Genomic DNA, 115,343 nt, shown 5'->3' with positions numbered 1-115,343 from the left:
ATTTTCACAGAGCTTCCATAAGTACGGGAGGTTACCGTGTCCTTGGTCAGGACGGGTGTTCCGCTTAACGTGCCGGCCGTCCAGTTATCGGGACTTGCTGCGCCATTCTCAAAGCTGTTGTTTGGAACAGCCACGGGAACCCCTGTTTTGGTTGTCGTCCAGTTGGCGAAGTTATAGGTCCATACCTCGCCGCCCTGAGAGGCGGTAAAGATATCCGAGTTCTGGTCCTGCTGCAGCCACGGCGTATCGAATAGCTTGAATGAAGCGTAATCGATCGGCGTATTGTTGATTTTGTGTGTGCCGGTATATGCAGCCGCACCCTGATCAAAGGTAATATCCATGGTATCCCCGCTCAGGCTGGTATAGACAAGGCGCGGGTTTGGGTCATTGATATGGGTGGCGTCCACTGTCGTATTGCTCAGAACGGCGTTCTTGAAGCTGTTCAAGTCGGCATATTCGGAAACGTCCGCGGTTTGAATTATCCAGCCGTTCGTGTCAGCCTGACTGCGAAGAATATTGTAGCTGTAGCTCAATTGGTTGGTCGGATGCAGCCTCGCTGTTGTTTTGACTTTATTCGCCGGGTCGGTAGGCGTCTGGTAATACCAGGAGTACGGCTTCACCATTTTGAAGGCAAAATACATGGGACCCGTATCGCTGAAAATCCATCCTGATTGTTCCTGCCTGCTTTTAATCGAACCGGTATCCGGAAACATCGCATTCACATAATTCATGGTTGGGCTGTTCAATAATTTATACACGCCCACGGCAGCTTTGCCATCCTGCATGACGCGGTGATTGGCAGGCTGATCATAATTTCCTATCGGGAGGTCGCCCTGATCGGCATTTACTCGGAAAACAGAGGCAGGCGAATCCGATTTCCAGCGCAGAACCATAGGAAGATCCTCAATCCAGTTATCGACCCGGTTGTACGTCACCTCGATGGAAAGGCCCCAATCGGGTTTCACCAAAGCCTGACGGTAGGTCTTCAAATTATTGCCGCTTGAATTCTGCAGATTGGTCTTGCGGGAAGAGTAGTCCTTGTGCGTGGACTGCCCGATCCGCAGAGCCATCTCCGGCGGCGTGTAATCCATTCCGCGATAAACCACCATGCCCAGATACTCCAGGTAAGGACGATAGGCCGCCGGAACCATGGCGTCGGAATCGCCTATCCCCTGCTGTGCGCGGTGCTGGCCAAAATATGCCCAGGATAAAGCGGTGTGGTCCGCCCCTCTCCATGACGGGCCGTTCGCCGTAACGCTGTCCCCTTTTGCCCGGCTTGTAGTGGAGATGATATTGCCGTCCGTCCAGTCATTGGCCCACTCGAACCACATGACATCCATGGCCATTTTGACCTTCTGCTTCAAGTCCGGCTCATCTGTATACTGATAGATGGCATTCAGACAGAAATAGGTCATGAAGGTGTATTCGGCGCTTTCATATTCAGCCCAGCCTTCATGTACGGCAGCTTCGATCATTTCCTCAATATTCGCCCTGTTCATGCTTTTCAGAGCGGCTCCGGAGTTGCCGTTCAAGTCGACCAGATCCGGAAAATACTGGCCTACCAGATAGCCCGCCGTATAATTGCTCATCCGCAGGTTCTCGGTCTGCGACAGCTTGGTATAGGCATATTGGGAGAAATACCATTTGACATGCTCCAGCATCGTGCTGCTGAACAGATCGCCCACCATCAGATAGGCATACATTTTGGAGACGGTTTTATACTGCTCCCAGTCATAGGTCTGGTACATATTGTCCAGCTTCTGGAGGTTGCCCGCTACATTCTGCCCATCCAGAATCTGCGCGACATACTGGGCAATATTCAGAGGCAGGCCCCCCATTTCGGAAACCGCTTTCGTCTTATCCCACAGCCATTGCTTCCTGCTGTCAATCGTGCCGGGGTAAGGCGAATAGTTGCTTTCCTCAGGCGGAACCTCGCCGATTGCAACCCCGTCAAAAGCAGCCGTGCTTAGCCGGGAATTCTCGTGGCTTGTAAGAGCAAGCCCGAAGTAGACGGTATTCGGCAGGTTAATCGTCTCTTTCTTGACCAGCGTCCAGATTGCTCCGTCAGTCGATTCGTAAGCGCTGATCACATTGCCCACACGCGCCAGCTTCACCCAGGCCGGCGCCGGCGCTCTCATTCCTGCAGTCAGGGTCGAAGCTCCTCCGGCTTGCAGGCGATCCTGGAAATTAACCCCGTTCAATGGCGTTACAGCCATCATGGCATAGGGCGATTGTGCCGATATGTTCCCGCGGATCATAATGCCTGCCTTCGTCCAAGCCACCGAATTGCCGATGCTTGCAACGCGCGCAACGATCTGTCCGTCGCCCGTCCAAGGCCGGTACACATAATGGAATGCATCCGCCGTTCCGTAGATGTCGCTGCCGGAGCCCTGAACGGTGAATGTGCCGGTCTCCTCGTTATAGCTTGCGCCGCCTGCAACCGCAACCGTGCCGATATCCCGGTCGCCGAACGGCTCAGGCAGTCCGTTTGCCGATGGATCCGTCGTCACCGTGACCCCGTTACTGGCATCTGACAAATTTCCCAGTCCGTCTCTTGCCTTTACGGTAAAATCATAGGCCGTATTCGGCGTCAATCCGACTACGGTATCAGCAGTCGTGGCACCGCTTACAGAGGATGCCAGAATACCATCCTGGTAAATGTCGTAGCGGGTAACCGCCACATTGTCTGTCGAAGCCGTCCAGGACAGGCTGACGTCAGTATCCGTCTTCCCGGTTGACGCCAAACCTGCAGGCGCTGTCGGCGCTTCGGTATCCTGCGCCGGTCCCGTATTGACTTCATACACCGCCAGATCGTCGACGATATAGGCTTCATCCGTCCCGTTGTTATTGACACGGGCGGTGAACCCCAACCTGATATTCGTAATGCTGCGCTGCCCGCCATTCGGTATGACTTGAAACCGGTATCCGGGAAGATCGGCATCATTAACCGTCTGCAGTGTATCCGGCACCGTGTTGAGATAAGCTGCCGTCCCCGTGATGCTAGGTGTGCCTGCCGGGAAACGGGGAATCAGGTTATTGTCGAAGTTGCCGAACTGAAGATAGGCATAAACATCCTTGTCTACCACCTTGTCGCTGGCTGCGATCCGCCTGACCTTGTATTCAAAAACAAACTCGACCGGGGAACTGCCTGCCGGCATATTATAGATGGCATTAATGCGGTCCTTGAGGCTGCCGCTGTTCAACTGGTAATAGAAGCTGCTTGCCGCATTCGTGCCGAGCGAAGCGTCCCTGATCTCGAGGGCGTTGTTGCCGTTAACCTGGACAATTTGCTGCGCCCCCCGCTTGTGCTTGCATCCTGTGTAAAGGGACTGACACCGCTGTCAAAATGAGTATCCATGTCTGCTGCCAATAAATTGACCAGCTGCACCTCATCTTCCTCGTCTGCATGCAGGACGGGCATATTGCCCAGTGAAATCAGCAGAACCAGAAACAAACTTATGAGCTTTTTGCTCCTTACTGCCATCTTCTAATCAACCTCCATTCAGGTAAGCGTTTGCATTTCTTCCGAAAAAGTAAATCATGATTCATTTCAGACTCCTCCTTCGATAATGAAAAGCGATTTGTGCTTCCATCCAATCCTCACAAAAGATTGCACCGGGCAAGCGTGATCAACCGCCGCCTCCTCTCCGGCTTGCCTGGTGCAACAGGATGAATCCTTATTTACTTCTTGGCCAGGAACGCATCAATTTGTTTTTGCAGCTCAACCTGGATTTTCTTGGCGTAGCCTTCGCCTTCGCTCTTCAGCTTGTTCCACTGCTCGGTCGGATCAAGAACGCCGTCGAACAAGGCATTATAATATTTGTCCTCAACGGCATTGTACAAGGAAATTTCATTCATGACCGGACCCGGATCAAACGAGAAGCCGGTCAAAATGCTGGAGGTCAAGTTATCGGCATTTTTGTTGAATTCATAGTGCTTGCGCGTATCCTCATCAAACCCGGCATTCAAACGGTCCATCGTCGGATTCCAGATCCAGGCATATGGGAAATAAGAATAGTTCGATCCGATCTGCTTGTATTGATCGTCGCCAACCGTCTCATAATGCGTACCTTCGATTCCGTAAGCCAGGAGATCATAATTTTCCTTCTGTGCGGTCCAGTTCAGGAACATCATCGCGCGTTCCTTGTTTTTGCTGACTTTCGGGATCGCCTGGAAGTTCGCTTGCTTGAAATTGGTGATGTTTTGGCCTTTTTCCATTTTAATGAACGTTACCGCTTCCAATTCTGCACCCGGAACGTTCTGCGCTATAGCGCTGCCCAGACTGGATGGCACGCCGAATTCATTATAGACAGCCACTGCCACTTTGCCGGAATTGACGACGGAGTCAATATCCTTCAGAGCGAGAATATCCGGGTGAATCAGCCCATCCTGATACAGCTTTCTGGCTTCTTCAATCCAGGACCAGATTTTCGGCTCCATTTGGTCGAACAGATTGTAGACTTTGCCGTCGTTGTTTTTGTAGTACAGGACAAGGCTTTGGCCCAAAGCGTCCGATCTCAGGAACTGGGGATCATATTCCATGAAGGCTCTGAACGCGCCCCAGGAAACATCCTTCTGTCCAGGCTGGCCATATGCAAGCAGCGGAATAACATCCTTCTCGTTCTCTTTTACCTTGTAGGCAAATTTAATCAGATCGTCGTAGGTTTTAATTGGAGGCAAACCATACTTTTCTCGCAGATCCTTGCGGACCAGATACGTTCTTCCCGCCAGATGCGTGTTGCCAAGCGGCAGGGCATAAATTTGACCCTGGAACTTATTCGCATCAAACATCTGCTGGGATCTGACCTTCACAGCGTCCTGACCGTATTGGGCCAGCAGATCTTCCAGCGGTTCATAATAACCGGCGCTCACCATCTGCTCCATATGAAGCCACGGCGCGTCAAAGATCAGGTCGACATTCTCCCCGGACGCCAGCATAACCTGCGTTTTCTGGGCAAGATCGGAGAACGGCACGAATACGATATCCAGCTTGACGTTAAGCGTATCCGCCATTCTTTTCTCGGCTTCTTTGATAATGAGGTCCATGTCCGCCGGTCTGTCCCCTGGCATCACAATCTTCAGCGTCACCGGATCAAGCTTGGCCCCTTCAGCCGGTTCCCCTCCCGTGTTCGCCGGTGCCGGATCGGCTGCGCTGCCGGATTCTTTCGCATTGGATGCGCACCCGACCGCCACCGCCATCATCAGCGATATAACCATAATCATTGCCAGCATCTTTCTGATTCCCATTTACTTGACCCTCCTATTATGATTGTCTGACAGTTTCTATTCTTAACCGGAAGATTCCGGATCAAGACTATCCTTTCAACGCGCCGATCGTAATCCCCTTCACGAAAAACCGCTGAATAAACGGGTACAGGAAGATAATCGGCCCGATGGTGAGGCACACGGTCGCCAGCTGTACCCCATAAGTCGGCATGGGCTGCGTATAAGTCGTTTGACTGCCGCCTACGTAAGCGCTGATGTTGATGCTGGAAATAAGCTGCCGGATCATCATTTGCAGCGGATGAAGCTTATAATTGTCGATGAACAGCAGCGCCAGGAAGAAATCATTCCAGTACTGAAGCGCGTAGAACAGCCCTACGGTGGCAATAACCGGTTTGGAAATCGGGATAATGATTTTAAAGAATATCGTCAAGTCATTCGCGCCATCAACCGTTGCCGCCTCATTGATTTCATAAGGCAGAGTCCGGAAGAAGGATACCATGATGAAAGCGAAAAACGGGTTCAGCATATAGGGCAGAATTAACGCCCACAGGGAGTCCTTCAGACCAAGCCAATTGGCGATGAGGATATAGAAGCCGACCAGACCAGCCCCGAAGATCATCGTAAAATAAGTGAGAAAGCTCAGAATGTTGCGGTACTTCACCTTCGGATGAGCCAGCACGTAGGCATACATGGAGGTGAGCAGCAGGGCGAGAATCGTTCCGCCGACCGTCACCGTTGTGGACACGACGTAGCTGCTGAACACCTGCCTGCCCTCAAGCAGAAATTGATAAGCCGAGAGAGAGAAGTCCTTCGGAATCAATTGATAGCCATGCTGCTTCATCGTTACCTCCGTGGCGAATGAATTGATCAGCACCAGCCAGAACGGAAGCAGACAGATTAGAGCAAATACGCCGGTGAAGGCATAAACGAAAATAATAAACACTTTTTCGGAGAGGGATCTGTCCGTCTTGACCCTCATCGCTTTCATCGTTTTAACCTGACGGATTGAATTTTCCATTCGCTTACCTGCTTTCTTTTAGAACAAGCTGGAGTCCTTGTCGATTTTTTTGGCGATGGCATTGAAGACCACGATCGTAATGAGTCCCATAACGGACTGGTATAAAATAACAGCCGATGATTTGCTGAAATCACCCAATTGGCGAAGCGCTCTGAACGAGTAGGTGTCGATAACATCGGTTGTTGGATACAGCGGAGCGTTGTCGCCCACTATTCCGTAAATCATGCCGAAATCGCCATAGAAAATCCGTCCGACGCCAAGCAGTGCAAGAACAATGACGACGTTGCGGATCAGCGGAATCGTAATATGAATAATCTGCTGAAACCTGCTTGCCCCGTCAATCCGCGCGCTCTCATAATAATCGCCCGAAATGCCCGTGATCGCAGCCAGAAAGATGATCGAGAAATACCCCGCAAACTTCCAGATATAGATAATGGTCAGAATGGCCGGCCAAAGTCCGGGCTTCAAATACCAGTTCTCCCCTTCTACTCCATAAGACATTAAGGTCCGGTTCAGTATGCCGTCCGACGTATTCAGAAAAGCGAACACCATCATGCTGACAACGAGCCAGGAAATAAAATAAGGCATGAAAATGAAGGACTGGGCGATCTTCTTGAATACCAGATTGCGGATTTCATTCAGAAAGATCGCAAGAATCAGGGCGATTCCAAGTCCGCATACGATGAACAAGCCGTTCAGAAAAATCGTATTGAACGTAACCTTGTACCAGTCGCTGCTCATAAAGAAGAACTTGAAATTATCAAACCCGACCCACTCGCTCCCCCATAATCCATCGGCCAGGCGATATTTTTTGAAAGCAATCAAATGCCCTGCCATAGGAATATAGGCAAACACGATCAAAAACAGCAATCCCGGCAGTGCGAGAACATACAAATACTTGTTCTTCACGATTTCTCTAAGTATGGCCACCTTTGCTTTCGTCTCCCTCCTGGTGTAAGATGATTTGTTTTTCTACGACCAAGCTTATGATGCCGGCCTCTCCCCTGTATAGTTCTGATAATGGAATACGGGTACTGAAACCGCATGGAATCAAGGTTCTCAATACGGAAGTTGGGTGCGTAAACCGGAAATGACAGGCTGTCGGGAGCAGAACTGCACATAGGACCAGGCTCCTGCGTGATCGGATAATACAGGCTTAAGGATACTTGTTTGCTGGTAACGACAAAGAAACCTCCGGCTGGTTCAGCCGGAAGTCCCTTGTCAGAATCGCATCATCACTGCTTCTCCCGGTATTGACTCGGCGTCATCCCGGTTGCTTTCTTGAATACCGTAAAGAAATGGCTTTTCGTCTGAAAACCGGACCGTTCCCCGATATCCGTCACCGTCCAGTCCGTCGATACCAGCAGCTCCTTCACCTTGGCAATCCGTTCCTGAAGGATGTAATCCGAAAGCGTCTTGTCGAATACCTCCTTGAACAGCTGCCGCACATGCCGTGTCGACAAGGAAAGATGCCCGGATATTTCTTCGATGGTCAGCATCGGATCATGGAGATGGTTCTTTACGTATTCCACGATTTCCGTAACGACCTCATCGCGGCGGCTCGCGCCCTTCTTGCTGCTCATATCGTCGATGATGCCAAGCAGCTCCTGCTCCAGCCAGCCTCTTACTCCGCTGAGCTTGTCGAACGACTCCAGAATATTCTCAATACCCTCAACCGATTCCACGGAAGGCAGCTTATTGAACGTTTTGAACAGCGTGTAGAGCAATAAGGACAGCTGAAATTTGCTTTGTGTATAATGCATCGTCTGCATATGGGCGAATATCAGATCAAGGCTTGCCGCAATTTCCTCGGGCCTTCCCATCCTCACTTTCTTGATCAGCTCATCGAGCAAATTATCGTCGGCCAGCGGTTGAACGCGCTGCATATAGTCTTCAAAATCCCGTTCGATAAAGATTTTCTCCGCGCCCGAAATAAAATTGAGCATGGTCAGCTCATGAATATGCTGATAAATACTGCGCACATCGTCGCTCAACGACTTCTGACCGCTCACGGCAGCAGTGATATGTATTTGCGTCCACTGTCTGATCTGTTCTCTGGCTTCCTCCAGTACCCCGGTCAATTCGCTCATGGGAACATGATCTCCCGATATCAAGAGAGCCAGGTGGTCGCCGCCAAGGTCGACCGATTCCGCATACCAGCTGCGGTTGATAACCTCTTCGGCAATATTGCCGATCGCATATTTCATCAGCTTTCTCGAGGCAAAATTATACTGCTCCTTGAACCGGCTGAATTCATTGATCCGGATGACGCTGACATAAAGCTCCTCGTGCTCGAACAGACTGGATTGTTCGCGGAGATAATGCTCCACGGGCGTAATCAGCTTTCCTTGCAGAATCCACTGCCTCAGATATTCGGTCTTAATGACATTCCGGTGCTCGCGCATGGAGGAATCAAGCTGCCCCATCCGGTCTTCCAGCATCTCGATCCCGTAGCGGATGACTTTATACTCAGCCATGGAGCTGTCGTCCTTGTGATTATTTTTCAAATGAAGGCCGAATTTCATCTCCAATTGATCGGCAAGCTGCGAGAAGGGTTTATAGGTGCGGCGGGAATTCCAGAACAGGATGGCTATCAGCACGACAACGAGGCAGGAGACAAATATGATCATTTTCAAACGAAAGGAAATAAAATCGGCCCGGATGCCTTCCAGCTTGGCCATATGATAGATATACCAGCCCTGGGGCTCAATCAGCGCATATTGAACAGACCAGGACTCACCATTATGATCCTTCGTGTAGCTGCCTGAACCCTTCACCGCAATCGCAGCCAGCTCCATATTCAATTGCGCGGAGTCGGAAGCTCCCAGCATGAGATTGCCTTCATTGTCCAGAATAAACGACTGGATCTCCGAATTGGCGTCCTCCTTGAGCAAATACTGCTTCATCAAGGCATCATTCAGGAGCAGGACCAGATACCCGAACGATTGCTGCCCGGATGGGACGGTTGGAATGATCATCGCGAGCTTCGTTGTGCCATTGACCTGATGAACGAAGAACCTCTGATAAGAGCTCCTTTTTTGTTTCGCCATCTCCAGCATGGGCTGGTCCCGGAATTGCTGAAACGAGGATAAGCCATATTTGAGGTCGATCGTATGCTCAGTCCGCATGTTAAATAAATAGACATTGTCCAGAAAGGGCTCCGTTGTCATATATTTATTGGCCGCCACAATGGCGTCGACCTGGGTTGCCTGGGATTCTTCGCTTGCCATCAGCCAGGTGCTGATGCTTTTGTCCGCATACATATTAAATCCGTACGCAATCATCTTGTTGAAAATAAATTCGGCATTATCCCGTGAATGTGCTATCTCTGTCTCATTCACCTGGTCAATCTGTTTCATGGCATAGATGGAGAACTGATGGGTCATCATGTACACAAATGGTACGGAGACGACCGTGAACAGAATGCATAAACTCAAGAAAATCCGGATGTACGCCTGCTTAGGTTTAAAACGGTTCATATGACTCCCCCTTCGTCCACTCGATCAAATTTTATATTCAATAAGCTGCAAACGCAATCATTTTCGGCATGTCCGCAGAGATGAGAGGTTTTTCATTCTCTTCTCATAATCGGGTTTATCCCGTTGAAGATACAGCGGTTCTCTTCTTTTTGGGAAATCCTGGTGAAAAATAAGTGTGCTATAGTAAGAAACAGTTTACAGTTTATTAACACCTACGCTTGGAGGGAAAGCATACGATCATGACCAAGAAAAATCTCAAGAAGAAACCATTCCTGAAAAACATTATGGTCACAGCCATTTGCGCTGCGATCGGATTCTCAGCTACCGCAGCCGTCCAAACACCGTCGGCGCATGCCGCTACGCCCGCGGCTCTAAGTCTCATCAGCTCGGGCACCCAATTCCTTGGTGTTCCTTACCGTTTCGGCGCGCCGGCAGGCGTTACATACGCATTTGATTGTTCGTCTTTTATTCAATATGTGTTTAAAGCCAGCGGCATCAAGCTTCCCCGCACCTCGGTCGCGCAAGCGACGGCAGGGAAGAAAGTGGCAAAGGGCTATCTCAGTACAGGCGATCTTGTATTCTTCAATACGGGAGGCGCCGGAATCAGCCATGTTGCGATCTACGCGGGCAACGGCAAAATCCTGCACAGCTCGAGCACCAAAGGGGTCACCATTGCGAGCATGAACACAACCTATTGGCAGAGCAAATACGTTACCGCACGACGTGTGCTGTAACTTCAGTATTACGTAGAACCCGATCCGTGCAGCGTTTGCACGGACCGGGTATTTTTGTTGTTGCCGGCTCTCCCGCCTCCTCCCTGCTCCGGCTCACTGGCGTAATTTTGTAGAGGAATCCTGAAACATTCATCGAACTACTCTAAGAGCCCTCGTTATAGCACCAGGATGAAGTCAATACGAGTAAAGGATGGAGAGCATGCCTGTTAATCTTGCGTATTTTCTGTTTTTCTACGTTTTTATCTATATGAGCAATGCGGTATACGGTACGTTCATTCCGCTGTACTTTCAACATGTCGGATTCTCGCAGTCGCAGATCGGAACGCTGCTCAGTCTCGGTCCGCTGATTGCCATTCTCGCCCAGCCGGTCTGGGGTACGCTGAGCGACCGGGCCAGAACCAAGAACAGCATCCTGCTGCTGCTGATCGCCGGAAGCGGAATATCCATGCTGCTGTATCCGTTGTCCAATCACTTCGTTTATCTTCTGATCATGATCTGTCTGTTTACCTTTTTTCAGACCTCGATTTTTGCTGTCAGCGACGCTGTGACGCTGGAGGTTCTGGACAAGCGCAAGCGGGGCAATTACAGCCATATCCGGTTGGGCGGAACAGTCGGTTATGCGATCATGTCCATCCTGTTCGGTCTCATCGCGCAGAAGCGCATTGACCTGATGTTCGGCATATACGCTGCCATTCTAGCAGTCTGCTTTTTGCTGGTTCTGCGTTTTCCCGCAATCGAGGGACATCAATCCAAAGGGAGGAAAATGAGGGTTTGGGTGCTGTTAAAAAACCGGAAGCTTGTGGTTTATATGGCCGCCAATTTTGTTCTTCAGATCACTCTCGGTTATTATTATGGATTCTTTCCCCTTTATTTCAAGGAATTGGGAGGCAGCAGCGCATGGCTGGGATGGTCGATGGTGATCTCTTCGCTTAGCGAGATTCCGTTCCTGCTTCTGTCGAATCGAATCTTCAAGCATGTCAAGATTCCTTATATATTGATGGGGGCCGGAGCTGCTGCCGCACTGCGCTGGTATCTGTTCTCCGTCATTCAGAATCCATACTGGACCCTGCCGGTTCAGGTTCTGCATGGATTGATCTTTATCGTGTTGTCCGTGACCATGGTAACCGTCATTAACAAGGAAGTGCCGAATGAGCTGAAAGCAAGCGGTCAAACATTTAACGGCCTGCTCAGCCTGGGAATTGCCCGGATCATAGGAAGCATTGCGGGAGGCGTTGCCAGCGAAGCCTTCGGCATGCGCAGCGTGTTCTTCTATAATTTCATTGTCGCGCTGGTCTGCATCGTCGTATTCTCCGCTGTCTTCTGGCTGCAGGGCAATCGGGAGAAAGCCAGTATCGGCGCAGGCTCCTGAACGTAAGGATCAGCAAGCCAGCCGATTAAGGCGCAGCTGATCCTTATGTCTTCAGGCATACAAAGAACGGTCTTCTTCGCATCCATGCGAACGAAGGCCGTTCTTTGTTTCGTTCGATGAATGCTGTGCGGATGTGCTGGGGATTATCAGGCGGGCTGTTGCGCTGGGCATGCAGGAAGGCAGCCTGGCTTTATTTAATATGGATTAAACCGGATTTATTGGTATTGTTTTCTTGCTGATCATTGTTCTGATGAACCCGATTGAGGAACACATTCATCAACAAGGGAAGGGAAATAAGAATGGGCGGATCGTCCAGACGGGGAACGTGGAGCATGACTTGCTGATGGGGGACGATCGTATTGGGGCCGACGAATATAGGCTTCTTCGAGCGGGTTCGCAGCGTAGCTTGTGGAAGAAGAAGATCAACCCCCTGCGTTCCCCAGGAAATCGTAGTTGCCATCAAATAATAGGTTCCCGGCTTGACTCCGGTAAAGCAGAAGCCCCCTAGTGAAGGCAGCACGGTTCCGTACAGCGGGAATCCTTCCGGAATAGGCTTGGCAAACAAGCCGATCAAAATGATGCCCTCAAATGGAATCTCCGCTTGAATGGACCCTTCTACCCGGTCATGCCGATCGGAAACAAGCTGCGCCGTCTGCCAATCTTTAAGCTTTTCCAGGGAATTAAAATGGCTGTTCGCCTGCTGCGTCGAGTTGCGGAAATCGGACGGTGTCATGCCTACCTTCTCGGTAAAACGGGTGGTAAAGGTTCCCAGGCTTTGCTGTCCAATCTCCAGACCGATGTCGCGTATGCTCAAATTTGTGCGCAGCAGCAGATCCTTGGCCTTCTGAAGCCGGAGCGAGGAGACATAATATAAGGGCGGCAGACCGATTCTTTCCTTGAAAATGCGTGTGAAATGATAAGGACTGTAAGCTATACGGTCGGCCAATAAGGAAAGCGGAAGCGGATCATAGATGTTCTGATGTATAAATGCGATCACCTCGTCTATTTCTGCGTACCGGTCCATTGCCATACCTGCATCTTCCTTCCGTTATTTATCCATCCCCTTGATCGGAACATTTGTTCTCATTAAATGATAACACATATTTTATTCCCTGGGAACTGTCTATTTTTAGTTTAATTGTAAAAAATGGAGGAGGCAATGGCATACTGCCTTAACCTTTCTCCAACTGTTGAACATGTATCCGGCTTCCGCTTACATGTATCCAAAATGTAAAATCAGCCGGTAAACTCTGTCAAAGAAGCTATGGCCTCTGTTCTTTTGCTACAATAATAGATGACAGACAACCCGATCATTTACTTCGGCACCCCGAAGGGTCCCCCCGCGAGGCGCCGAAATGAAGGAGTGCAGCATAAATGCTTAAGCAAAAGATTCTTGTCGTAGAGGATGAGGAGGCCATCGCGGAGCTGCTTGTCTATGCCCTGGAGAGAGAAGGATTCTCCGTCATGCGCGCAAGCACCGGGAATGAAGCGGAATCGCTGGGCCGGTCCGGCCGGCCGGATCTGATCCTGCTTGATCTGATGCTTCCCGACGGGAGCGGATTCGAATTATGCAAGATCGCAGCGAAGGAGGATTGGAATATCCCCATCATCATGCTGACCGCGAAATCCGATATGGTGGACAAGATCCTGGGAATGGAGCTCGGAGCCGACGATTACATTACGAAGCCCTTTGACGTGCGCGAAGTCATTGTGCGGATCAAAGCAATCTTTCGCAGAATCGGGCTTGTTATCAAGCAATCCCAGAGCAATGCAGCGGAACGCCTCGCCATCGGCGGACAAATTGAAATCGCCAGAAGGCAGCGGAAAGCGTGGAAGAACGACGAGGAGACCGATCTGAAGAACAAAGAATTTGATCTGCTGCTGTTTCTCGCCGATAACCGCGGCATCGTATTCACGCGTCCGCAGCTGCTGGATCAGGTTTGGGGATTCGATTTTGCCGGCGATACCCGTACCGTCGACATTCATGTCCAGCGGCTGCGCAAGAAGCTTGACGACGGCGACGGGAATTCTGTAATCGAAACCGTGTTCGGCGTAGGGTACCGGATGCCATGAGCAGCACCGGCGGAATCCGGTTTCCCATCCGGCATAAGCTCCTGTTGTCTTTCACCGTCGTTATATTCGCCGGCTTGTCCGCCCTGCTCCTTGTATCTGTGAGAATCACGGAGCAGAATGTCTCGGGCATCATCAATCAGGACATGATTCAGGCCAACAAGACGATCGAGCTTTATGTCAAACAGTATTTTCTGACCCGAAATATCGCAATGGATCAGGACTCTATCCGCTTCGAAGCGGATGGTCTTGTCAAGGAGCTGAGCGCTGCCGTCGGCAGCCCGATATCGGTGTACGATCCCGCAGGCAAGGGTTTATCCGATCTGAACGCGGACTTGATGCCTGCAACCAACGACTTCGCCGAGTCCCTGCATGGCAAAATCGCCTATTCCCTGCGGCAATCCGGCACGGAAACCACTGTCCGTCTGTCAAGTCCCGTAGAGTCCGGCGGTAAATTGATCGGCGTTATCCATATGGTAAAGGATTACTCGGGCTTGTATGATTTTACAAGCCGCTTCCTGTCGACCGTAAGATGGTTTGCCGTCGGAATTTTCCTGCTTGTCTTCCTGACCGCCGCCGTGCTCGCAGCCCGGATCACGAAGCCATTGGGCAAGCTTGCGCGCAGTCTAGAGCGTGTTTCCGAAGGGATCTATGAGACTGCACCCCCAGCCCTCAGCCGCGATGAGATTGGCGATTTATCCCGTTCATTTATGATCATGGTCAAGCAGATCAAAGCGCAAATCGCCATTATTGAGCGGGAACGGGATACGCTGCAGGAAACCCAGGCGATGAGCAAAACCTTTTTCGATAATGTAACCCATGAACTGAAGACGCCTCTTACGACGATCCGCGGCTATGCGCAAATCATGATGGAGAACGGATTTACGGATCCCGTTTTCTTTAACAAGGGCATGAAATATATTCTGGACGAAAGCCAGAGGCTGAACGACAAGGTCGTGCAGATCATTGAATTTTCGACTGCCGCTGCGGAAGGTTTTGATTACCGGCTGGAGGAGGTCGACTTGTCCAATCTGGTTAGGGACGTCTGCGAGGACATGAGGGTCAAAGCCAGAAAATACGGGATCCGAATTGATTGCGCCGATGAGCCGGATCTTCACCTTATCGGCGATGAGGTCAAATTGCGGGAAATGCTCATTAATGTGGTGGATAACGCGGTCAAATATGGAGGCGTCAACACGACCATTCATGTTGCCGCCGAACATGCGGCGGATAACCGGATCCGCATACAGGTCGAGGATCAGGGGCCAGGCATTGCCGAAGAGCATCTTCATCGTCTGTTCGATCCGTTCTATCGTGTTGCGGGCACCAAAAAAGAAGAACGCGGAAGCGCCGGCCTTGGCCTTGCGATCGTCAAGACGATCGCGGAACGTCATAACGGGCATGTAACCATCGACAGTCAGCTTCATCAAGGTTCGACAGTCACGATTGAATTGGGAGGTCATGATCATGAGTGAACGCAGCCGCGCACCTTTCTTCCGAATGATGGCGCTGGCCGTTCTGATGGCCGTCATCATTGCAGCTTTTCTCGGTGTCGGGGAGCTTGCCCTACGGACGATTGACGGCGACAAGACGGTCGTGCTGGACCCTTCGCTGTTTCAGGAAGCCGCCGGCGGAGGCCTGCGTATCGATACCATCATCAAACGCCATGTAGACAGCCCCATGAAGGAGGCCAAGCTGCTGGACGGGGATCAGATATTGTTCCACGCTTCCGGAAGCGGAGAAACGAATGTTGACCCGACCGCACTTGCCGTCTATAGCATCGACAACAACCAGATCCGCGATATCGTCCATAATCAGCCGATTCTATCCAGCAGCTTGTCCCCTGATCGGACCAGACTTATTTACAGCACTGTCCAGGGCGGCAAAGACATCATTACCGTCTGGTATGATCTTGTGAACGACAAGACCATCGACATCTGGAATGGATACTCGTATTGGGCGACTTTGCTGAACGATAACCGGTATATTGATTTATCTGGATACGGATATAAATCAGAAATCAGAATGTATGATTTAAAAACAGGACCAAAAAAGTATAAAACAATTGCCATGATAAACGACTCTATTTATGCAAAATATGCCCAATCGATTGTCAAATCGATTGAATACCAAAAGAAGATGGCAGCCAAAACAATAAAGCCAATGCTGTCCCCCAGTGGCCATTATCTCTCCACACAGCTGATGATCACATCGGGTCTCTCGGCCATTCATACCATTAACCTGGACGATGATTCGGCATCTGATACGGTTGAGATGGAAATTTATGATTTTACAACGCTCCGGGACGGCAGACTGTTCATATCCGGCCGTATCGACGGTGTCGAGGGACTCTATCTCGCTTCCGGCTCTGACGCTCCCGTTCTGCTGAAGGAAGGCGTGTTCAGCAATCTGGCGGCAAGTCCGCAGATGGATGCCGTTTCCTATCTCACCCGCACAGGGGATGAGCGTCCGAAGCTATTGGCCGGAAAACTGGACGACAATCGGCTGACCTCCGAAATTACCGTGTATGGCGATCCCGGCTATGTCGGGCTGCTGCAGTGGAGCAGCGATGGCAAAGCGTTGATCTGTACCGCAGAAGGCCTTGAAGGGACGGAGGTTTACAAGTTTCAATTCGCTTCCTGATCCCTCGCCTGCCGGCTTCCTACAATCTCACCCTGCTGCCTTCCTGAATCGGCTCGCTGCTCTCAATAATGATTTGCTCCTGGTCGAACAACCCGCTCACAGCGGTTTGAAACTCATTGGAATCGGTGACCTTAACGGACCTGCGCGCTGCGTAAAAGGCGTTCCCGAGCGGCCCCTGCCGTTCTTCAACCACATAGACATACGCTCCCAAGCTGTCCTCCCGGATGGCCTGGCTTGGAACGAGCTGCGAATCATCATCCTGGCTGGATTGTGAAATATCAACCTGAATCCGCTCGCCTCCATGAAGAGACTTGTCCTGAACCTTGATCACGAGCTGGTTTGCCGCAGCGGGCGTCTGCGTTTCTCCGGAAGCGTTCTGGCCGCCATTATCCGGCACGACGGTGTCTTTAATTTCAGCGATGCTGCCCTGGATGGCCCGGTTGTCATCTTCAGAGAGCTTCGCCTCAAGCTTATCTCCAAGCTTGAGCCCGTATGCAATACCGGCGGGCACCTGCAGTTCGAATTGGAAGCCAAGACCGGTGTTGGAGAGTCGGATATCCGGTCCTGCAGGAGACCCGGACAGGCCTTCCATGGCGTTGACATGAGTTACGATCCCGTCGAATGGCGCGAGCAGCTGCTGATTTTCCCCTATGGTCTTCTGCAGCGCTTCCAGATGCTGCTCCTGTGTAGCGATATCGATTTGGGCGCTCTCCAAGGCGTTTTGAGCATTCAGCTTGGCCGCCTGATCTTCACTTTGAGCAGCCTGAATATAGTTAAACTGCAGCATGCTGACGGATAGCTTCAGCTTCTCCATGGCGGCCTGCGCATCCTCAAGCTGGCTCTGGGCATCGCTGCTGTCATAGTTGACGAGCGCCTGGCCTTTATGAACCGCATCGCCTTCCTTCACCAGCACCTTGCTTACCTTCCAGCCCGCCGGGTTCTGCAGATCCGCCTCCTGTACAGGCCGGACGGTTGCATTGCCCTGATACGTATGGGCCAGATTTCCCGCCGCAGCCTGTCCGGTTATCACCTTGGGCAGCGTCAGGTTCATCAGCGTGTTGCTGTACAGGGTAACGGCGATGAGCATGCCGAAAAACAGTATGGCGATCAACCGGATCCTGCGTTTGCGGGCCGCAAGCTTTTGTTCGTCAGTCTGATTGTCCACTTCCATCACTCCTAAGATTCTGCACGAAAATCGTGATCCAATCTTTTATCCTTTAATTCCAGACAGCTGCACACCTTGAATAAAATAGGATTCGGCATACATAAACAGCAGAACCATCGGCGTCATATACAGCACGGATGCGGCGAATCCCACACCCCGCGCATTCTGGTTAATCTGCGCCAGATACAGCGAAAGCGGCTGTTTATCCAAATCCTGCAGAAATATGATCGGCTGCTCGACCATATTCCAGTAATCGACAAACAGGAGAACCGTCAATGCGGCAAGTCCCGGCTGAACAAGCGGAAGAATAATCCGGATGAAGATGGTCAGATGCCCGGCTCCGTCCATTTTGGCCGCCTCCATGTAAGAATAGGGAATATGCGTCATAAACTGGCGCAGCATGAATACCCCGAATGCGCTGAATATTCCCGGCAGTATTATCGCAGCTGTTGTATTCAATAATCCCAGCTTCTCCACCACCATATAATTCGGAACCAGCGTGACCTGAAACGGCATGAGCATTGTCATCAGATAGACCAGAAACAGCTTGTCCCTTCCCTTGAAGCGCAGCTTGGCAAAGGCATAGGCGGCCAAAGATGCGATGATCGTCTGTCCGGCGATAATCGGCACGACCATGCCTGCCGAATTCCAGAACATTTTCATAAATTTCGGATTCTGGATCAGCACCTGCGAGTACTGCTCGAATGAAAGCCAATCCGGAAGGATCTTCAAATTCACGAAGAGGTCCTTCCCTCCCGCCGCCGCGTCCATCATCTTGCCGATTAAATCATAATTCCGGCCGATCTCCTGTTCGGTCATGAGCGAATTTGTAAAGGTAAGAAGGATCGGCGCCACCGTTGCCACGGCTATGATCCCAAGCAGAAGAGTCAGCGCCAAACGGGGCAGCCACTGTGGTTTTATCATAGGCCCTCCCTCATCTACTCCATAAATTCCCGGAATCGGCGCTCTATCGAGAGCAGCACCGTCACCAGCAGGACGATGCATCCCACCATGAGCGCGGCGGCTGCGGTCAGGCGCTGGATATCCAGTGTAAAAAACATATTGTTCATATAATGCTGCAGCATATAGATGCGGTCGTAGGGATAATCGCCTGCGAGCAGGTAGGTCTCCCGGAACACCTTGAAGGAATTGATAATCGAGATTAATAATACGAAGAACAGGGTCGGCGTCAAATAAACGAGCGTAATATGAAACAGCTGCCTCACCTTGCCTGCCCCTTCAATGCGGGCGGTCTCGTAGTAATCCTGCGGGATCGACTGCAGCCCGGCCAGAAACAAGATCATATCGTAGCCGATATTTTTCCAGATATACATAATCACCAGCACCACCATGGACCCGTCCGATTTCAGCCAATCGATCCGTCCCCAGTGAAGACCGTTCATCCAGGCATTCAGGCTTCCGTTCCAGTCGAACAGGATCTGCCAGATCATAACGACGGAAGCAACCGGCACAACCAGCGGCAGAATAAAGGCGGTCTGCAGCCAGTTGCGCAGCCAGACGCGCTGATTGAGCAGCACAGCCAGAATCAGGGACAGCGCGAGAAGAAGCGGAACGCTTACGCCCGTGAATAGAAGCGTATTGCCCGCCGCTTTGCGGAACGAGCCGCTGGCAAGCAGCTCTTTGTAGTTGTCGAAGCCGACAAAAGAACCGCCGATCGTCTGGTCTGTGAATGAATAATAGATGCCAATGGCAAACGGGATCACGAAGAATACGGCAAACCCGGCCAGACTGGGAGCCAGAAACAGAAGCGCGGCCATCCCGTCCCTGCGCAGCAAACGGGGAAGCCGGAGCCTATTCATCGGGCTCCCCATCCGACATCGCAGCCGCACTGGCAGCCGAGATGAACTTCTTGATGCACGCTTTCTTCATAATGTCGCCTCCTTCTTATCGTTGATTTGGCCGCCTGCAGCTTATTCATTCAGATACAGCACAACCTTGTTCTGAATCAGCTTGGCGACATCCTCCGCCGACTTCTGACCGCTGAAGAAGGCTTGGCATTCTTCTGTGACAATCTCGTCAATTCTGGATGGTTTCCCGAGAGCGTGCACCGCCCCCGTCACATTGGCATCCAGCTGATCAAGCCGTTTCAGCATCGTACTGTCGGGTTTAAGCGCAGCACTATCCGCCGGGCCATTCTTGTAGGCTTGAACTCCCTCGTCCCGGAGCTGCTCGATTTGTTTGTCGTATGCGCTTTTGTTGATGGGAAAACCGCTGCTAACCGAGGTATTGCCGGGATTCGAATCGGCTTCCTCGGACAAGAGGAAATGGATGAAATCCCAGGCTGCCTTCTTGACGGGCGAGCTTGCGCTGATACCGAAGGTCTGACGGGCTCTAAAATAGCCTCCATCTCCCATTTCCTGCGCATGCGGCTTGGTATAAAACTTCGCCTGTGAGGCATAAGCCTCCAATACGTACAGATAATCCACCGGTGACTGAATCTGAGCTTCTTCGAAGTATGTTTTTTTAATATGTGTACGGCCGGCGGCAAGCGCATCATAGACCACGCCTTCGTCGAACATGGCCTTGACCTGCTTCATTAATCCGGTAAATGATGCCGAATCGAAGCTCGCCCGGCCATTCGCTTCATCCACGAACAGGCCGTAGTTCTCGGAAACCATCTCGGTCAGCATATAATCCGGGGAACTGCCGAATGCATGCTCATACCCGCCTTTTATGGTTAATTGCTTCGCCATTCCGGCAAATTCGCTCCATGACCAGTTCTGGTCGTTCACCTGCTCGCCGGCCTTCACCAGCGCGCCCTTATCACCGACCAATCCGATGAGAAAGAAAGATAAGGGCATGGCGTAAAGACCTCCATTAGTCAGCGAGTTATCCAGGATATTAGTGAAATAGTCGTCCTTCTTGAACGTTGGATCCTGCTGCATCAAGTCGCTCAGATTCACCAGCAGGTTCCGTTTCACATATTTATCCGTGGGCAGCAGATCCATTTCAATCAGGTCAGGTCCTTTGCCGGCAAGCATGGCCGTGTTCGCAGCGGCAACGAATTTCTCTTGATCTGCCAGCTGCTTATCGGGATCATTGACATCGGCTTGTGCGACCTGCAGATCGATCTCGATACAGGGATGGAGCGCTTCATATTTCTTCACGGCTGTTTGGATCTGCTCATTCCGGCTGTAGGTTGAGAGCACAAGCTTCGCCTTTCCACTCTGCTCCGCCATTGGAGGTTCGTCCGCTTCCCGCTTCGTCTGTTCGCTTACAACCGTCAGCATCCCCGTTCCCTGAGGCGGAGTTGGCCCCTCTATACCGGAATTTCCGCTGCTGCAGGCAGCAGGAATGAATAGAACAAGGCAGCTTACGATCCATAATCCTTTTAGGTTCATAACGCCCTTCTCCTCCTTGTCCAGATCAAGGCTTTCTCTTGCGACCTGCTAAATGTAAAACATAGATGTTAAAATAACTTCTCCGATTTATGTACAAATTGTATCCAAACTCAAATGCTCGGAAATAAACGATGGTCGAGCTGGATTCTCTCCGGGCAATAAAAAATCCGAAAGACTGGCGCTTCACGAGCAAAGCGGCATTCTTCCGGATTCATGACGGGATTTCGTTTGTAAATGAGTTTAGGAACAGCCAGGCATCAGGATATCCGAACGAGCACCCTTCCCCTTGTTTGCGATTTCAGAATATCCGTCAGCGCTTGAGGCAGCTCGTTCAGCGTTATTTCCCGGTCCACGAGCTGCTCGAGCACGGCGGGCTTCAAATCCGTCCCCATCCGCTCCCAGAGCTTCTCACGAATGTCCGCGGGGCACAATACCGAATCTATTCCAAGCAAATTCACGCCCCGCAGAATAAAAGGGAGCACAGTGGTCGGAACAGCCGTCCCTCCCGTCAGTCCGCTAGCGGCGACCGAACCGCCGTAAGCAATATGGCTCAAAACAGCGGCCAGTGAGCTCCCCCCCACCGGGTCTACGGCAGCCTGCCACAGCTGCTTGTCCATCGGCTTGATGCTGCCTCCGCTGTATACCGCATCCCTGTGAATAACCTCGCTTGCGCCAATGGATTTCAAATAATCCGTCTCGGCAGCCTTGCCGGAGCTTGCGGCAACCTGATAGCCCAAAGCGCTCAGCATGGCAATAGCCGAGCCGCCGACTCCGCCGGTCGCGCCGGTTACCAGCACCTTGCCCTTCTCCGGGGACATGCCATTCTCCTCCAGCCGTTGAATGGATAGCGCCGCTGTGAAGCCGGCGGTCCCAAAGATCATGGCCTCCCGCAAAGAAAGGCCCTCCGGCAGCGGAATGGCCCATTCTGCCGGGATACGCGCGTATTGGCTGAATCCGCCATAATGGGAAACGCCGATCCCGTAACCGGTTGCCAGCACAGGTTGTCCCTCATGAAACCTCCCATCCGCAGAGGACACAACATGCCCTGCCAAATCAATGCCGGGAATAAAAGGATACGATTTTACGACTTTTCCATCCGGGGTACCGGCAAGGCCGTCTTTATAATTCACACTGGAATAAGATACCCTGATCAGAACATCCCCTGGAGGCAAATCCTCCATTGATACCTGCTTTACCGCGACTGTGAAGGCTGCCTCATTCTCCACAAGCAGTGCCTGAAACCGTTCCGACATCCTAAAGCCCTCCTTGCTTGATCATGCGACCGTACAATCGCAATCATCCGTTATGGACCACAGGACCAGTATAGTCGATAAATGACATCTTTCACATGCTGTTGTGCAAGATTTTAGCGGGTTAAATAATAAATCAGATAACCAAGAAACACCAAGGCAGCGACGATCAGATTGGACCACCCCATTACGCGGGATATCAGCTGTTCTCTCGCCATGCCGTCCGATTGATAAATCTTCCGGTCCACACCAAGCATGAATATTCCCGAAATCAAAAATAAACTGACGAAATAGGCAGCATGATGGATGTTCAGCATGTCGCAGCCCCTATTCTGATTTATTTTGTGCAACTAATCCAAATCTCCTTAGATCGACGTGGACATGGACATCAGCCGAAAGCTTGGCATACAGGTTCTCCCAGTCCTTCTCGCTTTTGATATTCCGGTTCCAGAAGGAGCGTTCATGGGCGCGGATCTTCTCGCCGAAACCAAACACATCCGATTTTTTCAACTGGGTCTCCTTAATCAGCTGTATGGCGCTTTTTTTAACCTCCTGCTCAAAAACCCGTTCCACCTCATGAAGCTTTGCCTGGCTGTCGAAGGAACCCGCTTCTCCGATTTTCTCCTTCATGGTTGCTTCAAGCTGTATATCGATTTCCGCATGAGGTATGCCGTCGATAATTTTCACTTTAACCCGGGAAGAGCGTTTCAATGTGTTCACCATAACGACGCCGACACCAGGCACATCAAACAGCGCAGAGTAGCCTCCCGGATTTATTCCCATGATGCCCATATAGACACCAATCTGGATCGGTGTTGTGTAACCGACCATCTTGTCCTCATTAAAATAAGCCATGCCTTTGAGCAAAATATTTTCCTTTTGCCGGATGGACACATAGGGAAGATAGCCATCCTGCCCCAACTTCGATTCGGCGCTCCAAAATTTTCCAATATAATCAGTCGGGAACTTGCCCATTTGATGCGATTTCTCGATCATGGCCAGCAAATATAAGGCCGGGACCCGCTCCAGAGGCGGCGCTACATCCATCAGACGGGCTGCCTCCACGTCAGATACGAGCAGCCAGGTCGTGCGGCGCACCTGCGTTTCCCGCCGGAAATAATCGTTTAAATCCCGGAGGCCTCTCCTGGCAATGGCCTCGCTTATCACGACGACGCGAAGATGAATCAAGGTTCGGGGATCGGCAATCTGCTGCTGCAGACTATTCAGCGCATCGTCAATGGTATAACCGAACACTTTGACTACCCAAACAGGAAGACTGTATGAACCTTCTCCTCCGCCGGAGTCTCCTCCTGGTCCGAGCGGCACCCTGCCGGGCACAGCAATCTGCGCCGTTATGCGGATCATTTTGTCTTTGAGCGACGGGGGAACTTTGGAGTGGGTTACCATCTCATCCTTCATGTCCTCCGGGGAAGCCTCATCGATGGCCATGGCGAGAATCAAGGCCCGGTTCTCGATCTCGATCCTGTCCCAGCATCCGGATAAAAGCACGGACAGGGCAGGCAGCACAAGGCACAGGACCAGCCAGCCTTTAACCGCTTTACTCATTGGCTGCTCTCCTTTACTCCGCGGATTAATGAAAGCACCAGAAGCAGCAAGGGATATCCTGTGGTTAATATCATGCCGTATACAAATACCAGATTTCCATAAATAAAAAATTGTCTCGTATCATGCGGAATCATAGCGATCACAAACACAATAGGGATTAGATAAGAAACAAACAACCGGTGATCGCGGATCCGGAACAAATCTTTGGCTGCGATGACAGAGAAATAGTAATTGGAGTATATCGTGGTGTACACGGAAACAACCCAGCCGATAATAAATATATCATCCAATCTCTCGAATGCCCCGCCGGGAATAACGGCAGATCTTGCAGCATCCAATGACGGATATGCCAGAAGCTTAGTCTCCTCAGAACCGAATAGAGCGATTGTGGTAATAATGATCATCAGATACACGATTCCGGATATAATCACTCCCCATATCGTAGATGCAAGGATTTTCCGGGGTCTGATCATATAGGGAACAAGCAGGGTCAATACGAATGCGGACTGAAACAAGGAAGCGATCGACAAGGCAGCGTACAGAACGCCAGATGGATGATTGCCAATCACCGGCAGCAGATTGACCATATCGTAATCTCTCAGCGATGTCAGGAATATCACCAAAGCAACAATAATGATGAACGGCAAATAAAAGGAATGGATAAACGAGAATTTCACGACGCTCCGCCTTGAAGAAGCGACCACCACAATCAACATGATGATGATGGACAATTCGATCGGCGTTTTGGGCAGCAGAACGGCAATGACCACTTCTCCAAAGTCCCTCGCAGACAGACCGGAACAGATAACAAAAAAAATAATAAGCAGCAAATTGAAAAACCGTGCCGGCCATTTGCCAATCAGGCGTTCGCTGAACTGAATAATATTTTCCCGGGGAAACTTCCGGACAAGCAGTGCGAGGATAACCAGACTGAACATTGCCACTCCTATTGCTTCCAGCGTTAACAGGGGAGCACCGCTATCCACGGCTTTGGCTGCAAAGTTTGGAAAAGTTAATACGCCTACTCCGAGAATGGTGCTTATAATGACGGTGCAGGCACGAATCACCGTGACCGGGTAGGCGTTATTCATGCTTAGACTCCTCCTTGTCGATATAATGAAGGGCATGGCTGCCAGCTACCTTGGCATGATCGCTTGGCAGCCGGTCCCGATCACCTGGTTGAAGGTAGCTCGGACGTTTGTTCATCCACCACAAAGGACCCCTGATGAGCGTATCCTTCATTGCCTGCCAATTCCCGGGAACGATCGGATACATATAAGGCACGCCGAACGATTCCAGGAACAGAAGATGGTTCATGATTAAGATCAGCCCTGCCATGACACCGTACAATCCGAACGTTCCGGCCAGAATGAGTATAGGAAATCTCAGCATGCGCAGGGCAATCGCGGCATTGTAGGCAGGTGTGGCAAATGACCCTATCGTCGTCAGCGCCACTATAACAATCGTAATTGGACTTGAAAATCCCGCAGATACGGCTGCTTGCCCCACAACCAGCACGCCCACGATGGACAATGCGCCGCCGATCAACTGGGGAAGACGTATGGTGGCTTCCCGCAGCACTTCCATGGAAAGCTCGATCACCAGCACCTCAATGACCGCGGGAAAAGGCACTCCTGCCCGTCCGCCGGCGACAGCGACGGCAAAGTCGGTAGGCAGCAGCTCCGGATTATAAGAAATAACGGCGACATAGAGAGACGGAAAAACGAGCGAAAATATAAGGGCTAAAAGCCGGATCATCCTGACCAGGGTGCCCATTAGAAAACGCTCTGTATAATCATCTAAAGTCTGATAAAATTGGCTGAATATGGATGGAACGATAAGCGCAAAAGGAGATCCGTCCACGAGTATGGCTACACGCCCTTCCAGCAGAGCCGCGGCCGTTTTATCGGGCCGTTCCGTATTTTGAATTTGCGGAAACGGCGACAGCGGATAATCCTCGATAAACTGCTCGATATATCCGGCATCCAGAATAGCATCCGTGCTGATCTTCGACAACCGGCTCATGGCTTCTTCGACCAATTTGGGATCTGCTACGCCTTCCAGATAACAGACAGCGACCTGGGATTTAGCCCTGTTACCCGTAGCGGCAAGCTTGACCCGCATATCGACGGTCAGCAGCCGTCCTCTGAGCAGATTCAGGTTTGTATCCAGTACTTCAATATAGCCTTCCCGCGCCCCTCTGATCATCATCTCCGTTTGCGGCTGCTCGATGGCTCTCTTCTCAACCATCCTGCTCTCCAGCAGAAGCGCGTCACTGCACCCGTCGATGCAAAGCAGCGTATTTCCCAGATTGACCCCTTCCAGCATGATGCCTATCGTGTCTTCCATGGAGCACTCTGCGACATACACATAATTTTTCCACACGAACTTGATCAGATCACGGCCCTGCAAATCGATGTTTTGCTGGTCTGTTGCCGGATTCATCAACGGTTTCATAATGTCATCGTTGATGAGAGCGGTATCTACCATCGTTGAGAAAAAAACGATAGCTGCATCGAACTGACCGGAAATTCTGAATTCACGGATGACCAAATCGTCGCTCTCGCCGAAAACTTCCCGAAACATTTCCAGCTTTTTCTCCAGCTGCTTTGCGGGTTCCTGATCCTTATATTTTTCCTTGATGCGGTCAGGAGCCCCGGAAGATGAATCATTGTTTAACTTTTTCTTATAAGATCGGTAGTGCTGCTTCCAATTTCGCAAGCTCCTGCCTCCTTCCAGTAATCAGAAATTAACTTATATTTCTTCCTGCTTTGTTATTTTGTCCAACATGATGACGGTTATGTGCAAAATCTGTATGGCCGGACACTGCCTATCCCCAAATGGCCCGGGCCCAGCAAAAAAACACCTCTCATTCCTTATGGAATGAAAGGTGCAGGCTGATGAGAGGTTTGAGGGTTCCTTAATTTTCCTTTATAGCTAATGAAGCGATTTTATTGCGATCCAAAGTAAAATAAAAGTTAAACGGAAAAGGTCCGCCAGGGAAATTCCCGTCGACCTTGCAATTTAATACGACTTCATGGCCGGTTTGCCTGACGTCAAGGATATCAAGTCGAACCCGCGCACCGATATAATGGGTATCGCTCCATCCTTTGATTTGCTCAGGCCCGCGGAATTCTCGCCCCTCGTCGGCAATAACCGCGCTTTCCGTGAAGCAGTCAAGCAAAGCGTTGATATTTTCATCATGGGTTGCCTGGATGAATGCGTCGATAGGCTTCGGCTGCATAATACCTCGTCTCCTTTTCATTATAGAGTCAGAGCATTCTGAACGGTTAGACCGCGGGAATCGTTCCGCCGTCTATGACATGCTCGCTGCCGACAATGGACGCGGCTCGGTCGGAAACCAGAAAAGCGACCAGTTCGGCCACTTCCTCGGGTCTGCCCGGGCGCCCCAGCGGAATGCCTCCAAGCGAGTCCATCAGCGTTTGCCTGGCGCCGGCAATGTCAGTACCTGCTTCCTCGGCAATCCGTTCGATCAGCCTCTCAGCGGAAGTCGTCTCAATAAATCCGGGAGCGACGGTATTGACCCGTATCCCATGGGGCGCTACCTGGTTGGACAAGCCTTTACTGTATGTGGTCAAGGCTGCCTTGGCCGCAGCATAAGCCAGAGTCGCATTATAGAGCGGCAGGCGGCGCTGGATGGACGTAATATGAACAATAGCGCCGTACCCCTGCTCCAGCATGGAGGGGAGCAGCCCTCTGTCCAGACGGACAGCTGCGAAGAGATTATTGTTGATAGCCCGCTGCCATTCCTCGTCGCTCAGGGCAAGCGCACCTCCTGCAGGCGCCGACGAACCGCCGATATTGTTGACCAGAATATCCACGCCTCCAAGGCGGTTCATGACCTCCGCAACCACTTTCTCCACGCCTTCCGCCGTACTGAGATCAGCCTGAATGAACCTATCCTTCAATCGCGGATCGCCCGAGATGGACCGGGCAGTGGTGAGAACCGTCCCTCCAGCCCGTGAAAGGCGGTTCACAATCGCTTCGCCCATGCCTTTGGTGCCGCCTGTGACCAATATGCGTTTGCCCTTGAATTCGTGATTTTCCACGGTATATTCTGTTGATGCTGTCATCATGATAGAGTCTCCTTTTCGGATTAATAGGTGTTTGCCGCACTTATATCCTCCGTTAAGATAGGGTATTTGTGCGGTTGTTTATATCTTAGCTTTGAATATCAAACGCGTCTAATTTATAATAATAATAAAACGCATGAATAATAATAATGAATGAGGTGACAAGGTGGAACTCACCCAGCTGGACTATTTTCTGACCGTGGCCAGACTTCAGCATATGACCAAGGCATCAGAAGCATTGTCCATTACTCAGCCTGCGCTCAGCCATGCCATCTCCAAGCTCGAAACGGAATTGGGCGTTCCCTTGTTTGAGCGGAAAGGCCGGAATGTTCAGGTCAACCGGTACGGGAGCATGTTCGCCAAACGGGTGGAGCGGGCGATACAGGAAATAACAAAGGGGAAGCAGGAAATCGACGAATGGTCCAACCCGGAGACAGGTGTGATCGGGATTGCTTACTTGAACATTCTCGGAGCAGATCTGCTGCCCAAGCTTGTCCGGGACTACCAGCTTAAACATCCGCAGGTTCGGTTTGAGTTGACGCAGGGCAACTACGAATTAATATACAATCAGCTGGACAACGGTTATTCCGATTTGATGATCACGTCCGAGCGTCCAGCCACTGATAATTATGAATGGCGGCTCATTAAGAGTCTCCCGCTCTATGCGGTTGTTTCCAACTCCCACCGGTTCGCTGACCGCGCTTCACTCAGTCTGACTGAACTGACCGGTGAGCCTTTCGTCGGGCTCGATAAAAACTGTGGACTTAAAAGCTCCTTATTAACCCGGTTTCAGCATATGGGATTCACTCTGACTGCGACCTATGATGCGGAAGATTTGACCACCGTCGCCGGGTTTGTCGCCGCAGGTCTTGGAGTATCCGTTCTGCCGCGGTCTGAAGGGCTTGCGGTAAAGGGCATGGCATGGCTGCCTATCGAGGAGGAGGGGTGGATTTGGGAGGTTGGCTTATACTGGAGGAAAGACCGTTATCAATCCCCCGCGTCCAAACGTTTTATCGACTATATAGAAAGTTCTTCTTTTCAAGCTTGATCCGCGCTTGTGTGGCGGGATAAAACCAACAGCCCGCGGCTACAGGGCAGTCGCGGGCTGTTTTTTCGTTTTCCAGGCATAGATGGCAAAAGAGAGAAATCCCATCCAGCCAAATACCGAGGCGCCATAGAGCAGGTCGGCCACAGGCAGAGAATCGGACAGATAGGTGCTCAGAAGAGGACCGATGGTGCCCCGTATGCCAAACAGCATCAGGTGAAGGCCGAACACAACGGCTTCCCTGCCCGGTGCCAGCCGGAAGACATAGGCCAGAAAGCCGATATCCCAGATTGCATCCCCCACACCTTGAATTCCGCTGCCGACAAGAACGGCCGGATAATTCCCGAACAGGCCATATAACAGCGGCACCATTGAAAAAGCGGCAAACCCGAACGCCACCGTATGCTTCGCCGATAACCGGTCAATAACGACGCCGACCACGAAGTAAGCAATGAGCAGGCAGCTGAAATAGGTTACGCGGGCAAGTCCGATTTCCGTATTGGTCAGATCAAGCTGCTTGACTTGAATGATCTGATAGAGCGGCATGGCCAGTATATTGCCAAACCCTGTGAAGGTGCAGGACAGGAAGAACATGGCAAGCTCGCGGTTATGCCTGATCAGCTGCAGCTGACCCCTGAGCGAGGAGCGTTTGACGGACAACGCCTTGACAGGTGCCGTTTTCTTGACCCTGACGCGGGTGAATACCAGAATGGAGACCACTCCGGCTGCGGCTGCAAATAACAAAGGCCCGCGCGGCCCGGACGCATCTGTCCAGCTCCCGACCACGAAAGCAAGCGGAATCATGAGAACCCCCATCGCTACCCGGACATTGCCCATCAGCTTTCCGCGATGCCGGGGAGGATACATCCGGACAATCAGTGAAGCGTAAGCGGGGGACTGTATGCCCATCATCAGCTGAAACAGCAGCGCTACCGCCACGTACACGGCCGGAACCCCAAAAAAAGCAGGCAGTACGATCAGTGCTCTTCCGATTAAATTGGGAATGACCATAAATGGCTTGGGATTGGACCGTTCAATCCATCCAGCCCATATCGGCGAGAACAGCAGACCGATCGCTGGCGAGGCTGACAGAAGCCCGACCTGAATATTGCTTGCGCCTTCCTGAATCGCCATAGGCACATAAAATTGGTTAAATACTACATTAAAGAAGCTGAACAGAACGGAAGCGCCGGCATCGTAACAGAAATTATGCCATGCACGGGGTCCTAATTGAAGTCTGAGGTTGTTGATGTATGACTTGAAACCCATGCCCATTGGTGGTCAACTTACCTTTCGTCTATCATAATCAATAATCAGCGGCGGCCATAAAGCAGCCAATACGGCTATTATACCACCTTGCAGGTGCGGGGATAGCGAACATTTTATACTCTTGCAGCCCGGCAAAAAAATAAATCCTACCCCTGCAGGGGATAGGATTTATTCCTCCGATAGATTGCGGACATCAGACTGCGTCTGCCGCTTGGCTGCTCCGGCTTAGCTGCGTCTCAACCGGGATTTCGCGCGTCATGGCGGTCGTGCCGGTACGCGACATTTCCATAATTCCATAGGGCTCAAGGAGCTTCAGGATTGCATTGATTTTGTCGGTTTCGCCTACAGCCTGAATGATCATGCTGTGATGTCCAATATCCACGACTGATGCCCGGAAAGCCGAGACAACAGCCATAATCTCCGGACGCAGCGTCGGTTCCGCGTTGATCTGGATCAAGGCAAGCTCCCTGGCAACCATAGGACTTGCACTCAGAGGAACGACGCGAATCACGTCAATCAGCTTGTTCAGCTGTTTTTCCACCTGCTCGACCGTCCTTTCATCACCTGTTGTCCTGATAATCATCCGCGATAAGCCGCTCTCTTCGCTGCTCCCGACGGTGATGCTGTCGATGTTGAAGCCTCGCCGGCCGTACAATCCGCAAACGCGCTGCAGTACACCCGGCTGGTCATGAACCAGTATGGAAATTGTGTGCTGTTCATTCATTGAAATTCCCCCATTACCATTTGATCTAACGCCGTTCCGCTGAAAACCATGGGATAAACCTTCTCTTCCTTCGGAACCACAAATTCGACTAGTACCGGACCGGGCGTATCCAGCGCCTCCTGCCAGACGCGGGCGGCATCAGCCTTGGTCTCTGCCCTCAGCCCCTTGATTCCATAGGCTTCTGCCAGCTTGACAAAGTCCGGACTTCCCGCAAGCTCGATGTGGCTGAAGCGCTGTTCGTGAATCAGTTCCTGCCACTGCTTGACCATCCCGAGTACCTGGTTGTTGATAACCACGATTTTCACAGGGATCTGGTGGATTGCGCAAACGGCCATCTCCTGCGCGCACATCTGCATTCCGCCGTCGCCGTTAATGGAAATGACCAGTCTGTCCGGATTGCCGATCTGCGCTCCCATTGCAGACGGAAAACCGAATCCCATGGTGCCGAGCCCCCCTGAAGTGAGCAGTGAACGTGGCTGCTTGAATTTATAGAACTGTGCGGTCCACATCTGGTGCTGCCCGACATCCGTCGTAATGATGGCTTCGCCGCCTGTTGTGCCGCTGATCATTTCAATGACATATTGCGGCTTCAATTCCGATCCGGAATCGTCGTAGCGCAGCGGATAAGCCGCTTTGTTATGCAGGATTTCCCTGATCCAGCTGTCTGACCGGGCGGGCTTGGCTTCCGGTATGGCATAAGCCAATACAGCTTTAATATCGCCTACACATGTTAGCTCCGTGTGCACGTTCTTGCCGATTTCGGCGGGATCGATATCGATATGGGCGATTTTTTTGGCCTGCGGAGCGAAGCCGTCTATCTTCATCGTGATCCGGTCGTCGAACCGTGAACCGATAGAAATAATCAGGTCGGCCTGCTGGATTGCCATATTCGCCGTATAGGTGCCATGCATGCCCGGCATGCCCATGCACAGCTCGTGGGAGCTTGGAAATCCGCCCAGTCCAAGCAGCGTGGTGGCTACCGGAATCCGCGTTTTCTCCGCAAATTGGAGCAGTTCCCTGGATGCATCGGAATAAATAACCCCGCCGCCCGCGATAATGACCGGCTTCTCGGATTCGGCAATAGCCTGAATAATCGAATGGATTTCAGCCGGATTCAGGGCTGGTTCCGGATGGTAGCCGCGCAGATTGATGCGCTCAACCGGCTGTGCGGTTATTTTCTGATTGGACACGTCCTTCGGAATATCGATCAGCACCGGTCCCTTTCTTCCGGTGCCCGCCAGATAAAAGGCTTCCTGGATGATGCGCGGCAGGTCGTTGGCGTCCCGCACCAGGTAACTGTGCTTGGTAATCGGCATTGTGATGCTTACGATATCCGCTTCCTGGAAAGCATCCGTACCCATCACGGTTGTGGGAACATTGCCTGTAAGGATAACGAGAGGAACCGAATCCATATAGGCGGTGGCGATTCCTGTCACCAGATTTGTCGCTCCCGGACCCGATGTAGCGATGCACACCCCTATCTTCCCGGTTGACCGGGCATAACCGTCCGCAGCATGGATCGCCCCCTGCTCATGGCGGGTAAGCAGATGCTTAAAGTCCGGATTGCCGACCATCGCGTCATAGATATAAAGGACATTGCCACCCGGATAGCCGAATACGCATTCGACACCTTCGCTCAGCAGGCCGCGCAAGAGAGCCTCCGATCCGGTTATCGGGTTCTCTGTTTGCTGCTCCGTGTAACTCGCGGACATTGTCGCCGCTAACGATTTTCCCATAGTGATCTCCTCCTCCGAATATAAAAACCCCTCTCATCCCAAGCCAGGCAGATCTGCTGCCGGTTTGAAGGGACGAAAGGGGTTGATTTTCGCGGTACCACCCTGATTTGCCGAAGATCTTGCGATTCTTCAGCCTCATGAGGCAAGGAGTGCTTGCCTGCAGCACGGTAACGTGTGCCATTCCGTTCGAGCCTATACACCGGTCCTATAGTGCGGGACCTTCGGTTTTCGGTCAAAGGCTCCAAGAGGACATCATACCAAGGATTATGGCAAAGGTCTCAGCTTTCCCTCTGCTCTCTGGACATAAGCGCCTTCGTACTTTTTTCTCTTCATCGCCTGCCTGAATATATAAAAACCCCTCTCATCCCACCGGGCAGACCTGCTGCCGGGTTAAAGGGACGAAAGGGGTTGATTTTCGCGGTACCACCCTGATTTGCCGAAGATCTTGCGATTCTTCAGCCTCATGAGGCAAGGAAACCTTGCCTGCGGCACGATATCGTGTGCCATTCCGTTCGAGTCTACACGCCTGAACCAACAGGGCTCCGGTTTTCGGTCAAAAGCTCTGAGAGGACATCATACCAAGGATTATGGCAAAGGTTTCAGCTTTCCCTCTGCTCTCTGGACATAAGCGCCTTCGTACTTTTTTCTCTTCAACGCCTGAAATATTTGATGTTTTTTATAATAACACAGAGACAGGAAGAATTTCAAACCAAATTTTTTCATGTTATAGTGATCCTATATGAGCATAATCGGAGGAATGCGACGGTGAGAATCACCATGGGAAGGCTGACGCTTACTGCTGCCGTCTTTTTGTTTTCCTTTACCCTGTTTACGGTCAAGGATATGTTCTGGTTCACCGGGGGCCACGCCTTTGCATCCGGTCCGCTTGCCGATGAATTTACCATTCCGGTCCTGACTTATCATTCCATTGCGGATCATCCCCATAATGCCTATGTCACCACGCCTGCGAAATTTCAGGAGGAAATGAAATATCTGCATGATCACCACTACCAAACCATCAATCTGGCCCAGTTCTCCGTACTGATGGAACAGAAGAAAGCCGTGAAGGATAACCTTGTGCTGATCACATTTGACGACGGATACGCCAATGCGTACCAGACCGCCTTTCCGATTCTGCAGAAATACGGCTTCACGGCTATGGCATTCGTCATAACCGATTGGCTCGGCGGCCATGATTTCATGAGCTGGCAGCAGGCCAGGGATCTTCAGCTGGCGGGTTGGGACATCATGCCCCATTCCCGTACTCACCCGCAGCTGCCTCTGCTGTCACCGCAGCGGCAGTTCGGTGAGATCTCGGGCTCCCGGGCGACCATCGAAGAAAAGCTCGGGAGCACAGCGAACGCTTTCGCATACCCTTACGGGCACCGCAGCAAAACAACGATGGAGCTGCTGCAAAAAGCGGGATATTCCTATGCCTTTTCGTTCGATAACGGCCTGACGACATCGAATCAGAACCCGTTGTCCCTCAAACAGCTGGTCATCTCCAGAAGCGAAAGCATGCGGCAGTTCATCGATCAGCTTCATACCCGCCAAGCAGAATGAGCTGTTAAAGACTGGTGAAAAACGGGCTTCACAAGCAAAACCGTCTTCACAAAAACAAGGGAAGCTCCCACCATGCTGGCAGCTTCCCTTGTTCTCGCTGCTATGCCCCGGCGAATCACTGATGGGTCAGGTTCCCGATGGCAGCAGCATATTTCTCATACCATGTCTTCCAGTAGTCGTGTCTGTTCTCTATTGCGGCGCCTTCCAGAAGCGCTTCGATCACATCCAGACAGACATGCCAGCCGGCAAGATCCCTTGGCGTATGATCGGTCAGCTTGTTAAGCTTCTCAATCATGACAAGCCGGCAGCCATCCGCTTCGGGATACAGCTCGAAGCGGACTTGGTCCTCTCCCCAGGTATACTCCAGCACGGAATGCATTTTCAGTTCAAGAATGCTCATTTCCTCGAACGTGCCGTCCTGCATGTCGAATTTAATGATCCCACCCTCCCGCAAATCTTCAACACTCAGCTCGGAAAACCATTTGGCCAGCTTCTCATTCTCCGTTAAGTAGGACCATACCTTCTGGGCGGAATGCTTGAGCCGGCGCTCATATCGGGCTGTATAGCCATATTCGGTTTGCTGTATGACTGCTAACATTTACAACTCCTCCTCCTCGTCCAATTGCCTTGCCAGGTCGTCCAGTTTATTGGACCAAAACTGCCGGTACGGCTCCAGCCAATTGTCGATTTCCGCAAGGGGCTGCGCGCTCAGGATGTACAGATGCTTCCGCGCGTCTTTGCGTACGGACACGAGACCGGCGTCCCGCAAAATCCGCAAATGCTTGGATACGCCGGGTTGACTAAGGGATGACAAAGCGACCAGCTCTCCGACCGAACGCTCCTTGACCCGCAGGTAGTCGAGAATCGTTCTCCGGTTCGGTTCGGCCAATATTTCAAACAGATTATCCGATTTCATGACTATATATTACTATATGGTTATATTTCCGTAAAGTTATATTTCTTACGGGTTATATTTCAACGCAGATATACCGGGTTTATTTCTAACAGATATCAGGACTCGTTCGTAGTAAATAACTTTACATAACGGCCATACCCCTCCTGCTCCAACATCTCTTTGGGAACGAAACGCAGAGAAGCGGAATTCAGGCGGTAATGCATTCTCGTTGGCCCTGGACCGTCGTTGAGCAGGTGGCCCAAATGGGAATTGGACAAGCGGCTTCGTACTGCCGTTCGGACCTGCCCGCTGCTTAAATCCCCCTCCCTGCGGATAAAGCCTTCTTCAATTGGCTTGGAGAAGCTGGGATATCCGGTCGCAGAATCGAATTTATCCAGTGAGCTGAACAGTGGGTCGCCGTTAATAATATCCACATACAGCCCTTCCCGGTCATTGTCCCAATATTCATTCCGGTAGGCGGGCTCGGCTGCCCCGTTCCGGGTGACTTCGTATTGCAGCGCAGTCAGCTGGTTGCGCAGCTGCTTCTTATCCTTCGCGGTATTCCAGTTATGCAGGGCAAAATCATCCCGGCCCGAATATTTCCGGTACATATTATAATCCACATGATGGTATTTATAATAATCCTGATGGTACTCCTCAGCCGGGTAAAACGGTCCTGCGGTCACAATTTCCGTCACGATGGGACCTTTGAACCGGCCGCTTGCCTTCAGCGCCCGCTTGGAGGCCTCCGCCTTCTCCCGCTGCTCCTCGTCATGGACAAATATCGCCGTCCGGTATGAATAACCGCGGTCATGAAATTGTCCGCCCTTGTCAGTAGGATCGATTTGCTGCCAGAACAGCTCCAATAGCCGTTCATAGGGGAAAATATCCGGCTGAAACGTAATTTGCACCGCTTCGGCATGCCCTGTCGTTTCGGTGCATACTTCTTCATAGGTCGGATTCACGGTATGACCGCCCGTATAGCCCGAAATAATCGAGACAATGCCCGGCAGCTCGTCAAACGGCTTTACCATGCACCAGAAGCAGCCGCCTGCGAAAGTGGCGAGCTGCTCCTTCTTGTCTGTTACCTTCAATGGATTCACACCTTCAATCTTACTGGGTTATTTTGCGGCAATAGCGCGCAGTTCACTTTAGTATACCTTAAGAATAGATGGCGAATCATCACAAGCACAGAGAAGAACGCGGTGACGTGCACTGCCGCCGCCGCGGTTTTTCGCACTCCTGTGGGGCAGTCCATTACGGAGACACGATGCATCCCTGATATCGAACACAACAAAGAGGCCTCCGATAAAACGGAGGCCTCTTTGTTGTTTGTTGCTGTTTGCATCTCTAGTCCTTCAGCCGGTAGCTTACAAATGCAAGCTGCTGGCTGTCGGGCGACCAGGAGTTGACATTGAGCGTGCCTTGTCCACCGAACAGGCTGACCAGCGTGCTGAATTCGCCGCCATCGCTTGACATCAGCCGGATCTCGACGTCCTTGTTCGCGGGGTGATCGCCTGGAGCGACGTCGCCTTTGCGGTAGGCTATAAAAGCAACCGATTTGCCATCGGGCGATACATGCGGGAACCAGTTGTTGCTTTCATCGAAGGTCATTTGCGTCTGCTCGCTGCCATCGGCCTTCATGCGCCATACCTGCATAAGTCCGGAACGTACCGAGTTGAACCAGATATGCTGGCCGTCCGGTGAATATTCCGGTCCGTCATCAAGTCCGGGAAGATCGGTCAGCTGCGTCTCAACGCCGCCAATCCGCGGAATGGTGAAGATGTCGTATTGACCGTTGCGTTCCGCGCAATAGGCCAATGTTTGGCCATCCGGCGACCATCCGTGAAGGTAACTCGGTGCCATTGGGGTAATCAGCTCCGGAGCGCCGCCCGCAAGCGGGAACACATAAATGCGGGATTGACCATCCTCGCGGGTATGGTGGCTGACTGCGATTTGGGAATCATCGGGAGAAAGCACATGATCATTATTGCAGTGCGAGGCGTAGCCCGATTCGATCTCCGTGCTTTCGCCAGAGGCGATGTCGAAAGAATGGATGCGTCCAAAACTGTTGTAAATGAGCCGCTTGTTGTCGCGTGTCCAGTTGGGGGCTTCGATGAGATAATCAAACTGAGCCAGGACCGAACGCTCGCCTGTCTGCACATTTATTGTCTCAAGGAGGCTGATGACATCACGGGAATAAAATTCGTTGGGCTTCTTTAATGTGTTAATGATAGTTCTCCCCTTCCGGTATTAGAAACAATACCAGTATAATACGAAATGCTGCGGAATTGAAATAGCAGCCAGGGGATGTGAACACTTATCGCGGCTGACGCCCTGCTAATAAGAGCCCATTCAGTTTACAGCGGGCTTTCTTGAAGTTTTGGTAAAAAAGCAAGCCTGCAGCCGCCATGATCATCCTGCTTTGACTTCCGTTGTATAATCCACTTTTTTTCGTTTCCGGTAGTGAACACCCAGGACGCCGCCAACGATCAGCACGGCACCAATCAGATGATAATACGCCAGATGCTCATCAAGGGCGCTGCCAGCGTCAGCGTAAATACCGATGTCGCAGCTTGGAAAATCCCTGCCTCGGAAGAGGAGGTTTCGGCAAGCCCGAACGCCTGGAATCCGAAAAACAGACTCGGGTAAACCAGCCCGATCGGCAGCAGCCGCCAAATCGTGCGCAAGCGTAAATCCAGCTTGATCCATCCCGCCAGAACAGGTATTCCAAGCGCAAGGAAGGAAAGTGAAAAACGGAAAGCAAGCGTGGCGATGGGATTCGCGAATTGCAAAGCCAATTTCGTAAACAAGAAGGAAAATCCGATGATGAACGCGTATAAGAATGCGAGCAGATAGGGCGTTTTTGTTCCGTGCATGTTATAATCTCTTCCTTCCCGATTGTCTGATTGCGTCTCACCAGGGCCGGCCGGCTTATGATTTCTTTCAAGCATAAGGCTGGCTCATACGGCTCATCAATCCAAACAAGCTCAAGCTGTACCGGTACAACTAACGCTCAGGAAGGAGTTCCTATGAAAAAATATATTCAAATCATGAACGACATCGAACGGCGGATTGAAGAAGGAGCAATTCGCGGAGGCGGGAAAATCCCCTCGATCCGCGAGCTGTCCGAACATTATTCATGCAGTAAAAGTACGGTGGTTCGGGCCTATACGGAGCTTGAGAAACGCCATATCGTATATTCCATACCGCAAAGCGGCTATTATGCGGTTCAGAAGAAATCCGGACAGGAGCAGGTGCCGGGACAGCCAGTCATCGACTTCTCCTCGGCAGCGCCCGATCCCGAGCTGTTCCCCTATCTGGATTTTCAGCATTGCCTCAACATGGCAATCGACAGATACCGGACCGATTTGTTCACCTACGGAACCGCTCAAGGCCTCCCTTCGCTGCTTCATGTGCTGATCCGGCATCTGGCGGACTATCAGGTCTTTACCCGGCCGGAGCATCTCATGATCACATCTGGCGTTCAGCAGGCGCTGGCCATTCTGACCACGATGCCCTTCCCGAGCGGCCGGGATACCGTGCTGCTGGAGCAGCCCAGCTACCATCTGTTCGTCCGGCTGCTGAATTGCTACGGCATCCCCGCCCGGGGGATTACCAGAACGGAGAAGGGCATAGATCTGAATGAACTGGAGCAATTGTTCCAAACCGGCAGCATCAAGCTGTTCTATACGATCCCCCGTTTTCATAATCCGCTGGGCACCTCATATACGGAGGATACCAAAAAAGCGATTGCCGGGCTGGCCAAACGCTATGATGTCTATATTGTCGAAGACGATTATTTGGCGGATCTGGAGACGAATAGCAAATCCGACCCTATCTTTGCTTATGGCCCGTCCCATGTCATCTATTTGAAAAGCTATTCGAAAATACTGTTTCCCGGGCTCAGGGTTGGCGTGGCTGTCCTTCCTCCCTCGCTTCAGCCCATATTCAGCTCGTATAAGCATCTGTCCGATATCGACAGCGCGATGCTCTCGCAGGCCGCCCTGGAAATCTATATCCAAAGCGGCATGTTCGAGCGGCGCAAGCAGCGGATCGTCGCTACCTACCACAACCGGATGCTGCAGTTGAACCGCGCGCTTGCCCTTCACAATGATTTGGACGATATCCGCCCTGTCCCGGTTCAAACTGGCGTTCATACCCATATCCTCCTGCCGGATGAGCTGCAGATTCCAACTCTGCTGACCCGGCTTGGCAAGCAGCAAGTTGTATTGAAGGCATTGGATGACTCTTACTTGGACGGCTTTGCGGTACGCCCGATGCTGAAGCTGAGTATAACGCAGGTCCGGGAGGAGCAGATCGAGGAAGGCGTGAGCCGGATTTTCGATGAAATCAAAAGAATGAGAGGCATGCGGACGAGGCGCTGATCCACTCTCTGCCTGCTTGCCTCTCCAGTTGTGAAAGCTGGTCCGTCTTGAATCAGGACAAAATCGCCAGAGCCTGGCGGACCGTCTCAGCCACAATGTCCGCCGCTTTCTGCCCCGAGGTCAGCATTCTGGTGCCCTGACCGGCCCACAGGGACATATACTGCGCATTGCTCATGCGCTGAGCGGCATTTCTGATATCCCGCGTCGCCGTATTTTGCGTTGGGAATGGAAGAGGCTCCAACCCGCCCGCATCCCATTGTGCGATAAAATCATTGCGAATGCCCCTTGCCGGACGCCCTGAGAACACCTTCGTGATGACAGTGCTCTCCTCCGTGCTTGCCAGCAGAGCCTGCTGGTAGGAGGCATGTGCTCCCGATTCAACCGCCGTCAGAAACCGCGTACCCATCTGCACAGCCTGCGCGCCAAGCGCAAGGGCGGCGGCCACTCCCCGGCCGTCCATGATGCCGCCGGCGGCAATGACCGGAACCCCTACGCGGTCCACAATCTGCGGAACCAGAGCGAATGTTCCAATATTCGCTCCTGAAGGATGCTGCGAGACGTCAAATGTCCCCCGATGCCCGCCCGCTTCGCTCCCTTGGGCAACAACGGCATCGCAGCCTGACTGCTCAGCGAGGACAGCTTCTTCTACAGTCGTCACCATTGTGATCACCCGGAGACCAGCCGATTTGGCCTGCCGCATGTATTCAGGAGGAAGAACGCCAAACGCCGTGCTGATGACAGGCACTTTCTCCTCCAGCAGTACGGCCAGCTGTTCCCGGAACAGATTCGGTGTGAGCATCGGCCCATCCTCTGCATGGGGAATGCCAAGCTTGTCCCGCAGCAAATTGAGCTGCTGCTGGACTTCTCCGATTCTCGTATTATCATCACGGACCTCAATGGCAAACAAATTGACAGCAAACGGCAAATCCGTCAGCTCACGAATTTCCTGAATCGCCTTGCGGATTGCTGCAGGCTCCATATAAGCGGCTCCAAGCGTACCCAGTCCCCCTGCGGCAGAAACGGCGGCCGTTAATTTCACAGTTGACGGTCCCCCTGCCATGCCCGCCAGAAAAATCGGGTAACGGATTTGAAACAGCCCGCAAACAGATGTCTCCAGTTGAATGCCCATTCTCTTTCACCTCATGCTCTCTTGGCTCGTTGCAGAACCGGATATTGACAGAATTATTATAGCACCCGACATGTCCTGCGATCCAAAAGCCGGCGAAGGCAGCCTGCCGCTTGAGAATTCCGGTGATTAGCAGGCGGAGCAGGGGCAGAGAACCGGATATTCACAGGCCTGCCGGGAAAAAGAAAACAGCCTCCCTCGCAGGCGGCTGTTCCTCCGTTTCCGTTATTCCGGCACCCCGCTGCCGCCGGTTTCCTTGAGAGCCGCATCGCCGCCCTTTGAACGGCGGTATACGATTTTGCCGTCAATAATGGTCCACAGGACCTCGAATTGTTCGTTCAGCAGGACGAGGTCCGCATCCATGCCTGGCGCGATCCTCCCTTTCCGGGACAAGCCAAGCACGCTCGCCGGCGTCTCTGTCGCCATGAGAACAGCGTCGTTCAAAGGAATCCCGGCACGCACGGTTTTTGCCAAAGCCATATTCATCGTCACTGTGCTTGATGCAAGCGTCCCGTCCTCCAGCTTGGCGACGCCTTGCGTGACTGTCACCTTATGGCCGCCGAATAAGTAAGTTCCGTCTCCCATTCCCATCGCCTGCAGGGCATCGGTAATCAGAACCATCTTATCCGCCCCCTTCTCACGGTAAAGCATGCGTACAATGGCCGGATGAAGATGCACATCATCGACTATGGCCTGGACGCTTACATGATTTTCTTCAAAAGCCGCGACGATCATCCCGGGATCCCGGTGATGAATCGGGCGCATGCCGTTGAAGCAATGCGTCACATGGCTGGCTCCGCTTTGAAACGCCTGTTTCGCCTCCTCATAGGTTGCGTCCGAATGCGCCACAGATACGATAATGCCGCGAGCTTTGAGAAAAGCGACCATTTCAAGTCCTCCTGGAAGCTCTGGAGCCAGGGTCACCATACGTATTAAGGATCCCGCGTTCTGCAGAATCGCCTTCATTTCATCCAGATCCGGATGGCGCAAAAACTGTTCATTTTGCATGCCTTTGCGCTTCACGTTCAGAAAGGGCCCTTCAATATGCATGCCTGCGATTCTCGCTCCGCTCTCGCGTCCCTTGACCCTGGAAACACTGGAGATCATGCCAAAGAGGCTCTCCAGCGACGAGGATACGGAGGTAGCAAGGAAGGAGGTGCAGCCCGTTCTGGCGCAAGCCTCAGACACCGCCTCGACGCTTCGGATTGTACCATCCATCATATCGAAGCCATCGGCTCCGTGGATATGCACATCAATCATTCCCGGGATAAGCAACTGGCCATTACCGTCGATTTCCACATCCGCTTTGTAACCGCCAGGTCCCGTATCTCTATCGACAGCTGTTATTTGCCCATCGCGAATAAGAACATTTCCGGGCGTCGGCTCATCACTGCCTGTCAAACGCACGTTCCGAATCAAAGTAACCGTCATCTCTTGGCTCCTTAGAACATTATTTTATAATCGCATCACGGCGCATCTTATCCCGGGATACTTTCCATCTTATCAAATAATGCCAATGGGCACACTTCATCTTCCCTGCATAATTTCTACCGTGACTTTCTCCGTAGCCTCTCCGGCAATGACTTCATACAAGAAATCGCCGACCTTCGCGAATGGCTGCGGGCGGCCTTGAACGTAAACCTCCACCGGAGGCTTCCCGGCGGCAAAAACAAAGACACCGCCCTCCCGCAGCGCAATTCCCGTTGACTTCCCATCTGAGAATATACCCGTAACGGCATGAGATGATATATACTTCCCGGCTAAACCGATCGGGATGATTCCGCCGCTCGCTTCTGCATCGTCATCACCATGCCGGACTGGAATAATCGTATAGAGGGCATACTCTTCTGCCTTCAGCTTGAATGAATGCCGTTCGCCGCGCTTCAGGAACAAACACTCGCGGGAGAAATGCTCGTACAGGGCAAAACGCTCCCCTTCAAGCCCCGGAACATCCTGCGGTCCGACCGTTCCTTCGACCGGACTGTCGTATTTGCCGATATGAAAAGCTGCGATCACCCCTGCCCCGCCCGCTGTATTCCACAGCTTGAGCGGCACATGTTGAACGGTCGGATCAAGAAACAAACAATCCCCCGTAGGGTTGGGCGTCCGGTCACAGCGAATGATTTTACCATCCTGGTAGATCAGCGGCCACAGTCTGGAAGGATCGGTATTGCCCGGGGCATCGCTAAAATACACGGGTCCCCCGCTGATGGAACGAAGAACCGCATTCTGGATATCACCATGATTTTTCGTCCAGTACATATCCCAGTCGCCCCAATAGAACGCCCCGTGATAATACGAATTATAAGCGTTTTGCAGCGCATGCTCGGCGAAGCCGTATCGCTCCTGGGGAACAAAATCATCGCTGTTCCGCGATACGGCGGATTTGGGTCTGTGCCAAACATTCTCGGCCGCCATGCCCATGCAGTTAATCATCGTATGGTCAAAATACAGCGCAACGGATGCCTCTAGCGCCGTATGGGCGGCTGATGCCGCTTCGCCGATAGAACGCTGGCCTCTCCAAAAATTCGTAACGGCGCTCTGGCTGTCCACTTTCACGAAATCAACGCCTTGACGCTCCAGAAAAGAATGCCAGCCATGCCAGAAACCAAAGCCTTGTCCGCCGTCAGGCGACGGCAGAAGATCACCCCGGACATTCGCCCGCAAATATTCGGCATATTGTCCGGCCAGTTCGCTTGCAGGATCGATTCCTCCCCAATAGCCGGCAACCGTGTGCCAAACGCCTACCCAGCGGACGCCGGAACGATTCTTTAAGTCATCTACCGCGGCGCCCAGACCCCGGGGGAATTTCACGGGATCAGCTTCAAAAGCCGATAATTTGCCATCGTGAACGGAAGACCAGCCATCGTCAATCATCACCCAATTGACCGGCAGGCCGAAGCTGCGGAATTCCTCCGCTTTGGTCAACAATCCTTCTTCATTCACTTGATGGTAAAAGGCGTCCCAGCTGCACCACCCGAGATAATCGAGAATTTCGGGGTATTTTTTTTGCTCCCTCGGTAGAAACTGGCCGTCCAATTGCTTGGCTGCGGCCTCGACATGGTCCTCGATGATCCGGTAAGGGTCAGTTCCGCTCCCCATGACAAAACACAACGTATCATTTCTCGTCCTGCCGGTTTGATGAGAGGACAGACGAAACAGCAGGCTGTCTCCCTCGCCGCCGCACAGCTCTGTTCGGATGACCGGTCCGCAAACCGGGAGGATATGAATATAATCCGGGAGTGATGAACGCCACAGCAAAGATTGCGTCCGGGCGGGAAGCGTGGACATGCGGGTATCGAAGTGGGGCCTGGTCCACCAATCCTTATGCTGATAATTGGCCATTAATCCATCAACCTGCCGAATCGGAGCTGTCTGAATAACGATCCCATAATCCGCAGCAAAACAGTTCTGCCTGCCGAAGGCATTGGTATTCTTGATTTCCCCGTTCACCCAGCAAAGCGAATAATGCCCGTAACTGCGGAATTTAAGCTCCACTCCGATTGTCTGCTCCTCGTTCTGAAACAGGTGGAGGAATTCCTGGTAAGCACCATGCTGGTCTTTCCCTGCGCTCTTAGTCACTCCCGCTTTCGCAAGCTCCTGCGGCTGTGGGTCGGAATCCAGTCTAACCTGTATACGAAAATCTCCAATAACCACTCTCTCTTCGCTGACTTCAACCAGACCTGCTTCATTGAAATGGAACATGCCGAGCCCTCCTTCAAAAATGGCCTAATTTTTTTGGGAACGTTCCCAAATTGTAACAAATAAAAAATCGCCACCCCTTCCCAAGTGCCCGCCCCTATTGCTTTTTCGGATATCCGATCATTCCGTATTCGCCGACAACCCGCGCTGCCCCTGCCTTCCGCCAATCGTATTCGTGGAGCATTGGCTTAAGCGTCCGCTCCATTGTGGTCTCATTCCAGCGGAAACCTGGTGTGCGGCCAGGATCAGGGCTTTCTTCAATGGTCTTGTCCAACCGGAACAGCGATAACCTTGACGCCATGGGATTCAATCGCTTTAAGTATGGCCGGTTCCACCAGGTCGCTGGTTATGAGAATATCGACTTGGCTGAAGCTGCTGAATGAAAGAAGGGCCTGGCGGTTGAACTTGCTGTGATCGGCAACAATTACGACTTTCTGGGCGGTTTCGATCATTGCCCGCTTGATTTCCGCTTCATACAGGTCAGAGCTTGTAAATCCCTTCTTGAGTGAAATGCCGGATGTGCCGAGGAAGACATAATGGGCGTTATATTTTTGCATTTCCGCTTCCGCCTGTGGACCGACAAGGCTCATCGATTTCTTAATGAGTTTGCCGCCAAGCAGGAAAATATCCGCTTCTTCCGAATTAGCGCATTCCTCCGCAATATTCACCCCATTGGTCACAATCGTCAATTGTTTCAGATGCTTCATGTGGCGGGCAACGCACCATGTTGTGGAGCCGGAATCGAGAATAACGATCTGCTCATCCTCAACAAGCGATGCGGCGGCGGCGCCAATCGCGTCCTTCTCCTCGAACAGTTCGAATTTCCGCTGCTGCACCGGAGGAATTTGATTGAAGGCTACCTGCAAATCGTCCGAGAGTATCGCGCCGCCGTAATTTTTGACGATGAGGCCTTCCTGCTCCAGTTGATTCAAATCACGCCGGATCGTTTCCTCGGATACATTGAATTCACGCACAAGATCGGCCACCTTGACGCTTCTTTCTTTTATGAGCAGCTCTTTGATTCGGTTGCGCCTCTCGACGACGATCATTGTCATTCCCCCTTGCGATTGAATCGGACCTGCCGGTTTAGTGACAGACAGCACCCTGTCCGGCTGGTAATTTACCCCATTATAACCGATCCTGTCGGCTCTTCATATGTTCAATTGCCTTTTCAAAAAAATCAGGTCCGCCGAAGCTGCCGGATTTGAGCACGAGCATGAGCGGGCGTTTCCGTGACAATGACAGGCTCGATGGAAGACCCGGCTCGATTTCCCGGTATATCCGCATTCCGCTTATACCCAGGCGCGAGCATATGGCCGCCGATGTATCGCCTCCGGCAGCAATGATGCGGTTCTGCCCCGTGCCTCGCAGCACCCGGTCGGCGATTTCGGCTATCGTCCCGGATACAAGCCTGGATACCTGCGTATTGGACATTCCGAAGGCAGCGGCAAGCCGCTTGGCTTGTGCAACCTTGCCTGGCCGGTTCTCCGAATACAGCAGGACATCTTCTCCGGAAAGAATCGTCCGCTCAATTGCAACCGACAAGCGTCCGGTTTCTTCCGGGCGTCCGCCTTCCTCAAGCAGCTGCTCCGGGTCCAGGCGGAATGCCGGCCTTCCTGAGCTCAGGTAGGCTTCAACCTGTGCCGCTGTCTGCGGTGTCAGGCTGCCTGCAGCAATCAGAATGCCAAGGTCCGGCCGGTAAGGAGCCGTCAGTGAATCCGCTCCGCCGCTCTCGCGTTCTTTCATCAACAAGGCCAGTTCCTCCGCTATTGCGGAAGCGCCGCAAATAATGCGTTCATCCCTGATGGCTTCTGCAATTACGGCAAGCATGGATTGATTTGAAACATCGAGAATAACATAGCCTCCTGCGGCCCGGCGCCTGCCGATTTCTTCCCGAAGCGCTTCTGCTCCTTGCCCGATTACCTCAAAATCAATCAGGCTCACCCTTCGCTTCGTCTGACTCTGCAGGATGCTGACCAGATCCGATTCCAGCATGGGATGAACGGGATCATGCCGAAAATGGGATTCTTCCAGCTTCATACCGTTGACATAATGGACGCCCCCCAATGTGGTGCGTCCATTCTTGGGGAAGCCAAGCACGACCACCGCAAAATCCGCTTCCAGCGCATCGAGCATCGCATCGAATTCCGCGCCGATATTGCCGCGGAATACGGAGCAGGTTTTATTGAAAAAGGCGGTGCAGCCAAGTTCCCGAAGCTGAGCTGTGGCATGCTTCACTTTAGCATAAGCGGCATCACGGTCATCGAAACGGGAATCCGTATCGAGAATGTACACGTCCGCCTCGGCTTCAGGCTGCAGTCCGGCTGCGTCATAGGCATATACATCTGCCCGGAAACCTGACTTGGCGAACATGATGCCGACGTCGCCGGCACCTGTTATATCGTCTGCCACAATACCGATCATAAGGGCCACTCCCTTGCCGGCTTGTAACCGGAGCTTGCAATAAAATCCTGTACCGTTTCCGCTGTAAGCGGTTGTAACGGGATTCCCGCACTGCGGGCCGTGATAGCCATACGGCATGCCATCTCCAAAGTATGAAGCGACATCCTCGCTTCCCTGACACTTGTATCGTATACGAGAACGCCATGGTTTTCCAGCAGCAGAACATTCGCTTTGGAGGCCTGCTCCCGCACAGCCTCACCAAGCTCTCTGGAGCCGGGATGACAATAGCGCACACGTGCGGTCCGCTCCAAATAATACATCGTCTCGACGAACAGATCGCCGGGAGGATCAACATCCGCGCATGCTATCAATGTGCTGTGGAAGGGCGATGCATGCAGGACGGCATTGATCTCAGGCCTCATCTGGTAGACAGCCTCATGCATCGGCATTTCTTTGGACGGTTTTTTGCCCATGGGATCGACGGGCTTGCCTCCCAGATCGACCTCTACCAGATCGTCATCCGCAAGCTCGCCCAGGTACGTGCCGCTGGCGGAGATCAGGTAACGGTCGGGAGCGGTTCTGACGCTGATATTGCCGGCATTGCCCCAGGCCAGCTCGTAATTCATCAGATAGCGGCCGACTTCCTGCAGCTCCTTTACTCCGTCTGCTTTCGCGATCATATTCATTCCTCCCCTTCAATAGCATCTAAGTCCGGACATCTGCCCTGCTATGTCTTCGACGCTTACCATTCGATCAGGTTGGTCTCCGTGACCGGCTGGCCCGCATCCTTCGGAATACGGAATGTCTTGATTTCGCATGGGCCAAAATCCGCTTCAATGGTCCGATTCCATTTCGGCAGCGAAATGACAGCCCTTGTGCCCGTTCTGGTCGTTTCATACGCGCGGACAATAAGATCGTCGTTATCCTCGGACTTCTTCACGACGCTGACCAGCACATTATCCTTGTCGACCCACAGGAACGAATCCTTTTGCGGCAGATCGCCTTGATGATACGTTTCGATCACCGTGACCGGACGCTGGTTCAGCTCTGCGGCGCGCTTGACGGTTCCGGCTGTTTCCCAATTGCCTTCATGCGGGAGAATCGAATAATGCACGGTCTGAATGCCCTGGTCGATAAACGAGTAATGTCCCGTCTCCGATGGAACAAGCGGATCGTGATGGGCATATATCGGGCTGCGCAGCATTGTAATCGCCATCTCTTTGTTATGAATGCTGTAGCTGTATTTGGAATCATTCATCAGGCTGACGCCGTACAGCTTGTTGTTCTCTCTCGCGATGCCCGAGTAGTCAATCCACGATTGACCCGGCTCCTCCTCGCCATTATGCTCCCGCTCGATAAAGCTGTATGGCTGCTCGTACGTCTGGCGGGTAAAGATGAGGTTGACCGGGAATACAAGCTTGAGCATCTTGAACTGCTCGCGCCAATCAATCGTCGCCTTCACGTCAATCTGGTCAAGCTCCCTGTACATCGTGAAGTCCTGCACCAGATGGGAGCCGCCGTACCTGCTCGTGACGCGGATCACGGATTTGACCGGTCCATGCTCTACGAGCTGAACGCGGGCGGCGCCAAACGCACCGATTGCCTTGTTGAAATGGAACACATTGTGACTCCATGTATCCGTCTTGTCCTCGATGACGACGGGCCTGGCCGCTGCTCCCCGGAACACTTCAACCCCGCTGCGCTTGTCGCGGAGCGAGACGATGTACCCGGTTGCCGGGTCGAATTCGAGCCGGAAATGGTCATTCTCCATCGAATAATCATTTGCCTTGATCGGTGCTGCCGCTGCCCTCGGAGCTGACGGATTTGTTGTAAATTTATAGACCCGGTAACCAAGCGGCGGAAGCTGCGCGATAAAGCTCAGGCGAAAGCGCCCGTTGCTGGTGGCTGCCGGTTGAACCTTCTGGAACGCAACCGCACGTCCCTCGTCATCCACGAGCACATGCTCGTCCTTGAAGCTGCCGACTTCAACTTCAACATGAACGCGGCTCTCCCAGGCATGAGGATTAAAGACGACGACCGGCTTCATGTTCTCCTCCTCCTCGATATTGATATTCCAGGACAGCGATTGAACGGCATAATTCAAGCCTCGTGCAGCAATAGCAAGAGATTCGCCATATTCGTTGCGCGCATCGTCGTAAGCCGATTCGATGCTCGTCCCTGCCAGAATGTCGTGGAACTGGTTGAACAGGATGTTTTTCCAGGCGCGGTCAAAATTCTTCGGATAAGGCTGGCCAGTCGTCCAGGCGGCGATCGAGGACAGCTTCTCCGCTGTTACCATCAGATTTTCCGCTCTCCGGTTCCAGTGCTTCACCCCGGAATGGGCGGCATAGCAGCCGCTTGCATGATGCTGCAGGTCGTCGTGGACGACAGGAAAGGGCAGATTCAGCTTCTCCATATCTTCGAAGAAATCATTGGGCGAGCTGAATACAAGCTCCAGACTGTCGTCTTCCTTCTGCAGCCGCTTGATGCTGTCGATGTTTTCCCTTGTCGGGCCGCCGCCGTGGTTGCCGACCCCGTAGAAGCTCATCAGCTGGTCGAACGGGGCCTTGAGCTCGCTCTCGCAGCGCCGGATGTGGTTCTCCAGATCCTTGCCCCAGGAGCAGTACTCGAACAGGATGCGGAAAGCCAGCACAGACGAACCGTCATCCGCTTCCCATTTGAACAACCGGCCGGGCAGCCCCTTCTCATTGGGCATAGGGCGCATCATCACATAATAATCCATGCCGCTCTTCTTGAGGATTTGCGGCATCATGCCGAAATGGCCGAAGCTGTCCACATTGTATCCGACTTTGGCGGTAACGCCGAACTTCTCCTTGAAATACCGCTGGCCGTATAAGCCCTGCCGGACGAATGATTCGCCGCCGGGGATATTGCAATCCGGCTGAACCCACCAGCCGCCGACAATAACCCAGCGCCCTTCGGCGACACGGGCTTGAATCTCCCGGAACATGGCCGGGTCGTTCTCTTCCACCCATTCGTAATTTTGTGCGGAGCTGGATGTGAAGACGAAATCGTCATACTCCTTCATCCGGTCAAGCGCCGAACGGAACGTCGCTTTCGTTTCCTGGAACCCCTCCTGCCATGGCCAGAGCCAGACAGGGTCCAAGTGGGCGTTGCCGATCATGTACAGCTTCTTCTTCTCATTCTGCTTCATACGTTCATTCACACTCCTGGGAGAATATATAGGATAAAGCCTGTTTATATCTGCCTGATCATCTATTACTGGTTTGTCTGATAATCGAACGATTCCGCTTTTCCGGCGCAGCCAAGGAAATTCAACATTTTATCCGTAACGGCTGCTTCGACCGCTGCGCGGCCTTTTTCCAGATCTTCAGGCGAGAGGTTCCTGCACGCCTCATTCGTCATGCGCTCTTCACGCCCGAGCGCGCCCAGGAACGCAAGCTCCAGGTCCGTAGCAATGTTCACCTTGCTGACGCCGCCGCCGGGAAGGGTAATCGCCTTATTCATCATCTCTGCCGGCACTCCCGATCCGCCGTGCAGCACAAGATGAACCGGGGTCAGCTTGCGGATCGCCTGCAGCCGGTTGTAGTCGATACTCGGCTGCTTCACCATATAGACGCCATGCGCAGTGCCGCATGAGACCGCAAGAGCATCAACCTTGGTCTCATTGACGAACCGCAGCGCTTCCTGGGGATCCGTGTACAGTTCCTCGTCATGATCCGTCTCGACAAAATCGGTCGTTCCGATCATCCCAAGCTCCGCCTCGACGGAAACTCCGTTTCGGTGAGCGTACTCTGCCGCTTCCCTGGAGTCGGCGATATTGCCCTCCAGCGGTTTCTCCGATGCATCGATCATGACCGATGTGAAGCCTGCGGCAATCGCGTCTTGTATGACTGCCATATCCTTCGTATGATCAAGATGAAGCACAACGGGAACGGTAATCTTCTCGGCTTCGATGCAGGCATAAAATTCATCTGCGAACTCTTTGGGCGTGATGCTGTAGCGCACCAGCTCCTTGCTCGAAATTTGAACAATAAGCGGCGACTGCGTTTTTTGGCCTGCCCGCAGGACGGCTGCAATTATCGGGGTATACCGGGGCGAGAATGAGCCCAATGCGTAGCCCCCCTTTTCTGCCTGTTCCATTCCTTGTTTCAGCACAACAACGTTAAATGGTTTCTCTCTCTTCATCTTTCTCCAGCTCCTTCGTCAATTGTCTATATATATCCCTCAGCGGCTGCTGAATGGCTAGATATCCATGTTCAAAAATCCGACAGTACGCCTCGCGGTGCCTGTTGTCCGGCTTATATACCCGCGCCGGCCTGCCGTTCACTGCGCAGCGGACGGCATCCGCAGCGTCCCGGTAGATGCCGGCGCCGATGGCGGCCGTCAAAGCGGCGCCCAGCAGCGTCGCTTCATCCAGATCGGGCACGTCGATGCGGCACCCGGATATATCCGCTTTAATGCGCATCCACGCCTCGTTTCGGGTGCCCCCGCCAACAGCGACAATACGTCCGCCGGCTGTGCCCGAAGCACGCGCCGCCGCTCTGCGGATCGCTTCCATCTGGAATGCCGCGCCTTCCAGCACAGCCTTCAGCAGATGAGGCTGACCGTGGTCTGCGGTTAATCCGATGAAAGCGCCGCGGGCATTCGCGTCCGGCATCGGCGCACCGCAGCCGGACAAGTATGGGAAATACATAATATTCGTCGGTCCATCCGGCGCCTTATCCACCAGACGGATAACGTCCTCATAAGAGAGGGGAACTTGTTCCCCCAGAATGCCTCTCATCCATTCAATGGACCCGCCCGAAGCGGAAATGCCGCCCATCCAAAAGGACAAGCCTGGCACGATATGAAGTCCATAGGAGAGACCCGAAGCAAAATCCTCCTTCGTCAGAGGCCGGTCCGTCTCCATGCCGACAAGCGTCTCCGCTGTCCCGATGGAATCGTAGGTATCGCCATCGTTCACAGCGCCGACAGCGATCGACGCCGCAGCATGATCATGGCCGGCGACCGCCACCGGTACGCCGCCCGGAAGGCCAGCTAGTGAAGCGCCCGGCCCGTTTGTACGGCCTATCGCGGTTCCAGCCGGAAGCGGCTGCGGAAAAAGCGACGGACTCATGCCAAAGTGTCTGATCCAGTCCTCATCCCAGCATTTGCTCCGAATATCGAAGGCAAATGTGCGTCCGGCAAGCGAATAATCCGTCGCCATTACGCCTGTCAGCCGGTACGCGATATAATCCGCGGCTGACAGCCATACCGAATGTTGAAGAACTGCCGCTTGGTTCCGGCGCAGCCACAGCAGCTTGGCCAGACCATACTTGAAGCTGGACGTCAGACCGGTTGACTGGAACCGGGCGAAGGCGTCATCCTCTGAGGCGATATCCTCCGCTTCCTTCGCAGAGCGGCGGTCGAACCAGGGGATGAACATGGTTTTCGGCTCACCCGTGCCGGCATCCACCAGTACGCCGCTTTCCGCCATGCTGGCGATGCCAATCGCTGCAATCGGCAGCTCGTTATTGAGCCCCCGCCCCCCGTTGCCGTTTCGTCCTCCATCAAAAGCTCCGGCGACCTCGCGTATGCAAGCGGCAATCGTCTGCCACAGCTCCTGCGGATCAAAGAACGGCATGCCATTCCGGTCGCGGCCGGTAATCGTTGGCCTGCCTGCGATCCGGATAACGGATCCGTCCTCGCGGAACAGGCCCGCCTTGCAGTTGGTGGTGCCTATATCGATGCCGAGCAGGCTCATTTCCCGTCTCCGGCCAGCAGCTTCTTCACGCTCTCCATGCCGGACCGGGGGCTTGACAGAAACTTGCTCCGCGCAGCATCCGGCAGCTTCGCCACAACCCGCGCCATTGAAGCCTGGGCCAGCACAACGACATCGGTCAGGCCAGCAAGATCCATGAGCGTCTTCGCCAGCTCTTCGTCATGCCCCTCGCGGTCTCCCTGCATGAGCTTCCCGTATGCCCGATCGGCAAGACCCGGAACCAGCTCCACCTCTTTGCCCGCCTGCGCCGCTTTCTCTCTGATCAGCTGCATCGTCGGGCCGAGCGTGGTTTGCAGCGTGGCCGCCACTCCGATCCGGTCTGCGCGGCGTACTGCCTCACTGGCCATCGCCTCATCGATCCGGAGGACCGGCACACTCATCCGGGAGTCAGCCCGATCGGCCAGCTGACCTACAGACGAACAGGCACTCAGAATGACGTCGGCCCCGGCCTGCTCAGCGAACTGCGCGTAATGCATCCAGCGGTATTCAACCGCCGAGAGATCCCCGCCATTGCCGGCAAGCTGCGGCAGAATCGAATCATCCACGAAATTGAAGATTTCAATTTCTCCGATCACCTGACGGGCCAGCTCCTTGAGCGGCTCCACTGTCACGGGCGTCGTATGAATAATGGCAAGCTTTTTCACATCAACAGCTCCTATCCTGTATCCCGCCAGATTGTCATGCGATGTCCGGCGGAAATTTCTTTTTTGCAAAAAGCTTTGCTACCCCTTGGTCCCGGACGATATATTCATCCCTTCGATGAAATAACGCTGGAAGAAAAAGAATAACGCGATCACCGGCAGCATGACCATAAGCGAGCCCGCCATCAGATAATGCCACTGCGTCGTTTCCTGACCTTTGAACGATTGCAGTCCGATTTGCAGATTGAACATCGATTCCTGGTTAATGTAAATGAGCGGTCCGAGGAAATCGTTCCACGCGCCCTGGAAAGTCATAATTGCAATAACGACAACCGCCGGTTTGGCGAGCGGTATCATAATTTTCCACCAAATATAATAATGGTTTGCACCGTCGATCTTGGCAGCCTCGATCAATTCATTCGGTATCGACATAAAGAATTGGCGGATCAGGAATATCTGATAAGCCGCCCCGAAAAAACCGGGAACCGTCAGCGGCAGATAGGTCCCCACCCAATGAAACTTGGAGAACATGATATATTGAGGAATCAGGGTTACGAAGCTTGGAATCATCATGGTTCCCAGCATGACCGAGAACAACCAGCCCCGCCCGGGGAACTTGATCTTCGCAAAGCCATAGGCGATGAACGTGTTGGACAATACATGCGATATAACGCCGACAGCGGCCAAAAACAGGGTATTGAGCGTATAACGGGCAAAATTGCCTTTGCTCCAGGCGAGCTCGTAATTCTCCCAATGAATCACCTTCGGAAGCCAGGTCGGCGGGAACGACATAATCTCGGTCAGCGATTTAAGCGAGGTCGAGATCATCCACCATAGAGGCAGGAGAATGATGATGGAGAAACCGATCAGTACGAGCAGCAGAATGGTCCTCCCTATTCTTTGCTTTGTCCTGCGGCTTTGAAAGTAACGGGTATCGGGAGCAGCGGTTCTGACGCTCATCGGTTATCCCCCCCTTCGTAGTGAACCCAATATTTAGACAGCAGCATATTGATTATCGTCATTACGATAACCACCACAAACAGGAACCAAGCCATTGCCATCGCATAGCCCATGTCATACACCTTGAAGGCCTTCAGGAACATATGCAGGTTGAAGAATAACAGCGAGTTCACGGGAGACCCCGGAGCGTTCATATCATTGGACATCACATAACCTTCCTGAAAAATCTGAAAAGCTCCGATCAGGTGGGTGATGAGCTCAAATAAAAGCACGGGCGTGATCATGGGAACGGTAATATGCCAGAAACGCCGGATCGTACCCGCACCGTCGATCTCGGATGCTTCATACAGCTGCTCGGGCACATTTTGGAGACTGGCCAGATAGAGCAGCATCCCGCCGCCGACGCTCCACAGCTTCATGAGAATAATAGCCGGCTTCGTCCAGACCGGATCCACCAGCCAGGCCGGACCGTCCACGCCAAACCAGCCGATCATGACGTTAATCAGGCCCGTCCCCGGGGTCAGAAGCATTTGCCACAGGATATATAAAGCGACGCCAGAGAGGATGGAAGGCAAATAAAAGACCGTCCGGAATACCTTCATGCCGGGAATCTTCTGATTCAGCATAACGGCCAGCAAAAGCGAGCCGAGCGTGGTAAGCGGCACACTGATGACGACATAATATAACGTGTTGTACAGCGACTTCCAGAACAAGGGATCATGGAAGAACATATTGGTGTAATTTTGCGTTCCGATCCATTCCTGCCGCGAGGTGATATCGTAATTGGTAAAGCTCGCATATAGCGAGAAAATCAGCGGACCGGCCGTGAACACCAGAAAACCGATGATCCATGGAGATACAAATATGAAGCCCTGTCTTGCTTCCTTGCGCTGCTGCAAGCCCATTCTATTCTTATTGGCGGCTGAGGCCATGGTCATTCCCCTTTCTGCCTGAGTCGGGAGGCAATGAATGAGGAGAGCGATTGTTTGGCAACCACTCCCCTCAAGAGTATGGCTATTGATTTTGTTCCAACAGATTTTCAACGTCCTTCTGAGCTTTATCCAGCGCTTCCTGCGGAGGCACCTGGCCCAGAATGGCCGCATCCCGATTCGGATTGATGAGGTTCAGGAAGTCTGGCGCATTGACCGGCGTCGGGAATATTTTGGTGACTTCCATATTGTCGACAGCCGCTTTATATACCGGATTCTTCATCAGCTCCGGATCGTTAGCCGCTTCCTTGTTCGCTACACTGTCAAAGTTCTTTTCCGCCCAGTAGGTTTGAGCCGATTTATCGGTGAGATACTTCATGAACTCCCATGCTTCGTCCGGGTGCTTCGCGCCCTTGGGAATTTCCACAACGAAGCCGCCGCCGACGCTGTAATGCCCGGAGCCGTCCTCCACCTCAGGGATCGGAGCAACCCCATAGTTCAGGTTCTGGCCGTAATCGCGGATCTGCGTATAGAACGTTGTGGCTTCTGGCCAGATCGATACCTGACCGGCGATAAAAGGATTCGCCTGCTTGCTGCCGAATGACGCTTTGAAATTATCCAGGTTCTTCTGCCCGATCCGCTTGGCATTATCCAGCACATAATTCATCGCATCCAGATGCGCCTTGTCGTTGATGACCGGCTTGCCGTCCTGATCAAACCAGTTGATGCCTTTGTCAAAATTCATCGCGATACTGCCCCAATCGAAGCCTCCATACTGCGGCGAGTAACCGACCCGGGTGTATTTGTCGCCATCCTTCTTATCGAGCTTCGCCGCTGCTTCTTCAAGCTCGGCCCATGTATTCGGGAACTTCTCCGGATCTAGGCCCGCTTCCTTGAACTGGTCCTTGTTGTAGAACATCATTCTCGTGTCTGTCGTAAAAGGAAGTGCGTAAGCTTCGTCTTTATAAATAACGGTATCCCATAATTGCGGGAAGAAGCGGTCTTTAATATCGTCTTTCTTCAAATATTCGCTCAAATTCGTATTCTGGTTCTTATCCGCGCGCTGGCTTGTGGCGTTGATGTCATTCACGATCACATCCGGCGGATTCCCCGCGGCCACTGCTGCCAGCTCTTTGGTCCAAATGTCGCCGAACGGATAATAAGTATGTTTGACTGTGATGCGGTCCTGCGATTTGTTGAAATCGTCAATAATTTTCTCGATGATTGGCTTGCGTGTCTCTGATCCCCAAAATGTCCAGAAGTCGATTGTGACCTTGTCCTTCGAAGATCCGGTTGAATCCGCAGAGGTGTTGGTGTTGCCTGTGCCGGTGTTGCCTGTGCCGGTATTGCTTGTGTTGCTGCCGCACGCCGACAAGAATATACTGGCGCCGAGCATGGTCGCGAGAAGAACAAACATTGATTTTTTCAGCTTCATTTACAGCTTCCTCCCCTTTTTCCAAGCCATCCGGCAACAATATTGACGGATTATGACGCTTTTCTCGCTCATATTGTTGTTTTTCGTGGCTTTAAAATTAAGATACCCAATTTATAGCGTATTGTCAACGCTTTCTTTTCTTAAAAACCATGTAATCCACCATTTTTAAAGACGGATAATGACGTTTTGTTCTGCCCTGCCTGTTTTTCAGCTGCAAAAAGAACCATCCGCAGTGAACAGCATCTGCGGATGGTTGCTTTTGAGTATATTCGTTCATTTCCGGCATCGGGAAGCCTTGAACACTAATTCGGGCTACCTTCTAATTTGCATTGCATTTTAGTTAAGTTTTAAATTCTCATCAGTCACTTACTTTTACGAATTACCATAATACAAAATCTTTTCCTGCGTTTGGCGGACATTGAATCATAGGAGTAAGCCCCAATACCATTATTTTAGGGCCACGTTCCCGCGGAAGGTAAAAAACGCAACTCAACTAATGAGCTGCGCTTAATTGTTTAGTATTCAAGGTACTTATAGCTAACCCAGGTCCAATAATTCCGGGTCAGACTGAAGTCGTTTGAAGTATGTGGTACGACCTTCCAAAAAACCATATCACCAGCTGTTACATTGATACTAACAGAATCAATTGCACCCAATGAACCATGATCTATCCCAAATCTATCGCCGCGTTGACCAATTTGAGCTATGTCATAATTCTTGTAAAGTGAAGCCACATGCAATGTTGCAATAACGTTCCCACCCCTGTTATTGGTCCATCTATAAAAATCCACGTCATCGGACGAATCCAAATAGCCGGAATAAAATTCATTGGTGTTTTTTAATATTTCCCATGTTGTTACCCCATCGTCATAACTGTCAGCCAACACAGACTGAGAGGATAATAATATACACGCACAAACTAGTGTTAAGCAGAACCATTTTTTAATTTTCAATTTTATTAGCTCCCCGTTTTTGAATTAAGCATGCCATGGGTTTCCATAATAGCTTTTTCATTTTCATAAATAGACCTCCCTAATTGGTTTTACCGTCTACCCAGATCATCCCACAGATAACCATGTGCTATAAGAGTCCTTATCCTTATTTTCATGTCGAATCGTGTTTGATCGGCAAATGCACATATCTTTCGCCATACACATGTCAGCATGTTAGCTGAGGCTGGCGTTGATCTGTCAACAATCATGAAGCGAGTTGTCCATGATAGTTCCAAGACGGCGCTGAAAATCTATTTGCACATCACTGAGACGATGCAAATGAACGTTCCAGAAAAGATGAATGTTCACTTCTCAGGTCTTCTAAAAGGCGCTTATTTTTGCAAGGAATGCGACCTTCTCGTGACCTTTATACAAAAACGGGACCCAAAAAGGTCCCGTTTTCCTTGATTAATAAGGGTTTATTCCTGTTCAAAACATCATGGATCTCATATAGCCTATCGTAAATTTCACGCCCTTGTCGCCGAGCTCGCCGTGCCACACCTTGGAATGCGGCTCGATGCTAAGGCCGCCCTCATAGCCGCTTGCATACAGAACAGCCATGAACGTGCCCCAGTCCGTCTGATCCAGCCCGGCAGGAGGATCGTCAAAGCGAATTCCGTCAATGATGACGGAGCCTTTAATATGAACATGGCGGAACCGGCTGCCCCATTTGCCCGCCTCCACCAGATAATCGCGGCCCGCGTAGCGGGAATGCGACGGATCGAATTTAATGCCGAGCTCAGGCAGATGACCGTGGATGATCGTCCATGCCATATCATTATCGACAAAATTATTCCATTTGCAGTTGTATGAGGATATGACGACGCCTTTTGGCGTCCCGTATTCAATCAGTTTCCGGAAATAGTCGATGGCAAGCGTCACGTTCTCGTAGTAGGACAATTCTTCTACATAGTTGACGCCGCACACGAAATTCCGGCAGCCAAGCTCCGCCGCCGCATCGATCAGCGCATAGGATGCCTGGAGCTCCTCTTCCACAATGCCTTCTTTGGCAATCCTGTCGGTGCCCCATCGCCCGACAGAGCCCACCTGCACCCCTGTTTGCCCGCTTGCCTCTTTTAATACAGGCACGCTGGCGATGAATGCGTCCAGGTCTGAGCCGATATTGATGCAGAATTCCAGAAATTCAAGGCCGGTTTCCTTCGCCTGATGAAAGCTGGCTGCCTCAGGAGAGGCAATGATGCCCAATTTCATGGTTAATCCTCCCGTATTTGGATGATCGGCGGAGCATGTCCGCCGTTATCAACCACTTTACCTCTGACGGACCTGCAAAGATATGCTGGATATAGCCATATTTTTATCCCCTGTTAGCTTTTTCCCTCCAGCTGCGAAGAATTTCACCCTCAGCCTCAGCATCGCAATGCTTCTGGATTACTTCTCGTTTGCATCAATCGGACGCTCAATGTATTCAGCATACTCCAAGGCGAACTGTTCCAGCTGGCTATCGCTGACGCCCCTTATGCCGCTGACGATGTGAGGAGTCCTGTAGAGCATACCCACCAGATTGGCCGTTGCCTGGAAAGGCCGCAGCAGCTCACTGTAGGAATAATGGTGAAACCCTCCCGACTGATAAGAGGCGGCCCCCCCTCCCGAGGAAATTGCAATAACAAGCTCCTTCCCGTGCAGCTTGTCCCCGCCTGTTCCGTAAGCCCATCCTCGCTGCAGCACAGCATCCATCCATTTCTTCAGCAAGGAAGGCGAGCTGTACCAGTAGAAGGGAAATTGAAGCACGATTCGCTCATGAGTCTCCAGAAGCCCCTGTTCCTGTTCAACATCAATAATCTCATCCGGGTATGCCTCATACAGCCGGTGCACAGTGACATTTCCCCTTGCCTCCAGTTCTTCCGCCAGTCGTTTGTTGATTCTGGACTGGCCCAGATTGGGATGAGCGATGATTGCGAGAACTTTTCCTATGGTCGCCATTTTAAAAAAACTCCTTTATTTAAGTTTATTTTGTTATTTACAAAAAACTGGAATCGTACTCGTTTCTTCATATGATGTATGTACATACATCATATAAATAAAAAAATTAATCTTCTTCCAGCTGCACACTCATGGCTTCAATTTCTTTGGTCATTTGCCTGGAGGTTTCCAAACCAATTAAAGCCTCATATCGCATATGCATGTTTTTCGATGCCTGTCGGATTGTACCCTCGAGCTCTTTGGCTTTGACCGTTGGATAAAGAAATACATTCTTCCCCTGTACATTCCGTTCTACCAGCTGCTTGCTCTCTAATTTGTCTATGAAGCGGGTAAGCGTGGAAGATGTGACGGACAGCTTCTCTGACAATTCCTTATGAGAGATGCCCGGTGTGCCAATTACAAGGCGGATGAGATACCCGTACATCGGTGTCAGGCCCGTCATCGCGAATTCATCCTCCGCCAGTTTGGTTATGGCGCGGCTAAGGCGGTTAGCCGTGAAAAACAAGCAATCGTGAAGGAAACTATCGTCTGCCATGTTTCAGTGCCCTCCTTTCGCTCTAGCCATCATTGTATGTACAACGAATATAGATGAATTCCTGCATCTTGTCAATAGGATCTGCCGCTCCTCCGGTTTGGCATAAAAAAGGAAGAAACCTGCCTCGCCGACATTGACGGCTGAGCAGATTTCTTCCTGGATTTTAGCAAAATCCACCTGTTAGGATGCTTCTAACATGAATATGTTTTCATATCCGAAGCGAGGTATACCCTTTCTGGACCGGCAACCGACTTGCTCTCCCGGCCGCAAGCGGGTCATGATTTCTTGTCAGGACTTCCCGCCTGCCTGCAATTCCTCGCTCCGGTCAGTCGCCGGAGGCGGGGCAATGGACAAAGCGGATATCTCCGCCCGACGTTCGGGAGTCATGACGATATCGGCAGCGCCAAGCAGCGGACTCAACTGCTCCATATTGCGGGCGCCGATGATCGGAGCGGTAATGCCGGGATGCGCCATGACCCAGGCAATAGCCAAAGCTGCGGCATGCTCTCCGTGCTCCGCAGCGTACTTGTTGAAATCGGCGGCTGCATCAAAATAAGCCTGCCCTTCATATCTTTTTTGTGTGCCGACCTGCTCGATGAACCTTCCCTGCGCCGGCTTTTGGCCGCTGTTATATTTTCCTGTCAGCAGTCCCGCCGCCAGCGGGCTGTAGCTGATAACGCCCAGCTGCTCGGACTGCGCCAGAGGCAGAATTTCCACCTCAGCCTGGCGCTTCACCAGATTGTACATCGGCTGGATGCATTCAAAACGGGCCAGCTCCTTCTGGGCCGAGATGCCAAGCGCCTTGGCTATTTGCCAGGCGGCCCAGTTGCTCACAGCCGGATAGAGGATTTTGCCCTGCCTCTGCAAATCGTCCAAAGCGCGCAGCGTCTCTTCCATAGCTGTACGCGAATCAAAATGATGCACGAAGTATATATCGAGCCAGTCGGTCCCCAGCCGCTTGAGGCTTCCTTCGATCGACAGCATCATATGACGCCGCGACATCCCCCCGGCGTTCACATCCTTTCCCGTCGGGAAATAGAATTTGGAGGTAAGGACAAGATCGTTCCGGCTCCCCGCTATACATTTGCCCAATATCTCCTCCGAGCGGCCACCGGCGTAAGCATCCGCGCAGTCGAAGAAATTGATTCCCGCCTCCCGGCAGCTCTTGAACATATCCATCGACGTTGCTTCATCCGCAATGCTGCCGAAGGACATCGTTCCAAAACAGAGGCTCGACACCTGAATGCCTGTTCTGCCTAATGTGCGGTAATCCATGAGTTCACCTTCCAGAAAGTATATTTGTTTGTTCCGCGAGGTTTGCACAGACCATTCGAACAGTACCGCCGTTCCCTATTTCTCAAAATTCGGATCATTCTCGCTCAGCCAGACGCGAAGCGGGGCATCCTCATCCGTTGGCGTAAAATAGCCGTTGCAGTTCACTCCATCCCCGAGCATCTGACGGCGGATAGGATCGCTTTGGGCAAGGAGACTTGCGACTGTCATATTGTCTTTCGTGCGAATCCATCTGTAAGCGTAGCCATAGAAAAGCACCTTGCGGGTAATCTCCGACCAGTTCGGACTTGCCGAATGCCACAGACGCCGGTCAAAAAACACCGCCGTTCCCGGCTTCACCCGCACCGGTATTGCACCTTCGGGCTGTCCGTCGCCATTCTGCGGGAGAGGCATCTCGTCCTTCAGATGACTGTTCGGGATGATCCAGAAGTTCCCCCGGTCCGGCTCCGTCATATCCGACAGGAAGTAAGCGACCTTGAGCGAGAGCCGCGGACGCGGGTGAGTCTCGATATCCTTGTTCACCCTGCCGCTGTCCTGGTGCCAGCCGAAGGTTTTATTGTTTTTCGGTTGACCGGTTGGCGGGGTGACGATCAGATGGCAATGGTACAAATAAATATTCCAGCCCAGCAATCCCCATACCTTGGGCAAAATTTTCTCATAATCAACGAGATCCAGAAATAATGGATGATCCGGAATAAAATCAGGATGGAACATGGCCTTGTTCGGTTCCAGCCCCTTCTCCAGACTATCTGCGTGAATGCGGTCAACTTGTTCGGTCAAAGCTGCGATTTGATCTTCCGAGAGAACGTTTTCAATTATCAGGTAACCGGTTTCATTAAATGTCTGGCGTTCTTCCTCCGTCAGCGAATACTGGAGAGAAGTTGAATCCATTGGCATTTTAAACAACCTCCTAATAAATTTATAATCCATCCATACTCTGCCTATTATTTCACAGAATGAAGTGTATTGCCATGAATAATATTCTTTTCCTCCGGATTCGTAGAAGCAAACCCTCACAAATGAATGCTCAAAAACCACCGTACTCATGCAATGAGCGGTGGCTGCTGTTCTGTATAAACATCCAGTGATGATCAATATTTATAGATTCTTGCTATCATCAGGAGCAGAACCGCCGGCATCAGGCTTCTTCCTCGGGACGACCCGGGCCGGCCGTTCCACCCAGTTCTCGCGGTTCATCCGCATGACGCGGTTTCCCCGTGTATCCGGAACTTCGCTGCCCCCTTCGGCTGCGCCCGCCTGGATGCCCGAAACGGCATTTGCCTCCGTGGAGGCTGCCGGGGCTATGCTGCCGCTCCTGTCTGACTTTCCGCCTCCGCCATTATGTTTGCCTTTATTCCATACTCGTCCTTTACTCATAGAAGCACTCCATTCAACACGGATTAATTCCTTCATCCTAACATACCGGTCATACTGGAGGAAAGACATTGGACAGGGAAAGATTCCAATACAGCAAAGCATCCTGGAAATATATCAGGACTCCTTTGCTGTTTACAGCAAAGCATCCTGGAAATATATCAGGACTCCTTTGCTGTTTACAGCAAAGCATCCTGGAAATATATCAGTACTCCTTTGCTGTTTACAGCAAAGCATCCTGGAAATATATCAGGACTCCTTTGCTGTTTACAGCAAAGCATCCTGGAAATATATCAGGACTCCTTTGCTGTTTACAGCAAAGCATCCTGGAAACTTATCAGGACTCCTTTGCTGTTTACAGCAAAGCATCCTGGAAACTTATCAGTACTCCTTTGCTGTCTACAGCAAAGCATCCTGGAAACTTATCAGTACTCCTTTGCTGTCTACAGCAAAGCATCCTGGAAACTTATAGGATACTTCTGCCGTCTATAGGCTTAAGGGGTGATGATTTTGTTCAAGAAACGGGTCTTTATTGTCCTTGGCTTGGTTATCATGTTAAGTGCCGCTATTACTGCAAGACCGGAAGCCGTCTTTGCCTGCTCCTGCGCCCTTACACCCGCTGCTCAGCAGGTAGAGGATGAGCTGGAACGCAAATCAGCAATTTTTGCAGGCAAAGTGACGAAGGTTACTCCGCCAAAGCAGAAACGAATGATGTCTTCAGCAGATCTCGTCCAGATCGGGTTCGAGGTAACCAAAGTATGGAAGGGCAAGGTTGGCAGCCGCACAGCCGTCTACACGGCAATGAGCTCGGCGAGCTGCGGATATGAGGGTTTTCAGATCGGCAGCGAGTACCTCATTTCCGGCTACGAGAAATCGGGGCATCTGGAAACCACAATTTGCGACATGACTCTCCCCCTGTCATCGGCGAGCAAGCAATTGGCGGTTCTGGGAACCGGATATCCACCGTCTCCTGTAAACGCGCCAGAATCCGCGATGCTCGAACAAGAGGGCGATCATGCGGAGATACCCGATGACTTCTCCTCCACATTGACAATCCTGACAGCGGCTGTGATATTGATTGGCGGCACCATCATAATATTAGTGAGAAAGCGACGCCGTTAGATCACTTTCAGATGTTCATGCGAAGATGCAAAAAGGCACCAATCCCCTCGGATCGGTGCTTTTTGTCTTCATCAATGCCATTTTAAATAAACGATAATTTATCCAGCATTCTGTAGAGCATCAAAGCTGTCTCCGCTCTGGTGGATAAGGCATCCGGCTTGAAGGCCCCGTCCTCATCCCCTTGAATAATGCCAAGGCCTGTGGCTTCATTGACAGCCTCCTGTGCCCAGGCGGAGATTTTGCCGGAATCGTTGTAGGTTCCCGGCTGTGCCGGATTGACCGCCGGAGTTCCGGCGTAATCAACGGCGCGCATCAGAATAGCCGCCAGTTCTTCACGCGTGATCGGGGCATCCGGTTTGAACGATCCGTCCGCGTAGCCCTGTATAAGCCCTGCCTGATAGGCGGCAAGCACGCTGGAATCGTACCACTGGCCCGAAACATCCGGGAATACGGAGTCACCCTGCTGATTTTCAAGGCCTAATGCTCTGATCAACAGCGCGGAAACCTCCGCACGGGTGATGGCTCCTCTGGGATCGAAGCCCCCTGCATCCCGGCCTTGGACGATCATCTTGGATGCCAGGAGATTCACAGCCTGCTCTGCCCAATGCTGATCCATATCCGGGAAGCTGACCGGATGCTGGATCAGAGCAAACGTCCCTGTTCCCTTGCTCTTGATCGTGACGATTGTTTGTCCGTTAGCGGCCTCAAAGGTCGCTGGCGCGAAGCGGTATTCTCCCTGTTCATCGAACCAAACCGCCGATGCCGAATCGGGGATCTCCGTTTTGTCCACAGTGATTGTTCTTTCCACATAGCTATCAAAGGCAGTCACAGGAACGGACTTGCCTTCTCCATCAGCAATAAATAATTGGAAACGAACGGGCTGCGACAGCTTATCCTTCTGGAATCCGCTGCTCAAACCGCCTTCGTCCGAAGAGTCCAGCTGCTGGGCTACGACCTCCAAATGCCACTGCGATCCTTCCAGACCGGCTGCGGCAAGCCGCTTCTGCAAATCAAGCTCGCCAAGCGGAAGCTTGATTGCGGCGGCTGGAAGCTGGAATTCTACGATGCTGTCCGGATTTGCCGTTCGGATTGCGTTCAGAAGCCCGGCGGTCAGCTGGAATCTTCCCCCGCCCTCTCCTGCTGCCAGGGTCACGATGCCTTCCTTGACCCGTTCCATGTTGACTTTGACGGTTAGTTTATTGCCCTCTGGATCAATCAGATCCAGCGTGTAATCGGATGCAGAATCATCCGTGCCCGGGTCCGGCAAGACAGAACCGTTCCCTCCGGAGCCCGGATTACCGGACTGGATTACGACAATGCTGGCCTCGGCAGCAAGTCCGCCATAGGTGGCGGTCACAACGGTTTTGCCGCCGGCCGTTCCTGTCAGCTTGCCGCCCTTCTCTGCGCTCGCAACCGATGGATCCGCTATTTGATACTGCGCATATTCAGAAATATTGGACTCGGTCCCGTCATCGTAGACAGCCGCCACCTGCGCATTCAGCGATTCACCGTTAATGATGGCATACTCCGGCTTCGAGAAGCTTAAGCCTGACAGCTGCGGGGCTTCCGGAGTGTCTCCAGCCTTTACATGAATCGCCGCCTGAGCAGCGAATCCATTGTACACGGCGGAAATGACCGTTTCCCCTTGCGAAACGCCGCTTATGCTGCCGTCTGCGCTCACTTGTGCAATCGTCGGATCAGCCATCGTATACACGATGCCGTCCGCAATCACAACCTGACTGCCGCCCTCATAGGTCGCCGTTACAACAGTCGGCTTCGTTTGACCGACCTGCAGCGAATAATCATTCTCGGTGAACGCGATCCCCAGCTGTGCGGAATCGGAGCGGGGAACGGTCAGCATAAAGGTCCTGCTTGCTGCCGCTGCTCCCTTCTTGATCAACGCCTCCAGAGTGACAACAGCATCCTCTTCCGTTCTGGACGGCCGGGTAATATTCCCCGTCTGCGGGTTGATAATATCCGGCCGGGTTGAAGTCCAGGTGATCCCGGAGCCGGCGGCTCCCAGAGCAGGAAGCGTGACCGGCCGGGTGACGCGATCGGCCTGATCACCTTCTGCCAGCCCAACCGCAAGCTCCGTCTTATCCTGCTCCACTGCCGCCAAATCCTCATCTTCGACCGAGGTTACGCTGAACCTCAAGCCGTCCACCAGCATGTAGGCTCCCGATTTCTTCACGCCCTTGATCGTATGCGGACCATTGGTTAATCCGGAAATACTGAACAATGCTTGCTGGGTCTGACGGCTGTCGCTGTGCGCGCTCACCGTTTGCTTGAACTCATTGTCCACATAAATATCGATGTCCCCGAGTGAAGAGTCTTTGGCCGAGATAAAATCAATTCCCGTACCGGTAAAGGGATATTCAAAATAGTCGCCATTCGCTTCGGTGGCATGCACATCATTCTGGTAATCTCCGCGCAGGGAGAAGCTCAGGTAAGTGGTGCCCACCGGCTGTGAAGCCAGGTATTCTTTCTTGATCGTGACCTGATTGCCGGATGCCGTATAGTCCTCTCCCGGTACCAGTGCCTCATTGCCATTGGATATGCCAAGCAGGCCGCTTCCGTCGATGGCAAGCGCAGCCGTCACATCGGCTTGTGCCGGTCCCGACTTGTCGAAGCTTGCCGTATCCGGACTAATCAGGTCTGAGACACGTACCCGCAGCTGATCCAACAGCATATAGTAGCCATTTTTCTTCACGGCCTTGATGGTGTGGGGACCATCGGCAAGACCCGCAATGCTGAACACGGGCTGCTGAACCTGCCTGCTTGGGCTGTAGGCGCTGACGGTTTGCTGCAGCTCTCCATCCACATAAATATCCATATCGCCCTGTGAGGAATCCTTCTCGGTAATGATTTCAATACCGGTTCCCTTGAAGGCATATTCGAAGGAATCGCCGGTAACCTCGGTGTACTGCACATCATCCTTGTAATCGCCGAGACCTCTGTTGCGGCCAAGCTGCCACGCGCCGTCGTAGAATATGTCCGGATCATCATTGTTAACCGGAATATAACGGCCGCGCGCCGTATCTCTAACCGTTACCGCCAGGGTCTGAGGCTGGCCTGCACTGAAGGAGAAGGTTAAATTCGCCATTCCGATCGGCCGGGCGGCCAGATATTCCTTCTTGATCGTAACCACGCTGCCGGAGACCGTGTAATCAGTGCCATCTATCAACGGCGTTCCCGCATTGTCTATCCCGCTAAAGCTGTTCGCTCCCAGTGTCAGCGTCGTCGTGATATCGGACTGTGCCGGCTGCTTCTGATCGAAGCTCGCGGCTGCCGGACTGATCGTGCTGTTCTGGGCAGTCGTATCGCTGATGGAGATGGACAGCGTTTGCGACGCGCCTCTGCTGAAAGAGAAGATCAGCTTGGCTGCTCCCGCCGGTCTTGCTGCAAGATATCCCTTCTTGATCGTGACCAGATCGCCGTCTGTCGTGTAGTCGGTTCCCGCTACCAGCGGAGTACCGCCGCTCGTAATGCCAGCCAGCGTATTGCCAGCCAGTATCAGCGTTGTCGTGACATCAGCCTGTTCCGCCGTGTTCTTGTCAAAGCTCGCTTCAGCCGGGCTGATCATGCTGTTCTGAGCTTCAGAATCCGCTACTTCGATGGCAAGAACCTGCTCGGCTCCGCCACTGAAGGAGAAGATAAGATTGACGGTTCCGACCGGCCTGGCAGCCAAATACTCTTTCTTGATCATGACCTGATCGTCCGTCACAGCATAGTCAGTGCCAGCTGCTAATGGAGCTCCGTTACCGGAGATGCCGCTTAACGTTCTGCCCGCCGCGATGGCAGCCGTAACATCAGCCTGTTCCGAAGCGGCCTTGTCAAAATTAGCGGATTGCGGGGCAATCAGATCAGGCAGTGTGACCTTCAGCTGATCCACAAGCATAAAGACACCCGATTTCTTCACCGCCTTGAGCGTATGCGGCCCGTCGGAGAGCCCCGCAATATGATAGACGCTTTGATTGGCCAACCGGCCCGCGTTTGAAGTGCTGACGGTTTGCTTGAAGTCCCCGTCCACGTAGATATCGATATCGCCCTGGGATGGATCCAATTCCGAATATAATTCGATTCCGGTTCCCGTAAACGGATATTCCATATATTCACCGTTGTTTTCCAGGAAATGCACATCGTCCTTGTAATCCCCGAGTCCCCTGTTGTAGCTGCGGTTCCAGGCTCCTTCATAACGGATTCCCGCATCGTCATCGTTGACGGATATGGAGCCGCCTGCGGAAGAATCTTTTATAACGAGGGTTACGTTCTTGTCAGCTCCCTTGTCGAAGCTGAAGGCCAGGCTGGTCGTTCCTTCCGGCAAGCTTGCCAGGAATGCTTTCTTGAAGGTGACCACGCTGCCGGCAGCCGTATAGTCGGTGCCCTCCTCCAGCGCAGATTCGTTCATGGCGATACTGTCCAGTTGATTTCCCCTGAGCTCCATCGTCGTTGACACATCAGCCTGAGCCGATTGTTTCTTGTCAAAGCTGATTGTCGGCGGATTGACGGCGCTGTTCCGGGTCGTCGTATCCTTGATTGTGACAGCAAGCGTCCTTGCTGCTCCGCCGCTGAAGGCGAAGGTCAGATTGGTTGTTCCAAGCGGCTGCGCTGCCAGATACTCCTTCTTGATCGCAACCTCATCATCCGCAATCGTATAGTCGGTGCCGGCCGTTAATACCGCAGCGCCATTCGTAATACGGATCAATTCATTTCCGTTCAAGGCGACCGTTGCCGTTACATCGGCCTGCTCCGATTCCTTCTTGTCGAAGTCAGCCGCAGACGGATTAATAGTGCTGTTCGGAGCAGCGGGGTCGCCTACCTCAACCGCCAGATTCTGCGAGGCTGCCGCCAGTTCGCTCCCGCCGTTGCGATGCCAGGAGCCTGTATACGAAATTCCGGTATCATCGTCATTGACCAGTGATGTACCGCCTCCGGCAGTCACTTTAAACAAACGTGAGCCGTGTGATGGCAAATCGACGGAGCTGTAGCCGGTATCAAACGATCCCAGCTCGGTATGGCTCCATAAATCGCGTACGGAGGCCGGTCCTGTAAGGCCGATATCGTTCCAGTTCACAGTTACCGTTGCGCTGGAGCTTCCGAGATTATACAGCCCCACCGTGTAGGTGCCATCACCGTTATTGGCATACCATACCTGCTGGTCGGCAGCCGTCGAAACAGGATGCGCCGGTTTGCCGGCCTGATTAACCGCGATGACCTCCTCATTGGTCAGCAGCTCGATGCCGTAGCTGTCCAGATTCGTCATGTCATTGCCGATATAAAGCGGCGCTGAAGACATCGCCCATAATGACATGGCTGTCCTCCGCTCATCAGGGGTGATGCCGTCCATCGCTCCATTCCCGACATTCAGGGAGTCAAAGTCATTCCACCCTCCCGCTCCTGCATGCCTCCACCACTGCTCCGCCTTCGGGAACAGACGGGCAATACTAGGCCATGCGGTCAATCCGCCGGTTCCGCAGTAGCATTCAATATCCCAGTCCACGCGCCATCCGTTCGCGTATTTTTTCCAGGTATCCGCATATTTGATATCGAGCGCCCATGACAGCTCAAGCCAAATATGATGCGGAGCCAGCGCCTCTGACCACGCCTTGACGTCATCGCGGGCATCAAGGGAAAGATCGGAGATGCCCGATCCCGGCGTAACGCTGTCGAATTTCAGAAAATCGACGCCCCAGGAGCCGAGCAAATCGGCAATGGAAGTGATATAGCTCTGCGCACAGGGCTGCGAGAAATCGATTTTATAGCCCAGGCCCCAATAATCCGCCTTTTCGAGCGGCATTTTCACAATGTCCTGCATATGGCAGGCAGTGCCGTAAATCGGCAGATTATCGTCCAGCGCTTGGGGAGACAAGCCCGGAATCATATAAAGACCGAATTTTTGACCGTTATTATGAACATGATCAATTACATCCTGAAGCCCGTCCGGATATAAGGTCGTACTGGGAACAGGCCGGCCATAACCGTCCATGCCCCCATTCCAGCCTGCATCGACATTTATGTAGTTGTAGCCATAGGCTTGAAGCTTCTCGTGCATGGCATCGGATTGCGCTTTGATATTGGCAGCGGTAATCCATGAGCCCGTCGTATAGACCTGCATGCTGTAGCTGCTCCAGCCCATATAAGGCTTCGCGCCAAGTCCGTTGTCAGCGGCCTCGACGGGGCGGGGCTGCGGCGTCAAGACGCCAATCTGGACAATAACAATGATCAGGGCGAGTAGCACCAAACGGGTTCTTTTCTTCCAATTCTGCATTATTCTACTCCTTTAGCTTGTGGAATTGGTGGCGCTCTCCATGTATTGGATGCTCTGATGCTCTACGTTTCAAAGCAGCTTCTTTTTCGCCGCACCTCGGGTCCCCCTCTCCTGTCACGCGGCATCAAGCCATCCATTTGACAGCGCTTTCTTCAGGTCCAATCATAATGGGTTTCTCTTCCATGAGGTAGGTACAATTACGTCATTTAGGTACAACTTTCCCCATTTCACAGGGTTCAATCTCTCGCGCAGCGACCAATTTTCCTGATTGTGCCAGACTGGACGAGAAAGAAACAAGCTCCCGCCGCTCATCGCGGCAAAGTTAGCTGCTGCACCCTCTAAAAGTCCGGTGAAAAAGACAGGCTGCTCGAACACGTCCTTTCGATGGTTTCAGAAAGTTCAACCGCCGCTGCGGCCATGTTCTGGTTGAATGCCCTGACAAAAAAACTCCACCGGCTTAAAGTCAGCCAGTGGAGTTTAGAATGCGGCAGCCCGCATCGCCTTTTTATTGGGATTTTCTCTCGATGACGCGGAAGGATGCCGTCGCCATGGAACAAAGCACATCCGCCGCGCTTCGGATGGTACCCTGCGCTGTGATCATTTTACCCGACATATGCACGATTTCCGCCTCAGCCGTCACAATTCCCGGCCGGGCCGGCGAGGTGAAATGAATATTCAGATTTGAAGTGACCATATCCTCCTCCGGTCTTGCGGCCATAACCACAAGTCCCATCGCCGAATCGAGCAGCGCGGTATGCACACCGCCATGAAGGATGCCGATTAAATTCAAATGATGCTCCTTGACATCCAGGGTGACAATAACCTTGTTCTCGTCCATATATGCCAGCTCGCAGCCCAGATAGCCCCAGAAGGTATGCCGGGCCTGCTCCGACAACTTTTCCAACCGATCATTCATCATGCTCATCGAATTCCTCCCCGGCCAAGGCTTACTCTATATGCTGCGCTCTATCACCCGGATTGTCAGTCTCTCTTTTCCTGCCGCTCCTCATCTTCCTCGATCAATTTGCGGCGCAGCACCTTGCCAGCCAATGTTTTGGGCAGACTTGCGGGGAATTCAACCAGATGAGGAACCTTATAGGCCGCAAGCCGCTGCCTGCACCATTCCTTCAAGTCCTTTTCATCCAACCTGGCCCCCGGCTTCAACACAACGAAAGCCTTGACCGTTTCTCCCCGGTAGTTGTCCGGGATGCCCAGTACCGCCGCTTCTTCAATATCAGGATGCTCGAACAGGACCTCTTCGATCTCCCGGGGGTAAATATTATAGCCGCTGGCGATAATGATGTCTTTGATGCGGTCCATCATATAGAAGAACCCGTCTTCATCCATACGCGCCATATCTCCGGTGTGAAGCCAACCGCCCTTGAGTACTTTCGCAGTCTCGTCCGGCGCATTCCAATAGCCCTTCATCACCTGTGGTCCGCTGACTGCAAGCTCGCCGATTTCACCGGCAGGGAGCTCATCCCCAGTTTTGGGATCAATGATTTTGGCCAGCGTGTCGGGAAACGGAATACCGACCGAGCCTGTCTTGCGCTTCTCCCACACATTGTTGGCATGCGTCACCGGGGAAGCTTCCGTCAGCCCGTAGCCTTCAATGAGACGCCCGCCGGACATCTCCTCAAAGCGCTGCTGGACCTCATGCGGCAGGGAGGCCGCGCCGCTGATGCACATATTGATCGAGGACAGATCGTAATTATGAATCCGGCTGTGATTAATAAGCGCAATATACATGGTAGGCGCTCCCGGAAATACGGTTGGCTTCACCCTGGAAATCAGCGGCAGAAGCTGGTTCACATCGAAACGCGGTACGAGAATCAGACTGCCTCCAAGCAGGACGGACTGGTTGAGCAGAACCGTCAGGCCAAATACATGAAAGAATGGAAGCGCTGCCAGGTAGCGTTCTTTGCCGGGCTTGCTCCGGTAAGCCCACAGACTGGTTTGGATCGTGTTGACGATCACATTGTAATGCGTAAGCATGACGCCCTTCGCCAGCCCCGTCGTCCCGCCCGTATACTGGAGCAGGGCCAAATCATTCTCGGCATCCACATCGGTATGCACGGGCGATCGGGAGGAATCATACATCAGCTTGACGAAGGAATGGACCCCGTCTTCATAGGCGACATCGAGATTCATTCCGTCCTTCTTCGCCTTGAGCGGGTACAGCAGATTCTTCGGGAACGGCAGATAATCCTTGATCGATGTGATGATAACATGCCGAAGCCCCGTTTGCGGTAAAATATCCTTCACCTTCCGGTGCAGCAGATCCAGCGTCAGAATGACGGAAGCGCCGGAATCCCGCAGCTGATGCTGAAGCTCCCGCGGCATATAGAGGGGATTGGTCATCACCACGACGGCTCCGGCCAGCAGAACGCCATAATAGGCAATAACCAGCTGGGGACAATTGGGCAGCATAATGGCCACCCTGTCCCCCCGTGCGACACCCAGCTTGCGGACGACATGAGCGAACCGGTACGCCCCCTCGAGCAGATCGGCATATTTCATGTCCTTCCCCATAAAATGCAGCGCCGTATGATTCGGATAATTGGCCGTTGACTGAATGAGAAAGTCGGCCAGATTTTTTTTGGGATACGGATAGGTTGACGGTACTTCCTTCGGATAATGAGACAACCACGGTCTATGTGCCATGCCCCTTCACCTCATTGGTATGGAATCGGGTTAATGCACGTAGCTTTCTGACTGAATGACCAGGGCTGCGATCTGACGTTTCTCCTGAATGGTGTTCAGGGATGTGCGGCGCGTCAGCTTCTTGAGAACCGAGAGCTGGGTGCGGAGCATATCTCCCACCTCAATGGCGGACAAGGTTTCCTTGGCATAACCTTCAATCGCCTGGAAAGCCTCGTGAATAAAGATCCGGGTCATCCGGATTGCCGCGGCCGACTTCTCTTCGCCTCTCCTGGCGATTCTCTGCTGCGTCCGAAGAAGCGCGCTTTCCATGGCATAAAGCTGAATCATGATATCCGCCAGATGGCTGAGCACCTCCTGCTCCTCCTCGAGTTTCATCTGGAACTTCTGAACGGCCGCTCCGCCTGTCATCAGAAAAATTTTCTTCGCCATGGAGACCAGATGGACTTCCTCCCCAATGAGACTATCGAACGTTTGTCCCGGCACCAACTGCAGCAGCTCCGCTTGAAGCGCCTGCGCCTTCTGGAGCAGTGGAAGCTCGCCCTTCATCGCCCGCTTGATCAGCGTCCCCGGAATCAGCAGACGGTTGATTTCATTCGTGCCCTCAAAAATGCGGTTAATGCGGGAATCGCGGTAGATGCGCTCGATGGCATATTCCTGAATGAAGCCGTAGCCGCCATGAATTTGTACGCCTTCATCCGCGATTTGATCCAATGTTTCGGAACCGAACACCTTGTTGATCGAATACTCCAGCGCATACTCGGCAATGGCTTTGGCGGACTGGACACCGGCTTCCGGGCTGTCGTGATCGATTTCACTGAGTCCGGCATCCATCAAGCCTGCGGTCCGGTAAACCATGCTTTCCAGCACATAGGTTCGGATATTCATCTCGGCCAGCTTCTTGCCGATCAGCGGGAAAGAGGAAATCGGTTTGCCGAACTGCGTGCGCTGATTGGCATATTGTGCGCTGATCTCAATCGCCTGCTTGCATGCGCCAAGGCATCCGGCTGCCAGCTTGAAGCGTCCGATATTCAGAATATTGAAGGCGATCAAATGGCCTTTGCCAACCTCCCACAGCAGGTTTTGGACCGGCACATGCACATCCTCCAGAATAAGCGGACGCGTTGACGAGCCCTTGATGCCCATCTTCTTCTCTTCGGGACCGAAGCTGACACCCTCCATGGTGCGCTCCACGATAAAGGTGCTGAAATCCTTGCCGCTTACCTTCGCATAGACGATGAAAATATCCGCAAAGCCGGCGTTTGTAATGAACTGCTTCGTGCCGTTCAGCACGTAATGAGTGCCGTCCCCGGACAAGCGCGCCGTTGTTTTGGCGCCAAGCGCATCCGATCCCGAGGAGGGCTCAGTCAGGCAGTAAGCGGCGATCTGCGTGCCCGCCGCCAGATCCGGCAAATATTTCTTCTTCTGCTCTGCCGTACCGAAGTAGACGATCGGCAATGTTCCGATTCCCACATGGGCGCCGATCGTGAGCGCGAACGATGACGCCTTGGACAAACGCTCGCTGATCAGCGTGGAGCTGACCTTATCCAGGCCCAGCCCCTCATAGGCTTCCGGCACATCCGCGCCCAGCAGGCCGAGCTCGCCGGCTTTTCGCATCAGCTTTACGGTCAGCTCGTAATCCAGCTTTTCGATTTGACCGTCGACCGGAATGATCTCCCCCTCCACAAAATCGGACGTCGTCTGCGCGATCATGCGCTGTTCCTCCGTCAGCTCATCCGGGGTAACGATCAGGTTGTAATCCAGATCGTCAATGACGAAGCTGCCGCCTATCACTTTCTTGCCTGTTTGTTCCATCTCTTTTCACATCTCCCTTCTATTGTTATTCGGGATACACTTCAAATACGCCCGCCGCGCCCATTCCCCCGCCAATGCACATGGAGACCACGCCAAATCCGCCTCCGCGGCGGCGCAGCTCATAAATAAGGCTTGCTGCAAGCTTCGTGCCCGTGCATCCCAGCGGATGGCCAAGCGCGATGGCTCCCCCGTTCACGTTGACCAGCTTCTCGTCAAGCTCAAGCTCTCTGATTATATGCAGGCACTGCGATGCGAAGGCTTCATTGATTTCAAATAAACCGATATCCGATGTGCGGAGTCCTGCCCGCCGGAGCGCTTTCGGAATGGCCTCCACCGGTCCAACTCCCATGATTTCAGGGTCCACGCCGGCCAGAGCAAAGGACTTGAAGGCTGCCAGCGGCTTCAGACCAAGCTCTTCGGCCTTCTCCCTGCTCATCACCAATACGGCTGCCGCTCCGTCGCTCATCTGGGAGGCGTTGCCCGCCGTAACCGTGCCGCTCTCCTTGAAGGCAGGCTTCAGCCTTGCCAATCCCTCAGGCGTGGTATCTGCACGGACGCCTTCATCCTTCTCCAGAACAAGCGGTCTCACCCACGGTTTCCCGTCCTCGCCGAAGCCCTTCAGAGATGTGGACACCGGAATAATTTCATCCCGGAAAATGTCCAAGCCCAGAGCCGCCGCCGCTTTCCGATGGCTTTCCGCCGCAAAACGATCCTGATCCGCTCTGGAAATACCGAACCGCTCGGCAACATTTTCCGCCGTGTGGCCCATCGCGATGTATACCTCCGGCATCTCATCCACGATAGCCGGATGGGGAGATGGCTTGAAGCCCGTCATGGGCACATGGCTCATGCTTTCCACACCTCCGGCGATGATAATATCGGCGCCGCCCGTCATGATCCGTTCTGCTGCGAATGCGATGGACTGCAGGCCGGAGGAGCAGAACCGGTTAATGGTCAGAGCCGGTACGGTTGAAGGAAATCCGGCATACAGCGACATGATGCGGGCAAAATTCAGGCCCTGCTCCCCTTCGGGCATCGCACAGCCGATCATAATATCCTCCACGTCCTCCTTATTCACGCCCGGAGCGCGGTCGATGACGGCCTGAAGCACAATTTTCCCCAGGTCTTCCGCTCTCGTATGAATGAAGCTTCCTTTCTTCGCCTTCCCTACCGGGGTTCGTACAGCGGATACGATAACAGCCTCTCTCATTTATGAACTCACCTTCCTTCTTAAGTGGATTAATTGCGGAGAGCCTTGCCCTTCGCAAGCATATGTTGCATCCGGTGCTGCGTCTTCGGTTCCCCGCACAGGCTGAGGAAGGCTTCACGCTCCAGGTCCAGCAGATGCTGCTCGGTTACCATCGTTCCGGCGGGAACGCTGCCGCCGCTGATGACATGGGCCAGCTTCCCCGCAATGAGCAGATCGTGTTCGCTGATATATCCGCTCTGCTTCATGGCAATTGCACCCAGCTTCAGCACGGCTTTGCCGTCTTCGCCGATGACTCTGATCTTCTCCGGCCGGGCTGCCCGATAGCCGGACTGCGCCAGCCGCAGCGCAGACTGCTTCGCTTCATGAATCAGATAATCCTGATTGGCGACAATCCGGTCGCTTGGGCGCAAATACCCCAGCCTCTTCGCGTCATGGGCGCTGGAAGAGACCTTCGCCATCCCGATGTTCATATACATCTCATTGATGTAAGGCTGAAGATCGATCTCCGGCTGCGGATGAGCCTGGCTGATGCGCAGAGCCATTTCCTTGCAGCCGCCTCCGGCGGGTATGAGTCCGACTCCGACCTCGACCAGCCCGTAATACGTTTCCGCATTCGCGCATACTTCGTCCGCCGGCAGACAGACCTCGACGCCTCCCCCGAGTGTCATGCGATGCGGCGCGGCAACAACCGGCTTCTCAAAATGCTTGAGCTTCATCATCGTGTCCTGGAACAGCCGGATGATATGATCGACCTCATCCCATTCCTCATCCTGCGCTTCCATCAGAAGCAGCATAATATTGGCTCCGACGCAGAAGTTGCGCCCTTCGTTGGCAATAATCAGCGCATCATAATTGCGGCGGACCTCTTCCACGCTTTGCTGGATCATCATCAGAATGTCAGCGCCAATCGCATTGTTCGGCGAATGGAATTCCAGACAAGCCACGCCGCTGCCCACATCGATCAGACTGGCTCCGCTGTTCCCCAGGATCACCCTGTTCTGCTGCTTGAGGCGGGCAAGCGAAATGATTTCCGGAGGCTGCTCTTCCTGGCGGTACCGTCCTTCATGAGCATAGAAAGATACCCCCGCTTCCTGCTGATAGAATGAGCTGTTGCCCGCCGCAATCCAATCCTTCACCCAGGCGGGAACAGCCGTCCCTTCGGCCTCCATACGGGCAGCGGATGGAATAAGGCCGATCTCATCCCACAATTCGAATGGTCCCCGCTCCCAGCTGAAGCCCCACTTCATCGCCTTGTCGACATCGGCAATCGAGCCCGCGATTTCATTGGCCCTATCGGCGGCATACACTAGCGTCTTCTTCAGAATGTCCCATGCCAAGCCGGAGTAACGGTCCTTCCCGCCAAGCAGCGCCTTCGTCTTGTTGCCGGCTCCTTTGGCAGCCCTAGCCGCTTCCAGAGAAGCAGAGGTTATCCTCCTGCTCTTGGCATACGTCATCGTGCTCAGGTCGAGCGACAGGATCTCACTGCCCTGTTCCCCCTTGATTTTCTTGTAAAAGCCTCCTCCCGCCTTCTCGCCGATCCAGCCGCGCTCCACCATATCCTTCAATACCTGCGGCAGCGCAAAAGCTGTCTTCTCCGCTTGGCTGTCCGTTCTCTCCGCCACGTTATTGGCCACATGCACGAAGGTATCCAGCCCGACCAGGTCAAGCGTCCGGAAAGTGGCGCTCTTGGGCCGTCCCATCGCCGGGCCGGTCACGGCATCCACTTCATCGACGGAAAAGCCTTTCTCCTCCATAATCTGCATCGCCGCAAGCAGACCATAGGTTCCAATCCGGTTGGCGATAAAATTAGGCGTATCCTTCGCGATGACGACCCCTTTGCCAAGCGTTCTTTCCCCGCAATCCACAATCCGGCTCACAATGTCGGGATCGGTGCTTTCACCAGGAATAACCTCCAGCAGCTTCATGTACCGGGGAGGATTAAAGAAATGAGTGCCGAGAAAATGGCTCTTGAACGCCTCGGAACGGCCTTCCGCCATCGCATGGATGGAGATGCCCGATGTGTTGGAGCTGACGATGATTCCAGGCTTCCACCGGCTTTCAATTTTCCGCAGCAGCTCCTGCTTGATGGCCAGATTCTCCACAACGACCTCAATGACCCAGTCCACTTCCCCGATCCGGTCCAAATGATCCTCGATGTTCCCGGGTGTTATCAGGCTCGCCAGTGAATCATCATACAGCGGGGACGGTTTGATCCCCGGGAGCTTCGCCAGCGCGCCTGCCGCCAGCCGGCTGCGGACCTCCGGATGCGCAAGCGTCAAGCCGCGGGCCTCCTCCTGCGGCGTCAATAGGGTCGGAACGATATCAAGCAGCAGGACGGATAGGCCGGCATTGGCCAGATGTGCCGCTATGCTTGCGCCCATAACGCCGGAGCCGATAACGGCGGCTTTGGTAATGTTGGCTGTCATATGTTCTCTGCCTCCTTATAGTTTTGGTCACTGATGCAACAAAGTCTGGTGAGACACAGGCCCGAAAACGGCCAGCTCCAGAATTTCCGCGATATCCCGCGCCTTTACATGCTCATCTGCCTCCTTCTGCTTGGTGCCGTCCTCCAGCATCGTGAGGCAAAATGGGCAAGCGCTGCTGATAAGGGTCGGCCTGGTTACGAGCGCCTGCTCGACCCTGGCCAAATTCACCCGCTTGCCCGCGGTCTCTTCCATCCACATCATGCCCCCGCCCGCTCCGCAGCACATCCCGTTCTCCCGCGAACGCTCCATCTCAATCAGCTCCACGCCAGGAATCGCCCGCAGAATGTTCCGCGGCTGGTCGTAAACATTGTTGTAGCGGCCCAGATAACAGGAATCATGGTAAGTAATCCGTTCATGCACAGCATGCTCCGGCTTCAGGATACCGGTACGAATCAGCTCGTCAAGAAGCTGCGTATGGTGAAGCACCTCTACCCCCTCCATCCCGAATTCGGGATATTCATTCTTGAGCGTGTTGAAGGTATGCGGACAGGCGGTGACAATCCGTTTGACGCCGTATTTGCGGAAGGTCTCTATATTCTCGGCGCATAGCTGCTGGAACAGCAGCTCATTGCCCATCCTGCGCGGCGTATCGCCTGAATTCTTCTCCTCATTGCCGAGAATGGCAAAACGGATGCCTGCCTTGTGCATGAGCCGGACCAGCGCGCGGGTAATCTTGCGGGAGCGGTTATCGTAGGAGCCCATGGAGCCGACAAAGAAAAGCAGCTCGAAATCCGGCGCATCCTTAACCGTCGGGACGGCTATCCCTGCAAGCTCCTCCACCCATCTGCTCCGCTCGCTGCGGCTGATTCCCCATGGATTCCCCTGCCGCTCGATGTTTTGCATGGCGCGCTGACCTTCCTGGGGGATGCTTCCTTCCATGAGCACAAGATGACGGCGCAGATCGATGATTTTATCCACATGCTCGTTGCCCACAGGGCATTGATCCTCGCAGTTGCGGCAGGTTGTGCAGGCCCATATCTCCTCCTCCGTCATTACGTCGCCGATCAATGCCAGCTCCTCCGGCTTCTTCCCGGCGTGCTGCCAGCTTTCTTTATGCCAGTCCATGGTCGGAGAGATATCCGTTATTTCGGCCGTATCCATCATGAAACGCGGCTGCTCTCCTTCCTGTCCGGCGGAGGAAACGGCATGGGCTCCTCCTCCTGCCGGAAATGCGAAAGCAGGCACCCAAGGCGATTTGGAGGTAATTGCTGCGCCCTTCTCCGTCAGATGGTCGCGGAGCTTCACGATCAGATGCATCGGGGACAGCGTTTTGCCGGTATTTGAGGCCGGACAGACGTTCGTGCAGCGCCCGCATTCCACACAGGCATAGAAATCCAGCATCTGCTTGCGGGTAAAATCTTCGATTTTGCCAACGCCGAACGCTTCTGCTTCCTCATCCTCCAGATCAAGCTTGCGCAGTCTTCCCGGAGGCCGGCTGCGGCCAAGAAACAGATTGATCGGCGCGGTAATGAGATGAAAGTGCTTGGATTGCGGAATATAGACGAGGAATGCAAGCAGAATGATCAGATGCGCCCACCAGAACAGGAAGAATACAGCCTTCGCCGCCCCAGGCGAAATTCCAGACACAAGCTCTGCGATTAATGAGGATGCCGGTGCATAGGCAGAAGCCTCATAGCCAAGCCAAACGCGGTGAAAGCCAAGACTGAGCAGGACCGACAGCATCAGAAAAAAAATCAGAAACAAAACGATGCTCGGCTTCCAGTCCTTCTTCAGCCGCTTCAGCTTCTCGCCGTATCTCCGATAAGCGGCGTAACCGGTCGCAAGCAGAATAAGCAGAACGGTGATTTCCTGCGATAGCCCAAAGACGGCATGACCGGGAATCGGAAGCGGGTGCCCCCCGGACAGCCCCGTGTAGATCAGATCAAGCGCCCCGAACTGCAAAATAATAAAGCCGTAAAAAATAATCAGATGCATGATCCCGCTCCTCCGGTCCTTCAGGAGTACGCGGTGGCCCAGAGCCTGGGAAACAAGATCCCTCACCCTGCTTTTCCAGTCAAAAGGACGGTTCTCCGGCTGCCCCAGCCTCACATACAGATAACGGTGATAAACCGCTCTGTAAAAGAAAGAAAGGGCAGCCCCGACAACAGTCAAAAATAATAGATAATGCAGCCACGACCAGAACATGAGCACACGTCCTTTCGCATAATAATGGATGTAAGCGCTTAGAATCGGGCTTCAAAAAAATCTTATGTTCTTAGGCGTTGACAATACGCAAAGGATTTCATAAGATGGAACCAGAAAATGAATGAGGATTCATTCAGTTTTGTTTAGATTCTAGCATCGGGGTGAAGGCATGACAAGTAAAAAAATGGATAAATTCGAAAGGATTATCGGCGCCGCCGTCAAGGTGTTTGCCGAGACCGGCTTTCACGGCTCCCAGGTATCGAAGATCGCCCGTGAAGCCGGCGTTGCGGATGGAACCATATATTTATATTTCAAAAGTAAAGAAGATATACTTGTGTCGCTTTTCCGCGAGCGTCTTGGCGAGCTTATCGGCAAGCTCAAGGAAAGCGTTGCGGACTCCGCAACCGCAGCCGAAGCGATCCGTAAAATTTGCGAGCTTCATTACACCGAGCTTGAGAAAAATCCGGATCTGGCTTATGTCACCCAGATTGAGCTTCGCCAAAGCTCCCTTGAGCTTCGCAAATCGATCGGCCAGGCGGTTAAACCGTATATTCAATTGATTGAAACCGTTCTGATTCAAGGCATGGAGGAAGGAACCTTCCGCAAGGGGCTGGACGTTAAATTAACACGTCTGCTCATATTCGGCGCCATGGACGAAGCCGTTACCTCCTGGCTGATTTCCGGCCGGAAGTATTCCCTCAGCGCCCAGGTGGATAAGTCCGTAGAGTTCTTTCTGATGGCGCTGCGCCCTTAAACGATCTGCCCATTTTCGCAAATTGGAGAGGAGCATCCCTAATGAATGTGTATGTGATTCTAAAGCAAACCTTCGATACCGAGGAGACAATCACCATTCAGGACGGCAGAATATCCGAGGATGGGGTGAAATTTGTCATAAACCCCTATGACGAGTATGCGGTTGAGGAAGCCATCCGGATCAAGGAGCAGGAAGGCGGTCTTGTTGTTGCCGTTTCCGTTGGGCCGCAGCGAAGCGCCGAGGCGCTGCGAACCGCTCTGGCCATGGGCGCGGATGAGGCCGTCCTGGTCTGCGATGAGCGCATTCCAGCCGACGAGTATTCAATCTCGTCCGTGCTATCGGCCTATTTTGCCGGTCAATCGTACGACCTTATCCTGGGCGGCAACTTCTCTGTGGACAATGGCGCAGGCCAGGTTGCCATCCGTCTGGCCGGACTGCTTGGCATTCCCCATGTCTCTTCCATCACCAGCCTTGCCCTATCGGACCGGAACGCGAAAGCGGAGCGGGATGCCGAAGGCGATCTTGAGCTGATCGAGATCTCCCTTCCCGCGCTGTTCACGGCGCAGCAGGGTCTGAATGAACCCCGTTACCCCTCCCTCCCCGGCATTATGAAAGCAAAGAAGAAGCCTTTTCGGCAGCTCACGCTGGATGATCTTGGAATCACCCCTGAGCAGCTGGCGCCGAAAACATTGCGGATCGATCTGAGCCTTCCTCCGGCGAGGGCAGTTGGCCGGATTCTGCAGGGCGAGCTGCCGGAGCAGGCGGCCGAGCTCGTCCGGGTGCTCCACAGCGAAGGAGGAATTCATTCATGAGCAGAACATATTTGATTGTTGCGGAGCACAGGGAAGGAAAAATTCGTCAAGTGACGCTGGAGGCGCTTCAAGCCGCTGCAAGCTCAGCCGCAGACGGGGACCGGATGACCGCCGTCCTCATCGGAAGCGGACTTGATTCCATGGCAAATGAGCTGTCCGCCTACCCTTTATCCGAAATTCATCTGATTGAGCATGCAGGTCTGCAGCATTACAACCCTGAGTCTTATACGGCAGCGCTCCTTCCCGTCATAGAAAATATCCGCCCCGACGCGGTGTTCCTGGGTCATACCGCACTGGGACGCGACCTTGCGCCTGCCTTGGGAGCGAAGCTTCAAGCAGGCCAGCTTTCCGATGTCATTACGCTTACTGGTACCGGCGAGGATACAGTTTTCACCAGAGCAATCTATGCCGGCAAAGCATTCGAGAAGAAACGGTTTAACGGTTACCCCTGGGTCGTCACGGTCCGCCCGAACAATTTCCCTGCATTGCCTCCCTCCTCATCCCCGCAACCGGCGCAGATAGTCAAGGCCGATTATGCACCCTCCTCATCGCTGCGAACGATCGTACAGGATGTTGTCAGACAAACCGGGGGCAAAATCGATCTGACCGAGGCGAAAATCGTCGTGTCCGGCGGGCGCGGCGTCAAAAGCCGCGATGGCTTCAAGCCGCTTGAAGAGCTGGCGGGCGTCCTGAACGGCGCGGTCGGCGCATCGCGCGGAGCCTGCGATGCCGGTTACTGCGATTACGCGCTGCAAATCGGCCAGACCGGCAAGGTGGTCACTCCCGAAATCTATATTGCATGCGGCATCAGCGGGGCGATCCAGCATCTGGCCGGGATGAGCCAATCGCGCGTCATAGTTGCGATCAACAAGGACCCGGAAGCCCCAATCTTTAAAGTGGCGGATTACGGGATTGTGGGTGATTTGTTCGAGGTTGTTCCGCTATTGACCGAGGAATTCCGGAAGGCATTGGGCTGACGGGATGGGACCATTCGATAAAGACCTTCTGGACGGCAGGGTCGTACTGATCACCGGCGGCGCTACCGGCCTGGGCCGCGCGATGGGCGAGAAGTTCCTGTCACTCGGAGCCAAGCTTGCGATAGCCGGCCGCCGCGAAGAGGTTTTGCAGACGGCTGCGGCAGACATGACCGCAATGGGCGGCGAGGTTTTCCATAAAAGCTGCGATGTGCGGGACCCGGTTCAAATCCATGAGCTTGTCGATGCGGTGGAGCAGCGGTTCGGCCGTATCGACGTGCTTGTCAATAATGCGGCGGGTAATTTCATTAGCCCGACAGAGCGTCTGTCCCCGCGCGCGGTGGACGCTGTCTTGAATATTGTGCTGCACGGCACCTTCTATATGACGCTGGAAGTCGGAAAACGCTGGATTGAACAGGGGATCGGCGGCACGATGCTGAATATTGTGACCACTTATGCTTCCACAGGCTCTGGCTATGTCGTTCCGTCCGCAGCGGCCAAAGCCGGCGTACTGGCCCTCACACGCTCCCTTGCAGTGGAGTGGGCCCGCTACGGCATCCGCCAGGTTGCCATTGCTCCGGGACCCTTTCCCACGGAAGGCGCCTGGTCGAGGCTTTCCCCCACGCCTGAGCTCGCGGAAAAGCTGATTAGCCGCGTTCCCTTGAAGCGGGCCGGAGAGCCGGATGAGCTCGCGAATCTTGCGGCGTTCCTGATCTCTGAATATGCCGGATACATTAATGGCGAGGTGATCACGATTGACGGCGGTGAATGGCTGCAGGGAGCCGGTGAATTCAACGGGCTAAGCGGTGTTACGAAGGAGCAGTGGGACAGCTTGGCTGAGCTTACCAAACGCGGGAAATAAGATTTTATCCGTTACGGCAGCGGAACACTGAACAATTTCCCGTGTTTAATGACAAAAAAAGTTATAATCATGATCCAGAATACAGCAAACTTTTCAGGCATAGTTATATAGAATGAACAGCGGATCAAAAAATATACGCAGCCGAAGGAGTTTGTTGTCCACACGATGATGAAAAATGAAATGATGGAGCAAGCAGCGCTAAATGTGACCGTTTCTTATCTGGTAAAGGCGAAAAGCAAAGCACATGCCCTCGACATGGCCCGTTTTCAACTCAATGAAGAGACGATCAGTCTGGATCGGATCCAGCTGGTAAATGATCAGGGAATGAAAAGATTGCTCAAGGTCGAGCATGTGGAATTCATTCATTGGATGGCTGCCGAGTCCTCCGAATTCTGCGATCAATTCAAGGTCATCGGACATTTCCGCCTTGCACTGCGCCTCAGTCAAGCTGAGGAGCCGTATGAAGAAAACATCCACAAGCATCACTATCGTCTCCCCAGATCGGCTATCCAGGATAAGACCGTATGGGTGATTCCGACGCTGCATCAGCCCGCATTCACGCAAGTAATCAGCCAGACGCTGGAATGGAAAACGAAAGCCAGGGAAACAACAGCCTTAATAACAGCTGTGTAAAATAGTTCCGTGTCCGCAAAAATCCCCGCCGGCAGAAACAGAAACCGGCGGGGATTTTTGTTTTTCAGACCTGACAATCGTCCAGGGCGAGTTGCTCCTTCACGCTGCAGCTGCTTTTCTCTGCCGCCTGCCTCCGCGCTGTCTCAGGTACAGGAACGAAAACAGAACACCGAGAGCCGACACGAGCGACATTCCCCAGAAGATATCGGTATAGGCCTGCGAGAGCGGCAGCGAGCCCATCCACACGAGGGCGGTCCCGATAATGGCTGTTGTCAGCGCCCCGCTGAAGAACTGGGCCAGCTGGAATAATCCCATGCCTGCTCCGACTTCCCCTCCCGTCAGCAGCACGGACATCTCGTTGGAAACTCCTGCGGTCAGGGCAGACACGGCGAGACTGAGCGGAATATAGATGATCAGAATAGCTACATAAGCATGAACGGCCAGTACAGCCAGCAAAATGGCGGAGGCCGTCAGCAGCCACGGTCCGAACCGCAGCATGACACCGTTGCCCTGGCGGTCGATTATCCGGCCGATGCTTCTGGCAGCAAGCATCGAGAGAATGGCCCCGGGAAATATAATCAGTCCGGATTGCAGGGAAGACAGACCAAACAGATGCACCAGAATTTGCGGCATCAGAAACAGCACCGCGAAATTGTTCATATAGGAAGCCATGCCAAGCGCCGCGAGGCTCAGATATGGACGGTTGCCGAATAAGGATGGAGCGACGAACGGATTGCTGGCGCTCCGGATGCGCAGAATGAACAATCCTACTGCAACAAGGCCGATAACAAGCATTTCCCATCTTTGCGTCGTCAAAAACAGCAGCAGGCCCGTTGTTCCAATACCCGTCAGCAGAGCGCCCCATGCATCGAATGTGCCGCTCCCCGCCTTCTCCCGCGGCAGCAGAATCAGGTACAGCGGAATTAGGGGCAGCACCAGCGCTGTGACCGCAAATAAGTCATTCCAGCCCCAGAATTGCATAATTGCGCCGCCCAGCACCGGACCAAGACCAAAGCCGAGCGAGCTTGAGGATATGACGAACGAAATCGCTTTTCCCCTTCGCTGCTCCGGAACGTTGCGGGTTATCAGAATAATGGACATACTGAGAATGGAGCCCGCGCCGGAGGCTTGCAACAGTCTGGCAAGAAGCAACACGGGAAAGCTGCTGCTGAACAAACCAATGAGCGACGCCAGGCCCAATAATAATAAACCGATGGTAAAGAGCGTCCGTAATGGAACAAAATCCGAAAGCCGGCTGTAGGTGATGGACGATATGGCAAATACGATGGAGTATCCCGTTACGATCCATGAGGCTACAGTTGCCGTAAGCTCGAATTGCAGCGTAATGGAAGGCAGGGCCAGATTGAACATCATCGTATTCATAATGACAATCATAACCGTCAATGCCAGCAGCGGCACCGTCCATTTTTCATTAAAAACCCGCTTGCCCATTTGTGCCTGGGCCTCTTCATCCGGCATTGTGCGAGGCGTGATCGTCTCCGCTTCTGCCGATGCATTTGTCTGTGACATGTCAAACCCACCTCCAGATTGGTTCTCTTCTCCAATTCGCTCAGCCGCCCTCTAGGCGGGCAGTCTGATTTCATAAAGGTCATGATCCTTTATGTAAAGTTCGATAATTAACGAACAATAGAAATATAGCATGGAATATGGTATCATTCAAGTATTGATTTATCCAAACGCTTGATCATGATTAATCCTCTTCTATACGAAAGGTGGCCGCAGCCATGAAATATTTATTCCATCCTGTGCCCGAAGATATACAGCTGTCGTCGGTCCTTAATGCCTTAAGCGATCCGATCCGGCTGAACCTTGCGAAGGAATTGAGCATTTATGGGGAAATGGCTTGTGGCGGCCTGTCTGCTCCAGTTGTTAAATCAACGTTGTCGCATCATGTGCGTACCCTTCGGGAAGCGGGAGTGGTCCGGGTCCGCATCCAGGGGACGCAGCGGCTGGTGACGCTTCGGGACGATGAACTCGAGCAGCGGTTTCCCGGCGTCCTCTCCGCTATTCTCCGCTCTACCGAATTCTCCCGGAATCTGACTGCCGATCCCGAACCGGTTGATGTCGACGCGCATCCCCGGCAGCATTAATTAAGGACTTCCCCTGCGTATGGTCAGTCTTCATTATAACCGCAATATGAAATATAATTTGCACCAAGATGGATTCCATTATTGATGCGCTTCGGCCGGAAAGCTTTTTTTGCCTTTGCTGTCTATTCCCACTGACCTGAATTTGCAGTAAGCAGGAGCGGCTAAGCCGTCCCCGGGCTGCTGAAGCAGATGTCTTCCCCTCAGAAATAAGCTAAGGTCTACGGGACGTTCATTTCGCTTATATTTGCAAAAAAAGACGCTCCCATCCCGCCGATAAGGCAGGTTTGGAGGCGTCTTTTGCATGTTGACCGGAACTGAAGGGTTCACTTGTACTCTCTGGAGGCACCGCAAGAACGATCAGCGTAAGCAATGTTGAGGTGAACAATCTGCCTATGGCTGATACGGTGAGACCGCTCCAGGAAACTATTCACTGGTCCTGGGATGTGATTTCAGCCAATTCAGGATCTCATCCAGGGTGTGAACAGGCACAATATTCAGGTCCGGCGCCCCTTTGCGCGCATCCAGCTCCTGACCGGCAGGCACGAAGAAGACGTCGGCGTCCGTCTGGTCGACGGCGTAAGCCTTCTGTTCAATTCCACCAATAGGCCCGACCGCACCTGCCGCGTCGAGCGTGCCCGTACCCGCTACCCGATTGCCGTAGGTCACACCGCCGGGCGTGAGCTGATTGATCAGCGTAAGGGCCAGAATCGCGCCATGAGAAGGACCTCCCTGGTAAACCAGGTAAGAGCGAAAATCAACTTTCTTCGGCAGATCCGCCTGAACCCGGTCCTCTACCTGAATGCCGAATACCGCCCGCTTCGGATCGTCTGCGCTGGCCATCGTCTTCACGGCTGCATCCATGGTTCTCCCGCCCCGCTTGAGCTTCACGGCCACCTCTGCGCCCGGCTTCACTTCCCCCATACGGGCAGTCAGCTCCGCTGCGGACCGAACCGGATGTCCATCGATCGCCAGCAGCTGATCGCCAGGCTTAAGCTGCCCTTCAGCCGGACTCTCCGGCATCACTTGTGCAACCTGCACACCGGTCGGAATGATGCCCCGTCCAATTCCAAGCTTCCGGAAAGCCACCGCGCTGCTGATCTGGTTGGCATCGGCCCGCTGGTCATTTGCCGCCCGCTGCATCTCGCCAAGCGAGATGCTCGTATCCCTTTTCCCGATCTGAATATGGGGAAACAGGGCTGCATACAGCCAATCGATTGGAAAAGCCGGCCGGTCAATGACCAGAACACCCTCGATGGAGCCTTGGGGAACACCGCCCTCCACATGGGCGAACCGGTTCATATTCAGGGTAAAACCGGGTGAAGTAATCCCGTAAGGCGTTGGCCAGAACAACCCTGCCGCGATTATCACAAAGGTAACCAGCAGAGCAGTGATCCGCCTCAGCCATCGAACGGCGCGGCGCTTCTCCATGACGATAATATCGAGCAAAGTCAGCAGCAGGGTAATCAGAATGATCAGCAGCGCGGCCGCCAAATGGTTCGGAATTTGAAAGATGGCAAATCCCGAGGCTATACTGCCGGCTGCGATCAGGAATCTGAGCGCCAGCTGCCACAGATGACCTCGGCGTTCAGCGGCAATACCGGCCGCAGCGCCAAGCAGCCAAAGCAGGGGAATAAGCGCCAGCAGATTGACCAGCCATTCGATCCGGTCAATCCAATAGATATCTCCCGAGCGGATCGGGTCCCCGAGCCAAATCAATTCACCGATAACAGATATGATGGCGGCAAGGCCGTATCCGGCAATGTACAAGCGCTTTCCCATCTTCACCCTACTCCCCCTTCTATCCATTAAATGTATCATGATCGGAGCAGACATACTAATCCCCGGGGGTATTTCAGTCGAAAGCACGGCGGGTTGAGGAATCGATCCGTTTCAGCAGTCATTCAATAGTTTGGTTATTTTCGTCCATATGTACTAGTATAGAAAGAAAAACGCCCTGCGCAATCAGGCGCTGAGTGTTCTGTTATGAGGAAGGTGAGTACAGGCATGCTGCTTCACAAAGGGGAGACCCTTTTTCGCCAAGGAGAGACCGGGCCGCTTTATCATGTAAGGAAAGGCCTGCTCAAAATTATCCGCATTCACGAGGACGGCAGCCCGATCCTCATGAATATTATTGTAGCCGATGAAATGATCCCGCATCATTCCCTAATTACACACAAGCAGTATCATGGGACAGCAATTGCGCTGGTCACCTGTGAAATCGACGTCATCCCGTCCCGGGACTGGTATGATTCCCTGGAGCAAAATCCCCAAAAATGCCTGGATATCGCGCTGCTCCTGCAGAACAAGCTCCGGATGATGCAGCAGCGGATCGACCAGTTGACCCAAACCTCCTCTGCCGAAAAACTGCGCAGCCTTCTGCAATGGTTTGAACTTTATATTGGCCCGGCGGCTCTGGAGGATGTCCTCACGCAGGACGAAATCGGCCAACTGATTGGACTCCGCCGGGAAACGGTCAACCGCCTGCTGCGGGCGCAAGCTGCTGGCGGCCGTTAAGAATTGACTGCGGATTGAGGCTCTTGCTCATCTGTTCCCTCCAGGCTTCCGGAAGGTCCAAAAAACTCATAATGCCTGTCGTCGGCCCCCACCCCGCAGGCGGTCAACGCCTGGTTCACCACCTTCATGAACGGCTGCGGACCGCAGAAGTAAAAGCCCGCATCCATCGTAGGAATAACGGATTTAAGCCAGGGCAGGTCGACAGCGCCTTCCCGGTGATAGTCCTGCGATTCCCTGTCCCGCTCCGTCGGCTGGCGATAGCAATAGTGAACCGTCAGCTGCGGATGACGGCGGGCGAGCTCCGAGACATGCTCCTTCATGGCATGAACGTCCCCGTTCAATGCGGCATGGATGAAAGTAACCTGACGCTGCGGATCATGGTGCACCAAGGTGTTGAGCATGCTGATCAAGGGTGTCAGTCCAACGCCCCCGCTGATGAGCACCACAGGCCGCCGGTCCCCGCGGTCCAGTGTGAAATCCCCGGCTGGGGCCGACAGCCACAGCACATCCCCTTCCCGGACCGACTGATGCAGCATCACGGAAACCTTACCTGCTGGCCGATCCTGATTGGCATCCTCACGCTTTACGGAGATCCGGTAATAGGGTTTCCCCGGCGCATCAGACAGGCTGTATTGGCGAATATGCGTAAACCCGTCTTCCTGGACATCCGTCTTGATGCTGACATACTGCCCGGGCTCAAAAGCTGCAATGGCTCCCCCGTCCCGGGGTACCAGATATAATGAGGTGATGACTTCGCTCTCTTTCACCTTGCTTTTCACTACAAAGGGTCTGAACCCCTCCCAGCCTCCAACCTGCTGCTTCGTCTCTTCAACCATCGCTTGTTCCACGCCGATGAAGGCATCCGCAATCATGCCGTAGGCTTCCGACCAGGCTTGCAAAATATCGTCTGTCGCAGCAGCTCCGAGCACCTCCTTGATCGCCGCCAGCAAATATTTCCCCACGACCGGATAATGCTCCGGCTGTACGCCCAGGCTGCGGTGCTTGTGCGAAATTTGTCTGACCGCAGGGAGAATATTCTCCAGATGGTCAATATGAAGCGCCGCGGCATAGACCGCATTGGCAAGCGCCGCCTGCTGTTTCCCTTTTTTCTGGTTCGCGTGGTTGAAGATATTCAGCAGCTCCGGATGATTCAGAAATAATAATTGATAAAACCGGGTCGTAATTGCCGTTCCATGGACTTCCAATACCGGAACTGTCGACTTGATTATGGCTATGCTCTCATTGCTCAGCATCTTGCATTCTCCTCACTTGGCTTTGGCTGATCTTTCTAAACCCATTATAGGCAGCAAGCGAGGGACGCCTTGTGATCGAGATCACATCAAAAGTCACCGATCTGTGACATTACAGCTGCTGTTATCTTCAATGGCCCGTGTCAGCTTTACCGGAGAGAAGCCAAACTCCTGCTTCATCCGGCGCATATCATACAAGGGCAAATATTTTCCCTCCGGCTCCCTGTACGCGGATAGATCAAAATCCGCCGCTTGATCCCCAAGCAGCGCCTCCAGCATCCCAATCGAAGAGACGGTTGATCCGCTGTCGGGACCAACAAAATTGCAATTTAGCACCCTGTCTGCAGGCGGCGCCTCCACGATGCGGACAAGCCCCTCCACAATATCGCTGGCAAAAACCCGTCCAAGCAGCACATACGGAGCATTCAGCCTGGTATCCGTTCCGATCACGGGAGGAGTCCAGCTCTCATCAGGCACGACTGAGCCAAAACGCAGGTTGATGAACTCGCTCCCCGGCGTGATCCGGTGGAAATACCGGGTCACCTCTTCCACCATAGCTTTGCTCAGTCCGTAGGCATCCTTGGCCAGGCACGGGTGATCATCAGGTATCGGAAGCTGTTGGGGAATAAAACCGGCGTCCAGACATCCCACCGCTGCAATCGAGCTGGCCGTTATAAATCTCCGGCAGCCTTGACCGATCAAATACCGGTACAATCTTCTTGTGCCCTGCACATTGACGGCCAGGCCATCCTCTTCGGAGCAGCCCCCGGTCACGGCGGCCAGATGAATAACGGCATCGATCTGCTCCCCGTCCAGCTTTTGCAAATCCTCCGGATTATCGAAGGAGCCCTGCACAAATTGCATGGAATCCGGCTCTTCAATCGGACTTCGGGCCATTCCCAGAACCGTGTGCGTTCCGGCCAGCCTTTGGGCCAGTCTCTTGCCGATAAATCCGCTTATGCCTGTAATCAAAATTTTCATCTTCATGCTCCCCTTGAATCAGATTGGCTGTGTTTCACCATGCGGATGGTTTCGCCTGCCGTTGTCGGAAGCTCGCCGATTTCACCGCTCATGTGCTTCTCGCCGAAGGAACCGGTGCAGAATGCCCCTTCCGGCCAAGGAATGTGAAAGGTCAATGTGGAGCCGGCTTCGCTGATGATCTCCACAGCCTGCACTTCGCCCGCCTCAACAGACGCGCTCACCAGGAAACCGCCAACGGCCCGGAGCGTATGAAACTCCGCCCTCTTGTCCCTGGGCCAGTTCGGGAACAAACGCAGCTCGCCGTTATAGCTTTGCAGCAGGCATTCATTAATGACCGCAGGAAGGGCAAAATTCTCAAACCAGATTCCCATTCCCGACATAAAATCAAAGTTGGTTGTGGCGGCGTAGCGCCCCCCGGTCATCAGCACCCGGTCGGTGCAGGTGCCGTTCGGCAGCAGGCAGTAATGAATTTGCCGCTTGAACCGTTCCAGATCAAGGATGCCGAGCCTGGCTCCGGCAAAATTATAGAATACAAGTTCATTGCCGCCTTCGTTGCGGTGATTCAGGAAGGAGTTGACCGCGATCTGATACGCTTCAGGATCGGAATGCAGCCCATGCTCTTCCCCGGGAAATACCGTCGTAATCGGATTCGGCACATTATAGACCACCTCGGCATCCTCGCCTGTTACGGAGACGAATACGGTCCCCCTGGAAGATTCGGCTGTCGGGTAGTCCGGGAAGTTCGCCAGAATGTCCTTCACATCGTGCAGCAAGGCAGTCTCGGCTTCCTCTTCGCCAAGAACGCCGCAGGCCTGGACAAAGGCATGGAACAGAAACTTCGTCAAAGTCAGGTCCACAAGACAGTCGCTGTTCTTGGCAAATCCGGGCGACAGCTCATACAGCTCCGGTACTACAGTAGGAAAAATGTGATAGTTGTCATCCCCCCAGCGCCCGCCCCGGGCTTCGGGCCGTTTCATATAGTCAACCATGAACAAGACCGCTTCCTTAATCGGGACAAAAGCCCGCTCGCGGAGGAATCTCCCGTCCATGGAATACAGGTAATGCCACCAGAGGCTTTGCACCGTCCATGGCGTTTCACAGATCTCCCATCCCCAGTGGGGCACGGGGTAAGGCATCATCGTCATGTCAACCGGATAGGCGGAGTGCGGATAATAAGCGCCGCGCAAGCCGTAATATTCCTGCGCCCATTTGCGGCTGACCGGCAGCACATGATCAACCATATCGACATAAGGCAGATGCTTGTCCAGGTGGTTGCTGGAGAAAGCCAGCCAGAACGGCTGCTGCGTATTATAGTTCATATGATAATCGCCATGCCAGGCGGAGCCGATCGCGCTGAAGCTCCAGTTGGCGAACAACCCCGGACAGGTTACGCCCTCTTTTACCGAACAGTTGAAGAAATACAGATTCCAATACCAGGTGCGCTCCAGCAGTTCATCCTCCAGCGCAACCGCGGAACGGCTCCAATAATCTCTCCAGCTTTCCTCCGTGCCGGATTCGGCGTCGTTCCAGGCATCCTGACCGGGGGGCAGCATGTCTGAAGCGGCTGCGATTTCGGAATTCAACCCTTCCCACAGCTCGACACATGCGGAGAAGCCGTTTTGCGTATCCAGCTTCAGCGATAGCGGCTGATCCTTGGAGGAAGCAGCAAAACCGCCGGATGTCCTGACTGCCAGACGGAACGCTTTGTCTTTAACATGTCCTGCGTAATCAGAGCCAGGCTTCTCCACATAAGGCAGATGCTGCGTAAATGCCGCAGTGCGGGCATCGCCGTCCACGAAGGAAGCTGCTCTCGGGAATTCCTGCGGCGTCTCGGGATCCGGAATGAGCGTCATCGCATGGAACAACGGAATCTCTCTTCCCGTTGCCGTATCTGCCGCCCGCAGCCAGAGGCGGTCATGCTCCTGCTCCACGAATAACTCCAGCTGCGCGGGATATCCGCCGACCAGAAAATCAATCCTGCACCGCCCATTGTAAATATCAAGGGTATGTCCGAGCACTTCGGTTTCGCGCCGGTCGAACTGGAGCAGCAGCGAGCCGCAGGGCATCGGTCTCGGATAGGATTTCCGGTAATTTGCTCCTGTCATTTCACAGTATTCCCGGTACCAGGAATCCTCTGTCAGCGAGGACAAATGGTCCGGAATGTCCTTAAGCCTGTTGTATACGTCCTGGAAGGTGCCGATCTCATCGGCGTGATCCTCTGCAATGCGGATATCCCATACATTATTATGCCCGAAGTGGATCATGACGGCATCGGGCCTGGTGGTAACCACTACGCCAAGTCCGCCGTTCCCGAGCAGCGCTCCTTCGAAGAAATCCGGTGCGGGACCGGTGAACGTAATGGGATGCTTCCTGGCTTGTTCAAATGGCTTCATCTAAGCATCTGCCTTTCTTAACTGGATATAAATTTGTCTTAAAGCGCTGTCATGGATTTGTTCCCCAGTCCACGATTACGGGTAAGCTTGCAATCTGTACTCCATCTACGATAGTCTTGCAGTACAGTATTTAATCTATCTGAACTGCAGAACAATGTATTTAGCAGCCGGTCATTTATTTGCACAATAGTCAGATCAATTCTGATTTTCAACCATCTGGGGGCAGCCGCATGAATTTTTCCGCATTCCATCCGTATGTCTATTACGCATCCCGTTATCCGTTCTCCAAAGGCCAGTCCAGCGCTCCCCGGATCTGCTATTCCAGCTCCATTTATTTGGTCAGCGAGGGCTCTGGCGTTCTGCTGACAGGAGGAGAAGCCTACCAGGCCGGACCGGGCTCGCTGATGTATGTGCCTGCCGGGCAGCCGCATGAGTGGGTAGCGGATTCCATCGATCCGATGGTGCATGTCTGCTGTTATTTTGACTGGAGTTATGTGGAGAGAAGAGCTCTTTCCGATTGGTCCACACCCATCTGCTACAGCCCGGAAGAGCTGCAGCCTGCTTTCGTTGGCCCGGACTTCCCTTTTCCAATCCCCGTTGCCGCTTCCGTAGACTCCCTCCGCCCGTGGATCGATCTGTTCCAGAGCTTCTACAAGTCCGGCGATTACACCAGCGATCGGACCTTCATGAGGAGCTTGACGACACAGCGGAATTTCCAGAGCTTCATTGATTATTTCCTGCAGCATATGCTGAAGGACACCCATATCCCGGACCCCAGAATCAGCCATATGCTGGATCGAATGGAAAGAGATCTGCTCAGCGTTCCGCCGAAGCCGCTGGAGCAGTACTACAGCAGCTTGAATATGAGCCGGGGGCATTTCTTCGAGCTCTTCAAGCAGGCAACCGGATATTCCCCCGTCCAGTATATGAACGGGTTCCGGATCGGCCGGGCCATGGAGGATTTGCTCCGTACCTCGTTAACCATTACGGAAATTGCCGACAAGTATCATTTCAGCTCCGTACATTACTTCTCACGGTTGTTTCACAAGCAAACCGGACAATCTCCGCGGGAATTCCGTGCAGCGGGCAAGCTGAATAAATGAGAATCAGCCTGGTGCAGTTCGTCCCGCTGCGCCATAACAAAAACCGCATGCGGATACCAGGCATGCGGTCAGATACAGGGATAGAGTATATATGTGCAGTTTATTTTGTACATCTGCAAATCTTTGCTTTCAATGAATATGCGCTAGATATCATATATATGGCTCAAGGAATGCCTCTTCCATATGAGCTACAGCGTTTGTGAATGATTTTGGGCGGTACGTTTTTTTTGAATGAGAGGAGCTAACAGAAGGGCACCGATTACAAGCAGGCAGCCGCTTGCGGCAAACACCGCAAGGAGAGAAAACGCATCCTTCAAATAGCCCGAAGCTGCCATGCCCACTACCATCATCCCCATAAATATCGGTGTAATCGCTCCCCCGACACGGCCGATCAGCGCCCCCTCTGTATTGGTCATAATGAGCGTCTGGATGCCGACTTGAATACACGGATAAAATAAGCCATTCACGATCTGCAGCACCAATGTCAATGCAATGAATGTCGATACACCAACTCCGATTGTACAAAAGGCAGTCACAAGCAGACCGGCCGCCAGCAGAATCTGCGGTTTGACCTTTTTTGCGAACCCCATGATAACAATCCCGCCCGCCAGTATCGCCGCACCGTTCGCCATAAGCAGATACTGCAGGAACTCCTTGCCTTGTCCCAGTTTCTCAATCGATATAAACAGCATCAACGGCTGGATCATGCCTGCTGCAAGTCCCGTAGCTGCGAATGTTGCGCTCAGCGTTCTTAGCGGGCGATTGGTCCATAAATAGCGGAGGCCTGTCAGCATTTCCTGCATCAAACCCCCGGATCCGCTTGACTGCGGTTCATCCGTATCCCGCGGCAGCCGCGACAATATAAAAGCCGATCCCAGGAACATGATAGCCGTCAGGATGAGAGAAACCTGAATGCCGTACTGCAAAAAAACAAAAGTGCCGATAACCGGTCCCAGAACCGTAAACACAGCCACCAGGGACTGGGACATCGCCATAACGCCCTGCAGCTGTTCAGCAGGCACATGCCTCATATACAGCTTCATCGCGGAAGGCTGCGAGAATTGGGATAGGCTTGCGGAAACAAACGTGCCCGCCAGCAGCGCATACCATGCGCCTCTCTCAAGTACAAGCAGCACGATGAATACAGAGAGAGCAGATAGCAGATCGCTTCCTGCCATCGTTCGTTTGGGCTTCCACCGGTCAGCGAATGTTCCTCCAATGATGGCAAATATAAAGATCGGCGCAAACTCAACAACGGAAATGAGAGATACATAGTGCGGGTTATTATTTGTCAAATCCGTTACATACAGCAGGATAGCAAAATTTCTGATCCAGATTCCAAGCTGCAGGAGCACTCTGGACAGGATGATGGTTCGCACATAGCTGTTTTGAAGCATTTTGTTCATTCCCTTTTCTTCGATTTAACAGACATCGACGGCCGACATCTATTCTTTTTGACTATTTTAGTTTATGCTGCTCCGGGTCAGCACTTCGTTTCATTGCTGTGTCCCTGTATTCGCTGTGCCCGCCTGACGATGATCAAATAATGGACATGCCCGAAATTGAGGATCACAAAAACCAAACAATCGATTCGATATACCATAAATTATATAGACGTTTTATTATATTGTCTATATATTTATCTGAAATCCCGATCAACTAACAAGAAAACCATTCACATTTTTCAGTAAAACAACAAACAACTCCATCTATTGTTTGGTTTTTTTGCTCAACGTAAAACAAAAAACCGCCATGAGCGGCGGCTTCGGGGTTTATGATCTTCTGAAGGGCTTGCGGTAATCATGCGGCGTTACGCCGTGCACCTTGCGGAATAATCGGGCGAAATAGGAGAAGTTATTGTAATGAAGACCGTCCGCAATCTCGCTGATGCTCCGGTCAGTCGTCGCGAGCAATTCAGCCGCTTTGCGCATTTTCTCCTGAAGGATATAATCCGTCAGCATGATCCCCGTCTCCTTGCGATACAATCTCGACAGATATGCGGGATTGACGAAGGCGACCGCCGCCAATTGTTCACGGGACAGGCCCTCGCCAAGATGCCCGGAGATATGGGCTTTCACCTTCCTGCTCCAGCAGATCCGCCCAATCCCATATGTAAACGTTTTCCTTTTAGTCCTGCTGAACATCACGATCCCGCCCTTATATTACTTCGCTCCATCCACCCATCGTACAATGGCCCTTCATGATACGGTTACTATAATTGTAACTCCATATGCAAGATTGTGACTTTCGCCAAGCGCTGCCGGCCATTGTTCTACAACGTCAGTGACATGCCGTATAATTCCGGATACACAAGCTTAAAATCATGCTTTTGATAAAAGGCAAGGTTCGCCGCATCAGCCATTACGATAATATCAGCGTCTTTCGGAGCGTTATGATTCAAGTACCCCTTGATCTCATGGATGATGAGCTCGTTCAGCGCCTCATCCCGGAATGCGGGATTGACGATAATATCCACTATTTGAAAGGTACAACCTCCATCGCCGACGATCCGGCCCATCCCCATAAGCGCCGACTCATTGCTTCTTATGACTATTGAAAAAAGCGAATGGCTTAAAGCCCTCGCCGCTGCGGAGTCGTCCTTTGTGCTGAGGCCGGCAGCCGTTCTTAACGCATGATATTCCTTGACGTCCGGAGCTTCATAATAAAGTTTCATTTGGCATTCTCCTTTTTACCCAAAGTTTGTTACTGCTCTTTTTTGCCCTGATGCCTCTATTCTACAACACACATGCAAGTGATAAGATTCCGCTCCGTACTGCCTGAAGCTGCTTGTAAAAAGATGAAATAAGTTTATCCAAGCACTTTAAGCTTTTTCTGCAGAGATGATCCGGCTTGAATGAAAAAGAAACGAAAATCAGCCTGACGGCGAGACTCGTTTCTCTCTCAAGACCTATTCGGATTGCTACCTCCCCCGTATGGATGATTTCTATGCGTAGGGGCCGGCATAAATTGCTTGCTGGACGCCCATCGTATTCTGGAAGCATCCGGGGGGAGGTCCCAGAATGACAGATTCCCTGATTGGCGCTACCGCTTTGGCGTAATCCTCCTCATTGATGCAATAAGCCCGCTGCATCACTTCCTTGGGTATACTGCGCAGGAAATCCGATCCAAACACAATATCAGGAGTCGGCTGATCAAAAATAGTAAGAATATGAGCGTGGGCGGATTCGCAAATAATCCAGTGGAACCATCCTTTGGGGAACAAGGACACCTGTCCCGGCTTCAGGCAATAGGTCATCAGCTTTTGTGTAAAGGGGTTGAAAACCGATGTAAACACTTCTCCGCTAATGACAATAACCATCTCCGTCACATTGGTATGCCAATGAGGCTGGACTATAATCCCCTTGCTCAAATGAACATTGAAAAAACCGTTTTTTATCGCGGGAAACTGCGCACCGAATAGCTGGGTAATATAATTTTCCGGATCGCGTTTATAATTGAGCACCCGGTTGGAATCGGCCGCCAGGCTTAAGTCGGGGGATTGCAGAATTGCATCTGTCATCATGGTGTTCCTCCTTAATGGGTATACGTCTATTCAATGTATGCCCGGAAGGGTCAGAACGAAACAACATTAACCTTTCGTGGCCCCGTCGGCCAGACCCGAGATGAGGAACCGCTGCAGCAGAAGGAATACCGCCGCAATCGGAATGGCAATCAGGATCGTTCCCCCCGCGAAAATAGTGAAGTTGTTGGCGAACTTATCATTGATGAAGTTATACAATCCCAGCGCCAAAGTGAATTTCTTCGGACTGCGGATAATAATCCGGGGCGTGAGAAAGTCGAAGAACGGCGCCATGAAGGTGAACAGGGCGACGACCGCGATGATCGGCCTTGCGAGCGGGACCAGTATGCGGAAGAATATCGTCAGATAGCCCGCTCCGTCCATTTTGGCGGATTCGTCCAGATCGCGGGGAATCGTGTCCAGGTACTCTAGGAAACCCAGGCTTTTGGCGCCTTGGTTCCGCACGGCTTAAAAAAAGAACAGAATGATATATGGCATGATGCAGTTGGATAATTGGATGACACCGGTACTGCTGTTTCAAAAAAACCCTTTTCCTAAAATCCGCTAGACCGGTCAGCTCTTGGCAATTCCCTTAATGAGACCAAATACGTCCGCTAAAGCATCCCTTTCGGGATAGGCATTCATTCTGTCGATGAACAGACGGCGTTCATTAAACAATTCCTTGACCCCGGCTGTTAAGGTCTCTGCAGATAATTGTTCTTCGTACAGCACTTTACTGAAGCCGGATTGGTGAAACGATTGCGCGTTCAACAGCTGGTCTCCGCGGCTCTGGTTCCGTGTAAGAGGGATAAGCAGCATCGGCTTGCGAATAGCCAGAAACTCAAAGATCGAATTCGCGCCTGCCCGGGAAACCACCACATCCGACATAGCCAGAACATCTGCCAGCTCCTGATTAATGTATTCATATTGTCTGTACTCACGGATCTTCAGGGATGGGTCAAGCTGCCCTTTGCCGCAGAGATGCACGATATTAAAGGTCTGGGCCAGCTCTGTCAACGATTCGCGCACAGCTTGATTGATGGCTCTGGACCCCAGGCTGCCTCCCATCACAAGCATAACCGGCTTATTCGTATGGAAGCCGCAGAATTCCCTTCCCCTGCGGGCATTCCCCCGCTTGATCTCCTCGCGGATAACAGCGCCGACATACCGCGCTTTACCGCTCTTCAGGTGACCGGCCGTCTCTTGGAAGGTCGTACAAATTCTGTCGGCAAAAGGCATGCACAGCCTGTTCGCCAATCCCGGCGTAATATCCGATTCATGAATAATAACCGGAACCTTGTTCAGCCAGGCGGCGAACACAACGGGCACCGATACGAAGCCGCCTTTGGAGAACAGGACATCGGGCTTGCTTTTTCGGATCAACCGATACGCCTGATACGCGCCATTTACCACCTTGAAAGGATCCTTCAGGTTCTGCAAATCAAAATAACGCCTCAGCTTGCCGGTCTTGATCGCATAATACGTGACATGCTGAATCGGAGTAACCAGCTGTTTCTCGATTCCCGTCTCCGAGCCCATGTATTCGACAGACCAGCCTGATTCCAGAAAACGCGGAATAAGCGCCAAATTTACCGAAACATGACCCGATGAACCCCCGCCGGTAAACAATATCTTTTTCAACCGCGTTCACCTGTGAAGAAGTTAATTCCCTCGTACCATGAACTTGAATCCATTGGCACAACCCCGCCCGGCTCAGAATTACCCGCCATTAATATCCACCTCTCCCGTTGTCTTGATTCTGCAACCCGCCGCTGCTCCACATACTGCGTGCAAGCAGCTCGAACGACCTGAGCCGCTTGCGGTAATCGGGAATCATCGTGACTAGCATAAATTCATCCACCCCGTACTGGAGCGACATCTCCTCCAGCCGCATTGTCAGAGCTTCGGGCGTGCCTGCCAATAATTTGCGGGCTGCAAGCGCAGCAAGCTCTTCCGTGCTGATATTGCTCTGGAACAAGCTCATACCGGCAGCTGCGAGCTCCCTGGCTTCATCTTCCGTGTCCGCACAAACAAAACCGACCGTCACGATCGTTCTGGGCTCGGGGCATCTGGGTGAAGGCTTGAACGCATTCCGGTAGGACTGCAGAACCTCAACTCCATCCCGGTCGCTCATGAATTGGCCGAACACATAACCCATTCCAAACTCGGCTGCATAAGCCGCGCTCTTGCTGTTCGTCCCCAGCATCCACAATTCCGGCGGCTCCGGCGGGATCGGCCGGGCGGTTACCGGATAGCCGTCATATTCATAATTCTGCTCCAGCAGCTCGGTTATCGCTCTCAGCTTATCCGGCATCTGCGCTACATTTTCAATGAAATTGCCGCTTAACGCCATGCTTGCATGCGCCTGGCCTCCAGGTGCCCGGCCCATTCCGAGATCGACACGCCCGGGGTACAAGCTGGCCAGCATATGGAAGGATTCCGCCACCTTGAGCGGCTTATAATGCGGCAGCAGCAGCGCTCCCGAGCCGATGCGGATGCGCCCGGTTCTCGCTCCGATATGGGAGAGGAGCACCTCCGGCGAGGTGCAGGCCAGACCCGGCATATCATGATGCTCGGCCGTCCAGTAGCGGGTGAAGCCAAGCCGTTCGGCTGTTTGGGCAAGCTCGGCCGCCTGGCCGAGCGCATAAGCGGCGTCCTTATTTTCGAATAAAGGTACAAGGTCCAGCACACTAAGCTTGATGGATGGCATGGTATTCCCCCCTCCTGTTCTTCCATCTTCGTTAAGAAGAAACAGCTTTCTTAAACTTCCAGTCCAGGGAAGCTCCCGCTTTCTCTCCCTCAAAGAAACTGAAGAATTTCACGGATGTGCCCGATCCGGCCTTCCGGGAAGACGCCTGCCTTATTCATATGTTCCAGCTCCGTCTGATAGGCAATAAAGGTCATTCCCGCCTGCTCCGAAGCCTTCCCGTCTATCCATGCATCTCCAACGGACAGCCATTCCTGTGGCTCCGTATCCGGATAAGCGTTCAGAAGATAGAGAAAACCGTCCGGCGACGGCTTCAGGCTGTTTACCATTTCCCTGCCTACAATATGATCAAAAAAATGCAAAATTTGATGATCCGAGAGCGCCTTATGCGCAGCCTGGCAGGCATTGTTGGTGACGATGGCCAAATGAAACCGGCCATGCAGCTCCTCCAGCAGCTTCGCGGCTCCCGGCTCAAGCTCGGCGCCCTCCATCCCAATCCATTCATGTCTGCTGACCGTGCTCCACATCTCCTCCATAAGCGCTGCGCTCATCGCCGAGGTCCGGACAGCTGCCTGGATCAGGGTTGCGGTCGTATGGAGTGCCAGCGGAAAATCTTCCGGAAGAATTCCTTGGCTTGCGAGGAACCGGAACGTCTCCGCCTTCATTAATGGAAAGTCGATATGCGACCGCAGCAAAGTATTATCCATATCAAACGCAATGCCTTTATATTTTGATTTCATATTATCCTCACTTTATTGTCTTTCGTGAACGTTGGCTCTTATTCGGGCAGCAGCCTCATCAATTCATCCCATCTCGTAATCCGGGGAATATCGACATGCCTGTTGTAGGAATTGTCTTTGACATAGACATTCATTGCCAAATCCGTGAGCGTCTCGAGCACGGCAGGCTTATCGTCAAAATAATAATCCAAGTCCAGCCTGCGGATAATATGCACCTTCTCCGTATCGCTCATGCCGCAATAAAAGTTACCGTCCTGCACCGGAAATCCGGCCTGAATGAGCCATTTCTCCGTTCTTTCGCAATGCTCGGCCGTCCGTGCGGTAATATAATAGACCTCGTGGCCTTGGCTAACGAGCTCATGCAGAGCCTCTACCGCACCCGGGAAAGGCGGACAAGAGGAATAATAAATTTCTTCCCTGCTGCTGTTCCACATCTGTTTTCCCTCTTCAGCCGTCATGCCGAACAGCTCATGGATGGGAATCTTATTCAAAGCCTGAAATTTGTTCAGCGCAACCTGCCTGTTCAGCTTCTTATTGTAGAGATGAAAGGCATGTTCCCTTAAATTGATGAGTGTGTCGTCAACGTAAAAGCCAAATTTCATGCAGGGCTCTCCTTCTTCTGCTTCTTTTCCATTTAAGGTCATACAGTTATCTTATCAGAACTCTTTTCCATTTAGTATCGTGCGAAGAGCCCTAGTCAAATACATGCAGTCTTCATCAACAATAAAAGAGCATGCAGCCATCTTCGCGGGAAGAATGGCATGCATGCTCTAAAAGTGCGCCAATCGTTATTCTTCGATTCGACAAATGATCCTTATCATAAATGACGACCTCCGCCGCCTGTGTGCCGGGGGACGGCACCGCTGATTTCAAGGAAGAGGGTCCAGCCGTTCGAACGACTGGCCTTCTTCAATCATGAATTACCCGGTGAAAGGGGATCATGCACCCAGCTCCTGCAGGCTTTTCTCCTCCACAGTCTTCTGGAGTGAACCTGACCGGCTTCGGGAAAGTCTGAGCGATATAGTGGCTATGCCCGCAGAAACGGCGACTCCCGCTGCTCCTATCCAGCTGATGGAGGCAAGCGAGGTCTGCTCGACGATGACTCCCCCAATTCCTGCACCCGCGGCCATGGCCAGCTGCAGCACGGAGCTGTTCAAACTAAGCATAATGCCGGAAGCTTCCGGAGCAAGCGAAATTAAGTGATACTGCTGGGTCGGCCCTGAAGACCATGCCGAGAATGACCAGAGCATAAGCAGCATGAACACGATAACGGGAGAATGGGCTGCGAGCGTCAGCAGCACCAGAGCCGCCGCATGAAACAGCATGCCGCCGATCAGCGTACGGGGAGCTCCCCATCTGTCCGTACTGAAGCCTCCGAGCTTGGATCCGATCAAGCTGAAGATACCAAAAGCGAACAGGCCGATGCTGACCCACTTTTCACTCATGCCTGTTATTTCAAGCAAAAATGGTGAAATATAAGTGTAAACGATGGAATATCCGCCAATCCAGAAGAAGGTCACGGTTAGAGCGATAGCAATTTTCGGCTGCTTCAAGAGCGCCAGCTGCTGCCGGATAGGAACAGGCTGCTCGCTCTCCGTTTGCGGAATGGTGATATAAATCATGAGCATGGCAAGGATCCCGAGAATGCCGATGCCTCCGAAGATCAACCTCCAGTCATAAGCGGAGGCGACTACCCTTCCCAGCGGAACGCCGATAATGAGTGCGGTGCTGAAGCCCATAACGAGAGTGGCAATCGCGCTAGCCTGCTTGCCCGCGGGAGCTATCTTGGCGGCCACAGTCAGCGCCGTTACGACGAATACCCCGGTGCCAAGAGCCAATATGATCCGTGAGCCCATCAGAAAGCCAAACCCGGAGAAGGCGATGGCTACTCCGTTTCCGATCACGAATACAAGCAGCGAGTACAGGAGCAGCTTGCGCCGATCCATTCGGGCCGTAATGCCCATCAGGAGCGGCGTGCCAAAAGCATAAGCAAGGGAAAAAACGGTGATGAGCTGTCCGGCTGCGGACAACGAAACGCCGATATCCGCCGCCACTTTATCCAAAATGCCCGCGATGATAAACTCGGATGTGCCAACCAGAAAGCTAACAATCGCCAGCATGTATATTTTCCATGTATTCGACATGTTTTTCAGTACCTCTCTCCACTTTGTTGATTTTTATATTTCTAAAAATATAGAAATTAGGAATAAAAAAATTATGCCAGCAGATACGGCGCATATTTATGGGCCATCTCGTGGTTTACACTGTAATAAATATAGGTTCCATCCTTACGGAGATTCAACAGGCCGCAATCGGTCAACTGCTTCAGATGATGCGAGAGCGTCGAGCCTGCGACCGTCTCCAGCTTGCTTCCGATATCGGAGCAGCATAAATTTCTCTCTTCTGTAAGCAGCATGGCGATTTTGAGACGGGTCGGTTCGCCAAGTGCCTTGTATACCCGTACAGCCTGTCGTACTTCCTCCGTATCTTCAAGCATAAATATCTCCTCCTTTGTTTAAGCCTATATTTCTAAAAGCATAGAAATAAGATAGCACATCCGGACGTTGTAAGTAAATAGGCTTTTGTTTGTTAATTTTCCCGGGAAAACCGTACGACCGATACGGTTGCTGCCCCGTGTGCATGAGCAAACGCTTCAAGCTCCCTGTGCACACTTTGGCTAAGACGTTCCGTAAAGTCAATTTCCGGGTCGATTTGCAATAATTGAACCGATAAATGTCTTTGCTGTTTATCCAGGCGCGGGTCCATGCGTCCGATCAAGCGGTCGCCGGCTAATATCGGCATCGCGTAATAACCGTACTTGCGCTTGATGGCTGGCGTATAGATTTCCCACCGGTATTCAAAATCGAATAAATCCTCCAGCCTCTTGCGGCTCCACAATAAGTTGTCCAGGGGCGGGAGAAAGTGAATCGGCACATCAACATCTTCGCCGCTTGTCCGCATGCCATCTTCTTTCTGATGCATGGAGAAGCTTTCTACATCCGAAGCCAACAGGTAGTAGTGCCGTTTAAGCCCTTCGACCTCGACAGGTACAACTTCTCCCGATTCAATGTACCGGTCGATGGCTTCCCGCCGTTCTTTTGCGCTTAACCGCTGCCAGCCAAGACGCGGGTCGCTTGGTTCAAATACTCTATAGGCTTGAAAATATTTGCGCAGCATCCTGTCATGCGCTTCGGCGGGATCGATTTGATCGGCCAATTGCTGCAGCGCGGCAGGGATACTGCGGCTGGTCACATCGAAAAGGCGCTGGTTTCCTTCTCTGCCGACGATTCTGATCTGCGCGGCGTCCATTAATAAATTCAGCGCATGGGACGTAGCCTTGGTCTTGGCGTTCACATTATCCCAATACCCGTATACCCGCTGGTCGGATTCGAACGACTTCGCCGGAAGCGGGCCTTCGATCTCCAGCTTATGCAGCACTTGTTCAATGACCGGCTGAATCATGTCGATTGAAGCCCGTGTGCTCTCCCGCAGACGCTGGCGGACCGGCTCAAAAATAGGGTAATGTTCCATCGGAATAATACAGGCCGCGTTCGCAAAATATTCAAACACCTCGTTTTCCCGCAGCAGCTCGTTTAGTATTCCCTGCTCATAACCGGCAATTCTTGCTGCCAGCGTCAAGTGCTGATTGGGACCGACGGCAGACACCGGATCGATTTGAACGCATTCCAGCTGTCTGATCACATCCATAACACGCTTGCGCAACTCCTCCGCAGAGCCTGCGCGTTCTTCCCGGGGATAAAGCAAAAGCTGCTTCTCAAGCAAAAATCGCCTGAGCGCCCGTTTTGTCGTCTGTAACGGTTTCATCCCTTCACCTCCGAATCGCATATTTTTTACAATACGGCATGTTATCGAATTCTGCAAATAAGAAACTTTGTGATATGACAAAAAAAGACCACACAGCAGGCATTTGCCGCATGTGTGATCTTCCTCCGGTCCATAATAACTAAAATGCTGGTTTTCTAAAATTAACGTCTTGGAAAATATCCGATAAATTCCTTCGTATTAAAGTTGAATGCGAGGGTAACAGGACCCAGCAGGGCATCCTGATCCGTGTTGTACGTTACCGTTACCAGCTTGCCGCCCGCGGCTTGAAGAGCTTCCAGACTTTTCTTCTGTGCATCCGTAGTGGCAAGAACTCCCGAGCCTTGAGCATCCACCAGTTCTACTTTGGCTTCATTTTGCTTCGTGGTCAGATGAGATTTGTCTTTAACCAGATGCCATGCCATTCCCCGGTACGCTTTGATCGCGTCCGCGGTCAAAACATTGTTGTCCATCACATGATTGTCCAGTACAACCATATAGTAGAGCGGGCCTTCCGGCATTTTGCTGTCGGTGTAGTTCGGACCATAGTAGACACGTACTTTGTTTCCGACCTTCACATCTTCCCATTTAACCGCCTGCCCGTCTGGAGACAATACACTTGTTTCCTTGCCGGAATTTACGGTCAATGTTGGAATCAGCGTGCCGCCTTTGGCTTCGCCAAACTGTACGACCCATCCATCAGCGGTATGCTTGATCGCTTGAATAACATCTTCACGGATCAGGGATTGGCTGCCGACATTAATTTGTGCGGCGTGGGATTCGACCGGGAAGGTCATCGCTACATTCGGACCGTATTGTACATCGATTTTCAGGCCATTCTTGAGGTCTTTGGCGCTGATGGCTTTACCGGCACTATTCTTAATGACTGTATCCTTGTCCGCATAAAGGATTGTCCAGCTGTTGTCGCCTTTGCCAAGCATCTCGATCCGGTATTGTCCGTCAGCAGTTTGCTTGACGTCAACGATTACGCCCGTATTGCGCAAATATTTCACTGGAGCGACCACATCCGTTTTATTGATTGTTATAGAACGGTGACGCGAATCATAGTTCAACGTATATCCGAGCGCTGAAGCCTCGCTTTTGGCAGGCAGATAAACTTGACCGTTGATAATGACCGGTTTCATGGAAGTAGCTTGTCCATTAACCGAGACTTTAATATCACTGCGCAGCAACCCGCTTACTTTATAGAAAAAGCCTGAGGCGCTCGCAGCCGTCGTAACCCCGAGCAACCCAATCATCGTAATGAGTGCAACTTTCTTCTTGGTGTTCATTGTTATTGCTCCTCCTACCCCTTAAGGGTTATTTTTTTATGGTAACAAACACTCAGACGGCAGTGGCCGGAAAAAGGTTTCAGTCGATAATAAAGTTATTATTTGGAAGAGCACCTCCGGCTTAGATGCTGGTGCAAACGAATCCCCGGATGGATTCTTGAGGTTGACCAGATATGATAAGATACAAAGCCTCATCCTCCAGCACGATGTGCTTCATAATGCCTACCGTGATCAGCTCTCGGAAATTTAATACGGATACTTCGTAAAACCTCAAGGAGCCGCCGGCTCCTTTTTTTGTGCCGCATTCAGGCATACCGATTTTTTGGTGAGCTGCGTTAAAAATGAACTTGACGTATCTTTTTTTCAATGAGATAGTTATACATGCATCTAATAGTTATACGGTTATCTAACTGAATGAAAAGGGGATGTCTTGACGTGATCAAGCTGTTTGTACGGCGATAGCGACTTCAAGAGCCGGCGCCATAACGAAAGAAATCATTCTGCACGCGATCAAATTGATCATACCGGGATTTCCCTAACTGTTTTACCATTCCAGACCTCCAGGAGATGAATTCAAAACGTGATTAAATCTAAAGCTTTAATTGTATACATTCTCGCTTTCGGTATTTTTGGCATCATCAATACTGAGATGGGCATAATCGGCATTCTGCCTCTGATTGCCGGGAACTTTGACATCAGCGTATCCCAGGCCGGTCTGCTTGTCAGTCTTTTCGCACTGGCTGTAGCCATAGCCGGGCCGTTCCTGCCATTGCTTTTCTCGGGAATGAACCGCAAGTCGGCCATGTTATTGGTACTCGGATTGTTCGTTGCTACCAATGTCATTTCTATTTTTGCCCCTAACTTTACCATTGCCTTGATCGCCCGGGTTATTCCTGCATTCCTGCATCCCGTATATTTCTCGGTAGCCTTTACGGCAGCCGCCAGTTCCGTCAGCAAGGATCAGGCTCCCAAGGCCATATCCAGAGTATTTATGGGCGTTACTGCCGGAATGGTAGTCGGGATACCGATCACGTCCTTAATCGCAGAAGTGTCATCGCTGGAAATAGCCATGTTATTCTTTGCGATCGTTAATGCGGCCGCGTTTGTGGCTATCCTTATTTTCGTTCCGTCTATGCCGGTAAAAGAAAGACTATCCTACGGGACACAGCTCGGCGTCTTGAAAAAACCTCTTACCTGGATTGCCATTGCAACCGTCATTTTTATTAATTCCGGCATGTATGCTGTTTATAGTTTTTTTGCCGAGTACATGGATGACGTCACCCACATGACCGGAGGTCAAGTCAGTCTTATGCTGGTTTTATTCGGCGCAACTGGCATTGCGGGCAATATTTTTGCCGGTAAATTGCTGACTAATAATGCAATGAAAACTGCAATTGTATTTCCATTTGTGTTTGGAGCCATCTATCTGCTCGTCTATTTTTTGGGGAATTTCACGGTTCCGATGGCGGTACTTATTGCGTTTTGGGGCGTCCTTTTCACCTTTGGACTCAATATTTCGCAATACTGGATTACTTCTGCAGCTCCGGAAGCACCGGACTTCTCGAACGGCTTGTTTGTCGCTTTCGCTAATTTAGGCGTTACGGTCGGTACGTCGGTCGGCGGTTTATTTATTTCTGGAATGGGAACACGGCATGTCGTATGGGCCGGAATGATTTTCCTTGTGCTTGGTTTATTGACCATTATGCTGAGAACCTCGATTTATCATCCCAAAAAAGTGAAAACCGTTTAAAGCAGAACCTGCAGCGCCGTCCTCTGGCGGCGCGGCGGAATTTCTGTACCATTTTGACAAATGACTATTAAACAGCTCCTTTCGCATCAGCTTCGGAGGAACTGAATTTCCTTTTCTGCTCTTTGCTGAAAAAGAGCTGTTTATTGGTTGTTTTCCCTGAGAACCTGCCTGAGGGTATTTGCATCATCATCAAGGGTGCTTGTCAAATCAGTATTTCCCCTTCTTTATCCGGTTGAATTTCATAAGGAAATCGCCTTATTCTCTTCCTGCCATCCCACAAAATAAAGGCCGTTCCTCAATCGGAACGGCCTTATCTTCGTCATATGAAACTTATGATTGAACAGCTTTCTTCTGACTCAATACCGACTTGGCCCTGCTTTGCCGGATAAAATAACTAAGCGGCAGAGCGGCAAGCACGATCACGGTAGCGATGAGATAGACGTCGTCGATACTCAGCGTATAAGCCATACCCGGGATTTGCAGCTTGTCGGTCGTGCCGCCGGCGGCAAGCTCCGAGGCATGTTTGCCGGATTGGGAAGAAAGCAGTGAAGTAAACAGTGCAATTGCGAACGAACCGAATACATTGCGCAGCCAGTTGGAAATGGAAGAGGCGTGACCGCTGAGTTCCGGCGGAATCTCCTCCATGCCGGCATTGCTTGCGGGCATAATCATCAGCGAAACTCCTACATTGCGTACGATCATCCAGAACAAAATATAGCCATGCGAGATGTCGACGCTGAGCCAGCTGAGCGGCAAACTGCCGCCTGCGAGCAGCACGGTGCCGACAATTAACAGCACCCGCGGGCCAATCTTGGCGTACAGCTTGCCGGTAAACATTGTAATGACCGCCATCATAAGCGAGGCCGGAAGCAGAACAAGACCCGTGTCTAGCGGTGTGACCTTTTGTACATTTTGCAGAAAAACGGGTGTCAGCAGCGTACCGGAATAAAAGCTGATCGTCGTAATGCACAGAATGGCCGACGTTAAGGTGAACCGTGCATTCTTCAGTACACGCAGTTGAAGCAACGGCGATTGCGCAGTAAGCTCGCGCCAGATGAACAGGACCAGAAATACAAGGCCCCCTCCAAGCAGCAGCAAGGTCTTCGCCGAGCCCCAGCCCCATGAATTTCCTTGCGACAACGCAACAAGAATAGTGGAGCTGCTGATAATGACCGTAATCAGTCCGGTGAGATCAAGCTTCTTGGGAACATTAAGCCGGTAATAAGGTATAAACACAAGAACCATGGTGATGGCAATCAGTCCGAACGGCACGTTCACCCAGAACAGCCACTGCCAGGTGAAATGCTGGAGCATCCACCCTGCGAAAGTCGGCCCGATTGCCGGAGCAAGACTCGTTGCAGCTGCCCAAAGGCTTATGGCGACCGGTTGTTTTTCCCGCGGGATAATCTGATAAATGATCGCCATGGCGGTTGGAATGACCACGCCGCAGAAAGCACCCTGCAGAATTCGGAAAGCGATCAGCATCGGAGCATTCCACGATATCGCACAAAGTATGGACGCAACCGTCATCCCGATGAGCGCGGTTAGAAATAAACGTTTATAGCTGAACCTCTCGCCAAAATATCCCGTCACCGGAGCGAAAGTGCCCATTGCCAGCATAAATCCGGTCAGCGTCCATTGGACAACGCTGAGCTCGGCGGCAAATTCCTGCTGCAGCACCGGAATAACGATATTGATCGTACTAACATTCAGGACAGAGACAAAACTGCCAAAAAATATAGCCAAAATAATGGGAGTAGTCTTGATCTGCCTGCCTTCTTCCTGATGCATCGGATACTCTCCTCGCCCTTGTTAGTATGTTGATTTTCACATATAATCAACTGTAGGCAACATCATAACTCCATATCTACCGTTATGTCAATATTAACATATCCTTTACATGCTAAAATTTTTATTAGGGGATGAATGTATGAGTATAAACACACTGTCATATGGCCTGCTCAGCGCGATTTCTACCGATTCATGCTCCGGGTATGACCTTATAGCGCGCATGAAGCTTTTCTGGAAAGCTGACCATAGTCAGATCTACCCCCTTCTCGCCAAATTGGTGAATAAGGGTTATGTCCGTTTTGAAACCATGCAGCAGACCGGTAAACCGGATAAAAAAATATACTTTATAACCGACAGCGGCTCGGAAGTCTTGAAAAATTGGATGGCTGAACCAACGGCCGAGCCCGTGATCCGCGATGAATTTGCTTTGAAAATGTACAGCATCCGGATGTTTGATGACGAACAGGCTGTTCGGCTGCTGGAGGAAAGGCGCACGCTGTATGAGCAGCGGTTAGCGGAGCTGGAAGAAACAGCGGAGAAGATTAGGATTAAGCGCGCAAGGCTCGCCGAGGAAGGGAGCGAGCCGGGATCGCATGTATTAGGCGCTTATTTTCTGTTCGACCGGGAAATACGAAATGCGCAAACGGAGCTGCAATGGTGTGATTGGGCATTGGAGACCATACGCCAGGGGATATAAGGGCTGCGTGTCGGCCCTTTTTTTGCTGTGGAAGCGATGATGAATAAATTTCCGACGAAGCTGTATACAATAACGACAGCAAAAGGGCTGCCGGTTGCCGGCAGCCCTGATTTTTTTCAAAGCAATATAACAACCATCACCGCTGTATCATGCATGTCCGTCTCTCCGCTTCGCTGCCCATTGAGTTTGGAACAGGATGATTGAAAGATTGAAAGTGAATACATCCCCGTCCCTCGAAAAGACCTCCTAAGATTTATATTGTATCGGGATCCGTCCCCTTCGTTTCCTTTCCCAGGAACAAGATCGCAAGAGCTCCGATGACAATGGCGATGAAAAATATTATAAACACCGCCGTAATGGCAGTCCCGCCAGCCACGAGAATTCCGACCAGATAAGGACCGATCACTCCGCCAATCCGTCCGAAGGAGGCGGCAAAGCCTACTCCGGTCGCCCGGACGGAGGTCGGATACAGCTCCGGCGTGTAGGCATACATCGCACCCCATGCCCCGAGATTGAAGAAGGACAGGCTGATGCCGGCCCCCAGAATCATACCGGTTGTATCCGCATTACTGAACCATACAGCGCTCACAGCGGTCAGCAGCAGGTATGTAACGAGTACGAATTTACGTCCGAATTTCTCGATGAAGTAAGCGGCTGTAAAGTAACCAGGCAACTGGGCGAGGGTAATAATCAGGACATATTGAAAGCTTTTGACCAGATCGAAGCCCTTCAGCACCATAACGGTCGGCAGCCATAGAAATATCCCGTAATAGGAAAAGACGACAGTGAACCATAAAATCCAGAGCGCGATCGTCGATTTTCTGTATTTTTGCGACCATAAGGAGCTCATCCTTTCCTTTAGCGAAAGCTTCCTGTGCCGCTGCTCCAAAAAACGCGGCGAGTCCTGAATAGCTCTTCTGAGGTAGAGAGCATACAACGCGGGCAAAGCGCCGATGACCAATGCGATTCGCCAGCCGTATACCGGAATGATGAAATAGGATATCAGCGCAGCCAGAATCCAGCCGCCCGCCCAGAAGCTCTCCAGCAGGACTATAGCTCTTCCTCTTTCCTTTGCGGGGACCGATTCGGATACCAAAGTCGAGGCTACCGGAAGCTCCCCGCCAAGCCCGAAGCCTGTAACGAAGCGCAGTATACAAAGAATCACAAAGCCCGTCGCGAGCGCGGATAGCCCGCTGGCGGCAGAGAAAATAAGCAGGGTCCACAGCAGGATCGTCCTGCGCCCGAAACGGTCCGCCAGTGAACCGGCCACGGCTGCGCCGGCGGCCATCCCGATGGAATTGATGGCCGTCAATAAACCGACCTGTTGGGCTCCAAGCTGCCACTCTACGCTCAGCGCGGCTACGATAAACGAAAGCAAGCCCACATCCATCGCATCAAACAGCCAGCTCAAGCCAGCACTGAACAGCAGATTGCGTTGTTTTTTATCCTGAAGCAGAGTTGTTTGGTTCACGCCGCATCATTCCCCCTTACACGCGATTTATGGTTATTGTCCATTTGCCGGTCGCTGCCATGGCGGACAGCCTTTAATTCAAAATTCATCATGGAAAAATTTAGCTCTATTCTATTCGGACTATGCTTGAAACAAATTTCATAGTCCCTGACTCACTGCTTGGAATACCTTTTAAAAAAGAGAAACTCCCTGCATTCCTTTGAGATGAACCCAACAAGCACATCATGTGTTTACAGCCGCAAACGAACCCGCTGCTCCCGTTTTTTTTCGTGCAAACTAACTTACTTGACGTATGTCCAATCGGCTCCAACAAGGAAAAACCTTACTCCAGCACAGTTATGGCTCCCGCAACGCCCTGACGACTGCTCCAGCCAGGAAAATCCTTCTTGCACCCTCTCCACCTTGGTCCGGTCGGCTCCAACAAGGAAAAACCTTACTCCAGCACATTTATGGCTCCCGCAATGCCCAGACGACTGCTCCAGCCAGGAAAATCCTTCTTGCACCCTCTCCACCCTCGGTCCGGTCGGCTCCAACAAGGAAAAACCTTACTCCAGCTCATTTATGGCTCCCGCAATGCCCAGACGACTGCTCCAGCCAGGAAAATCCTTCTTGCACCCTCTCCACCTCGGTCCGGGCGACTCCAACAAGGAAAAACCTTACTCCAGCACAGTTATGGCTCCCGCAATGCCCAGACGACTGCTCCAGCCAGGAAAATCCTTCTTGCACCCTTTCCACCTTCGGTCCGGTCGGCTCCAACAAGGAAAAACCTTACTCCAGCGCCGGCACATTCGCTGTTTCCTTGTTTGCGCGTAAAATCGGGCAAAACACGCACAGTGATTTTGTCCCGCATAATGCCTACCGGACGTCGCCTTTACGATTCCTATTTTTAGTATTCCTTAAAAAGGGAATTTCAACAAAGCTTACCCAAATTTCGTTCAATCAAGAGCGGCAAGGCGGACCGGCAGATCAGCAGGACTGGCTTCGCATATGCTTGTAATTCACGGCTCTCAAGGCAGGAGCTGACGGTGCCCGAATCACAAGACTTCGACCGGCCCCGCATTTCGTCGTACTCTCACAATAAAATAAAGCCCCCGTACCGGCATATGCCGGAAACGGAGGCTTAACAAGGGTTGTTATTGAAGCAAGGCTTCACGCAGGAAGCGTCCGGTATGAGAGGCGCTGACAGCCCCAACCGCTTCAGGCGTGCCTGAGGCAACGACTTCACCGCCTCCGTCTCCACCTTCGGGGCCGATGTCCACGACCCAGTCGCATTCGCGGATAATATCGAGGTTATGCTCTACGACGATCACGGTATTGCCGGCGTCGACCAGCTTGTTCAGCAGCACCAGCAGCTGCCGGGTATCGCGCGGATGGAGTCCGGTCGACGGCTCGTCCAGCAAATACAGCGAATGGCGTTTGGTTTTGCCGCCCAGCTCCTTGGCGAGCCGGATCCGCTGGCCTTCCCCTCCCGACAGCGTCCGGACCGACTGGCCCCAATGCAAATATCCAAGACCAACCTCGTTCAATAAAGCGATCTGTCCGTCCATCTTGATCTGGCCCTGAAGCAGCGGCAGGCTCTCCTGGACGGTCATGTCCAGCAGATCGGAGATCGAAAGCCCGCTGCTGGTGATGCGCAGCACCTCTTCCTTGAAACGTTTGCCCCGGCAAACCGGGCAGCGAACCTCCAACCCGGGCATGAAGAACATATCCATCGGCACGACGCCAAGCCCAAGGCAATGCTCGCATCGTCCGCCCGGCGTGTTGAACGAGAAATGCTTGGGAGTAAGCCCAGCCCGCTTCGCTTCCGGCAAGCCTGCATACAGGTTGCGCATGGAGGTAAACACGTCCGTGTAAGTCGCAACATTGGAGCGGCTCATCCGCCCAATCGGCGACTGGTCAACCGTCACAATATTGCCGATGCCGCCAAAGCCGGTAATGCTCCCGCACCCGCTGCGTAACTGATCGTCGCGACCGCCCGCAGCCACAAGATCGAAGAGCAGCGTCGATTTGCCGGAGCCGGATACGCCGGTGACGGCAACAAGACAGCCGAGAGGAAACTTGACGTCGATATGCTTCAGATTCCGTTCATAAGCATCGCGGACATTCAGGAATGCGCCGTTTCCAGGCCGTCTTTCACGCGGCCCTGTCCGGCTTCCCGCTTCCCGCAGGAAAGCGCCCGTGACCGATTCCGGATTGTCCATCAGCTCGCGCAGCGTCCCTTCCCCGACGACGCTCCCGCCAAAGCTGCCAGCGCCCGGCCCCATGTCGATCACATGATCGGCAGCTTGCATCATTTCGATATCGTGCTCAATCACAAGCACGGTATTGCCTAAATCCCGCAGCTGCTTCAGCACATGAATCAGGCCCGCCGTATCGCGGGGATGCAGCCCGGCGGTCGGCTCATCGAGAATATACAGCACCCCGGTAAGACCCGAACCGAGAATGGAAGCGAGCCGAAGCCGCTGCGCCTCACCGCCGGACAAGGACACCGACTGGCGGCTGAGCGAAAGATAGCCAAGTCCCACATCGACGATTCGCTTCGTTCGGACGGTCAGATCATGCAGCAGCGTTTCCACCTGCGCCCTTTCATCAGGCTGCAGCCTCCCCATCAGCCTATCCAGCCATACAAGCGCGTCCTGCAGCGCCCAACCGGAAATATCGGAGATGGAAGCGCCGCCCACCGTTACCCGGCGGATTTGCTCCTTCAGCCGCGCGCCCTGGCATGCCGCGCATATTTGCTCGCGGAACAATGCCGCTTCGCCCGATTCGCCGCCTTTCTCCTTGTA

The 115,343-nt window shown here is 52.7% G+C and carries 93 protein-coding genes and 1 pseudogene (2 of these 94 running past the window's edge); 20 read left to right on the top strand and 74 right to left on the bottom strand.

Annotated elements, in window-relative coordinates; translation table 11 throughout:
* The 6 genes from AC0YOB_RS02730 to AC0YOB_RS02705 all read right to left on the bottom strand — a co-directional run.
* Nucleotides 1-3,203: the 5' portion of an Ig-like domain-containing protein gene (locus AC0YOB_RS02730; protein ID WP_475791438.1), read on the bottom strand. 1,138 nt of this gene lie to the left of the window's left edge; 3,203 of the gene's 4,341 nt are visible here — the first part of the coding sequence; it begins with the start codon at nucleotides 3,201-3,203; the stop codon falls past the left edge of the window.
* Nucleotides 3,200-3,484, bottom strand: coding sequence for a hypothetical protein (locus tag AC0YOB_RS02725; protein ID WP_475791437.1), 285 nt, complete (start codon nucleotides 3,482-3,484; stop codon nucleotides 3,200-3,202). Before AC0YOB_RS02725 ends, AC0YOB_RS02730 begins: the two co-directional genes overlap by 4 nt.
* A 197-nt stretch (nucleotides 3,485-3,681) precedes the next feature.
* Complete coding sequence (locus AC0YOB_RS02720) at nucleotides 3,682-5,247, bottom strand: ABC transporter substrate-binding protein (RefSeq protein ID WP_475791436.1); 1,566 nt, start codon at nucleotides 5,245-5,247, stop codon at nucleotides 3,682-3,684.
* 67 nt (nucleotides 5,248-5,314) lie between these two features.
* A complete protein-coding gene (locus AC0YOB_RS02715) occupies nucleotides 5,315-6,244 on the bottom strand; it encodes a carbohydrate ABC transporter permease (RefSeq protein ID WP_475791435.1) in 930 nt (309 codons plus the stop codon).
* An 18-nt stretch (nucleotides 6,245-6,262) separates the two neighbouring features.
* Entirely contained in the window at nucleotides 6,263-7,174 is a 912-nt protein-coding gene (locus AC0YOB_RS02710) for an ABC transporter permease (RefSeq protein ID WP_379112641.1), read from the bottom strand.
* A gap of 305 nt (nucleotides 7,175-7,479) precedes the next feature.
* On the bottom strand, nucleotides 7,480-9,723 hold the full coding sequence (locus AC0YOB_RS02705) for a cache domain-containing protein (protein WP_475791434.1): 2,244 nt from the start codon (nucleotides 9,721-9,723) through the stop codon (nucleotides 7,480-7,482).
* A 239-nt stretch (nucleotides 9,724-9,962) separates the two neighbouring features.
* Here AC0YOB_RS02705 and AC0YOB_RS02700 point away from each other — a divergent pair, with 239 nt between their 5' ends.
* Both AC0YOB_RS02700 and AC0YOB_RS02695 read left to right on the top strand, forming a co-directional pair.
* Nucleotides 9,963-10,457, top strand: coding sequence for a C40 family peptidase (locus tag AC0YOB_RS02700; protein ID WP_210043918.1), 495 nt, complete (start codon nucleotides 9,963-9,965; stop codon nucleotides 10,455-10,457).
* A 199-nt stretch (nucleotides 10,458-10,656) separates the two neighbouring features.
* The gene (locus tag AC0YOB_RS02695; protein ID WP_210043919.1) at nucleotides 10,657-11,826 is read left to right on the top strand and encodes an MFS transporter; all 1,170 of its coding nucleotides are present in this window, start codon (nucleotides 10,657-10,659) and stop codon (nucleotides 11,824-11,826) included.
* Nucleotides 11,827-12,016: 190 nt separating this feature from the next.
* On the opposite strand, the gene AC0YOB_RS02690 is transcribed toward AC0YOB_RS02695, so the two are convergent.
* Nucleotides 12,017-12,850: a helix-turn-helix domain-containing protein gene (locus AC0YOB_RS02690; protein ID WP_475792291.1), complete on the bottom strand. Its 834-nt coding sequence runs from the start codon at nucleotides 12,848-12,850 to the stop codon at nucleotides 12,017-12,019.
* Between the two features lie 350 nt (nucleotides 12,851-13,200).
* Between AC0YOB_RS02690 and AC0YOB_RS02685 the strand changes: the two genes are divergently transcribed.
* The 3 genes from AC0YOB_RS02685 to AC0YOB_RS02675 are packed head-to-tail and all read left to right on the top strand — an operon-like array spanning nucleotide 13,201 to nucleotide 16,539.
* The gene (locus AC0YOB_RS02685) at nucleotides 13,201-13,899 is read left to right on the top strand and encodes a response regulator transcription factor (protein WP_475791433.1); all 699 of its coding nucleotides are present in this window, start codon (nucleotides 13,201-13,203) and stop codon (nucleotides 13,897-13,899) included.
* Nucleotides 13,896-15,371, top strand: coding sequence for a sensor histidine kinase (locus tag AC0YOB_RS02680; RefSeq protein ID WP_475791432.1), 1,476 nt, complete (start codon nucleotides 13,896-13,898; stop codon nucleotides 15,369-15,371). Before AC0YOB_RS02685 ends, AC0YOB_RS02680 begins: the two co-directional genes overlap by 4 nt.
* On the top strand, nucleotides 15,364-16,539 hold the full coding sequence (locus AC0YOB_RS02675) for a TolB-like translocation protein (protein WP_475791431.1): 1,176 nt from the start codon (nucleotides 15,364-15,366) through the stop codon (nucleotides 16,537-16,539). Before AC0YOB_RS02680 ends, AC0YOB_RS02675 begins: the two co-directional genes overlap by 8 nt.
* A 19-nt stretch (nucleotides 16,540-16,558) precedes the next feature.
* Here the strand turns inward: AC0YOB_RS02675 and AC0YOB_RS02670 are convergent, their stop codons facing one another.
* The 11 genes from AC0YOB_RS02670 to AC0YOB_RS02620 form a co-directional block, all read right to left on the bottom strand.
* Nucleotides 16,559-17,704 (bottom strand): efflux RND transporter periplasmic adaptor subunit, encoded by a 1,146-nt coding sequence (locus tag AC0YOB_RS02670; RefSeq protein ID WP_475791430.1) that lies wholly within the window; start codon nucleotides 17,702-17,704, stop codon nucleotides 16,559-16,561.
* Between the two features lie 45 nt (nucleotides 17,705-17,749).
* Nucleotides 17,750-18,628 carry a carbohydrate ABC transporter permease gene (locus AC0YOB_RS02665; RefSeq protein ID WP_475791429.1) on the bottom strand — a complete coding sequence of 293 codons (879 nt, stop codon included), beginning with the start codon at nucleotides 18,626-18,628 and terminating at the stop codon, nucleotides 17,750-17,752.
* Between the two features lie 14 nt (nucleotides 18,629-18,642).
* Complete coding sequence (locus AC0YOB_RS02660) at nucleotides 18,643-19,524, bottom strand: carbohydrate ABC transporter permease (protein WP_475791428.1); 882 nt, start codon at nucleotides 19,522-19,524, stop codon at nucleotides 18,643-18,645.
* Between the two features lie 111 nt (nucleotides 19,525-19,635).
* Complete coding sequence (locus AC0YOB_RS02655) at nucleotides 19,636-21,066, bottom strand: ABC transporter substrate-binding protein (protein ID WP_475791427.1); 1,431 nt, start codon at nucleotides 21,064-21,066, stop codon at nucleotides 19,636-19,638.
* A gap of 257 nt (nucleotides 21,067-21,323) precedes the next feature.
* Nucleotides 21,324-22,319 carry an acrylyl-CoA reductase family protein gene (locus tag AC0YOB_RS02650; RefSeq protein ID WP_475791426.1) on the bottom strand — a complete coding sequence of 332 codons (996 nt, stop codon included), beginning with the start codon at nucleotides 22,317-22,319 and terminating at the stop codon, nucleotides 21,324-21,326.
* Nucleotides 22,320-22,432: 113 nt separating this feature from the next.
* Nucleotides 22,433-22,633 carry a CLC_0170 family protein gene (locus AC0YOB_RS02645; RefSeq protein ID WP_475791425.1) on the bottom strand — a complete coding sequence of 67 codons (201 nt, stop codon included), beginning with the start codon at nucleotides 22,631-22,633 and terminating at the stop codon, nucleotides 22,433-22,435.
* A 10-nt stretch (nucleotides 22,634-22,643) separates the two neighbouring features.
* Nucleotides 22,644-23,882: a Ger(x)C family spore germination protein gene (locus AC0YOB_RS02640; RefSeq protein ID WP_475791424.1), complete on the bottom strand. Its 1,239-nt coding sequence runs from the start codon at nucleotides 23,880-23,882 to the stop codon at nucleotides 22,644-22,646.
* A complete protein-coding gene (locus AC0YOB_RS02635; protein ID WP_475791423.1) occupies nucleotides 23,879-24,973 on the bottom strand; it encodes a GerAB/ArcD/ProY family transporter in 1,095 nt (364 codons plus the stop codon). Before AC0YOB_RS02635 ends, AC0YOB_RS02640 begins: the two co-directional genes overlap by 4 nt.
* The gene (locus AC0YOB_RS02630) at nucleotides 24,966-26,603 is read right to left on the bottom strand and encodes a spore germination protein (RefSeq protein ID WP_475791422.1); all 1,638 of its coding nucleotides are present in this window, start codon (nucleotides 26,601-26,603) and stop codon (nucleotides 24,966-24,968) included. Before AC0YOB_RS02630 ends, AC0YOB_RS02635 begins: the two co-directional genes overlap by 8 nt.
* A gap of 199 nt (nucleotides 26,604-26,802) precedes the next feature.
* Nucleotides 26,803-27,126: a nuclear transport factor 2 family protein gene (locus AC0YOB_RS02625; RefSeq protein WP_475791421.1), complete on the bottom strand. Its 324-nt coding sequence runs from the start codon at nucleotides 27,124-27,126 to the stop codon at nucleotides 26,803-26,805.
* Between the two features lie 46 nt (nucleotides 27,127-27,172).
* Nucleotides 27,173-27,976 (bottom strand): SDR family oxidoreductase, encoded by an 804-nt coding sequence (locus AC0YOB_RS02620; protein WP_475792290.1) that lies wholly within the window; start codon nucleotides 27,974-27,976, stop codon nucleotides 27,173-27,175.
* Nucleotides 27,977-28,142: 166 nt separating this feature from the next.
* Here AC0YOB_RS02620 and AC0YOB_RS02615 point away from each other — a divergent pair, with 166 nt between their 5' ends.
* Nucleotides 28,143-29,024, top strand: a complete 882-nt coding sequence (locus tag AC0YOB_RS02615) for a LysR family transcriptional regulator (RefSeq protein ID WP_475791420.1) — start codon at nucleotides 28,143-28,145, stop codon at nucleotides 29,022-29,024.
* 39 nt (nucleotides 29,025-29,063) lie between these two features.
* On the opposite strand, the gene AC0YOB_RS02610 is transcribed toward AC0YOB_RS02615, so the two are convergent.
* The 3 genes from AC0YOB_RS02610 to ilvB all read right to left on the bottom strand — a co-directional run bounded on the left by AC0YOB_RS02610 (nucleotide 29,064) and on the right by ilvB (nucleotide 32,726).
* Entirely contained in the window at nucleotides 29,064-30,296 is a 1,233-nt protein-coding gene (locus tag AC0YOB_RS02610) for an MFS transporter (protein WP_475791419.1), read from the bottom strand.
* A gap of 187 nt (nucleotides 30,297-30,483) precedes the next feature.
* The gene (ilvN, locus tag AC0YOB_RS02605) at nucleotides 30,484-31,014 is read right to left on the bottom strand and encodes an acetolactate synthase small subunit (protein WP_475791418.1); all 531 of its coding nucleotides are present in this window, start codon (nucleotides 31,012-31,014) and stop codon (nucleotides 30,484-30,486) included.
* Complete coding sequence (gene ilvB, locus AC0YOB_RS02600) at nucleotides 31,011-32,726, bottom strand: biosynthetic-type acetolactate synthase large subunit (RefSeq protein WP_475792289.1); 1,716 nt, start codon at nucleotides 32,724-32,726, stop codon at nucleotides 31,011-31,013. Before ilvB ends, ilvN begins: the two co-directional genes overlap by 4 nt.
* Nucleotides 32,727-33,515: 789 nt before the next feature.
* Here ilvB and AC0YOB_RS02595 point away from each other — a divergent pair.
* On the top strand, nucleotides 33,516-34,313 hold the full coding sequence (locus AC0YOB_RS02595) for a polysaccharide deacetylase family protein (protein WP_475791417.1): 798 nt from the start codon (nucleotides 33,516-33,518) through the stop codon (nucleotides 34,311-34,313).
* Nucleotides 34,314-34,428: 115 nt separating this feature from the next.
* Here AC0YOB_RS02595 and AC0YOB_RS02590 read toward each other — a convergent pair whose 3' ends face one another.
* The 5 genes from AC0YOB_RS02590 to AC0YOB_RS02570 all read right to left on the bottom strand — a co-directional run bounded on the left by AC0YOB_RS02590 (nucleotide 34,429) and on the right by AC0YOB_RS02570 (nucleotide 38,087).
* Nucleotides 34,429-34,911, bottom strand: coding sequence for an SRPBCC family protein (locus AC0YOB_RS02590; protein ID WP_475791416.1), 483 nt, complete (start codon nucleotides 34,909-34,911; stop codon nucleotides 34,429-34,431).
* Nucleotides 34,912-35,229, bottom strand: a complete 318-nt coding sequence (locus AC0YOB_RS02585) for an ArsR/SmtB family transcription factor (protein WP_475791415.1) — start codon at nucleotides 35,227-35,229, stop codon at nucleotides 34,912-34,914.
* A 95-nt stretch (nucleotides 35,230-35,324) separates the two neighbouring features.
* On the bottom strand, nucleotides 35,325-36,302 hold the full coding sequence (msrA, locus tag AC0YOB_RS02580) for a peptide-methionine (S)-S-oxide reductase MsrA (protein WP_475791414.1): 978 nt from the start codon (nucleotides 36,300-36,302) through the stop codon (nucleotides 35,325-35,327).
* A gap of 256 nt (nucleotides 36,303-36,558) precedes the next feature.
* Nucleotides 36,559-37,371, bottom strand: coding sequence for a TolB family protein (locus AC0YOB_RS02575; protein WP_475791413.1), 813 nt, complete (start codon nucleotides 37,369-37,371; stop codon nucleotides 36,559-36,561).
* Between the two features lie 344 nt (nucleotides 37,372-37,715).
* Complete coding sequence (locus tag AC0YOB_RS02570) at nucleotides 37,716-38,087, bottom strand: DMT family transporter (protein WP_475791412.1); 372 nt, start codon at nucleotides 38,085-38,087, stop codon at nucleotides 37,716-37,718.
* Nucleotides 38,088-38,240: 153 nt separating this feature from the next.
* On the opposite strand from AC0YOB_RS02570, the gene AC0YOB_RS02565 reads away from it, so the two are divergent.
* Entirely contained in the window at nucleotides 38,241-39,596 is a 1,356-nt protein-coding gene (locus AC0YOB_RS02565) for an aminotransferase-like domain-containing protein (protein ID WP_475791411.1), read from the top strand.
* A gap of 52 nt (nucleotides 39,597-39,648) precedes the next feature.
* On the opposite strand, the gene AC0YOB_RS02560 is transcribed toward AC0YOB_RS02565, so the two are convergent.
* The 14 genes from AC0YOB_RS02560 to AC0YOB_RS02495 all read right to left on the bottom strand — a co-directional run bounded on the left by AC0YOB_RS02560 (nucleotide 39,649) and on the right by AC0YOB_RS02495 (nucleotide 57,491).
* Nucleotides 39,649-40,725 (bottom strand): NAD(P)H-dependent flavin oxidoreductase, encoded by a 1,077-nt coding sequence (locus AC0YOB_RS02560; protein WP_475791410.1) that lies wholly within the window; start codon nucleotides 40,723-40,725, stop codon nucleotides 39,649-39,651.
* Between the two features lie 222 nt (nucleotides 40,726-40,947).
* Nucleotides 40,948-42,153 carry an N-acetylglucosamine-6-phosphate deacetylase gene (nagA, locus tag AC0YOB_RS02555; RefSeq protein ID WP_475791409.1) on the bottom strand — a complete coding sequence of 402 codons (1,206 nt, stop codon included), beginning with the start codon at nucleotides 42,151-42,153 and terminating at the stop codon, nucleotides 40,948-40,950.
* Between the two features lie 96 nt (nucleotides 42,154-42,249).
* Nucleotides 42,250-44,427, bottom strand: coding sequence for a Sip1-related alpha-galactosidase (locus AC0YOB_RS02550; RefSeq protein ID WP_475791408.1), 2,178 nt, complete (start codon nucleotides 44,425-44,427; stop codon nucleotides 42,250-42,252).
* A 254-nt stretch (nucleotides 44,428-44,681) separates the two neighbouring features.
* Entirely contained in the window at nucleotides 44,682-45,473 is a 792-nt protein-coding gene (locus AC0YOB_RS02545) for a DeoR/GlpR family DNA-binding transcription regulator (RefSeq protein ID WP_210043946.1), read from the bottom strand.
* 79 nt (nucleotides 45,474-45,552) lie between these two features.
* Nucleotides 45,553-46,848 carry a four-carbon acid sugar kinase family protein gene (locus AC0YOB_RS02540; protein ID WP_475791407.1) on the bottom strand — a complete coding sequence of 432 codons (1,296 nt, stop codon included), beginning with the start codon at nucleotides 46,846-46,848 and terminating at the stop codon, nucleotides 45,553-45,555.
* The gene (locus AC0YOB_RS02535; protein WP_475791406.1) at nucleotides 46,845-47,507 is read right to left on the bottom strand and encodes a class II aldolase/adducin family protein; all 663 of its coding nucleotides are present in this window, start codon (nucleotides 47,505-47,507) and stop codon (nucleotides 46,845-46,847) included. The genes AC0YOB_RS02540 and AC0YOB_RS02535 overlap by 4 nt, the downstream gene beginning before the upstream one ends.
* Before the next feature lie 62 nt (nucleotides 47,508-47,569).
* A complete protein-coding gene (locus AC0YOB_RS02530; protein ID WP_475791405.1) occupies nucleotides 47,570-50,002 on the bottom strand; it encodes an alpha-mannosidase in 2,433 nt (810 codons plus the stop codon).
* 65 nt (nucleotides 50,003-50,067) lie between these two features.
* On the bottom strand, nucleotides 50,068-50,997 hold the full coding sequence (locus tag AC0YOB_RS02525) for a class II fructose-bisphosphate aldolase (protein WP_475791404.1): 930 nt from the start codon (nucleotides 50,995-50,997) through the stop codon (nucleotides 50,068-50,070).
* Complete coding sequence (locus tag AC0YOB_RS02520) at nucleotides 50,975-52,555, bottom strand: FGGY-family carbohydrate kinase (RefSeq protein ID WP_475791403.1); 1,581 nt, start codon at nucleotides 52,553-52,555, stop codon at nucleotides 50,975-50,977. Before AC0YOB_RS02520 ends, AC0YOB_RS02525 begins: the two co-directional genes overlap by 23 nt.
* Nucleotides 52,552-53,217, bottom strand: coding sequence for an aspartate/glutamate racemase family protein (locus AC0YOB_RS02515; protein ID WP_475791402.1), 666 nt, complete (start codon nucleotides 53,215-53,217; stop codon nucleotides 52,552-52,554). The genes AC0YOB_RS02520 and AC0YOB_RS02515 overlap by 4 nt, the downstream gene beginning before the upstream one ends.
* A 78-nt stretch (nucleotides 53,218-53,295) precedes the next feature.
* Nucleotides 53,296-54,174, bottom strand: a complete 879-nt coding sequence (locus tag AC0YOB_RS02510) for a carbohydrate ABC transporter permease (protein ID WP_210043953.1) — start codon at nucleotides 54,172-54,174, stop codon at nucleotides 53,296-53,298.
* The gene (locus AC0YOB_RS02505) at nucleotides 54,171-55,112 is read right to left on the bottom strand and encodes a carbohydrate ABC transporter permease (RefSeq protein ID WP_475785344.1); all 942 of its coding nucleotides are present in this window, start codon (nucleotides 55,110-55,112) and stop codon (nucleotides 54,171-54,173) included. The genes AC0YOB_RS02510 and AC0YOB_RS02505 overlap by 4 nt, the downstream gene beginning before the upstream one ends.
* A gap of 76 nt (nucleotides 55,113-55,188) precedes the next feature.
* The gene (locus AC0YOB_RS02500) at nucleotides 55,189-56,538 is read right to left on the bottom strand and encodes an ABC transporter substrate-binding protein (protein WP_475791401.1); all 1,350 of its coding nucleotides are present in this window, start codon (nucleotides 56,536-56,538) and stop codon (nucleotides 55,189-55,191) included.
* A gap of 515 nt (nucleotides 56,539-57,053) precedes the next feature.
* Nucleotides 57,054-57,491 (bottom strand): hypothetical protein, encoded by a 438-nt coding sequence (locus AC0YOB_RS02495; RefSeq protein WP_475791400.1) that lies wholly within the window; start codon nucleotides 57,489-57,491, stop codon nucleotides 57,054-57,056.
* Nucleotides 57,492-57,701: 210 nt separating this feature from the next.
* Here AC0YOB_RS02495 and AC0YOB_RS02490 point away from each other — a divergent pair, with 210 nt between their 5' ends.
* The gene (locus tag AC0YOB_RS02490) at nucleotides 57,702-57,938 is read left to right on the top strand and encodes a hypothetical protein (RefSeq protein WP_475791399.1); all 237 of its coding nucleotides are present in this window, start codon (nucleotides 57,702-57,704) and stop codon (nucleotides 57,936-57,938) included.
* A 21-nt stretch (nucleotides 57,939-57,959) separates the two neighbouring features.
* Here AC0YOB_RS02490 and AC0YOB_RS02485 read toward each other — a convergent pair whose 3' ends face one another.
* The 6 genes from AC0YOB_RS02485 to AC0YOB_RS02460 all read right to left on the bottom strand — a co-directional run bounded on the left by AC0YOB_RS02485 (nucleotide 57,960) and on the right by AC0YOB_RS02460 (nucleotide 62,676).
* Entirely contained in the window at nucleotides 57,960-58,742 is a 783-nt protein-coding gene (locus tag AC0YOB_RS02485; RefSeq protein WP_475791398.1) for a sugar phosphate isomerase/epimerase family protein, read from the bottom strand.
* Nucleotides 58,743-58,919: 177 nt separating this feature from the next.
* A complete protein-coding gene (locus AC0YOB_RS02480; protein WP_475791397.1) occupies nucleotides 58,920-59,471 on the bottom strand; it encodes an NAD(P)H-dependent oxidoreductase in 552 nt (183 codons plus the stop codon).
* Nucleotides 59,472-59,577: 106 nt separating this feature from the next.
* Entirely contained in the window at nucleotides 59,578-60,006 is a 429-nt protein-coding gene (locus tag AC0YOB_RS02475) for a MarR family winged helix-turn-helix transcriptional regulator (RefSeq protein ID WP_475791396.1), read from the bottom strand.
* Between the two features lie 288 nt (nucleotides 60,007-60,294).
* Nucleotides 60,295-61,281, bottom strand: a complete 987-nt coding sequence (locus AC0YOB_RS02470; protein WP_475791395.1) for an aldo/keto reductase — start codon at nucleotides 61,279-61,281, stop codon at nucleotides 60,295-60,297.
* A gap of 75 nt (nucleotides 61,282-61,356) precedes the next feature.
* Nucleotides 61,357-62,196 carry a phytanoyl-CoA dioxygenase family protein gene (locus tag AC0YOB_RS02465; protein WP_475791394.1) on the bottom strand — a complete coding sequence of 280 codons (840 nt, stop codon included), beginning with the start codon at nucleotides 62,194-62,196 and terminating at the stop codon, nucleotides 61,357-61,359.
* A 201-nt stretch (nucleotides 62,197-62,397) separates the two neighbouring features.
* On the bottom strand, nucleotides 62,398-62,676 hold the full coding sequence (locus AC0YOB_RS02460; protein WP_475791393.1) for a hypothetical protein: 279 nt from the start codon (nucleotides 62,674-62,676) through the stop codon (nucleotides 62,398-62,400).
* Nucleotides 62,677-63,183: 507 nt separating this feature from the next.
* Between AC0YOB_RS02460 and AC0YOB_RS02455 the strand changes: the two genes are divergently transcribed.
* Nucleotides 63,184-63,795, top strand: a complete 612-nt coding sequence (locus AC0YOB_RS02455; RefSeq protein WP_475791392.1) for a hypothetical protein — start codon at nucleotides 63,184-63,186, stop codon at nucleotides 63,793-63,795.
* Nucleotides 63,796-63,877: 82 nt separating this feature from the next.
* Here AC0YOB_RS02455 and AC0YOB_RS02450 read toward each other — a convergent pair whose 3' ends face one another.
* From AC0YOB_RS02450 to AC0YOB_RS02420, 7 genes are all read right to left on the bottom strand, one after another.
* Nucleotides 63,878-70,063: a X2-like carbohydrate binding domain-containing protein gene (locus AC0YOB_RS02450; protein ID WP_475791391.1), complete on the bottom strand. Its 6,186-nt coding sequence runs from the start codon at nucleotides 70,061-70,063 to the stop codon at nucleotides 63,878-63,880.
* A gap of 505 nt (nucleotides 70,064-70,568) precedes the next feature.
* A complete protein-coding gene (locus AC0YOB_RS02445; RefSeq protein WP_475791390.1) occupies nucleotides 70,569-70,988 on the bottom strand; it encodes a PaaI family thioesterase in 420 nt (139 codons plus the stop codon).
* Between the two features lie 56 nt (nucleotides 70,989-71,044).
* A complete protein-coding gene (locus AC0YOB_RS02440) occupies nucleotides 71,045-72,727 on the bottom strand; it encodes an AMP-binding protein (RefSeq protein WP_475791389.1) in 1,683 nt (560 codons plus the stop codon).
* Between the two features lie 30 nt (nucleotides 72,728-72,757).
* Nucleotides 72,758-74,539 carry an acyl-CoA dehydrogenase family protein gene (locus AC0YOB_RS02435; RefSeq protein WP_475791388.1) on the bottom strand — a complete coding sequence of 594 codons (1,782 nt, stop codon included), beginning with the start codon at nucleotides 74,537-74,539 and terminating at the stop codon, nucleotides 72,758-72,760.
* 25 nt (nucleotides 74,540-74,564) lie between these two features.
* Nucleotides 74,565-75,749 carry an acetyl-CoA C-acyltransferase gene (locus tag AC0YOB_RS02430; protein WP_475791387.1) on the bottom strand — a complete coding sequence of 395 codons (1,185 nt, stop codon included), beginning with the start codon at nucleotides 75,747-75,749 and terminating at the stop codon, nucleotides 74,565-74,567.
* Between the two features lie 29 nt (nucleotides 75,750-75,778).
* Nucleotides 75,779-78,175, bottom strand: a complete 2,397-nt coding sequence (locus AC0YOB_RS02425; protein ID WP_475791386.1) for a 3-hydroxyacyl-CoA dehydrogenase/enoyl-CoA hydratase family protein — start codon at nucleotides 78,173-78,175, stop codon at nucleotides 75,779-75,781.
* 27 nt (nucleotides 78,176-78,202) lie between these two features.
* The gene (locus AC0YOB_RS02420) at nucleotides 78,203-80,380 is read right to left on the bottom strand and encodes a heterodisulfide reductase-related iron-sulfur binding cluster (RefSeq protein ID WP_475791385.1); all 2,178 of its coding nucleotides are present in this window, start codon (nucleotides 80,378-80,380) and stop codon (nucleotides 78,203-78,205) included.
* Nucleotides 80,381-80,549: 169 nt separating this feature from the next.
* On the opposite strand from AC0YOB_RS02420, the gene AC0YOB_RS02415 reads away from it, so the two are divergent.
* From AC0YOB_RS02415 to AC0YOB_RS02395, 5 genes are all read left to right on the top strand, one after another.
* Nucleotides 80,550-81,134, top strand: a complete 585-nt coding sequence (locus tag AC0YOB_RS02415) for a TetR/AcrR family transcriptional regulator (protein ID WP_475791384.1) — start codon at nucleotides 80,550-80,552, stop codon at nucleotides 81,132-81,134.
* Between the two features lie 41 nt (nucleotides 81,135-81,175).
* Nucleotides 81,176-81,946, top strand: coding sequence for an electron transfer flavoprotein subunit beta/FixA family protein (locus AC0YOB_RS02410; RefSeq protein ID WP_475791383.1), 771 nt, complete (start codon nucleotides 81,176-81,178; stop codon nucleotides 81,944-81,946).
* Complete coding sequence (locus AC0YOB_RS02405) at nucleotides 81,943-82,923, top strand: electron transfer flavoprotein subunit alpha/FixB family protein (protein WP_475791382.1); 981 nt, start codon at nucleotides 81,943-81,945, stop codon at nucleotides 82,921-82,923. The genes AC0YOB_RS02410 and AC0YOB_RS02405 overlap by 4 nt, the downstream gene beginning before the upstream one ends.
* 4 nt (nucleotides 82,924-82,927) lie before the next feature.
* The gene (locus AC0YOB_RS02400; protein WP_475791381.1) at nucleotides 82,928-83,782 is read left to right on the top strand and encodes an SDR family oxidoreductase; all 855 of its coding nucleotides are present in this window, start codon (nucleotides 82,928-82,930) and stop codon (nucleotides 83,780-83,782) included.
* A 165-nt stretch (nucleotides 83,783-83,947) separates the two neighbouring features.
* Nucleotides 83,948-84,415 carry a hypothetical protein gene (locus AC0YOB_RS02395; protein WP_475791380.1) on the top strand — a complete coding sequence of 156 codons (468 nt, stop codon included), beginning with the start codon at nucleotides 83,948-83,950 and terminating at the stop codon, nucleotides 84,413-84,415.
* A gap of 99 nt (nucleotides 84,416-84,514) precedes the next feature.
* Here the strand turns inward: AC0YOB_RS02395 and AC0YOB_RS02390 are convergent, their stop codons facing one another.
* Entirely contained in the window at nucleotides 84,515-85,945 is a 1,431-nt protein-coding gene (locus tag AC0YOB_RS02390; RefSeq protein ID WP_475791379.1) for an MFS transporter, read from the bottom strand.
* Between the two features lie 215 nt (nucleotides 85,946-86,160).
* On the opposite strand from AC0YOB_RS02390, the gene AC0YOB_RS02385 reads away from it, so the two are divergent.
* On the top strand, nucleotides 86,161-86,526 hold the full coding sequence (locus AC0YOB_RS02385) for an ArsR/SmtB family transcription factor (RefSeq protein ID WP_475791378.1): 366 nt from the start codon (nucleotides 86,161-86,163) through the stop codon (nucleotides 86,524-86,526).
* A gap of 423 nt (nucleotides 86,527-86,949) precedes the next feature.
* Here AC0YOB_RS02385 and AC0YOB_RS02380 read toward each other — a convergent pair whose 3' ends face one another.
* Nucleotides 86,950-88,305, bottom strand: coding sequence for a PDZ domain-containing protein (locus tag AC0YOB_RS02380; RefSeq protein ID WP_475792288.1), 1,356 nt, complete (start codon nucleotides 88,303-88,305; stop codon nucleotides 86,950-86,952).
* A gap of 225 nt (nucleotides 88,306-88,530) precedes the next feature.
* Here AC0YOB_RS02380 and AC0YOB_RS02375 point away from each other — a divergent pair, with 225 nt between their 5' ends.
* The gene (locus AC0YOB_RS02375; RefSeq protein WP_475791377.1) at nucleotides 88,531-89,040 is read left to right on the top strand and encodes a Crp/Fnr family transcriptional regulator; all 510 of its coding nucleotides are present in this window, start codon (nucleotides 88,531-88,533) and stop codon (nucleotides 89,038-89,040) included.
* Here the strand turns inward: AC0YOB_RS02375 and hmpA are convergent.
* The 3 genes from hmpA to AC0YOB_RS02360 all read right to left on the bottom strand — a co-directional run bounded on the left by hmpA (nucleotide 89,037) and on the right by AC0YOB_RS02360 (nucleotide 93,664).
* Nucleotides 89,037-90,293 (bottom strand): NO-inducible flavohemoprotein, encoded by a 1,257-nt coding sequence (gene hmpA, locus AC0YOB_RS02370; RefSeq protein ID WP_475791376.1) that lies wholly within the window; start codon nucleotides 90,291-90,293, stop codon nucleotides 89,037-89,039. The two genes, AC0YOB_RS02375 and hmpA, sit on opposite strands and share 4 nt — an antisense overlap.
* Before the next feature lie 93 nt (nucleotides 90,294-90,386).
* The gene (locus AC0YOB_RS02365) at nucleotides 90,387-91,271 is read right to left on the bottom strand and encodes an NAD-dependent epimerase/dehydratase family protein (protein WP_475791375.1); all 885 of its coding nucleotides are present in this window, start codon (nucleotides 91,269-91,271) and stop codon (nucleotides 90,387-90,389) included.
* Nucleotides 91,272-91,273: 2 nt separating this feature from the next.
* Nucleotides 91,274-93,664 (bottom strand): glycosyl hydrolase family 95 catalytic domain-containing protein, encoded by a 2,391-nt coding sequence (locus tag AC0YOB_RS02360; protein WP_475791374.1) that lies wholly within the window; start codon nucleotides 93,662-93,664, stop codon nucleotides 91,274-91,276.
* A gap of 230 nt (nucleotides 93,665-93,894) precedes the next feature.
* Here AC0YOB_RS02360 and AC0YOB_RS02355 point away from each other — a divergent pair, with 230 nt between their 5' ends.
* Nucleotides 93,895-94,767 carry an AraC family transcriptional regulator gene (locus AC0YOB_RS02355; protein WP_475791373.1) on the top strand — a complete coding sequence of 291 codons (873 nt, stop codon included), beginning with the start codon at nucleotides 93,895-93,897 and terminating at the stop codon, nucleotides 94,765-94,767.
* 188 nt (nucleotides 94,768-94,955) lie between these two features.
* Here the strand turns inward: AC0YOB_RS02355 and AC0YOB_RS02350 are convergent, their stop codons facing one another.
* The 13 genes and pseudogenes from AC0YOB_RS02350 to AC0YOB_RS02290 all read right to left on the bottom strand — a co-directional run bounded on the left by AC0YOB_RS02350 (nucleotide 94,956) and on the right by AC0YOB_RS02290 (nucleotide 106,848).
* Nucleotides 94,956-96,164, bottom strand: a complete 1,209-nt coding sequence (locus tag AC0YOB_RS02350; RefSeq protein WP_475792287.1) for an MFS transporter — start codon at nucleotides 96,162-96,164, stop codon at nucleotides 94,956-94,958.
* A gap of 375 nt (nucleotides 96,165-96,539) precedes the next feature.
* The gene (locus AC0YOB_RS02345) at nucleotides 96,540-96,845 is read right to left on the bottom strand and encodes a helix-turn-helix transcriptional regulator (RefSeq protein ID WP_475791372.1); all 306 of its coding nucleotides are present in this window, start codon (nucleotides 96,843-96,845) and stop codon (nucleotides 96,540-96,542) included.
* A 194-nt stretch (nucleotides 96,846-97,039) separates the two neighbouring features.
* A complete protein-coding gene (locus AC0YOB_RS02340) occupies nucleotides 97,040-97,441 on the bottom strand; it encodes a GNAT family N-acetyltransferase (protein WP_475791371.1) in 402 nt (133 codons plus the stop codon).
* A 270-nt stretch (nucleotides 97,442-97,711) separates the two neighbouring features.
* Nucleotides 97,712-98,287: a cupin domain-containing protein gene (locus tag AC0YOB_RS02335; RefSeq protein ID WP_475792286.1), complete on the bottom strand. Its 576-nt coding sequence runs from the start codon at nucleotides 98,285-98,287 to the stop codon at nucleotides 97,712-97,714.
* A 69-nt stretch (nucleotides 98,288-98,356) separates the two neighbouring features.
* A pseudogene (locus tag AC0YOB_RS02330) lies at nucleotides 98,357-98,713 on the bottom strand (ABC transporter permease subunit); the annotation flags it as partial.
* Nucleotides 98,714-98,860: 147 nt separating this feature from the next.
* Nucleotides 98,861-99,928: an undecaprenyldiphospho-muramoylpentapeptide beta-N-acetylglucosaminyltransferase gene (locus AC0YOB_RS02325; protein ID WP_475791370.1), complete on the bottom strand. Its 1,068-nt coding sequence runs from the start codon at nucleotides 99,926-99,928 to the stop codon at nucleotides 98,861-98,863.
* Nucleotides 99,929-100,016: 88 nt separating this feature from the next.
* Nucleotides 100,017-100,997: an LLM class flavin-dependent oxidoreductase gene (locus tag AC0YOB_RS02320; protein WP_475791369.1), complete on the bottom strand. Its 981-nt coding sequence runs from the start codon at nucleotides 100,995-100,997 to the stop codon at nucleotides 100,017-100,019.
* An 89-nt stretch (nucleotides 100,998-101,086) separates the two neighbouring features.
* The gene (locus AC0YOB_RS02315) at nucleotides 101,087-101,734 is read right to left on the bottom strand and encodes an HAD family hydrolase (RefSeq protein ID WP_475791368.1); all 648 of its coding nucleotides are present in this window, start codon (nucleotides 101,732-101,734) and stop codon (nucleotides 101,087-101,089) included.
* Nucleotides 101,735-101,772: 38 nt separating this feature from the next.
* Entirely contained in the window at nucleotides 101,773-102,336 is a 564-nt protein-coding gene (locus AC0YOB_RS02310) for a 5' nucleotidase, NT5C type (protein ID WP_475791367.1), read from the bottom strand.
* 336 nt (nucleotides 102,337-102,672) lie between these two features.
* On the bottom strand, nucleotides 102,673-103,878 hold the full coding sequence (locus AC0YOB_RS02305; RefSeq protein ID WP_475791366.1) for an MFS transporter: 1,206 nt from the start codon (nucleotides 103,876-103,878) through the stop codon (nucleotides 102,673-102,675).
* 71 nt (nucleotides 103,879-103,949) lie between these two features.
* On the bottom strand, nucleotides 103,950-104,231 hold the full coding sequence (locus AC0YOB_RS02300; protein WP_210043998.1) for an ArsR/SmtB family transcription factor: 282 nt from the start codon (nucleotides 104,229-104,231) through the stop codon (nucleotides 103,950-103,952).
* A 92-nt stretch (nucleotides 104,232-104,323) separates the two neighbouring features.
* Nucleotides 104,324-105,559, bottom strand: a complete 1,236-nt coding sequence (locus AC0YOB_RS02295) for a winged helix-turn-helix domain-containing protein (protein WP_475791365.1) — start codon at nucleotides 105,557-105,559, stop codon at nucleotides 104,324-104,326.
* 161 nt (nucleotides 105,560-105,720) lie between these two features.
* Nucleotides 105,721-106,848, bottom strand: coding sequence for a stalk domain-containing protein (locus AC0YOB_RS02290; RefSeq protein WP_475791364.1), 1,128 nt, complete (start codon nucleotides 106,846-106,848; stop codon nucleotides 105,721-105,723).
* Between the two features lie 580 nt (nucleotides 106,849-107,428).
* On the opposite strand from AC0YOB_RS02290, the gene AC0YOB_RS02285 reads away from it, so the two are divergent.
* The gene (locus AC0YOB_RS02285) at nucleotides 107,429-108,598 is read left to right on the top strand and encodes an MFS transporter (protein WP_475791363.1); all 1,170 of its coding nucleotides are present in this window, start codon (nucleotides 107,429-107,431) and stop codon (nucleotides 108,596-108,598) included.
* Nucleotides 108,599-108,928: 330 nt separating this feature from the next.
* Here AC0YOB_RS02285 and AC0YOB_RS02280 read toward each other — a convergent pair whose 3' ends face one another.
* Nucleotides 108,929-110,389 carry an MDR family MFS transporter gene (locus AC0YOB_RS02280; protein ID WP_475791362.1) on the bottom strand — a complete coding sequence of 487 codons (1,461 nt, stop codon included), beginning with the start codon at nucleotides 110,387-110,389 and terminating at the stop codon, nucleotides 108,929-108,931.
* Between the two features lie 139 nt (nucleotides 110,390-110,528).
* Between AC0YOB_RS02280 and AC0YOB_RS02275 the strand changes: the two genes are divergently transcribed.
* A complete protein-coding gene (locus AC0YOB_RS02275) occupies nucleotides 110,529-111,086 on the top strand; it encodes a PadR family transcriptional regulator (RefSeq protein ID WP_475791361.1) in 558 nt (185 codons plus the stop codon).
* A 253-nt stretch (nucleotides 111,087-111,339) separates the two neighbouring features.
* Here the strand turns inward: AC0YOB_RS02275 and AC0YOB_RS02270 are convergent, their stop codons facing one another.
* Both AC0YOB_RS02270 and uvrA read right to left on the bottom strand, forming a co-directional pair.
* On the bottom strand, nucleotides 111,340-112,557 hold the full coding sequence (locus tag AC0YOB_RS02270; RefSeq protein WP_475791360.1) for an MFS transporter: 1,218 nt from the start codon (nucleotides 112,555-112,557) through the stop codon (nucleotides 111,340-111,342).
* Nucleotides 112,558-113,690: 1,133 nt separating this feature from the next.
* Nucleotides 113,691-115,343, bottom strand: the 3' portion of a protein-coding gene (gene uvrA / locus AC0YOB_RS02265; protein ID WP_475791359.1) for an excinuclease ABC subunit UvrA. It continues 852 nt past the right edge of the window; the window shows 1,653 of its 2,505 coding nt (coding positions 853-2,505); the start codon falls outside the window, past its right edge; its stop codon occupies nucleotides 113,691-113,693.

This window comes from Paenibacillus sp. JT31N17 (genome assembly GCF_056269255.1).
Note: the sequence above shows the minus strand (reverse complement) of the source record. Positions and strands in the feature narration are given on the sequence as shown.

Coding starts and splice junctions, on each gene's coding strand:
- AC0YOB_RS02725 (WP_475791437.1), bottom strand. CDS start 3,484: ATGGCAGTAAGGAGCAAAAAGCTCATAAGTTTGTTTCTGGTTCTGCTG.
- AC0YOB_RS02720 (WP_475791436.1), bottom strand. CDS start 5,247: ATGGGAATCAGAAAGATGCTGGCAATGATTATGGTTATATCGCTGATG.
- AC0YOB_RS02715 (WP_475791435.1), bottom strand. CDS start 6,244: ATGGAAAATTCAATCCGTCAGGTTAAAACGATGAAAGCGATGAGGGTC.
- AC0YOB_RS02705 (WP_475791434.1), bottom strand. CDS start 9,723: ATGAACCGTTTTAAACCTAAGCAGGCGTACATCCGGATTTTCTTGAGT.
- AC0YOB_RS02700 (WP_210043918.1), top strand. CDS start 9,963: ATGACCAAGAAAAATCTCAAGAAGAAACCATTCCTGAAAAACATTATG.
- AC0YOB_RS02695 (WP_210043919.1), top strand. CDS start 10,657: ATGCCTGTTAATCTTGCGTATTTTCTGTTTTTCTACGTTTTTATCTAT.
- AC0YOB_RS02690 (WP_475792291.1), bottom strand. CDS start 12,850: ATGGACCGGTACGCAGAAATAGACGAGGTGATCGCATTTATACATCAG.
- AC0YOB_RS02685 (WP_475791433.1), top strand. CDS start 13,201: ATGCTTAAGCAAAAGATTCTTGTCGTAGAGGATGAGGAGGCCATCGCG.
- AC0YOB_RS02680 (WP_475791432.1), top strand. CDS start 13,896: ATGAGCAGCACCGGCGGAATCCGGTTTCCCATCCGGCATAAGCTCCTG.
- AC0YOB_RS02675 (WP_475791431.1), top strand. CDS start 15,364: ATGAGTGAACGCAGCCGCGCACCTTTCTTCCGAATGATGGCGCTGGCC.
- AC0YOB_RS02665 (WP_475791429.1), bottom strand. CDS start 18,628: ATGATAAAACCACAGTGGCTGCCCCGTTTGGCGCTGACTCTTCTGCTT.
- AC0YOB_RS02660 (WP_475791428.1), bottom strand. CDS start 19,524: ATGAATAGGCTCCGGCTTCCCCGTTTGCTGCGCAGGGACGGGATGGCC.
- AC0YOB_RS02655 (WP_475791427.1), bottom strand. CDS start 21,066: ATGAACCTAAAAGGATTATGGATCGTAAGCTGCCTTGTTCTATTCATT.
- AC0YOB_RS02650 (WP_475791426.1), bottom strand. CDS start 22,319: ATGTCGGAACGGTTTCAGGCACTGCTTGTGGAGAATGAGGCAGCCTTC.
- AC0YOB_RS02645 (WP_475791425.1), bottom strand. CDS start 22,633: ATGCTGAACATCCATCATGCTGCCTATTTCGTCAGTTTATTTTTGATT.
- AC0YOB_RS02640 (WP_475791424.1), bottom strand. CDS start 23,882: ATGAGTAAAGCGGTTAAAGGCTGGCTGGTCCTGTGCCTTGTGCTGCCT.
- AC0YOB_RS02635 (WP_475791423.1), bottom strand. CDS start 24,973: ATGAATAACGCCTACCCGGTCACGGTGATTCGTGCCTGCACCGTCATT.
- AC0YOB_RS02625 (WP_475791421.1), bottom strand. CDS start 27,126: ATGCAGCCGAAGCCTATCGACGCATTCATCCAGGCAACCCATGATGAA.
- AC0YOB_RS02620 (WP_475792290.1), bottom strand. CDS start 27,976: ATGACAGCATCAACAGAATATACCGTGGAAAATCACGAATTCAAGGGC.
- AC0YOB_RS02610 (WP_475791419.1), bottom strand. CDS start 30,296: ATGGGCATGGGTTTCAAGTCATACATCAACAACCTCAGACTTCAATTA.
- ilvN (WP_475791418.1), bottom strand. CDS start 31,014: ATGAATGAACAGCACACAATTTCCATACTGGTTCATGACCAGCCGGGT.
- ilvB (WP_475792289.1), bottom strand. CDS start 32,726: ATGTCCGCGAGTTACACGGAGCAGCAAACAGAGAACCCGATAACCGGA.
- AC0YOB_RS02590 (WP_475791416.1), bottom strand. CDS start 34,911: ATGTTAGCAGTCATACAGCAAACCGAATATGGCTATACAGCCCGATAT.
- AC0YOB_RS02585 (WP_475791415.1), bottom strand. CDS start 35,229: ATGAAATCGGATAATCTGTTTGAAATATTGGCCGAACCGAACCGGAGA.
- AC0YOB_RS02570 (WP_475791412.1), bottom strand. CDS start 38,087: ATGCACGGAACAAAAACGCCCTATCTGCTCGCATTCTTATACGCGTTC.
- AC0YOB_RS02565 (WP_475791411.1), top strand. CDS start 38,241: ATGAAAAAATATATTCAAATCATGAACGACATCGAACGGCGGATTGAA.
- AC0YOB_RS02560 (WP_475791410.1), bottom strand. CDS start 40,725: ATGGGCATTCAACTGGAGACATCTGTTTGCGGGCTGTTTCAAATCCGT.
- nagA (WP_475791409.1), bottom strand. CDS start 42,153: ATGACGGTTACTTTGATTCGGAACGTGCGTTTGACAGGCAGTGATGAG.
- AC0YOB_RS02550 (WP_475791408.1), bottom strand. CDS start 44,427: ATGTTCCATTTCAATGAAGCAGGTCTGGTTGAAGTCAGCGAAGAGAGA.
- AC0YOB_RS02545 (WP_210043946.1), bottom strand. CDS start 45,473: ATGATCGTCGTCGAGAGGCGCAACCGAATCAAAGAGCTGCTCATAAAA.
- AC0YOB_RS02540 (WP_475791407.1), bottom strand. CDS start 46,848: ATGATCGGTATTGTGGCAGACGATATAACAGGTGCCGGCGACGTCGGC.
- AC0YOB_RS02535 (WP_475791406.1), bottom strand. CDS start 47,507: ATGATCGCGAAAGCAGACGGAGTAAAGGAGCTGCAGGAAGTCGGCCGC.
- AC0YOB_RS02530 (WP_475791405.1), bottom strand. CDS start 50,002: ATGAAGCAGAATGAGAAGAAGAAGCTGTACATGATCGGCAACGCCCAC.
- AC0YOB_RS02525 (WP_475791404.1), bottom strand. CDS start 50,997: ATGAAGAGAGAGAAACCATTTAACGTTGTTGTGCTGAAACAAGGAATG.
- AC0YOB_RS02520 (WP_475791403.1), bottom strand. CDS start 52,555: ATGAGCCTGCTCGGCATCGATATAGGCACCACCAACTGCAAGGCGGGC.
- AC0YOB_RS02510 (WP_210043953.1), bottom strand. CDS start 54,174: ATGAGCGTCAGAACCGCTGCTCCCGATACCCGTTACTTTCAAAGCCGC.
- AC0YOB_RS02505 (WP_475785344.1), bottom strand. CDS start 55,112: ATGACCATGGCCTCAGCCGCCAATAAGAATAGAATGGGCTTGCAGCAG.
- AC0YOB_RS02500 (WP_475791401.1), bottom strand. CDS start 56,538: ATGAAGCTGAAAAAATCAATGTTTGTTCTTCTCGCGACCATGCTCGGC.
- AC0YOB_RS02490 (WP_475791399.1), top strand. CDS start 57,702: ATGTTAGCTGAGGCTGGCGTTGATCTGTCAACAATCATGAAGCGAGTT.
- AC0YOB_RS02485 (WP_475791398.1), bottom strand. CDS start 58,742: ATGAAATTGGGCATCATTGCCTCTCCTGAGGCAGCCAGCTTTCATCAG.
- AC0YOB_RS02480 (WP_475791397.1), bottom strand. CDS start 59,471: ATGGCGACCATAGGAAAAGTTCTCGCAATCATCGCTCATCCCAATCTG.
- AC0YOB_RS02475 (WP_475791396.1), bottom strand. CDS start 60,006: ATGGCAGACGATAGTTTCCTTCACGATTGCTTGTTTTTCACGGCTAAC.
- AC0YOB_RS02470 (WP_475791395.1), bottom strand. CDS start 61,281: ATGGATTACCGCACATTAGGCAGAACAGGCATTCAGGTGTCGAGCCTC.
- AC0YOB_RS02465 (WP_475791394.1), bottom strand. CDS start 62,196: ATGCCAATGGATTCAACTTCTCTCCAGTATTCGCTGACGGAGGAAGAA.
- AC0YOB_RS02460 (WP_475791393.1), bottom strand. CDS start 62,676: ATGAGTAAAGGACGAGTATGGAATAAAGGCAAACATAATGGCGGAGGC.
- AC0YOB_RS02450 (WP_475791391.1), bottom strand. CDS start 70,063: ATGCAGAATTGGAAGAAAAGAACCCGTTTGGTGCTACTCGCCCTGATC.
- AC0YOB_RS02445 (WP_475791390.1), bottom strand. CDS start 70,988: ATGAGCATGATGAATGATCGGTTGGAAAAGTTGTCGGAGCAGGCCCGG.
- AC0YOB_RS02440 (WP_475791389.1), bottom strand. CDS start 72,727: ATGGCACATAGACCGTGGTTGTCTCATTATCCGAAGGAAGTACCGTCA.
- AC0YOB_RS02435 (WP_475791388.1), bottom strand. CDS start 74,539: ATGGAACAAACAGGCAAGAAAGTGATAGGCGGCAGCTTCGTCATTGAC.
- AC0YOB_RS02430 (WP_475791387.1), bottom strand. CDS start 75,749: ATGAGAGAGGCTGTTATCGTATCCGCTGTACGAACCCCGGTAGGGAAG.
- AC0YOB_RS02425 (WP_475791386.1), bottom strand. CDS start 78,175: ATGACAGCCAACATTACCAAAGCCGCCGTTATCGGCTCCGGCGTTATG.
- AC0YOB_RS02420 (WP_475791385.1), bottom strand. CDS start 80,380: ATGTTCTGGTCGTGGCTGCATTATCTATTATTTTTGACTGTTGTCGGG.
- AC0YOB_RS02415 (WP_475791384.1), top strand. CDS start 80,550: ATGACAAGTAAAAAAATGGATAAATTCGAAAGGATTATCGGCGCCGCC.
- AC0YOB_RS02410 (WP_475791383.1), top strand. CDS start 81,176: ATGAATGTGTATGTGATTCTAAAGCAAACCTTCGATACCGAGGAGACA.
- AC0YOB_RS02405 (WP_475791382.1), top strand. CDS start 81,943: ATGAGCAGAACATATTTGATTGTTGCGGAGCACAGGGAAGGAAAAATT.
- AC0YOB_RS02400 (WP_475791381.1), top strand. CDS start 82,928: ATGGGACCATTCGATAAAGACCTTCTGGACGGCAGGGTCGTACTGATC.
- AC0YOB_RS02395 (WP_475791380.1), top strand. CDS start 83,948: ATGATGAAAAATGAAATGATGGAGCAAGCAGCGCTAAATGTGACCGTT.
- AC0YOB_RS02390 (WP_475791379.1), bottom strand. CDS start 85,945: ATGTCACAGACAAATGCATCGGCAGAAGCGGAGACGATCACGCCTCGC.
- AC0YOB_RS02385 (WP_475791378.1), top strand. CDS start 86,161: ATGAAATATTTATTCCATCCTGTGCCCGAAGATATACAGCTGTCGTCG.
- AC0YOB_RS02380 (WP_475792288.1), bottom strand. CDS start 88,305: ATGGGAAAGCGCTTGTACATTGCCGGATACGGCCTTGCCGCCATCATA.
- AC0YOB_RS02375 (WP_475791377.1), top strand. CDS start 88,531: ATGCTGCTTCACAAAGGGGAGACCCTTTTTCGCCAAGGAGAGACCGGG.
- hmpA (WP_475791376.1), bottom strand. CDS start 90,293: ATGCTGAGCAATGAGAGCATAGCCATAATCAAGTCGACAGTTCCGGTA.
- AC0YOB_RS02365 (WP_475791375.1), bottom strand. CDS start 91,271: ATGAAAATTTTGATTACAGGCATAAGCGGATTTATCGGCAAGAGACTG.
- AC0YOB_RS02360 (WP_475791374.1), bottom strand. CDS start 93,664: ATGAAGCCATTTGAACAAGCCAGGAAGCATCCCATTACGTTCACCGGT.
- AC0YOB_RS02355 (WP_475791373.1), top strand. CDS start 93,895: ATGAATTTTTCCGCATTCCATCCGTATGTCTATTACGCATCCCGTTAT.
- AC0YOB_RS02350 (WP_475792287.1), bottom strand. CDS start 96,164: ATGCTTCAAAACAGCTATGTGCGAACCATCATCCTGTCCAGAGTGCTC.
- AC0YOB_RS02340 (WP_475791371.1), bottom strand. CDS start 97,441: ATGAAACTTTATTATGAAGCTCCGGACGTCAAGGAATATCATGCGTTA.
- AC0YOB_RS02335 (WP_475792286.1), bottom strand. CDS start 98,287: ATGACAGATGCAATTCTGCAATCCCCCGACTTAAGCCTGGCGGCCGAT.
- AC0YOB_RS02320 (WP_475791369.1), bottom strand. CDS start 100,997: ATGCCATCCATCAAGCTTAGTGTGCTGGACCTTGTACCTTTATTCGAA.
- AC0YOB_RS02315 (WP_475791368.1), bottom strand. CDS start 101,734: ATGAAATCAAAATATAAAGGCATTGCGTTTGATATGGATAATACTTTG.
- AC0YOB_RS02310 (WP_475791367.1), bottom strand. CDS start 102,336: ATGAAATTTGGCTTTTACGTTGACGACACACTCATCAATTTAAGGGAA.
- AC0YOB_RS02305 (WP_475791366.1), bottom strand. CDS start 103,878: ATGTCGAATACATGGAAAATATACATGCTGGCGATTGTTAGCTTTCTG.
- AC0YOB_RS02300 (WP_210043998.1), bottom strand. CDS start 104,231: ATGCTTGAAGATACGGAGGAAGTACGACAGGCTGTACGGGTATACAAG.
- AC0YOB_RS02295 (WP_475791365.1), bottom strand. CDS start 105,559: ATGAAACCGTTACAGACGACAAAACGGGCGCTCAGGCGATTTTTGCTT.
- AC0YOB_RS02290 (WP_475791364.1), bottom strand. CDS start 106,848: ATGAACACCAAGAAGAAAGTTGCACTCATTACGATGATTGGGTTGCTC.
- AC0YOB_RS02280 (WP_475791362.1), bottom strand. CDS start 110,389: ATGCATCAGGAAGAAGGCAGGCAGATCAAGACTACTCCCATTATTTTG.
- AC0YOB_RS02275 (WP_475791361.1), top strand. CDS start 110,529: ATGAGTATAAACACACTGTCATATGGCCTGCTCAGCGCGATTTCTACC.